The sequence below is a fragment of the Paenibacillus sp. ISL-20 genome, from assembly GCF_018613005.1.
In the GTDB taxonomy this organism is placed as follows: Bacteria; Bacillota; Bacilli; order Paenibacillales; family Paenibacillaceae; genus Paenibacillus_AQ.
Genome location: NZ_JAGGRD010000026.1, coordinates 1 through 115343, shown reverse-complemented (window position 1 = coordinate 115343; position 115343 = coordinate 1). Strand labels below are relative to the sequence as shown.

Annotated in this window: 112 protein-coding genes, 1 tRNA gene, 1 pseudogene, 1 riboswitch and 1 other annotated feature (1 of these 116 running past the window's edge); of the genes and pseudogenes, 76 read left to right on the top strand and 38 right to left on the bottom strand. The window is 48.5% G+C overall.

Annotation, left to right across the window (positions count from 1 at the left end; all coding sequences use genetic code 11):
• Together J7E85_RS16965 and J7E85_RS16960 are read left to right on the top strand one after the other, a co-directional pair.
• On the top strand, positions 1 to 27 hold the 3' portion of the coding sequence (locus J7E85_RS16965) for a cache domain-containing sensor histidine kinase (RefSeq protein ID WP_483311323.1). The gene continues 1917 nt to the left of window position 1, outside the view; 27 of the gene's 1944 nt are visible here — the last part of the coding sequence; its start codon lies off the left edge, out of view; its stop codon occupies positions 25 to 27.
• Positions 24 to 1238 carry a response regulator gene (locus J7E85_RS16960; protein ID WP_215159702.1) on the top strand — a complete coding sequence of 405 codons (1215 nt, stop codon included), beginning with the start codon at positions 24 to 26 and terminating at the stop codon, positions 1236 to 1238. Before J7E85_RS16965 ends, J7E85_RS16960 begins: the two co-directional genes overlap by 4 nt.
• Positions 1239 to 1279: 41 nt before the next feature.
• On the opposite strand, the pseudogene J7E85_RS16955 reads toward J7E85_RS16960, so the two are convergent.
• A pseudogene (locus tag J7E85_RS16955) lies at positions 1280 to 1503 on the bottom strand (hypothetical protein); the annotation flags it as partial.
• 482 nt (positions 1504 to 1985) lie between these two features.
• On the opposite strand from J7E85_RS16955, the gene chvE reads away from it, so the two are divergent.
• From chvE to mmsB, 3 genes are read left to right on the top strand one after another with little or no spacing between them, the layout of a single operon-like run.
• Entirely contained in the window at positions 1986 to 3071 is a 1086-nt protein-coding gene (gene chvE, locus J7E85_RS16950) for a multiple monosaccharide ABC transporter substrate-binding protein (protein WP_215159698.1), read from the top strand.
• Between the two features lie 42 nt (positions 3072 to 3113).
• The gene (gene mmsA, locus J7E85_RS16945) at positions 3114 to 4646 is read left to right on the top strand and encodes a multiple monosaccharide ABC transporter ATP-binding protein (protein WP_215159697.1); all 1533 of its coding nucleotides are present in this window, start codon (positions 3114 to 3116) and stop codon (positions 4644 to 4646) included.
• A 2-nt stretch (positions 4647 to 4648) separates the two neighbouring features.
• Complete coding sequence (gene mmsB, locus J7E85_RS16940) at positions 4649 to 5815, top strand: multiple monosaccharide ABC transporter permease (protein WP_215159694.1); 1167 nt, start codon at positions 4649 to 4651, stop codon at positions 5813 to 5815.
• 84 nt (positions 5816 to 5899) lie between these two features.
• Here mmsB and J7E85_RS16935 read toward each other — a convergent pair whose 3' ends face one another.
• From J7E85_RS16935 to J7E85_RS16920, 4 genes are all read right to left on the bottom strand, one after another.
• Entirely contained in the window at positions 5900 to 6628 is a 729-nt protein-coding gene (locus J7E85_RS16935; RefSeq protein ID WP_215159693.1) for a Tat pathway signal protein, read from the bottom strand.
• On the bottom strand, positions 6625 to 7503 hold the full coding sequence (locus J7E85_RS16930; RefSeq protein WP_215159691.1) for an ATP-binding cassette domain-containing protein: 879 nt from the start codon (positions 7501 to 7503) through the stop codon (positions 6625 to 6627). Before J7E85_RS16930 ends, J7E85_RS16935 begins: the two co-directional genes overlap by 4 nt.
• Complete coding sequence (locus tag J7E85_RS16925) at positions 7493 to 7879, bottom strand: GntR family transcriptional regulator (protein WP_215159689.1); 387 nt, start codon at positions 7877 to 7879, stop codon at positions 7493 to 7495. Before J7E85_RS16925 ends, J7E85_RS16930 begins: the two co-directional genes overlap by 11 nt.
• 401 nt (positions 7880 to 8280) lie before the next feature.
• Positions 8281 to 8868 carry a M15 family metallopeptidase gene (locus tag J7E85_RS16920; RefSeq protein ID WP_215159687.1) on the bottom strand — a complete coding sequence of 196 codons (588 nt, stop codon included), beginning with the start codon at positions 8866 to 8868 and terminating at the stop codon, positions 8281 to 8283.
• 175 nt (positions 8869 to 9043) lie between these two features.
• On the opposite strand from J7E85_RS16920, the gene J7E85_RS16915 reads away from it, so the two are divergent.
• From J7E85_RS16915 to J7E85_RS16900, 4 genes are all read left to right on the top strand, one after another.
• The gene (locus tag J7E85_RS16915) at positions 9044 to 9571 is read left to right on the top strand and encodes a hypothetical protein (RefSeq protein ID WP_215159685.1); all 528 of its coding nucleotides are present in this window, start codon (positions 9044 to 9046) and stop codon (positions 9569 to 9571) included.
• A gap of 180 nt (positions 9572 to 9751) precedes the next feature.
• Positions 9752 to 10621, top strand: coding sequence for a MurR/RpiR family transcriptional regulator (locus tag J7E85_RS16910; RefSeq protein ID WP_215159683.1), 870 nt, complete (start codon positions 9752 to 9754; stop codon positions 10619 to 10621).
• Positions 10622 to 10726: 105 nt separating this feature from the next.
• Positions 10727 to 11674 carry an ROK family protein gene (locus J7E85_RS16905; protein WP_215159681.1) on the top strand — a complete coding sequence of 316 codons (948 nt, stop codon included), beginning with the start codon at positions 10727 to 10729 and terminating at the stop codon, positions 11672 to 11674.
• Positions 11671 to 11853, top strand: a complete 183-nt coding sequence (locus J7E85_RS16900) for a hypothetical protein (protein WP_353049515.1) — start codon at positions 11671 to 11673, stop codon at positions 11851 to 11853. Before J7E85_RS16905 ends, J7E85_RS16900 begins: the two co-directional genes overlap by 4 nt.
• A gap of 105 nt (positions 11854 to 11958) precedes the next feature.
• Here the strand turns inward: J7E85_RS16900 and J7E85_RS16895 are convergent, their stop codons facing one another.
• The 3 genes from J7E85_RS16895 to J7E85_RS16885 form a co-directional block, all read right to left on the bottom strand.
• A complete protein-coding gene (locus tag J7E85_RS16895; RefSeq protein ID WP_215159679.1) occupies positions 11959 to 13140 on the bottom strand; it encodes a MalY/PatB family protein in 1182 nt (393 codons plus the stop codon).
• 33 nt (positions 13141 to 13173) lie between these two features.
• On the bottom strand, positions 13174 to 14097 hold the full coding sequence (locus J7E85_RS16890; RefSeq protein WP_076323014.1) for an AEC family transporter: 924 nt from the start codon (positions 14095 to 14097) through the stop codon (positions 13174 to 13176).
• Between the two features lie 246 nt (positions 14098 to 14343).
• A complete protein-coding gene (locus J7E85_RS16885; RefSeq protein ID WP_098742445.1) occupies positions 14344 to 15063 on the bottom strand; it encodes a 3-ketoacyl-ACP reductase in 720 nt (239 codons plus the stop codon).
• Between the two features lie 172 nt (positions 15064 to 15235).
• On the opposite strand from J7E85_RS16885, the gene J7E85_RS16880 reads away from it, so the two are divergent.
• Positions 15236 to 17380: a class I SAM-dependent methyltransferase gene (locus J7E85_RS16880; protein WP_215159825.1), complete on the top strand. Its 2145-nt coding sequence runs from the start codon at positions 15236 to 15238 to the stop codon at positions 17378 to 17380.
• A 160-nt stretch (positions 17381 to 17540) separates the two neighbouring features.
• Here J7E85_RS16880 and J7E85_RS16875 read toward each other — a convergent pair whose 3' ends face one another.
• The 4 genes from J7E85_RS16875 to J7E85_RS16860 form a co-directional block, all read right to left on the bottom strand.
• Positions 17541 to 18263 carry a peptidylprolyl isomerase gene (locus J7E85_RS16875; protein WP_215159677.1) on the bottom strand — a complete coding sequence of 241 codons (723 nt, stop codon included), beginning with the start codon at positions 18261 to 18263 and terminating at the stop codon, positions 17541 to 17543.
• A gap of 275 nt (positions 18264 to 18538) precedes the next feature.
• Positions 18539 to 18931 carry a hypothetical protein gene (locus J7E85_RS16870; protein ID WP_213645988.1) on the bottom strand — a complete coding sequence of 131 codons (393 nt, stop codon included), beginning with the start codon at positions 18929 to 18931 and terminating at the stop codon, positions 18539 to 18541.
• Positions 18932 to 19059: 128 nt separating this feature from the next.
• On the bottom strand, positions 19060 to 19203 hold the full coding sequence (locus J7E85_RS16865) for a hypothetical protein (protein WP_215159835.1): 144 nt from the start codon (positions 19201 to 19203) through the stop codon (positions 19060 to 19062).
• Between the two features lie 278 nt (positions 19204 to 19481).
• Positions 19482 to 20186, bottom strand: coding sequence for a hypothetical protein (locus J7E85_RS16860; protein WP_215159675.1), 705 nt, complete (start codon positions 20184 to 20186; stop codon positions 19482 to 19484).
• Positions 20187 to 20539: 353 nt separating this feature from the next.
• Between J7E85_RS16860 and J7E85_RS16855 the strand changes: the two genes are divergently transcribed.
• The 3 genes from J7E85_RS16855 (at position 20540) to J7E85_RS16845 (ending at position 26145) form a co-directional block, all read left to right on the top strand.
• The gene (locus tag J7E85_RS16855) at positions 20540 to 21991 is read left to right on the top strand and encodes a SulP family inorganic anion transporter (RefSeq protein ID WP_215159673.1); all 1452 of its coding nucleotides are present in this window, start codon (positions 20540 to 20542) and stop codon (positions 21989 to 21991) included.
• 198 nt (positions 21992 to 22189) lie between these two features.
• A complete protein-coding gene (locus J7E85_RS16850) occupies positions 22190 to 24106 on the top strand; it encodes an ATP-binding protein (protein ID WP_215159671.1) in 1917 nt (638 codons plus the stop codon).
• Positions 24107 to 24255: 149 nt separating this feature from the next.
• Positions 24256 to 26145, top strand: coding sequence for an ATP-binding protein (locus tag J7E85_RS16845; protein WP_215159669.1), 1890 nt, complete (start codon positions 24256 to 24258; stop codon positions 26143 to 26145).
• Positions 26146 to 26237: 92 nt separating this feature from the next.
• On the opposite strand, the gene J7E85_RS16840 is transcribed toward J7E85_RS16845, so the two are convergent.
• Positions 26238 to 26477 (bottom strand): NHLP leader peptide family RiPP precursor, encoded by a 240-nt coding sequence (locus tag J7E85_RS16840; protein ID WP_215159667.1) that lies wholly within the window; start codon positions 26475 to 26477, stop codon positions 26238 to 26240.
• A gap of 72 nt (positions 26478 to 26549) precedes the next feature.
• A complete protein-coding gene (locus J7E85_RS16835) occupies positions 26550 to 27503 on the bottom strand; it encodes a hypothetical protein (RefSeq protein WP_213645993.1) in 954 nt (317 codons plus the stop codon).
• Between the two features lie 236 nt (positions 27504 to 27739).
• On the opposite strand from J7E85_RS16835, the gene J7E85_RS16830 reads away from it, so the two are divergent.
• Positions 27740 to 28402 carry a general stress protein gene (locus tag J7E85_RS16830; RefSeq protein ID WP_215159665.1) on the top strand — a complete coding sequence of 221 codons (663 nt, stop codon included), beginning with the start codon at positions 27740 to 27742 and terminating at the stop codon, positions 28400 to 28402.
• Between the two features lie 79 nt (positions 28403 to 28481).
• On the top strand, positions 28482 to 28808 hold the full coding sequence (locus tag J7E85_RS16825; protein ID WP_215159664.1) for a hypothetical protein: 327 nt from the start codon (positions 28482 to 28484) through the stop codon (positions 28806 to 28808).
• A gap of 238 nt (positions 28809 to 29046) precedes the next feature.
• On the opposite strand, the gene J7E85_RS16820 is transcribed toward J7E85_RS16825, so the two are convergent.
• Complete coding sequence (locus J7E85_RS16820; RefSeq protein ID WP_215159662.1) at positions 29047 to 30156, bottom strand: GNAT family N-acetyltransferase; 1110 nt, start codon at positions 30154 to 30156, stop codon at positions 29047 to 29049.
• A gap of 191 nt (positions 30157 to 30347) precedes the next feature.
• Between J7E85_RS16820 and J7E85_RS16815 the strand changes: the two genes are divergently transcribed.
• From J7E85_RS16815 to J7E85_RS16805, 3 genes are all read left to right on the top strand, one after another.
• The gene (locus J7E85_RS16815; RefSeq protein WP_215159823.1) at positions 30348 to 31796 is read left to right on the top strand and encodes a potassium/proton antiporter; all 1449 of its coding nucleotides are present in this window, start codon (positions 30348 to 30350) and stop codon (positions 31794 to 31796) included.
• A gap of 206 nt (positions 31797 to 32002) precedes the next feature.
• The gene (locus J7E85_RS16810; protein WP_215159660.1) at positions 32003 to 32476 is read left to right on the top strand and encodes a Dps family protein; all 474 of its coding nucleotides are present in this window, start codon (positions 32003 to 32005) and stop codon (positions 32474 to 32476) included.
• Positions 32477 to 32676: 200 nt separating this feature from the next.
• Entirely contained in the window at positions 32677 to 33579 is a 903-nt protein-coding gene (locus tag J7E85_RS16805; protein ID WP_215159658.1) for an EcsC family protein, read from the top strand.
• Positions 33580 to 33693: 114 nt separating this feature from the next.
• Here the strand turns inward: J7E85_RS16805 and queF are convergent, their stop codons facing one another.
• The 6 genes from queF to J7E85_RS16775 form a co-directional block, all read right to left on the bottom strand.
• Positions 33694 to 34191, bottom strand: a complete 498-nt coding sequence (gene queF, locus J7E85_RS16800; protein ID WP_009591586.1) for a preQ(1) synthase — start codon at positions 34189 to 34191, stop codon at positions 33694 to 33696.
• A gap of 69 nt (positions 34192 to 34260) precedes the next feature.
• Positions 34261 to 35052, bottom strand: a complete 792-nt coding sequence (gene queE / locus J7E85_RS16795) for a 7-carboxy-7-deazaguanine synthase QueE (RefSeq protein WP_215159656.1) — start codon at positions 35050 to 35052, stop codon at positions 34261 to 34263.
• Positions 35045 to 35536, bottom strand: a complete 492-nt coding sequence (gene queD / locus J7E85_RS16790) for a 6-carboxytetrahydropterin synthase QueD (protein WP_215159654.1) — start codon at positions 35534 to 35536, stop codon at positions 35045 to 35047. The genes queE and queD overlap by 8 nt, the downstream gene beginning before the upstream one ends.
• Positions 35533 to 36210, bottom strand: coding sequence for a 7-cyano-7-deazaguanine synthase QueC (gene queC, locus J7E85_RS16785; protein WP_215159821.1), 678 nt, complete (start codon positions 36208 to 36210; stop codon positions 35533 to 35535). The genes queD and queC overlap by 4 nt, the downstream gene beginning before the upstream one ends.
• 128 nt (positions 36211 to 36338) lie before the next feature.
• Positions 36339 to 36381: riboswitch (PreQ1 riboswitch) on the bottom strand.
• Positions 36382 to 36487: 106 nt separating this feature from the next.
• Positions 36488 to 37192 carry an AIM24 family protein gene (locus tag J7E85_RS16780; protein WP_215159652.1) on the bottom strand — a complete coding sequence of 235 codons (705 nt, stop codon included), beginning with the start codon at positions 37190 to 37192 and terminating at the stop codon, positions 36488 to 36490.
• A 55-nt stretch (positions 37193 to 37247) separates the two neighbouring features.
• The gene (locus J7E85_RS16775; protein WP_215159650.1) at positions 37248 to 37700 is read right to left on the bottom strand and encodes a hypothetical protein; all 453 of its coding nucleotides are present in this window, start codon (positions 37698 to 37700) and stop codon (positions 37248 to 37250) included.
• Positions 37701 to 37921: 221 nt separating this feature from the next.
• Between J7E85_RS16775 and J7E85_RS16770 the strand changes: the two genes are divergently transcribed.
• From J7E85_RS16770 to J7E85_RS16745, 6 genes are all read left to right on the top strand, one after another.
• A complete protein-coding gene (locus tag J7E85_RS16770) occupies positions 37922 to 38080 on the top strand; it encodes a hypothetical protein (RefSeq protein WP_215159648.1) in 159 nt (52 codons plus the stop codon).
• Positions 38081 to 38279: 199 nt separating this feature from the next.
• A complete protein-coding gene (locus J7E85_RS16765; RefSeq protein WP_215159646.1) occupies positions 38280 to 39014 on the top strand; it encodes a hypothetical protein in 735 nt (244 codons plus the stop codon).
• A 293-nt stretch (positions 39015 to 39307) separates the two neighbouring features.
• Positions 39308 to 39883: a hypothetical protein gene (locus J7E85_RS16760; protein WP_353049513.1), complete on the top strand. Its 576-nt coding sequence runs from the start codon at positions 39308 to 39310 to the stop codon at positions 39881 to 39883.
• Positions 39884 to 40045: 162 nt separating this feature from the next.
• Positions 40046 to 40444 (top strand): helix-turn-helix transcriptional regulator, encoded by a 399-nt coding sequence (locus J7E85_RS16755; protein WP_076323038.1) that lies wholly within the window; start codon positions 40046 to 40048, stop codon positions 40442 to 40444.
• 325 nt (positions 40445 to 40769) lie between these two features.
• On the top strand, positions 40770 to 41969 hold the full coding sequence (locus J7E85_RS16750; protein WP_215159643.1) for an S-layer homology domain-containing protein: 1200 nt from the start codon (positions 40770 to 40772) through the stop codon (positions 41967 to 41969).
• Positions 41970 to 42772: 803 nt separating this feature from the next.
• A complete protein-coding gene (locus J7E85_RS16745; RefSeq protein WP_353049512.1) occupies positions 42773 to 45655 on the top strand; it encodes a DUF5704 domain-containing protein in 2883 nt (960 codons plus the stop codon).
• Between the two features lie 56 nt (positions 45656 to 45711).
• On the opposite strand, the gene J7E85_RS16740 is transcribed toward J7E85_RS16745, so the two are convergent.
• The gene (locus J7E85_RS16740) at positions 45712 to 46815 is read right to left on the bottom strand and encodes a YheC/YheD family endospore coat-associated protein (RefSeq protein ID WP_215159641.1); all 1104 of its coding nucleotides are present in this window, start codon (positions 46813 to 46815) and stop codon (positions 45712 to 45714) included.
• 289 nt (positions 46816 to 47104) lie between these two features.
• On the opposite strand from J7E85_RS16740, the gene J7E85_RS16735 reads away from it, so the two are divergent.
• From J7E85_RS16735 to J7E85_RS16670, 14 genes are all read left to right on the top strand, one after another.
• The gene (locus J7E85_RS16735; RefSeq protein ID WP_215159639.1) at positions 47105 to 48250 is read left to right on the top strand and encodes a glycosyltransferase family 4 protein; all 1146 of its coding nucleotides are present in this window, start codon (positions 47105 to 47107) and stop codon (positions 48248 to 48250) included.
• Positions 48251 to 48322: 72 nt separating this feature from the next.
• Positions 48323 to 48904: a WIAG-tail domain gene (locus J7E85_RS16730; RefSeq protein ID WP_215159637.1), complete on the top strand. Its 582-nt coding sequence runs from the start codon at positions 48323 to 48325 to the stop codon at positions 48902 to 48904.
• 354 nt (positions 48905 to 49258) lie between these two features.
• Positions 49259 to 49963, top strand: a complete 705-nt coding sequence (locus J7E85_RS16725; protein WP_215159635.1) for a glycosyltransferase family 2 protein — start codon at positions 49259 to 49261, stop codon at positions 49961 to 49963.
• Positions 49964 to 50047: 84 nt separating this feature from the next.
• A complete protein-coding gene (locus J7E85_RS16720) occupies positions 50048 to 50389 on the top strand; it encodes a nucleoside-diphosphate sugar epimerase (protein WP_083659676.1) in 342 nt (113 codons plus the stop codon).
• A 35-nt stretch (positions 50390 to 50424) separates the two neighbouring features.
• The gene (locus J7E85_RS16715; RefSeq protein ID WP_215159633.1) at positions 50425 to 50739 is read left to right on the top strand and encodes an alpha-helical endospore appendage domain-containing protein; all 315 of its coding nucleotides are present in this window, start codon (positions 50425 to 50427) and stop codon (positions 50737 to 50739) included.
• Positions 50736 to 51038, top strand: coding sequence for a hypothetical protein (locus J7E85_RS16710; protein WP_215159631.1), 303 nt, complete (start codon positions 50736 to 50738; stop codon positions 51036 to 51038). Before J7E85_RS16715 ends, J7E85_RS16710 begins: the two co-directional genes overlap by 4 nt.
• Before the next feature lie 20 nt (positions 51039 to 51058).
• A complete protein-coding gene (locus J7E85_RS16705; protein WP_215159628.1) occupies positions 51059 to 51352 on the top strand; it encodes a hypothetical protein in 294 nt (97 codons plus the stop codon).
• A gap of 194 nt (positions 51353 to 51546) precedes the next feature.
• Positions 51547 to 52632: a phosphotransferase gene (locus J7E85_RS16700; RefSeq protein ID WP_215159626.1), complete on the top strand. Its 1086-nt coding sequence runs from the start codon at positions 51547 to 51549 to the stop codon at positions 52630 to 52632.
• Positions 52633 to 52935: 303 nt separating this feature from the next.
• The gene (locus J7E85_RS16695) at positions 52936 to 54117 is read left to right on the top strand and encodes a phosphotransferase (RefSeq protein WP_215159625.1); all 1182 of its coding nucleotides are present in this window, start codon (positions 52936 to 52938) and stop codon (positions 54115 to 54117) included.
• Positions 54118 to 54197: 80 nt separating this feature from the next.
• Positions 54198 to 55910, top strand: a complete 1713-nt coding sequence (locus tag J7E85_RS16690; RefSeq protein ID WP_215159623.1) for an HAD-IIIC family phosphatase — start codon at positions 54198 to 54200, stop codon at positions 55908 to 55910.
• A complete protein-coding gene (locus J7E85_RS16685; RefSeq protein WP_215159621.1) occupies positions 55907 to 56140 on the top strand; it encodes an acyl carrier protein in 234 nt (77 codons plus the stop codon). Before J7E85_RS16690 ends, J7E85_RS16685 begins: the two co-directional genes overlap by 4 nt.
• Positions 56137 to 56721 (top strand): GNAT family N-acetyltransferase, encoded by a 585-nt coding sequence (locus J7E85_RS16680; protein ID WP_215159619.1) that lies wholly within the window; start codon positions 56137 to 56139, stop codon positions 56719 to 56721. Before J7E85_RS16685 ends, J7E85_RS16680 begins: the two co-directional genes overlap by 4 nt.
• Positions 56722 to 56969: 248 nt before the next feature.
• Positions 56970 to 58346, top strand: a complete 1377-nt coding sequence (locus J7E85_RS16675) for a nucleotide sugar dehydrogenase (RefSeq protein ID WP_215159617.1) — start codon at positions 56970 to 56972, stop codon at positions 58344 to 58346.
• On the top strand, positions 58339 to 59862 hold the full coding sequence (locus tag J7E85_RS16670) for a glycosyltransferase domain-containing protein (RefSeq protein ID WP_215159610.1): 1524 nt from the start codon (positions 58339 to 58341) through the stop codon (positions 59860 to 59862). The genes J7E85_RS16675 and J7E85_RS16670 overlap by 8 nt, the downstream gene beginning before the upstream one ends.
• Before the next feature lie 88 nt (positions 59863 to 59950).
• Here the strand turns inward: J7E85_RS16670 and J7E85_RS16665 are convergent, their stop codons facing one another.
• The 4 genes from J7E85_RS16665 to J7E85_RS16650 all read right to left on the bottom strand — a co-directional run bounded on the left by J7E85_RS16665 (position 59951) and on the right by J7E85_RS16650 (position 63755).
• Complete coding sequence (locus tag J7E85_RS16665; protein WP_215159607.1) at positions 59951 to 60901, bottom strand: phosphotransferase; 951 nt, start codon at positions 60899 to 60901, stop codon at positions 59951 to 59953.
• Between the two features lie 46 nt (positions 60902 to 60947).
• Positions 60948 to 61964, bottom strand: coding sequence for a glycosyltransferase family protein (locus J7E85_RS16660; protein WP_215159606.1), 1017 nt, complete (start codon positions 61962 to 61964; stop codon positions 60948 to 60950).
• 131 nt (positions 61965 to 62095) lie between these two features.
• Entirely contained in the window at positions 62096 to 63013 is a 918-nt protein-coding gene (locus J7E85_RS16655; protein WP_215159604.1) for a right-handed parallel beta-helix repeat-containing protein, read from the bottom strand.
• Between the two features lie 340 nt (positions 63014 to 63353).
• The gene (locus tag J7E85_RS16650) at positions 63354 to 63755 is read right to left on the bottom strand and encodes a CHRD domain-containing protein (RefSeq protein ID WP_215159817.1); all 402 of its coding nucleotides are present in this window, start codon (positions 63753 to 63755) and stop codon (positions 63354 to 63356) included.
• Between the two features lie 184 nt (positions 63756 to 63939).
• Between J7E85_RS16650 and J7E85_RS16645 the strand changes: the two genes are divergently transcribed.
• The 15 genes from J7E85_RS16645 (at position 63940) to J7E85_RS16575 (ending at position 78926) form a co-directional block, all read left to right on the top strand.
• Positions 63940 to 64746 (top strand): glycosyltransferase family 2 protein, encoded by an 807-nt coding sequence (locus J7E85_RS16645; protein ID WP_215159602.1) that lies wholly within the window; start codon positions 63940 to 63942, stop codon positions 64744 to 64746.
• A 31-nt stretch (positions 64747 to 64777) separates the two neighbouring features.
• A complete protein-coding gene (locus tag J7E85_RS16640) occupies positions 64778 to 65881 on the top strand; it encodes a glycosyltransferase family 2 protein (RefSeq protein ID WP_251035774.1) in 1104 nt (367 codons plus the stop codon).
• Positions 65882 to 65893: 12 nt separating this feature from the next.
• Positions 65894 to 66622, top strand: coding sequence for a glycosyltransferase family 2 protein (locus tag J7E85_RS16635; protein ID WP_215159600.1), 729 nt, complete (start codon positions 65894 to 65896; stop codon positions 66620 to 66622).
• Between the two features lie 28 nt (positions 66623 to 66650).
• A complete protein-coding gene (locus J7E85_RS16630) occupies positions 66651 to 67355 on the top strand; it encodes a sugar phosphate nucleotidyltransferase (protein WP_215159598.1) in 705 nt (234 codons plus the stop codon).
• Between the two features lie 43 nt (positions 67356 to 67398).
• Entirely contained in the window at positions 67399 to 68526 is a 1128-nt protein-coding gene (locus tag J7E85_RS16625) for a CgeB family protein (RefSeq protein WP_215159596.1), read from the top strand.
• Between the two features lie 192 nt (positions 68527 to 68718).
• Positions 68719 to 69639, top strand: coding sequence for a GT-D fold domain-containing protein (locus J7E85_RS16620; protein WP_251035773.1), 921 nt, complete (start codon positions 68719 to 68721; stop codon positions 69637 to 69639).
• A complete protein-coding gene (locus J7E85_RS16615) occupies positions 69636 to 70967 on the top strand; it encodes a glycosyltransferase family 2 protein (protein WP_215159595.1) in 1332 nt (443 codons plus the stop codon). The genes J7E85_RS16620 and J7E85_RS16615 overlap by 4 nt, the downstream gene beginning before the upstream one ends.
• A gap of 22 nt (positions 70968 to 70989) precedes the next feature.
• Positions 70990 to 71259, top strand: a complete 270-nt coding sequence (locus tag J7E85_RS16610; protein ID WP_215159593.1) for a hypothetical protein — start codon at positions 70990 to 70992, stop codon at positions 71257 to 71259.
• A gap of 1 nt (position 71260) precedes the next feature.
• The gene (locus J7E85_RS16605; protein ID WP_215159591.1) at positions 71261 to 72463 is read left to right on the top strand and encodes a glycosyltransferase; all 1203 of its coding nucleotides are present in this window, start codon (positions 71261 to 71263) and stop codon (positions 72461 to 72463) included.
• A gap of 22 nt (positions 72464 to 72485) precedes the next feature.
• Complete coding sequence (locus tag J7E85_RS16600; protein ID WP_215159589.1) at positions 72486 to 73514, top strand: glycosyltransferase family protein; 1029 nt, start codon at positions 72486 to 72488, stop codon at positions 73512 to 73514.
• Positions 73515 to 73540: 26 nt separating this feature from the next.
• Positions 73541 to 74674 (top strand): DegT/DnrJ/EryC1/StrS family aminotransferase, encoded by a 1134-nt coding sequence (locus J7E85_RS16595; RefSeq protein WP_215159587.1) that lies wholly within the window; start codon positions 73541 to 73543, stop codon positions 74672 to 74674.
• Positions 74671 to 75846: an ATP-grasp domain-containing protein gene (locus tag J7E85_RS16590; protein ID WP_215159585.1), complete on the top strand. Its 1176-nt coding sequence runs from the start codon at positions 74671 to 74673 to the stop codon at positions 75844 to 75846. The genes J7E85_RS16595 and J7E85_RS16590 overlap by 4 nt, the downstream gene beginning before the upstream one ends.
• A gap of 166 nt (positions 75847 to 76012) precedes the next feature.
• Positions 76013 to 76570 carry a dTDP-4-dehydrorhamnose 3,5-epimerase gene (rfbC, locus tag J7E85_RS16585; protein ID WP_215159583.1) on the top strand — a complete coding sequence of 186 codons (558 nt, stop codon included), beginning with the start codon at positions 76013 to 76015 and terminating at the stop codon, positions 76568 to 76570.
• A 6-nt stretch (positions 76571 to 76576) separates the two neighbouring features.
• Positions 76577 to 77563, top strand: a complete 987-nt coding sequence (gene rfbB / locus J7E85_RS16580) for a dTDP-glucose 4,6-dehydratase (protein WP_215159581.1) — start codon at positions 76577 to 76579, stop codon at positions 77561 to 77563.
• 217 nt (positions 77564 to 77780) lie between these two features.
• Positions 77781 to 78926 (top strand): YhcN/YlaJ family sporulation lipoprotein, encoded by a 1146-nt coding sequence (locus J7E85_RS16575; protein ID WP_215159579.1) that lies wholly within the window; start codon positions 77781 to 77783, stop codon positions 78924 to 78926.
• An 81-nt stretch (positions 78927 to 79007) separates the two neighbouring features.
• Here the strand turns inward: J7E85_RS16575 and nagA are convergent, their stop codons facing one another.
• The 3 genes from nagA to J7E85_RS16560 are packed head-to-tail and all read right to left on the bottom strand — an operon-like array spanning position 79008 to position 81799.
• Positions 79008 to 80195, bottom strand: a complete 1188-nt coding sequence (gene nagA, locus J7E85_RS16570) for an N-acetylglucosamine-6-phosphate deacetylase (RefSeq protein ID WP_215159577.1) — start codon at positions 80193 to 80195, stop codon at positions 79008 to 79010.
• A complete protein-coding gene (gene nagB / locus J7E85_RS16565) occupies positions 80192 to 80920 on the bottom strand; it encodes a glucosamine-6-phosphate deaminase (RefSeq protein WP_215159575.1) in 729 nt (242 codons plus the stop codon). The genes nagA and nagB overlap by 4 nt, the downstream gene beginning before the upstream one ends.
• 3 nt (positions 80921 to 80923) lie before the next feature.
• On the bottom strand, positions 80924 to 81799 hold the full coding sequence (locus J7E85_RS16560; RefSeq protein WP_215159573.1) for a MurR/RpiR family transcriptional regulator: 876 nt from the start codon (positions 81797 to 81799) through the stop codon (positions 80924 to 80926).
• A gap of 289 nt (positions 81800 to 82088) precedes the next feature.
• Between J7E85_RS16560 and J7E85_RS16555 the strand changes: the two genes are divergently transcribed.
• The 7 genes from J7E85_RS16555 to J7E85_RS16525 all read left to right on the top strand — a co-directional run bounded on the left by J7E85_RS16555 (position 82089) and on the right by J7E85_RS16525 (position 88764).
• Positions 82089 to 82313 carry a helix-turn-helix domain-containing protein gene (locus J7E85_RS16555; RefSeq protein WP_006208732.1) on the top strand — a complete coding sequence of 75 codons (225 nt, stop codon included), beginning with the start codon at positions 82089 to 82091 and terminating at the stop codon, positions 82311 to 82313.
• A 279-nt stretch (positions 82314 to 82592) separates the two neighbouring features.
• On the top strand, positions 82593 to 82859 hold the full coding sequence (locus J7E85_RS16550) for a hypothetical protein (RefSeq protein WP_215159571.1): 267 nt from the start codon (positions 82593 to 82595) through the stop codon (positions 82857 to 82859).
• A 36-nt stretch (positions 82860 to 82895) separates the two neighbouring features.
• Positions 82896 to 84668, top strand: coding sequence for a cache domain-containing sensor histidine kinase (locus J7E85_RS16545; RefSeq protein WP_215159569.1), 1773 nt, complete (start codon positions 82896 to 82898; stop codon positions 84666 to 84668).
• Complete coding sequence (locus J7E85_RS16540) at positions 84665 to 85450, top strand: response regulator transcription factor (RefSeq protein ID WP_215159567.1); 786 nt, start codon at positions 84665 to 84667, stop codon at positions 85448 to 85450. Before J7E85_RS16545 ends, J7E85_RS16540 begins: the two co-directional genes overlap by 4 nt.
• Before the next feature lie 115 nt (positions 85451 to 85565).
• Positions 85566 to 86885 (top strand): extracellular solute-binding protein, encoded by a 1320-nt coding sequence (locus tag J7E85_RS16535; protein WP_215159565.1) that lies wholly within the window; start codon positions 85566 to 85568, stop codon positions 86883 to 86885.
• Between the two features lie 99 nt (positions 86886 to 86984).
• The gene (locus J7E85_RS16530) at positions 86985 to 87866 is read left to right on the top strand and encodes a carbohydrate ABC transporter permease (protein ID WP_215159563.1); all 882 of its coding nucleotides are present in this window, start codon (positions 86985 to 86987) and stop codon (positions 87864 to 87866) included.
• Positions 87867 to 87879: 13 nt separating this feature from the next.
• Complete coding sequence (locus J7E85_RS16525) at positions 87880 to 88764, top strand: carbohydrate ABC transporter permease (RefSeq protein WP_215159561.1); 885 nt, start codon at positions 87880 to 87882, stop codon at positions 88762 to 88764.
• Positions 88765 to 88888: 124 nt separating this feature from the next.
• Here J7E85_RS16525 and J7E85_RS16520 read toward each other — a convergent pair whose 3' ends face one another.
• The 3 genes from J7E85_RS16520 to J7E85_RS16510 are packed head-to-tail and all read right to left on the bottom strand — an operon-like array spanning position 88889 to position 91219.
• A complete protein-coding gene (locus tag J7E85_RS16520; RefSeq protein ID WP_215159559.1) occupies positions 88889 to 90274 on the bottom strand; it encodes a nucleoside recognition domain-containing protein in 1386 nt (461 codons plus the stop codon).
• Complete coding sequence (locus J7E85_RS16515; protein WP_215159557.1) at positions 90225 to 90971, bottom strand: FeoB small GTPase domain-containing protein; 747 nt, start codon at positions 90969 to 90971, stop codon at positions 90225 to 90227. Before J7E85_RS16515 ends, J7E85_RS16520 begins: the two co-directional genes overlap by 50 nt.
• On the bottom strand, positions 90968 to 91219 hold the full coding sequence (locus J7E85_RS16510; protein WP_098742506.1) for a FeoA family protein: 252 nt from the start codon (positions 91217 to 91219) through the stop codon (positions 90968 to 90970). The genes J7E85_RS16515 and J7E85_RS16510 overlap by 4 nt, the downstream gene beginning before the upstream one ends.
• A 235-nt stretch (positions 91220 to 91454) precedes the next feature.
• Between J7E85_RS16510 and J7E85_RS16505 the strand changes: the two genes are divergently transcribed.
• From J7E85_RS16505 to J7E85_RS16470, 8 genes are all read left to right on the top strand, one after another.
• The gene (locus tag J7E85_RS16505; RefSeq protein ID WP_251035783.1) at positions 91455 to 92522 is read left to right on the top strand and encodes a flavin-containing monooxygenase; all 1068 of its coding nucleotides are present in this window, start codon (positions 91455 to 91457) and stop codon (positions 92520 to 92522) included.
• Positions 92503 to 92808, top strand: a complete 306-nt coding sequence (locus J7E85_RS16500) for an ArsR/SmtB family transcription factor (protein WP_215159549.1) — start codon at positions 92503 to 92505, stop codon at positions 92806 to 92808. The genes J7E85_RS16505 and J7E85_RS16500 overlap by 20 nt, the downstream gene beginning before the upstream one ends.
• A gap of 69 nt (positions 92809 to 92877) precedes the next feature.
• On the top strand, positions 92878 to 93033 hold the full coding sequence (locus J7E85_RS16495; protein ID WP_215159547.1) for a hypothetical protein: 156 nt from the start codon (positions 92878 to 92880) through the stop codon (positions 93031 to 93033).
• A gap of 144 nt (positions 93034 to 93177) precedes the next feature.
• On the top strand, positions 93178 to 94902 hold the full coding sequence (locus J7E85_RS16490) for a proline--tRNA ligase (RefSeq protein ID WP_215159545.1): 1725 nt from the start codon (positions 93178 to 93180) through the stop codon (positions 94900 to 94902).
• Positions 94903 to 95442: 540 nt separating this feature from the next.
• Positions 95443 to 96465 (top strand): MBL fold metallo-hydrolase, encoded by a 1023-nt coding sequence (locus J7E85_RS16485; RefSeq protein ID WP_215159811.1) that lies wholly within the window; start codon positions 95443 to 95445, stop codon positions 96463 to 96465.
• Positions 96466 to 96907: 442 nt separating this feature from the next.
• Positions 96908 to 98089, top strand: coding sequence for a glucose-1-phosphate adenylyltransferase (locus tag J7E85_RS16480; protein ID WP_215159543.1), 1182 nt, complete (start codon positions 96908 to 96910; stop codon positions 98087 to 98089).
• Positions 98090 to 98103: 14 nt separating this feature from the next.
• Positions 98104 to 99207, top strand: coding sequence for a glucose-1-phosphate adenylyltransferase subunit GlgD (glgD, locus tag J7E85_RS16475; protein ID WP_215159541.1), 1104 nt, complete (start codon positions 98104 to 98106; stop codon positions 99205 to 99207).
• A gap of 38 nt (positions 99208 to 99245) precedes the next feature.
• The gene (locus tag J7E85_RS16470) at positions 99246 to 101690 is read left to right on the top strand and encodes a glycogen/starch/alpha-glucan phosphorylase (RefSeq protein ID WP_215159539.1); all 2445 of its coding nucleotides are present in this window, start codon (positions 99246 to 99248) and stop codon (positions 101688 to 101690) included.
• A 387-nt stretch (positions 101691 to 102077) separates the two neighbouring features.
• Here J7E85_RS16470 and J7E85_RS16465 read toward each other — a convergent pair whose 3' ends face one another.
• Positions 102078 to 102641 (bottom strand): phosphatidylglycerophosphatase A family protein, encoded by a 564-nt coding sequence (locus J7E85_RS16465; protein ID WP_076323093.1) that lies wholly within the window; start codon positions 102639 to 102641, stop codon positions 102078 to 102080.
• Positions 102642 to 102807: 166 nt separating this feature from the next.
• Here J7E85_RS16465 and J7E85_RS16460 point away from each other — a divergent pair, with 166 nt between their 5' ends.
• From J7E85_RS16460 to J7E85_RS16450, 3 genes are all read left to right on the top strand, one after another.
• Positions 102808 to 103866 carry a GerMN domain-containing protein gene (locus J7E85_RS16460; protein ID WP_215159537.1) on the top strand — a complete coding sequence of 353 codons (1059 nt, stop codon included), beginning with the start codon at positions 102808 to 102810 and terminating at the stop codon, positions 103864 to 103866.
• Between the two features lie 112 nt (positions 103867 to 103978).
• Positions 103979 to 104737: a ribonuclease PH gene (rph, locus tag J7E85_RS16455; protein ID WP_076323095.1), complete on the top strand. Its 759-nt coding sequence runs from the start codon at positions 103979 to 103981 to the stop codon at positions 104735 to 104737.
• 4 nt (positions 104738 to 104741) lie between these two features.
• Positions 104742 to 105371 (top strand): XTP/dITP diphosphatase, encoded by a 630-nt coding sequence (locus J7E85_RS16450; RefSeq protein ID WP_076323096.1) that lies wholly within the window; start codon positions 104742 to 104744, stop codon positions 105369 to 105371.
• A 78-nt stretch (positions 105372 to 105449) separates the two neighbouring features.
• Here the strand turns inward: J7E85_RS16450 and asnB are convergent, their stop codons facing one another.
• On the bottom strand, positions 105450 to 107294 hold the full coding sequence (asnB, locus tag J7E85_RS16445; RefSeq protein ID WP_215159535.1) for an asparagine synthase (glutamine-hydrolyzing): 1845 nt from the start codon (positions 107292 to 107294) through the stop codon (positions 105450 to 105452).
• 163 nt (positions 107295 to 107457) lie between these two features.
• On the opposite strand from asnB, the gene J7E85_RS16440 reads away from it, so the two are divergent.
• Together J7E85_RS16440 and J7E85_RS16435 are read left to right on the top strand one after the other, a co-directional pair.
• Positions 107458 to 107772, top strand: coding sequence for a hypothetical protein (locus J7E85_RS16440; RefSeq protein ID WP_215159533.1), 315 nt, complete (start codon positions 107458 to 107460; stop codon positions 107770 to 107772).
• 52 nt (positions 107773 to 107824) lie between these two features.
• The gene (locus J7E85_RS16435) at positions 107825 to 108190 is read left to right on the top strand and encodes a hypothetical protein (RefSeq protein WP_215159531.1); all 366 of its coding nucleotides are present in this window, start codon (positions 107825 to 107827) and stop codon (positions 108188 to 108190) included.
• Between the two features lie 365 nt (positions 108191 to 108555).
• On the opposite strand, the gene J7E85_RS16430 is transcribed toward J7E85_RS16435, so the two are convergent.
• Positions 108556 to 108852 (bottom strand): magnetosome magnetite crystal formation protein family, encoded by a 297-nt coding sequence (locus tag J7E85_RS16430; protein ID WP_215159529.1) that lies wholly within the window; start codon positions 108850 to 108852, stop codon positions 108556 to 108558.
• Positions 108853 to 109011: 159 nt separating this feature from the next.
• Here J7E85_RS16430 and J7E85_RS16425 point away from each other — a divergent pair.
• Together J7E85_RS16425 and J7E85_RS16420 are read left to right on the top strand one after the other, a co-directional pair.
• Positions 109012 to 109085, top strand: a tRNA-Arg gene (locus J7E85_RS16425).
• 317 nt (positions 109086 to 109402) lie between these two features.
• Positions 109403 to 109843 carry a hypothetical protein gene (locus J7E85_RS16420; RefSeq protein WP_215159527.1) on the top strand — a complete coding sequence of 147 codons (441 nt, stop codon included), beginning with the start codon at positions 109403 to 109405 and terminating at the stop codon, positions 109841 to 109843.
• A 92-nt stretch (positions 109844 to 109935) separates the two neighbouring features.
• On the opposite strand, the gene J7E85_RS16415 is transcribed toward J7E85_RS16420, so the two are convergent.
• From J7E85_RS16415 to J7E85_RS16405, 3 genes are all read right to left on the bottom strand, one after another.
• Complete coding sequence (locus tag J7E85_RS16415; RefSeq protein ID WP_215159525.1) at positions 109936 to 111798, bottom strand: arginine--tRNA ligase; 1863 nt, start codon at positions 111796 to 111798, stop codon at positions 109936 to 109938.
• Between the two features lie 58 nt (positions 111799 to 111856).
• Positions 111857 to 112079: a binding site (T-box leader), on the bottom strand.
• Positions 112080 to 112138: 59 nt separating this feature from the next.
• On the bottom strand, positions 112139 to 112903 hold the full coding sequence (locus tag J7E85_RS16410; protein ID WP_215159523.1) for a class I SAM-dependent methyltransferase: 765 nt from the start codon (positions 112901 to 112903) through the stop codon (positions 112139 to 112141).
• Positions 112904 to 113046: 143 nt separating this feature from the next.
• Positions 113047 to 113475 (bottom strand): EamA family transporter, encoded by a 429-nt coding sequence (locus tag J7E85_RS16405; protein ID WP_215159521.1) that lies wholly within the window; start codon positions 113473 to 113475, stop codon positions 113047 to 113049.
• Between the two features lie 134 nt (positions 113476 to 113609).
• Here J7E85_RS16405 and J7E85_RS16400 point away from each other — a divergent pair, with 134 nt between their 5' ends.
• On the top strand, positions 113610 to 114053 hold the full coding sequence (locus J7E85_RS16400) for an acetyltransferase (protein ID WP_215159520.1): 444 nt from the start codon (positions 113610 to 113612) through the stop codon (positions 114051 to 114053).
• Positions 114054 to 115343 lie beyond the last annotated feature (1290 nt).

Sequence of the window (115343 nt, the reverse complement as noted above, 5' to 3'; positions counted from 1 at the left end):
AATCATGATGGGAGAGACAGGCTATGAACAAAGCGTATCAAGTCCTGATTGCTGACGATGAGCCGATTATCCGTGAAGGAATTCGGGATGCGGTGGATTGGGAGGCTCTTGGCATGGAGGTGGCTGCTGAAGCGGAGGATGGCGAGGAAGCGCTGGAGCTTGCGCTCAGCCGGCTGATCGACATTATGCTGGTCGATATGAATATGCCATTCCTGGATGGCATCGGGCTCATGAAGCGGATGAAGGAAGAACGTCCCGAATGCCGGTTCGTCATTATTACTGGCCATGACGAATTTGCGTATGCGCAGGAAGCGATCCGGCTCGGGGTTAAGGATTATATATTAAAGCCGGTGAATGCGGATCACCTGATTCGAGTGCTTGGAAGCGTAAGGGATGAACTGAATGACCGGCAAATCCAGGAGAGTTATCTGAAGAAGGCCTCCGAGCAAATCGAGAAGAATATTCCGCTGCTGCGGGAACGATTCTGCTTGGAATGGATGCATGGCCTGCTGGATGAGGAGGAGGCGCTGGAGCAGCTGGAGTTTCTCGGGCTTCCTCGTAGTAATCCTACTCAGGTCGGCATCGCCAGATGGCCGGAGATGACGGCTCCGCAGCCTTTGATGAAGGAAAGCGACCGGCAGCTGTATCTGTTCGCGATGGAGAATATCATTTCCGAGCTGATCCATCCCGCTCCTTGTGTTTTGTTCCGTGATCATACAGGATGGATTGGCATCTGTTTATGGGGTGAGACGGATGTGGAAATCGCAGCCGATGCCGAGCAATCCATTCAGAAGTACTTGAAGCTGACTGTCAACGTTCATATGGAGTTTGTATCGGAAGGAGCGGGGGCGGTTGCTGCAGCCTATGAGGCCTGCCGGGATGGGGTGTTTAAGGATGCGCAGCTGTCTCCGTTAGTACGGCGGGCCCGGCAGCTCATCCAGGAGCAGTATGCCGTTCGGGAGCTGACGCTGGAATCGTTTGCCCAGGCGCTGCAGGTTTCGCCAGTCTATCTGAGCCGAACGCTAAAGAAAGAACTGGGCACGTCCTTTATTACACTTATGACCCAGACGCGGATTCAAAAGGCGATTCAGCTGCTTAATTCCACCGATCTGAGTATCCTGGACATCGCGGAGCGGGTGGGGTATGACAGCCAGCATTATTTCAGCACGGCTTTTAAGAAGGTAATGGGGGTATCACCGAACCGATACCGCAAAGGGGCGACGGTTCAGGAAGAGTAGGTGGTTGAGCGAGGATCTTGAAATGGGCGTCCCGAACCGTTGTCCTTGGGCCGGGATTGCAGTTTCACCTCCAATTGCTGTACAGCGACCTCCAATTTTTCACTGGTTAGCGCGGACGACCCGCCGAATTCGGCGAGGTCTTGTCCTCTTGTTCATGCTCTTCCTGTTTCTCGGTCTCGGCGATGGTCGAAAACAATTGTGTGTATGCGTAGACGATGACTTTGGTGAGCATCTTGGGATGGTAGCTGTCTCGACCGCCGCCGGGGTTGCCCCATGGTATATTCAATGTACAAAAAGAAACCGTTCCTTTCGAAAATGGTTTGGGTAGCACCTCCATCTTACCAAAGAACGGTTTCTTTGCGTCTAAAAAAGTAAGAAATCTGCACGGCGTAGCGGAGAGGACGAATCGATTCCGGACAAGCGACAGCGATGGGAGGAACGATTCGTACATGGAGCGTCTTCTAACAGCAAGAAGGGGGCCTCCCGCAAGATCTAAGATCTTTTGGGACACCCCCTTTTGGATGCCGGCAACGCTTGGGGGCATGGTGTGAACGGAGCCGGAAAGTTATGCAGCCATGTACACTCGTGTAAAACCCAAACAACAAAAGTATGAAAATTATAAAAAAGGTTGTTTTCGTGGAAAGACCCCCACACCCGATGGGATTTATCCTTTTTAGTACAGAGAGGCTTTTCGAACCTTCGGTTGTAAGCGCTCTCGATTCCATTTTTCGGAAAGGGGAACTACCGATGAAGAGAGGATTGCTAGGGTTGCTGATCGCGGTGCTGCTCCTGGCTCTGACAGCTTGCAACCTCGCCGAAAGCAAAACCGGCGATGCTGATAAGGGGTACGTCGGCCTTGCGATGCCAACCAAATCATCCGAGCGCTGGGTGGCTGACGGGAAGAACATGGAGCGGCTGTTTCAGGAAAAAGGATATAAAACCGACCTTCAATTTGCTGAGGACGTGATTGAAAACCAGATTTCGCAGATCGAGAACATGATTACGAAAGGGGTCGACGTCATCGTCATCGCTTCAATTGATGGAAATACGCTGACCGACGTGATCAAGAAGGCTCATGATCAGGGAATTAAGGTTATTGCTTACGATCGGTTGATCCGCAATACCGAGCATTTGAGTTATTATGCTACGTTCGACAACTTTCAGGTCGGCGTTCAACAAGCCTCTTATATTGAAGAGAAGCTCGGCTTGAAGGAAGGGAAGGGGCCGTTCAATATCGAGCTGTTCGGTGGATCGCCGGACGATAACAATGCTTACTTTTTCTATGATGGCGCGATGTCCATTCTGAAGCCTTACATGGATTCGGGTAAGCTTGTGGTTCGGAGCAAGCAGACCACGATGGCCCAGATTGCGACCCTGCGCTGGGACGGGGCCTTGGCCCAGTCGCGGATGGATAACCTGATCAGCGCCAACTATTCCAGCGAAAATCTGGATGCGGTGCTGTCTCCCTACGACGGGATCAGTATCGGCATTATCTCCTCGCTCAAGGGTGTGGGCTATGGGACGGCAGGTAAGCCCCTGCCGATCATTACTGGTCAGGATGCTGAGCTTGCCTCCATTAAATCGATCGTAGCCGGTGAGCAAACCCAGACGGTGTTCAAGGATACACGCCAGCTCGCCGAACAGGCAGTCAAGATGGCGGAGAGCGTGCTGAAGGGAGAAGAAGCCGAGGTCAACGATACCGAATCGTACGACAACGGCATCAAGGTCGTGCCTGCCTATCTGCTCCCTCCTGTATCCGTAGATGCTTCCAACGTGGAGAAAGAGGTTGTGGAGACTGGCTATTATTCCAAGGAAGAAATCGGATTGAAATAGTCTTAAGGCAGCGAACACGAAACGATAGGAAGGTGAAGCCAGATGTCAGAGTACATTCTTGAAATGCGGAATATTACGAAAGCGTTTCCCGGGGTGAAGGCGCTGGATAACGTGAATTTGAAAGTTCGCGAAGGTGAAATCCATTCCCTGTGCGGGGAGAACGGAGCGGGCAAATCCACGTTGATGAAAGTGCTGAGCGGTGTGTATCCACATGGCTCCTATGAGGGAGATATTTTGTTCAAAGGCAGCGTCTGCGAATTTAAAAATATCAAGCAAAGCGAAGACCTGGGCATCGTCATCATCCATCAGGAGCTTGCGTTGATCCCTTATCTGTCGATTGCCGAGAACATTTACTTGGGGAACGAGCGTGCTGAGAAGGGCATTATGAACTGGAATGAGACGATGATGGGTGCCAAAGCGCTGCTGGATAAGGTGGGACTCAGCGAGAATCCGAACACACAGGTCGGCAGCATCGGCGTCGGCAAGCAGCAACTGGTCGAAATTGCAAAGGCCTTATCCAAGAAGGTGAAGCTGCTTATTTTGGACGAACCGACGGCGGCGCTCAATGAGGACGATAGCGAGAATTTGCTGGAGCTGATGCTGGAATTCAAGAAACAGGGAATCTCCTGCATCCTAATCTCCCATAAATTGAACGAGGTCTCGAAGGTATCGGATTCCATTACGATTCTTCGTGACGGTCAAACCATCGAAACGCTGGATATGAGAGGCGGCGAGGTGAACGAGGACCGGATCATCCGCGGCATGGTCGGCCGGGATTTGACGAACCGCTATCCGGAGCGGACACCGAAGATCGGGGAAGTCATTCTGGAGATTAAGGATTGGACGGTATATCACGAGCAGCAAGCAGGCCGCAAAGTGATTGACAACGTGAGCATGAATATATGCCGGGGGGAAGTCGTGGGCATTGCCGGGCTGATGGGTTCCGGTCGGACCGAGCTTGCGATGAGTATTTTCGGTAAGGCGTACGGCCGGAATATTACCGGAACGCTGCGCAAAGACGGAAAGGAAATCCGGAATCAATCCATTACCGAAGCCATTGATAACGGCTTAGCTTACGTGACCGAGGACCGTAAGGAATACGGGTTGATCCTCATGGACGATATCAAGCGCAACATCTCGCTTACCGGACTGTCCAAGCTTGCGAGGAATATGGTCATTGACGATAAGGAAGAAATACTCGTGGCGGAGGACATGCGGAAGAAGCTCAAGATCAAAACGCCGAACATTCTCCAGAAGGCGGGAAACCTCAGCGGGGGGAATCAGCAGAAGGTCGTCCTAAGTAAATGGATTTATGCCGAGCCGGACATTCTGATCCTGGATGAGCCGACGCGGGGGATTGACGTTGGGGCCAAATACGAGATATACGCGATCATTAACCAGCTGGCGGATGAGGGGAAGGGCGTGCTTGTCATTTCCTCGGAGCTGCCGGAGATTATAGGGATCTGCGACCGGATTTATGTCATGAGCGCGGGACGGATAACCGGTGAGGTTAGCAGAGAGCAGGCTTCGCAGGAAACCCTGATGAGATACATGACCAAGAACGGAGGGGCTTAAGCATGGAAACACTCAAAAAAATGTTCAAAAACAACATCCGCCAATACGGGATGATCATCGCCCTTGTTGTCATTATGATATTTTTCCAGATCATTACGGGCGGGCTGCTGCTGGAGCCAATCAACATCACAAACCTGATTCTCCAGAACAGCTATATCCTCGTACTTGCCATCGGCATGGTGCTTGTCATTATTACGGGCCATATTGATTTGTCGGTCGGTTCGGTAGCTGCTTTCGTTGGTGCGGTGGCCGCGATTATGATGGTGGATATGCAGCTGCATCCGGTCATTGCGGTGATCGTATCCCTGATCGTCGGAGGCCTGATCGGTGCTTGGCAGGGGTTCTGGGTGGCTTATGTAAGGATACCGGCCTTTATTGTAACGCTTGCGGGAATGCTGCTGTTCCGTGGTCTAACCATGATTGTGCTGGAAGGTCAATCGATTGCGCCTTTTCCTTCAGGCTTCCAGAAACTGAGCTCCGGCTTTATTCCGGATTTCGGTAACACCGGCACCAATCTGATCGCGATTCTGGCTGGGATCGTCTTTACGGTTATTTTCCTGATCAATGAGCTTCGCGAGCGAAAATCGCATAAAAAATACAACTTCGAAGTTCTGCCAAACGGCTTGTTTCTCCTGAAGCTGGTCCTTATCGCGGCAGTTATCAATGCCTTTACGTTCATGCTGGCCAGTTATGCCGGCCTGCCGAACATTCTGATTCTGCTATTGGTGTTGATCATCATCTATTCCTTCGTGATGAACAAAACCGTGATGGGCCGTCATATTTATGCGCTTGGCGGCAACGAGAAAGCGGCGGCGCTGTCTGGCGTGAAAACCAAGAAGGTCACGTTCTGGGTATTCGTCAACATGGGCGTGATGGCAGCCATCTCAGGCTTGATCTTTGCCGCCCGCTTGAACGCGGCGACGCCAAGAGCCGGCACGAACTTTGAGCTGGATGCCATCGCGGCGAGCTTCATCGGTGGCGCTTCGGCTACCGGCGGGATCGGTACGGTCTTTGGTGCCATCATCGGCGGTCTCGTCATGGGTGTGCTCAATAACGGGATGTCGCTTGTAGGTCTTGGCATCGACTGGCAGCAAGGAATCAAAGGTCTGGTTCTTCTCGCAGCGGTAGCCTTTGATATTTACAATAAAAAGAAGAGCAGTGCTGCTTAATTTAAAACGATGTAAATGATAAATGGCTGACTCCGGGGTAAATTTGTTGCTCCCCTTGGATCAGCCATTTATTTTGCGTATATATTACATTTTGATCGTAACTCTTCGGGTTATCAGTCGAATCAGAATAAGTGTAATCAGGATGACGGCCACGGAGCCTGCAAGAGAAACCGGCAGCGTGACGGAAAAGGCTGTCGTGACAGGCAGCCACAGTTCCCATATGGAAGCCAGCTCAAATTGCCACAATGCATCCATGAAGCCGATCAATACTAGGGCTACGGCGATCCATCCCAAGCCGCGAATCCAGCCAAACCGGTAAAAACCGGATCCGATCATCCACCCCATCAGATAATAGGTAAAGATTTGGACGCCATAGGAGACAAGTGTCAGCAGCCAGTTGTTATCGAACTCCGGCAGCAGCGAGGTGCTGCCGGCATCATGGGAGGTAACCATCCCGATGATCCAATTGACTAGACCCACCACGACTGGAAAGGCCAATGACAGATAGACGGCAGCCACAGCGGCTCCAGTGAAGAAATCCCTGCGGGTTACTCCATGTCTTACATAATAGCTTAGAAAGCCGTAGGCCGAAATGATGCCGATGACGAGCATAAATCCTTTGGTTGAGCGGTAAGTGAGAGAGAAGAAGCCCTCCTCTGTCATTCCTTCGCGAACATTGACTCCAATACTGCTACCGACGCCGGCTCCAATATAGATCAGAAGCACAATAAATAGAAATCCCAAGGCCCAGCTGCCTTGCTGAATAAACATGTCCGTCGATACTCTGGTTACGGCTGATGACGTTTTTTTCATGCGGAATATTCCTCCCCCGTCAGATGGATAAACAAGTCCTGGAGCGAGATCGGCCCGATCTCAAGTCCTGCCCGATGTGCGGCTAGCTGGGATGCCTCGTTTAATTCCCCATAGACCATGACGGCCTTGGTAGAACCGAGCTGCTGCACGTTGAGCACCTTCATGCCCTGGATGAATTCATCTACCTTTGCCGCTGGGCCCGTAATGGAAACGCCCCGGGACGTGAGGCTTTCATAATCGTCTTGCAGCACGAACTGGCCTTTGTGAATGATAATGACTTCTTCAAACAGATAATCCATCTCCGAAACCAGGTGGGTGGAGAGAATGAATGTACGGGGATGGCGCTCCTGGTCTTCCAGCAGTTCCCGGTAAAAAATTTCGCGTGACGGTGCATCCATGCCGAGATAAACTTCATCCAATATGGTCACCGGCGAGCGGCTGGCAAGTCCGATACATACGTTAAAAGCAGATTGCATCCCTTTGGAAAGCTGCTTCAGCTGCTTATCCAAGGGCAACTTGAATTTGCGTGCGAGCTCAAGGGCGTACCCAGTATCGAAATGGGGCCGGTGTCTGGATATGGAATCAATCGCTACCTTGACCTTGTCCGTCTCGTCTTTATAGTCGACATCGTAGATGAAGGAGACTTCCCTCATGATTTTGGCATTTTCGAACGGCTGCTCGCCGCCAATCGTAACTGACCCCGATGAGGGTTCACGAAATGAAGCAAGAACAGACAGTAGTGAGGTTTTGCCTGCTCCGTTCCGCCCCAGGAGACCATAAATTTTGCCTGCCGGGAGATGAAGCGAAACATTGCGGACGGCTTCGAGGTCACCGTATACCACCGAAAGGCGGTCAAACTGAACATCAAGATTCATGGAGGTCACTTCCTTTTAACTGGGTTATGATTTGAAAAAGCTCATCCGTGGACAAACCGAGTTTGTCTGCTTCCTGTACCATAGGCACCACATAATGTTCCGCAAATGCACTCTTTCGGGTCTGGAGCAGCGTTTCCTTGGCCCCTTCTGCAACAAACATGCCGACACCTCGCTTTTTATAGATGAGTCCGGCATCAACCAGCAGGTTGATGCCCTTTAACACCGTGATGTGATTGATTTTGTAAAATTGGGAGAGCTGCGTCGTGGAAGGAACCTGTTCACCTTCAAGCAGTAGATCATTCACGATCTGGTCCTCGATCTTCTCCTTGATCTGGATGAACAGGGGCTTATTATCTGGATGCACGGTACCGCTCAATAAGAATCACCGCCTTACCTTCATGTCCTGTTAGGGTTATATACTCATATATATGACTATATAACCAAAAGGTGAATCGAATGTCAAGCATTTGGTTGGATATCACAAATCCATCAAGACGCTTTTCCAGAGAACAACGTCAAAAGGCCGACCAGAAGGATCTGGTCGACCACAGACTCTATTCTCACCGTAACGGACAGGGGAGCTCTTATTTACAGTTAAAAACAGAGATAAACTATATTTTTAGTTGAATAGCGACTTTGGTGTCCGTTATATTCTGAGAATACGGCATAAAAACGTAAATAACGTCGATGGGGTCCGTTAATATTCTATATATGGGATCCGGCTGCGCTTATCTGGACATACCATACCTATCGAGTTCTTCAAATTGCTATTGCCGTTCACTTTGCTTCCAAAGTCTCGGAAGCGTCCATGGGAGGGAGCTTTCCCCGTTTCAAATCACGGATCGTCAGTCCAAAATCGATCTGTAAATGTGGATAATCCGGGAAGTTGGCCCAATCACCGCCCCACTGGAAGCCTAAATCTTTGGCAATTTCCACAACCTCCATCCAGTCGGCTTTGCCGTTTCCGTTCCCGTCATATTCCATATCCCAGATGATGCTGCCATCCTTTAGTCTTAGCGCAAAATCAATCGCAAGCCCATAGTTGTGAAGGGATTCTCCTGCCTTGGCATTCGTCACGATGTCGCCCTCGGTGCTGCGGCCCTGATTGTAGATGCGGGTCTGCTCTTCATGGCTGCGGTAACCGTCCGTTATGATGATCGTGATTCCTTTTTTCTTGGTGAGACGGACAAGCTCGTTCTTTTGCTGCAATACATACGGGTGGAGCTGGGAGACTTCAGGGGTTTCTTTGCTATTAAAATCAAGATCGTTGATGAATCCCGGTATGGAGGTTTGCAGCTGCATATAAAATATGGCGAGTAATAAGGCAGCAATTAGGAAAAGTGTCGTTTTTTTGCGTTTGATCATGCGGACTCTTTAATTTACCTACTTTCATATGTTGGCTTACTCTATTATATCGGCATCTCGCCCTGTATTCCAACAGACAGGGACCTCCTGACCAGATATCGACATGAATAGCAATCCATGGTTTATCGCATCCTATTCATAAAAATGGTCTCTATCCGAAAAAAGGGGGATTGCAATGAGCAATATTCAAAATATGTCGATGAGACTCAATCAGCTATCGGGCCAATTGACTACAGCAGCGCAAAACGGGGGAATGACCGAAGTCGGAATGATCGTAAGCCAGCTCAGTCAGATCCAAGCCGAGCTTCAAAGCGCCCAGGCTGCGGTTTCGCCTGAAACTTCTGCTGCCGTCCGTCAGGAACTGGTGAATTGCCGGATGGTTTTGCATGGGATGATGAATGCGGTGCAGGATATCCGAACCGCTACGGCGGAGCAGTACCGCCAAGTGCTGGGCGAGAACAAAACGACATTCGAGCAAATGGACGAGACTGCACAGCAGAGCGAGAACGCCGAAGCTTATCAACATCGTCAGCTGTTCCAACAGATGGACCAAGTCAGCCAGCAGCTTCATCAGCTGGATGGTTCGATGCTGGACGCAGGTTATCAGATGGAGCGGGGACAGGTGGCCGGCGACAGTCTGAATGGGGCCGTCACGTTGGAGGGGCTGACTTCAGCTACGGACGATAGTGGAAGCATGATGTAAGACTGCTCGATCGGAGGTACGGAACAGGATGACGGTTTAACTACAGTGATTGAAGCTGCAGATCCGATTCAAGGATGCTGACAGCTTCTTTTTTATGATTGAAAGAAAACTCTTTTTTAATATATAATTAAGGAGAAAAAATTCTTTTCATGCCAGTTAGAGAGAAACGAGGGGTGTGGAATGGCAAGAGTTGGCCCAAGACTGAATCATTCTAACACGTTGTTGATGATATCAAGCATTTATTCCTCCCTGACCAAGACGGAGAAAAAAGTGGCTGATTACGTGAAAAGCTACCCTGAGGAAACTGTGCTCGCTACCGTAACGGATTTGTCTGAGAGGGCAGGGGTCGGCGAGACATCCGTCATTCGATTCTGCCGCAAGCTGGGGTTTCGGGGATTTCATGAATTCAAGCTGTCCGTTGCACAAGATTTGGTGGATCGTCCTCCATCCGTAATGGATACCGCTATCGATGAACAGGATGACATGATGACGGTGGCCCGCAAGCTGACGATGCAGCATGAAATTTTACTTAAGAATACGCTGGATCTGGTGAACGCCGACAATCTAAAGATGGCGGTGGATAAGCTGCTGGCCGCAAACAAAGTGTATGTCTATGGCGTGGGTTCTTCAGGCATAACCGCACTGGATTTGCATTATCAGCTGATGAGACTGGGGCTTAATGTGGAAGCGCACCGGGATTCGCATATTATTGCCATGTCCGCTTCCTTGGTCAAGAAGGGCGATCTCGTATTCGCCATTTCCACTTCTGGCAGCACGCGTGACCTGGTGGATCCGGTGAAGGAAGCGAAGCAGAATGGAGCGGACGTCATCTGTTTGACCGGACATCTCCGTTCCCCGATCGCCACATATGCGGACACGGTTCTTCTTGTATCTTCCAGGGAAATGCCAACAGAGGGCGGAGCACTGGCAACAAAGTTCATGCAGACGTATATGTTGAACATTCTTACAACACTCTTAACGATGAAAAAAGAGGATGCCTCGGAGTCCTTGGAGAAAACCGCAAGGTCCGTTGTGGATAAGCTGTACTAGTGAATCGATCCTTGGGATTGATTCACTTCTGTTCATCTTCGGGCGGGAGCGCGGGATGAATCTATCATCCGTTTTATTGATCACAGAAGGGGGGATTTCCATACCATGAGTTACGCGATCGGCGTTGATATTGGGGGGACGAAAGTCCAGTTTGCAGTTATCGATAGACAAGGAAAGATCATACACCGGCATCTGATGCCTACCGAGGCCAATAAAGGCCCGGAGCAGCTTATGAACAAAGTTCATATTGGCATCGACATGATGATGGAATCCGTCGGTTCAGAGGAAGAGGTGCAAGGTATCGGTATCGGCAGCGCAGGCCAAATTGATTTTCGGGAAGGAACTGTTCGATACGCGGGAGATACGTTGCCGGGTTGGACAGGGACGGAGATTAAACGAAAGGTATCCGAACGTTACGATACCCGAGTGCATGTTGACAATGATGTTAATGTTATAGCCATTGCCGAGAAAATGTACGGCGTTGGCAAGGATTGTGATAACTTTGTGTGCCTTGCTCTTGGTACGGGGATTGGCGGTGCCGTCATGGAATCGGGGCGTCTTCTTCGAGGCGTCTTTGGCGGGGCAGCGGAGCTTGGCCATGTCAGTATTGACATCAACGGTCCTCGCTGCAGCTGCGGAAATAACGGCTGTATTGAGCTGTATGCTTCAGGCAGCGGCATTGCCAGATTAGGGCTTGAGAGGCAGAAGATTGAAAGCGCTTCATATGATTGGGAACCTAATGCTCGGGATATTATTGAGGCCTGGCACCGGCATGATCCGTCGGCCACGGAGGTGATGCGGGTTGTTATCCGAGCACTGGGAGCGGCCGTTGCCGGTTATATTCATGTATTTAATCCGGAGGTTGTTGTGATTGGCGGGGGAGTGGCGGAATCGGGTCCTCGTTTTTTGCAGGCGCTCGATCAGGAGGTCGATGTCCGGACTTCTTCGTATATGAGAAGCTGCTGCAGGATTATGCCTGCTAACTTTGGCAGTGATGCAGGTGTCATAGGCGCAGCTGCTCAAGTGTGGCATTACGGTGAGATATTGCGGTGATTAAAGCTGCCGTGAATGTTGCGGTCATCGGGCTGCTCAAACGGCAGATCGAGGATTATCCCGTTTATATTACCCCGCCCCTTGAGGATGCCTTTGCCGTTCATGAGGCCGGCGCTGACACTGTAGCTATGGACGGGACACGGAGACCGAGACCGGATGGGAAACTACTGAAGAGGTAGTGGGCGAACGAGGGTGTCAACTAAGGTAGTTTTGCATCGTCTTAAAAAAGCAATAAAAGGGGCCGCGCATTTAGCGCGGCTCCTTTTATTAATTGAGTTTGTTTCTTATGCTTTCCGCCATTCCCCGACAGCTTTATGCAGGCGAGACAATGCCTCCTGAACGGTGGCGCGCGTGCAGGCCAGGTTCATGCGCATGAAACCTTCGCCTTCCTTGCCGAAGGCCGCACCGCTGTTTAAACCAAGCTTCGCCTCTTGAACCAGGAAGCGGTTTAACTCCTCGTGGGACATGTCCATCCCGCGGAAATCAATCCACAGCAGGTAAGTAGCTTCCGGAATAACCACCTTCAGCTCGGGCAGATGCTCCTGGGCGAAATTCGAAACCAGCTCCATGTTCTCGCGGATGTAAACCAGAAGTTCATCCAGCCATGGTTCGCCCTCACGGTAAGCGGCCTCGGTGGCGGCGGCACCCATCGGTGTAATGGAGCCAATGGCGTAACGGTTCAGTATTTTGCGGAACTTGCTGCGCAGCTGCGCATTCGAGATGATGATGTTCGCCGTGTTCAGACCGGCGATATTAAACGTCTTGCTTGGTGCGGTGCAGATGATGGAACGCTCGGCAGCATCCTCGGACAGAGCGGCGAATGGCGTATGCGCACCGGATTCAAACACCAGATCTGCATGGATTTCATCGGATACAACAAGCACATCGTATTGCTGACAGAGGGAAGCCAGACGATCCAATTCCGTTCTGGTCCACACCCGGCCTACCGGGTTGTGCGGACTGCACAGAATGATCATTTTGACTTTGCCGGTAGAAAAGCTCTTCTCCAAGTCCTCGAAATCCATCGAGTAATCTCCGTGCTCACTTCGAAGCAGCGGATTATGCACGAGCTCACGACCATGGTCTTGAACGACGCTATAGAACGGCGGATAGACCGGCGTCTGGATGACGACTTGATCTCCCGGCTCGGTGAACGCATCCACGATAAGGCTGAGTGCCGGAACGACACCCGGACAGAATTGAATCCACTCCTGCTGAATACTCCAGTTGTGGCGTTTCTTCATCCAGTCGCAAATCGCTTCACGGTAAGAGTCGGACGGGAACGTATACCCGAATACGCCATGCTCCACCCGTTGATGGAGCGCCTTTACAACGGCGGGTGGCGCCGCAAAATCCATGTCGGCCACCCACATCGGAAGCGCGTCGGGCACGCCGAAGATGGTGGGAACATTGTCCCACTTCTGACAGTCGGTACAGCTTCGGTCTATAGCAAGATCAAAATTCATATGTAAATTCCTCCTAGTAGAGATGAGTTAGCGCTAAGCTACAAATTTAGCTAATGTGATTAAGCCGGTAATCGTAATTACGTTTAGTATGGTCGATATAAGGACAGTTTGTGCAGCAAAATCCGGCTCATTCTGATATTCTTCCGCCAAGATGGATGAATTTACGCCAACCGGCATGCCTGAAGCAATGATGAGTGCTTGAGCCGGGATGCCCTTTAAGCCGAGCAGCAGCACGATCAGAATGCCGATGGCCGGCGCGACCAGGAGACGCAGCAGCACGCTGAGGTAGACATCGAGCCGGCGCAGGCGGAGCGGATATTTGATGATCTGTGCGCCGAGCGTCAGCAGGGCGATCGCCACCATGGACTGATCCGCATACATCAGCGGCTGTGAGATAAAGACCGGAAGCGGCAACGCAAGGGCATGCAGCACTATGCCGATGACGAGGGCATAGGGAACGGGCATTTTCAGGAATCCGATGATGGCCTGTTTGTATAATCCTTCTGTCTTGGCCCCTTGAATGGAAATAACTCCGTACGTGAACGTAAGGAGGCTCTGAAAAGACATGATGAGCGCTTGCACCGAGCCGGCCATCGGATCACCCTTGAAGGCGAGATCATTGATCGGAAGGCCGTAGTTTCCCGAATTATCGAGCAGAAGGCTGTTGGTAAAAGCTGCTCTCATCCCCCGATTGAACTTGCGCTGCTTGGCAACCAGCATGCTGATCAGGTAGAGGACGCCGATATAGAGCGCATAGAATAAGGCCACCATGCCCAGCAGCTGCGGTGACATTTTGGACTCGTACATACTCATAAATACGGCTGCAGGCGTAATGTAGTAAAAGTTAATTTTGGCGAGTGTGTACAAATCGAGTTTAAAGGCATATTGCATAATAATGCCAAAGCCTATCAGGACAAAGATGGGAAGTACCACTTCGAGTAAAATGTCGGCGATCATGCTGTTGTCATCTTCTTTCCATGAGTGTAGCTTAAGGTAAATATCTGGCTGTCGTATGACGCCATGTCATTATATCATGCCAAAGGATAGTTGACACTTGATTCCGTATGGAAAAAAGGACAATTGTCGCTGGCCACAACCAATCGCTTTACACCTGGGCTGCACGCAAAAAGGGTGTTCCCTTGGCCGACGCCCAGGGAACACCCTTGGATGGTTATAGCAATAGCAGCGTCTGTTGACGCATCATTATTGCGGGTTGGTTGTCCAAATTCCGGCGGTTTTGACAAATACACGCTGCGGCAGCTTCAGTGCAGCGAGCACAAGCTCAGCTACGTCTTCCGGCTGCAGCATGCGGTCCTCGTCCCCGATCTTCAGGCCGGCATTGACGGCAAGATCCGTGTTAACGGTGCTTGGGGTCAGAGCGGTTACGCGAATGTTGTGTTTGCGAACCTCCTGCAGCACGGCTTCGGTCAGTCCCATAACGGCAAATTTAGAAGCGTTATAGGCAGAGCCTGTGGCGAATCCACGCTCTCCGGCCGTAGAAGAGATGTTGATGATATCACCCTTGTTATGCTCGATCATGCCCGGTAGTGCCGCGCGCGTCATGTAGTACGTTCCCATCAGGTTCACGTCGACGATACGTTTCCAGGCTTCAGGTTCCATCTCCAGGAGATTGCCGAATTGGGCAATGCCCGCATTGTTGATTAGAATGTCCACCGAGCCCAACTCCATGTTTACGGCTGCAAAAGCAGCCTCTGCCTCGCTCTGTACGGAAACGTCGGCAACTGCGGCCACGGCTCTGACACCATATTGTTCAGCAACCAGGGCGCTCAGCGGTTCCAGATCAGCTGCCGTACGGGCGACAAGCCCGACGTGCACACCTTCCTTGGCAAGCGCGATCGCCAGGGCGCGTCCAATCCCTTTACCAGCACCCGTGATGAGGGCTGTTTTATTTTTCAGGCTCATGTACACTCACTCCTTCACATCAATAAAAAAATATGGTTTCGTTGACCAGTATACCCTGTAGCAACGGCTATTACCAAATGCTTGCGATCCATCGACAGGAATTTGTTATAATCGTAGCAGCGAAAAAACATAAGCGTGTTCATTATTATTTCAGGAAGTGGAGGAACAACCTATGCTGCACGCGCTGGACATCATAACCGCTTTTCGGCAGGGGGATGAAGCGGCTGCCGAGAGGCATCCATGGTTAATGAAACTGGTATCGGCCGAAGAACGAATCGTGAATTTGGAACGGATTACGTCCATCGGCCAATTAACCCATGCCAACCCCGTGCTGGATTACGTAGAACGCACGTTGAAAATACTGGATTCGCTCCCTGTCTCCTATTGGATCAAAGAACTGCTGGAAGAAGTACTGGTATGGGCGGAAACGGCCAAGGGCGGAACGATGCGGGAACGTCTCCACTGGCAGCAGTCGGGTATCAACTTGTTCCTTCATAATATCGGGTCCGCCCAGCTATACGAGAGACATATTCGGGACAGTAATGGAACCATGTCTCCGCATGAAGAGATGGTACACACACTCATACTTACCCATGGACTGCTTGGGCAACACATTCGGGGGGAAGTCGCTTTCGAGGAAAATTTGCCGCTGCATAAGCTTACGGAGGAAGGACGGCTGACCGCAGATGAGTTGATCCGGCTGCTAATCCCTTTGAATCACTGCATCATCGGTGGCGTATCGGAGGAACTCTGGCATTCCGTTCAGGAAGAAATAACGCAGCTTATTCGCAATCTTGCCGCAGGGATCGTACCGGATCGGTGGACTTACGAGGAACGGCTGCGCCGTCTTCGGTCCGTTTCGATTGCCCGGGGAGAAGACTTTGATAAGCAGCTTCATGGGATTCATGAGCAGTGTGATCTGTCAGCTGCCCTGCATGGGTTTCAGGATATGACGCTCTGGTACGTGGAAGCCGCCCTGCAGGATTTCTCGTTGGAAGAGTTCGTAAAGGTTCTTCTGCTTGCTCTCCATTCGGAGAAGCGGGACCCGGATCAGCAGGTTGCGGAGGGGCAGGGGGATCGGCTGCTATCGGATTCGGTGAGTCACTTAAGCTTTGAGCCGCTGATGAATGATATGTATTACGATTACAAAGGCGTCAAGAAGCTGAACGTATACAAGAAGAGGATGATAGAGCAATATTTGCGCCAAACGGATTGGACGGCTTGCCTTCACGGGCCGGTGATGGCCAACCCGCATCTGAGCCACCGTATCGAACGGAAGCCGGAGCTGCCGGATACGGTATTCTTTACCTTCGAATTCTCGCAAGCGGCGGAGAAATTAATTGAATTTTGCATCGAAGCGGAGAAGTCGCCGCTCTATGAGAAAGCGGTCCTGCTCCTGTTTGACCTGTTCGGCCTGCGCCGGGACGCCTACGACAGGTTTCATAACGAAGAGAGTTATTTGAGTGATATGAACAGCACGGGAGATTACAAAAAAGTGATTTTGGATTATATTACGGGAACGGCGGTGCTGGATATCGGTCCCGGGGGCGGCGTGCTCCTTGACCTGATCGAGGAGCGCCTGCCGCATGTGCGTCCGGTCGGGATCGATATCTCCTCGAACGTGATTGAAGCGCTGGAGAAACTCAAACGCCTGGAGCATAAATCATGGGAAGTGATGAAGGGGGATGCGCTGAATCTCAGGGACTACGTGAAGCCGGGAAGTGTCGATACGGTCATCTTCTCCTCGATCTTGCATGAGTTGTATTCTTATATTGAGATGGACGGATCCCGCTTCAATACGGCCACTGTGGAGGCCGCGCTGACCAGTGCCTACGAAGTGCTCGCACCCGGCGGCCGCATCATTATCCGTGACGGGATTATGACCGAGCCCGGGGACACCTGGAGAAGGATTCGCTTCCTGGAGGCGGATGGGCTGGAATGGCTGACCCGGTATGCCTCCGATTTCAAGGGCCGGGTCATAACATACGAGCAGCTGTCCGAGACGGAAGTGCGCATGTCTATAAACGATGCAATGGAGTTCCTGTATACCTATACTTGGGGGGCTGAGGCTTATGTGCATGAGGTGCAGGAGCAGTTCGGCTACTTTACGCCTACGCAGTATGCGGAATGTATACGCAGGACGCTAGGTCCCGAGGCGATCATCCGCGTGCAGCAGCATTATCTGCAGGAAGGATATGCCGAGGCAATGGCTGATCGCATCGAATTCATGGATGAAGATGGGAAGCCGATGACGTTGCCTGACAGCACTTGCTTGTACGTCATCGAGAAACCGGTCCATACCCAGAAGAGACAATAACAGGCTGTAGCTTAAAAAAAGAGGACCCGCACGCTCGTTATAGCGTACGGGTCCTTGTTCGTTGGTTGTCGTTTAATCTGCCATGGTCACTGTGTATACAAGTGGTCCGGCATGTGTAGCATTGCTAGAATTTGCGACGCAGTCCTACTCCGAAGAGATGCTATTCCTGCTTCTTGGGGTCCGGATAATCCTTGCCGAGCGTATCAACCGTCACTTTCTTCATGACGGGCACCTCAAGCGGCTTGTCCATCTGATCCCGCTCCAAGCCCACGATCTCCTCAGCCGTTTCCATCCCCTCGATCACCTTTCCGAAGGATGCGTACTGGGCATCCAGGGAAGGAGCATCCGCAACCATGATAAAGAATTGCGATCCGGCGGAATTTGGATCCTGTGCCCGGGCCATCGATAATACCCCAGTCGTATGCTTCAGGTCATTCTGAAAGCCGTTAGACGTAAATTCGCCGGGAATAGCGTAACCCGGTCCCCCTGTTCCGTTACCGTCAGGGTCGCCTCCCTGAATCATGAAGCCGGGGATAACGCGGTGAAAGCCTGTCCCGTCATAGAATCCTTGTTCCACCAGGGAGATGAAATTGTTCACCGTATTCGGTGCGACCTCCGGATAAAGCTCAAGCTTTATCGTTTTGCCGTTCTCCATCTCAATCGTGACAATAGGATGGCTTGCGTTCGGGTCTGGCACATTCTGCTTAACCTCGGGCTCCTTCGGGGGTTCCGCTTCGGGTGCTGTTGCCCCGTTTGTCGAGCCCGTTCCGCCGCCAGAGCCGCTTTCGGCTCCCTTGTCATTCTGACCGCATGCCGTCATCACAAGCAGCAGCCCAAGGATGACGAATAGGGCGGGCATCCAGCGTGTTCTGCGTTTCAACATCATTGATTCCTCCTGTGTTATTCCTTATCAAGCCTTAAGTATTTAATCTGTATCATATTTTATCACAGGTTGGACAAGTACTGAAAATCGAAAAAGATGAGTATACATATCTAAAGCTTCCATCGAAGTAATCTCACAGAAGATAGACCGCGTATAGAGGATGTTTTCCTTGCGATGATCGAGTCGGTTCAGCTTCTCGTTCTATTTTCAAAAAATAAGCCTCCGGACTTGTAGCAAGTCTGGAAGCTTAAGGGAAGGAAAAATTTGAACTGTCTCTACTTCGCCGGAAATATGCCCTCCACTTTGTTTAGAGGGAGCAGAATCCGGGAACGGTTCTTATCCTTGGCAAGTAATTCAATAAAATCGGCTCCGATTCTGACCAGACGGATCCGGTTAAAGGCACCACGGGTAGGGAAGGTGGTCCGCACACCTACCAGCATCGTTTTGCCCGGCGGCTTGACATCAAATACTCGAACCGAGTTGAGACTGGACGGTACAAAGAGCTCGCCATGTACCTTGATGAAATTTTTCGGGAATACTCTCTGTAAACGTCCGGGTTCTAAACCGGTGTTCGGTGCGTTGACTTCTACCAGATGACCGGTTAAAGAGGCCAGTCGCTGCTGCAGCGTGATTTTATGTCCGCAGGGATGGAGCGGCAATCCTTTCATATTCAGCATCATCCTTCCAGGGTCGTATGGTGTAGTGTATGTTGGAAGGTATGACATGGGTGAACGTAGAGGTTCATATTTCCGGCGTGAAGGATCAGGAAGATGAAGAGTTTCCGCGGTTGCTCGTTTCACTGCCATCCGGTTTCTCGTGTTTGATGCTGCCTTGGTATCGGGATACTGTCCGGATATGAATCCTCGACAAACAGACCAAAATCCTCATCAATATCGCGTTCGGTCACTAAACGTTGATTCTCGTCAGAATGCTTCTTCATCGGCGGCTCCTCCTAGTGAATCTAGTCTTTGAAATGGTTGGCTAGTATAAGAACTGATAGCTCGACCCATACTGTTTTACTATAAAGATGTTGTATGGGAGGCATAGGCATGGAAAGAAAGGGAAACATATTAACAGCACTCATATGGGGTACCTTGATCGGCATCCTGCTGTGGATGTCATTTCTCGGCTGGCTGGATATCATATTCGGAAAATAGAGGATCGTACCCATACAAGTATAAGACCCGCCTTCCTATTGGAGAGGCGGGTTTTGCAGGTTTAGTCGTCTCCGCCATGGCTGCCGTTTAGTAGATCGATACCGTGCATCTGTTCCGTCGGCGGGGCAGCGGGGTCCACCGGGCTATTGGCCGCAATAGCGTCCGCATCCGGTACATCCTCCAGCGGCTGGTACTCATCTTCTCCGGACGGGTAATCTTTAAAAATGTCCTGGTTTAAAAACGCAGTCCCGCTGCCGGTTAATGAAGCATCAGCTGCAAGCCGCCGCTCCGTATCGCCGGAGTATTGGCCGATAATTTCGTCTCCGGGACGAGAAGGGGGTTCGCCTTCGACAGCCCGCCATTCCCGATCCGTTACATCATCTGCGACATCGCGAATGTAGGTTTCATCGACTGGTCGATCCCGCTCTATCCGGTCTGCTTCGGCCTGCCCCGAGGGTGAGGAAGAAAAGGTTCTCTCGTCGGCGATGGTCCACTGCTCGGGACCGGCACCGGTAGCTTCCCATGCATCGATGGCGCTGTGATCCGGGTCCATACGTTCCTCCGGTTTTGCATCCGCAGGTGCCGCTTCATTCAGATCGTACGCGATATGGTCCGCATCTTCGCTGCTTAGGCTTTGCTCCGTGTAGGTGTTGACGTCTCTCAGATCATCTTGGGGAATCATCTCTGTATCCTCAACTCTCCGCTTGGCCTCGAATTCCAAATATGTCAAGTCTGCCAGCGTATTCCGATTGTTTTCGTCTCGCATATTGCCCATCTCCTTCTATGATTTCAAATACATTTCAAAATACAACAGGTTTCTATACTTCGACTTTACCCGCTGAAGCAAGAATGAATCCCGGGTACCTTCAGGCGATGATGAACCAAACAAGTTCTATCTTTCCCTGTCAATTGCCGCATTATGAAAATTTTAAAATAAGGAAAATGGACGAAATCCAAAACAAACGGGAGAAAAGGAATGATTTCGTGGAATAGATCCGCTAAATAGATAATGAAATTTTGAAATGATCCCGTTATAATCGAAAAAGTGACTATCGGACCGGGACAATCCTGAGAGTGGATTGTCAATCAACTACAATAGGACAGGAAGTGATTAGAACTTTGTTTCAATGGATTAAACAAGGCTTCTTTGGCAACTCACGCAGAGATATTTTGTCAGGATTGACGGTAGCGTTCGCTCTCATACCGGAAGCGATCGCATTCTCTATCATGGCGGGGGTCGATCCTATGGTCGGACTCTATGCCTCTTTCGTGATTGCTGTCAGTATTTCATTCTTCGGCGGACGTCCTGGTATGATCTCCGCAGCGACAGGGGCCATGGCATCATTAATGGGACCGCTCGTGGCGATGCACGGGATTGAGTATTTGTATGCGGCAACCATTCTTACAGGAATCTTGCAATTGTTGATGGGGGCGCTCAAATTCGGGCGGTTTATTACGTTTGTTCCCCAGCCGGTCATCACCGGATTCGTGAACTCGCTGGCCATCATTATTTTTCTGGCCCAGCTTCCGAATTTCGAGGGTGAATCGTGGCCGATGTACTTGATGGTCATCGGAACGCTGCTTATTATCTATTTGCTGCCGCTGGTTACCAAAGCGATTCCCTCGGCGCTTGTTGCCATCATCGTGATGACGATCATAGCGGTATGGTTCGGGGCTCCTGTGCAAACGGTGGGAGACATGGGCAACATTACGCAGGCTCTTCCGTTCTTCCACATTCCGAATGTAACCATCAGTTTGGATATGATCATGACGATATTGCCCATTTCCCTGGCTCTTGCTGTCGTCGGGATGACGGAATCGCTGCTGACGGCGTCGCTCGTGGATGAGCTGACGGATACCGGCAGCGACAAGAACCGCGAAATCCGCGGTCAGGGTGTTTCCAACGTGATCACTGGATTCTTTGGCGGCATGGCCGGTTGCGCTATGATCGGACAGACGGTGATTAATGTGAAATCGGGCGGTCGCACCCGGTTATCAACGCTGGTGTCCGGTGTGTTCCTGCTGTTTCTCATCATTGTGCTCGGCGATGTCGTGAAACAAATTCCGATGGCAGCGCTTGTCGGGGTCATGTTTATGGTTTCTATCGGTACGTTTGAATGGGGCTCGCTTCGCACACTTCACCGTGTTCCGCTGGGTGATGCCATTGTCATGCTGGCAACGGTCATCATCGTGGTGGCAACGCATAATCTGGCCATCGGGGTCATGACCGGTATTATGTTAAGCGCGTTGAATTTCGGCTGGAAAATGGCAAAAATCCAGGCCATACCGCATGTGCAGCCAAACGGTACGAAGGTATATGAAATCCGGGGGCCGTTATTTTTCGGAACGATGATGTATTTTATAAACCTGTTTGACGTGAATGAGGACCCTGAGCATGTCGTGATTGATTTTTCCAAATCCCATGTATGGGATCAGTCAGCCACGAATGCCATTTCCAAAGTATTGAATAAGTACAAGGAAGCGGGTAAAGCCATTACGCTCGTGGGGTTGAACGACGAAAGTCAGCGGATGGTTGATAAAGTTGGCCTTGCTTCAAGCTCCACACACTAGAAACGTAAGGGATTGCTTTTTAGCCTTAGGGTTAAGAGCGATCCCTTTTTTATATTGCCTTTATGTAATAAAAATTTTACAAACGGAACAGACGTTTCATGTTATATTGATTGTAAATGAACACGAAGTTTGTCGAATCAGCCGGACGGTGAAGATACGGACTTTTATTGACTATAGACGGTTAGAGGTGCTGACTAGATGAAGGATATGCCCAAATACATATTCCTGCTTCTGCTGGTAGTGCCGCTGCTGCTGCTTATATCGATCATATCACCGGGAAAATCGGACGCAAAGAATGCTCAAACCGTGATACCCGATTGGCAGTTTATGTGGGATGACGAACAACAGGATGTTGTTTCGCCGGTCAACCTGCAGGGAAGAAGTTGGTTGGCGGGAATACCAGACAAGAAGGGACCCCCAAAGTCAGATGGGGTGTATTCAGCATGGAATCGTTTTACTTTGCCCGCTCTCCCTTGGAAGCATTCGGCCATCATGATTGACCGCATTAAGGGACAGGATGTTTTGGCTTTTTTGGATAATGAACAGGTGTATGAAGCCAAGCGAGACTATATGTATACGAGTCATTCTCTTCTGCTTCCGATCCATCCGGATGATGCTGGCAAGACCGTTTATATATGGTCAAACGGCGTCAAGGATATGACGTTAGGCATCGATGGCGATATTATACTTGGCGAATATGAGCATCTGCGCGGAAGCTTTATTAAGAATGACCTGGAAGATTTCATATTGGGCAGCTCGTTTCTGTTTATTGCGGTGGTCATGTTTTTCTGTTGCTTGTTCCTTCCGAAGCATACGGTATCCAGTTGGCTGTCGCTTAGTGTGATTATTCTGGCAAGCGGGGCTATGCTTATTACGTATTCGCCGTTCCTATACACCTTCTATGGAGACCTGGGCAACGTGTGGGTCGCGGTGTTTGATATTTCACTCTTTGCCGTGCTGCCGGCGCTGTATTACTATTTTGAGAAAATATATGGTTCCGGGCCCTATCGAGTCATTCGCTACTGCCGAAGATTTCAAATAGCCTACTCCATAATGTGCCTGATATTTCTAGTTGCCCAGGTGGTCAGCGATCATTCATTTCACGAGATTTACTATCTTGTTTCGGTGAAGATCTTGGGCATTCTGATTATCCTGCAGATGCTGCTGCTTGTCGGTACCACGATTCTGTATGCTTCCAAGCGGAATAAGGACGCTTATATCTTTTCTGTTGGTTTCGGGATGATGGCGTTAGCAGCGCTCGGAGATCTGCTGGCCTTTTATTACCATGACGGACAATATCATTTCTTTCTATGGAAATGGGGCATTATCGGACTGATTGTCTCTCTGATCGTCATGCTGGGGCGTAAATTCGTCCGCAGCCATGAGCAAGTGCTGCAGTATTCCAGGAAGCTAGAGATGTTTAATAATGAACTTCAGCGATCGGAGAAAATGGAGATTATCAGCGAGCTGGCCGCCTCGGTTGCACACGAGGTTCGCAATCCGCTGCAAGTGACACGCGGCTTCATGCAGCTTCTGGCACAGAACTCCAAGCAGGCGGAGAAGGAGTATTTTGGACTGGCGCTGAAGGAGCTGGACCGGGCTTCGGGGATCATCACGGATTTCCTCACGTTTGCTAAACCTGAATTGGAGAATGAGGTCAAGCTGAATGTGTATGAGGAGCTGAAGCATGTGAAAGGCATCCTACTGCCGCTGGCCAATCTTAGCGGGGGCACGATCGAGCTGGATGTCGCGAAGGAATTATACATGGCCGGTAATTCTTCCAAACTTAAACAAGCGATGATTAATATCGTCAAGAACAGTATAGAGGCACTGGATGGAGAAGGGGTTATTCGCATATGGGCCTATGCCAAGGGTGAAGAAGTGGTTATTCACATCAAAGATGACGGCATCGGAATGGATGCTGCGGATCTTGAGAGACTGGGTGAGGCGTACTTCTCCAATAAGTCCAAAGGGACGGGGCTCGGCTTGACGGTCACCTTTCGAATCATCGAAGCGATGAATGGCACCATTCATTTTGTTAGTGAAAAAGGAAGCGGGACAGAGGCTATTATCCGCTTTCCGGCCGTACCTGCTTTGCAGGAGGGGGAAGTATAAATTTAAGAGGGATGCCGTAACGGTATCTCTCTTTGTTATATCTTTAATAGAAAATTTTATCATTTTTCCGAATATTAGAAGGTGGAAGGTTTTGTTGCATCGAATAACACAGTAAGAGTTTCACTCATTATAATGTTTGAGGTGCGTCAATGAGGTCTGGATGGATAATCGCTGTGTTCCTGATCATCGTTTTTACTTTAAGCCAGGGGTTTCCCAGGCTTGTCTTTGCCACCGAAGAAACGGCAGCTCGTGCAGCGATTAAGGAGTGGAGAATCCTCTGGTCGGAATCCCGAGGGATTCCGGAGAGCGTGCCCGTCCACATCAATGACTGGATGGAAACTTCGGTCGGTGATTCGAAGCCTTTTAAGCCGCATACCAAGGCATCCGCGTGGATTTATATGAGGATTCCCGAGATCGCCTCTACATCCCCTGGCATTTTGATTGATAAGCTCCACGGGCAGAAGGTTGCGGTTTATGCGGACCATGAGAAGATTTACGAATCTACCCGAACGTACAATTATGAGCTTAATTACATTTTGCTTCCTCTGCATCAGGATATGCTCGGCAAGGATCTTCATATCTGGCTGGAGACCGCTAGGGATCATGTGACAATTGAAGGGAAAATCCTCGTCGGCGATTATCAAGACATGTTTAATCGGTTTGTTAAGTCGAATTTGATGGACATCATTCTCGGGAGCGCCTTCATATTTATCGCATTGGTGATGTTGATCTGCGCTATTTTTCTGAACAGAAAATATTTGATCGCTGTATTATCCTTATCTTTAATTATTTTATCTGTAGGCATCCTGGTGTTTACTTACTCCCCGTTTCTTTATACGATTTTTAATCAATATGGCAATATGTACACTCACTTATATGACATCTCATTATTTATCTTACTTCCTTCGTTCAGTCTCTTTTTTGAAAAAATCTTCGGGCCCGGCTGGAAGGGTTCGCTGCGTAAACTCCGCAAGTTCCAGATCGTCTACTCGCTGTTTTGCGGGCTGTTTCTGATTGCTAATCAATGGGGTTCGAATCAATGGTTCGACCTGTATTATTTCTTCTCCGTTCATGTCATGGGTGTTGTGATGATCGTTCAATTTGTATTGCTGGTCGGAAGCTCCATGTATTATGCCGTTAAGGGAAATAAGGACGCTGTTATTTTTAATGCAGGCTTTGCGGTATTCGCTGTTGTGGGCTTAAGTGAGCTGCTGCAATTTTTCCTCACTCGGGGCAGCTATAATCTCTTCCTTTGGAAATGGGGGATTGTCAGCTTTATTATCGCCCTGATTGTCATTCTCGGACGGCATTTTGCTAAAAATCACGAACGGATTCTTCAATACTCCAAGGAGCTTGAGATGTTCAACAATGAACTGCAGCGTTCGGAGAAAATGGAGATTATCAGTGAGCTAGCAGCATCGGTTGCGCACGAGGTTCGTAACCCGCTGCAAGTAACGCGGGGTTTCCTGCAGCTTCTCACCGGAAAAGCCCAAGCTGCTGAACGCGAATACTTAGATTTGGCTCTGGTGGAGCTGGACCGTGCTTCCGGCATTATTACGGATTTCTTAACCTTTGCCAAACCGGAATTCGGCAAAGACACCGTGCTTCGAGTTTCGGAGGAGTTTAAGCATATTGAAGGCATACTAGGCCCGCTTGCACACCTCCAAGGAGGCAAGATCACCGTAGATATTCCGGAGGATATTACGATTCGGGGGAATTCCTCGAAATTCAAGCAGGCTTTTATCAACATTGTTAAGAATAGCATCGAGGCGCTGGGCGAAGAGGGATTGGTCCATATCCGCTGCTATCGCCAGCAAGACCAGGTATATATTCATGTTGTGGATAATGGCGAAGGGATGGGGCCCGATGTGTTGGCACGGCTGGGAGAGCCTTATTTCTCCAACAAAACGAAGGGGACGGGGCTTGGCCTGATGGTGACCTTCCGCATTATCGAAGCGATGGATGGAGACATTCATTTTACGAGTAAAAAAGGAGTGGGGACGGATGCCGTCATTACGCTTCCCGCAGCTGGCGAATAATTCGCTAAGCTGCGGCAGCGATGACGGTTATCGTCCCCACTCTTTGTACCGATTACTTCTATTTATGAAATGTCCACGCTGTTATGTAGTCTTTACCAGATGGCTCTTTCTTTGGCTTCTGACTTGATCACGCCTGTTGGATTCGGAGGAATGACCAGATACAGCTCGTTAGGGTTCTCTTCAAGCGTTCGAATCTCGATGTGGTCGGGAATCCGTACCCCAAGAACTTCCTTGATGGCGGATTTCGGATCGCTGAGCAATTTTGCCTTAAAGCTAGGATCCTCCCAAGCTTTCTGAATCAATTGTGTTTGAAAGATGGCTTCTGTCGTCATAAGAATCACCCTTTCAAATAAATTGGTTATTTTTTACTCTTAAAGAATACCATGGAACAAATATAAAATCTATTATTTTTTGCTTAGAATAGACAAATAATAGTTTAACCCGCCATAAGAAAGCGTCTCTTTGCTGTTTTCGATATGATTCGCTTCGGTTTGAAGCTCATCCACCATCGTTTGATGAAAGGAGATGAGATGGGGGGCATCTATATCTATCGATAAGAGATGAGTATGGGTCGCTGCGGCAATGTCTGCATAGGGCTTCATCATGTTGTTGATATAGATGGCTTCTTGAACTTCGGGCAGCGTCAGATTCGCGCCATGTGGTCGTCCCAATTCCGATTTAATGAGAGACAGCAGGCAGTTGTAGCTGCCATCCGCAAGATCCTGCTTCCAATCGGTCCAATCGTCCATCATCTGCAAGGTCAGCAGAACCTGGTTCATCACATCATTCGTTCGTGGAATGAGGCTTGCTTGATCAGATAACAGCAGTGCGGCAGTGCTTCCCAGCTTTACGGGAGCTGCCTTTTTTGCAATCATGGCCCTGTTGTGTTTAAAGTAATCGTCCCGGGTTTCGTGGAGGACGCCTTCAGACCATTCATGCGTGTAGTTTTTGAAATAAGACCAGAAGTCGGAATTCGCTGGAAAGTAGGGCTGATAGGATGTGAGAAACTCGTAATACAGCAGGTTGGCAAGTGCGAGATGGTGTTTAGGATCTATGGGAGACTGACTGTCATAGGGCGAGTCCATGATGTCGTCTTGAATGAAGTAGTACAACATGCCGATAATGTTGGCCGCTGAGAGGTGACGGTATACATCGGCGGGGAGTGAGGTCAGTTCTTTCATCCAGAAGGGAAGCAGATAACAAATGTAATTTTTGGAACTGTCCTGCTCGAACACGTCAAACTTTCTCAAGTATGAAAGACCGATTTCATTCAAGGGAGCAGGGAGCTCGGAAAGCCTTGCTTCGCAGGCTGAGAATGCGGCAGCAAGATCGTCCTCGAATGGCTTGAACCAGTTCATGGAATCACCAACCTATTCTATTTTTAGGGAACCAAGTGCTTACTTGCTATATTAACATGAATCATCATAAAGTTAAATATTACCAGCTGCATTGAATGGGGGATTATGGGATTTTTGATGCTGTGGCGGGTACTCTTGCAGGCGGTACATTGGTTTTCTTGTTTGATTATGGCGACTGACGTTTAAGTTAGGGGTGTACAGCGATAAACCGAAAATGACCACGAGGAGGAATTCATATGACTCAGAAAATTGTAGGAGCTTTTCGGACGGAGCAGGAAGCAACCCGGGCCATTGAGGAACTAAAGCAGCAAGGTTTCAGAGCCGATGAAATCTCGGTTATTGCCAAGGATCGCGGTGAATCTTCTCATATTCAGGACGAGACCGGCACCAAGGCACCTGAGGGCTTGGCATCCGGAGCGGCCACAGGCGGTGTGTTAGGCGGTGTAACCGGATTGCTGGCCGGTTTAGGTGCATTGGCCATTCCGGGCATTGGTCCGATCATCGCGGCAGGTCCGATTGCGGCAACACTTACGGGAGCAGCCGTAGGCGCTGGGGCGGGCGGATTGGTTGGTGGTTTGATCGGCCTCGGAATTCCGGAAGAGCAAGCAGAGGAATATGGGGGCTATGTGGATGAAGGCCATATTCTGGTCATGGTGGATGCAGATGAAACGAATGGTGGCCGGGTATATGATATATTCCGCAGCAATAGCGCCATTAATGAACATCATTACCGTGAAGAAGGCACTTATAGCGGTACCGGTGCGCCGATAGACTCACGCTCTGAAGCAGCGGCTGCTACCGAGGATGCAGTTCCAGACCCTAACCTATATCAAGGTTATGGTGATGGTAATGGCGGTGCCATAAGTCCGGATCGGAATGAAATTTCGAAGAGACGATAAAGGTTATTTATAAAAATATGGATTAACAATAACAAACCGCCCGGGATGAACCGGGCGGTTTGTTATTGCGCGTTAATGTGTGTTTACCGCTTATTGCGCTGTCTCTGCGCTCCCCTCGAACCGGGACCGCCAGGTCCGTGCCCGTGTCCAGGACCACCAGGACCCCCGGGATACCACGAACCCGGACCGTGTCCCGGTCTGCCAGGGTGCCATGGGCCATGTCCATGCCCATGCCCATGCCCGTGTCCAGGAAATCCGTGGCCACCGGGGTATCCCGGATAAAACGGAGGATACGGATAGAACGGATAGTAAGGTGGATAGTATGGGTATGGATAAGGATAGAACGGGTATCCAGGGAAGAGCCCTGGAATACCAAGGCTTGTTAGGGATTGAAGGCCTCTTTTAGGATGATGACTCAAGCCAAGCACCTCTTTCTATCAGATGGGTTATCTCATCCTATGTGAAAGCGGAGAAGAAGGGCACATATCCTGTCAAAAATAGGCGGACGGCCATCGTCGGTTATGAATAACAGCGCTGTGCAGCCTGGTAGAACGATTCAGATATAAAACCTAGCACATAAAAAGGTGCAAATGACCTCTCCGCTAAGGGGAAGGATCAAATGCACCTTCAGTGTCCACCTAAAGTCAAATATACTGAAGACCTGCTGTGTACGGGAGAGGAATAGGATCAAAGGTTACGCTTCCGTTTGCCCGATAAGATGATTCCGGATCAAACAGGAGCGAGAGCAACCCCTCATCATCCAGTTCCAATACTTCATTGTTCAGGGTTATACGGTAAGGACCATGTTCGCCATCTGCCTGAATCAGCCCCTCAGGCAGCACAGGAGCCAACTGGCGAAGCAGTTCCGGGCCGCTAACCAAATAAACGGTCCCCTCATTCTGAATATATTCAGGCATGACGCCGGTAGATTGGATTAATGCTGCCAGCTCTTTATCCTGCCAAGGCAGCGGAACCGTTAGCTCTGAAAGGTTGAAGGACGAGATCGCCTCGGCTATGACCAGTGCCGCCGCTTCAGGGCTTCCCCCCCATTCTACAAGGGAAGACTCTCTCGAAGGAGTCATCACAACTCCGGGTACCGCGATGATGGCAAATGCGGTCAGCACGCCGTCTTCTTCGGCGACAAGCACCTGCTGCTCAAGGCGGATCACGTTGGAGTAGGCGCTTGCATCCAGCAGCTTGTTAAGCTCCGAAGCCGTGGTGACATAACCGGCTTCCCGCTGCTCCATTAGCCTTTGAAGGTGGAATAGATCCTGCGGCTGCATCGCCCGAATGCGCACTTGTTTTCCCGTCACCGTCCGCAAGGGCTCAATGGCGCCCTGGTCAAGTTGGAACCGGAATGCACGGCCGAACAAACGGCTGCCTGCCCGGGTGTACAGGGATCTGCCGCCGGAAATGAGGATTAAGGATGCCCCAGAAGCTTCCCCATGACGGATACACTGTTCCAGGAGACTGCCTGCTAGTCGCTGACCCCGGTAATCCGGATCCGTACAGACGGAGCCGATGGAATAGACATTTAACCTTGCACCGCGAGTTTGAATGGTAAATGGTACGAATCCCATGAATGAGACGAGTTTGTCTTGATCCCAGGCGCCGTAGGAATGGCTGATTCCCGGCGAGAATATCGGAGGAAAGGATGCCCCCATAGAAGGCTGTTCCGGCTGCTTCAGAAAAATACGGTCGGACAGCTCAACAGCTTGATGTAGTTGATCGCTTTTCATAATAGAAATGTTCACTCGATTGACGCCTCCCTTATGTATGTCGCTTGTTACCAGTATAAAGTCATTGGGTGTGGAATTTCCAGTAAACGTTTGCAACTTCTTTGTTTGTCCGGCTTCGTCGTAATCCGTTCTTGAAGAAGCACTTGTTGTGTGCGAGGAAGGGTTAGTTTTTGGGTAATATAACTTACGAATCTGACACCGGAGGGATGAGCTTGCCAAGTTTTGTTGATTCCATGATTTTATTATGCGGCGCTTTGCTTCTGACAGGCGTACTCACCACCAAGTTTTCTTCTCGCTTCGGCATGCCCGCCCTGGTGCTGTTTATTGCCATCGGGATGATTCTCAGCCGCTTCATTTATTATGATAATGCGGAGCTCACCCAACTGGTCGGGATATTTGCACTGATTGTTATATTGTTTCAAGGCGGGATGCAGACGGATTTCAAAGAAATCAAGCCGGTTTTGGGGACGGCCATTTCACTTGCCACGATTGGTGTCTTGTTGACAACGGTTGTCGTCGGAATATGCGCCGCATTTTTTCTGGATATTTCGTTACAAGAGGGGCTGTTAATTGGTGCGATTGTTGGTTCGACGGACGCGGCGGCCGTTTTCTCGGTTCTCGGCGGAACGAATCTGAAGAAACGGATTCGAATGACGCTGGAGGCTGAATCCGGAAGCAATGATCCGATGGCGGTGTTTCTAACCGTGTCCTTAATCGAATGGATCGAACACCCGAAATTACATTTGATCGGTCTTATTTTTTCCTTCGTGAAGGAGATGGGATTGGGCCTGGTTGTCGGTGTTCTTATTGGAATGCTGGCTGTATATGTGATCAATCGCATCAATTTCGATTCCTCGGGTTTATATCCCGTGACGGCATTGGGATTCGCCGTACTGACTTATGCCGCTGCCGCATGGCTTGGTGCCAGCGGTTTGCTGGCCGTATACGTTATGGCTTTGCTGCTCGGCAACACCGAGCTGACGTACCGCAAGACAATTCAAGCATTTAACCAAGGTTTTGCATGGATGATGCAGATCGTCATGTTTGTGCTGCTCGGGCTCCTTGTTTTCCCGAACGAGCTGTCGGAGGTCGTATGGCAAGGACTGTTATTGTCTTTGATTCTCATATTAATTGCCAGGCCGATCGGCGTGTTCAGCAGCCTGTTGTTCACCAAATTTGCCATGCGGGAGAAAATATTAATTTCATGGGCGGGTCTTCGCGGGGCCGTTCCGATCGTCCTGGCTACATATCCCGTTCTGGCGGGCATCAGGCATGGAGAATTGTTTTTTAATGTCGTGTTCTTTGTTGTGTTGACCTCAGCGGTGATCCAAGGCACTACGATCTCTCCGCTTACGCAAAAGCTTTCGCTGGTGGAGAAGGATAAAGCCAAAGCACCGACTTTATTAGAGTTAATGGCTCTTGGACAAGCGGATTCCGAGATCAACCACGTTCTGGTGGATGGAGATTTGCCCATTGTCGGCAAGGAGATCCAGCAGCTGAATCTGCCAGATGATATCCTCTTTACGGCTATTATTCGGGAGAAGCGTATCATTACGCCTAAGGGAAGTACGGTCATTGAGGCAGGGGACACTTTATATGTGATGAATCCAAAGCAAAAGCGGAAGGAAATGAAAACGATCCTGGGCTTGTCCTAGGGTTCTTCACGGCCGGAGAGATATGATGCCAATCATTGCAGTTGATCTTAAAAATAAATTAGGATAGGTATAAATAGGAGGTAATTTCTTCATCCTATCTTCATCTGATGAGTTTCGATTTCCTTTGCAAAAGAGACAAGAATCTGTTATGATTAATACAAGGATTTAGAATAAGTCTAAATACAATATTAAAGGAGACGATATAAATGAGTAACTTAACCCAACAAGCACACGGAACAACAACCGAAGAACTTCTACAAATTTTGAACACGCAGGTAGCCAACTGGAGTTTGCTTGGTGTGAAGCTTCACCACTATCACTGGTATGTACAAGGTCATCAGTTCTACGTGCTGCACGAGAAATTCGAGGAACTGTACAACACAGCAGCGAGTTATGTGGATGAACTGGCAGAGCGGATGCTGGCCATTGGCGGTAAACCGGCAGCGAGCATGGCGCAATATTTGAAGCTGTCCACGCTGCAGGAGGTTTCCGATGAGAATACGGCTGAACAGATGGTCGGACAGCTGGTTTCGGATTTCGAGCAGCTTGCCAACGAACTGAAGGCGGGCATCGAAGCCGCGGATCAAGAAGGGGACGACGCTACATCCGATCTGTTGACCGGCATGGTCAGCAATGTACAGAAGCATTCCTGGATGCTGAATGCCTTCTTGGGAAAATAAATTTCACATTTGTATGCTTGCCGTCTCATGACGGATTGTGGAAATAAAAGAGAGAGATCGACCTCATGGGGGTTGATCTCTTTTTTATTAACCTTATGAGTGATGTTATAAGATAAAATTTGAAAATTATTGCGTCTTTCTTCCATGCCCTGCGTATACAGTTTATAGTTATTTTTTAATTGCGGATAGGAGTAATGAGGATGACCGAGATGGAATCACGACAACAGCTGGAGTCACAACTTCAAGAGATTTTGAAATGGGAGAAAGAGCAGAAGGACGTCATGTTCTGGGAGAAGCTCGGAAGAATTCCTTTTATGCTGCTGGATCGCCTCACGCCCAAGGCTGTACAAGAGAAAATCGGAAGTGCCTTGAATGAGGTAGGCGGATTTATTCAGAGCGGCGGGAAACATCTGGTTCGCGAGAAGTCGGTTATGAAGGTTCTGGCGCAAACAGCGGGATTGGACGGTCCAAACCCGGTTTCCGGCCCTTCCGTCAAGTCCGCTCAGGAGGAATACATGGAAGATGAGAACGGAGAGGAGGAGGCGGCTTCCGGGCTTACTTTGGCATCTGCCGCGAAGCTGCCGCTCCAAGTCATGGATAGCGCAGCAGACACGCTAACGGTAAAACGCGTCAAATTCGCCGCAGCACAAGGAGCAGCAACAGGAATCGGGGGCATATTTACGATTGCGGCCGATCTGCCGATGGTGCTCGGTCAATCGCTTAAGGTGCTGCAGGAGATGGCGCTTTGTTACGGGTATGATCCGAACGATCCCCGGGAGCGGGTGTTTATCGTGAAGTGCTTGCAGTTTGCATCCGCCGATATCGTGGGAAAAAAAGCGGTGCTTGAGGAGCTCGCCAGTTTTGATGATGAACAAGTGACGGAGCAGGTATTCTCACAGCTGCAGGGCTGGCGTGAAGTCGTTCAGTCGTATACCGATAACTTCGGGATGAAGAAGCTGTTTCAGCTGATTCCGATTGCCGGCATTGTATTCGGTTCGATCAGCAACAAGGGGACGATTAGCGATGTGGCTGCAGCGGGGAAAATGCTGTACAAGAAGCGGCGCCTAAATTACCGACTTAGGAATATGGAATACCCTATGTAATCGTTTATTCCTCTTGTTGAAATGATAAAAAGGGTTATCCGCCATGCGGGCAACCCTTTTTATAATCAATACGGAAAATGGAACTGACGTATTCAGGAAAAAGGCTTCAGCTTCCTACCGGTTGTCCACCTTTTCCGGATACAGGTCATGGTTCATCAGACGGTTCGCGGCGATCTCCTCGTATTTGGTCCCTGGACGACCGTAATTGCAATACGGATCGATGGAAATGCCGCCCCGCGGGGTAAATTTGCCCCATACTTCGATATATCTTGGATCCATCAGTTTGATGAGGTCATTCATGATGATGTTGACGCAGTCCTCATGAAAATCCCCATGATTGCGGAAGCTGAACAGGTACAGCTTCAAGGACTTACTCTCTACCATCTTAATATCCGGAATATAGCTGATGTAGATGGTCGCAAAGTCCGGCTGGCCTGTAATCGGACACAAGCTTGTAAATTCGGGACAGTTGAATTTGACGAAGTAATCCCGGTAGGGATGCTTGTTGTCAAAGCTCTCCAGAATGCCGGGATCATATTCAAACGTGTATTTCGTGCCTTGGTTGCCAAGCAGGGTAACGTCTTCCATTTCTTCTTTTTGTCTTCCAGCCATATAGTGTAGCTCCTTTATTAATATATTAATAAATGCTCAATAAGGTGTAGAGAATTTAATATTACAACGTCACACTCCGCGTTTATTGCCCCAGACCAGCGTGTGCAATTGCGGCAAGACACGCACATCGTTCAACCGATCGGATTGCATGACGGCATCGACAAGCAACTCGTACCGATCCAGCAAATGGGAGACCAGCGAAGTGGTATCGCCTGTACCTACATCGGGATTACCGGTCTGCAAGTAAAACGGCACATTCGGGTATCGTTCATGGACCGTTTCCGCATAGCTCAAGTCCTTATCGTCAAACACGACAACCTTGAGGCTGAAAGATCTGCCGGGCGCCCGAGCGGACAGCCGGGAGACGATATCATCGAGCTTGCCCCAGTCCGTATCCATACCTGAGCTTGGTGGCTTGGGGGAGATGGTGACTTCATCGATATCATTCAGCCAATCCTGCCAGCGTGAGCCTTGGGTCTCCACGGCAACGGTAATTCCGTGCCGGTGCAGCTCATCCACCAGCGTGCCGAGCTGGGAGAGAAGAGCGGGATTGCCGCCGGACAGGGTGACATGATCGAAGCGTTCTCCGCCCAGCCGATACAGCTCTTGCCAGATCTCATCTGCACTCATGCGCGAAATGGTGTCCTTGGCGGACCCGTCCCACGTAAACGCAGAGTCGCACCAGGAGCAGCGATAGTCGCAGCCCGCCGTTCGAACGAACATCGTCTTGCGGCCAACGACCATGCCTTCACCTTGAACGGTAGGACCGAAAATCTCCATCACGGGAATCGGGCGGTCCACCGCGATGACAGGGGAGGAGGTACTTGAATCGTTCTCAGGCTTTACATGCACATTATTCATCGATCATCCACTCCCGTCTGACCTCAGCGTAGCTGGTCGGCGTCTCGAACAGGCGAACGAATTCGGTTCGTGTGCCTTGTTGCTCGTGCGACTCTCTGCTGCGGAGGGCTTCCTCCATTTTTTCAAACAGCCAGACCACCATGTTTTCCGCTGTTGTATTCATTGGGGGCAGGGTCTCGTTTAAGTAACGGTGATCCAGATAAGGTTCGATTTCCGTTTTCCAGCAATCTTTAATGTCCCCGAAATCGACGGTAATGCCGACTTCATTGGGAATACCGCTGATACCAAAGACCACTTTGTACGTGTGGCCATGGAGGTTCTTGCATTTTCCCTCATAGCAATGCAGATGATGGGCAGCGTCAAAGGTAAACTCTTTGGAGACAAGTACCCGTTTCCGGTGGTAACGCAGGCTTCCGGCATCGATGTCTTCGCCAAGCTTCTGCAGTTGCTCTACAATGCGGAAAGCCCCGGGCTCGCGGCTCATATCAGGCGCCCCCCTTCAGATAGACGGTTACGGCGCTGCATATAGTTGTCGAGCCCCGCTTTTCTCAGCTTGCAGGCAGGACACTCCCCGCAGCCGTCTCCCTTGATGCCGTTGTAGCAGGTTAACGTATGGTCGCGAACGTATTCGAGTGCATTCATCTGGTCGGCGAGCTCCCAGGTTTCCGACTTGTCGAGCCACATGAGCGGCGTGTGAATGACGAACGGGTAATCCATAGCCAGATTCAGCGTAACGTTGAGCGATTTGATGAAGCTGTCCCGGCAATCGGGATAACCGCTGAAATCCGTTTCGCATACGCCCGTGATCAGATGTTTTGCGCCGATGCCCTTGGCCAGTACAGCAGCAAAGCTGAGGAACAGCAGGTTCCGTCCCTCCACAAACGTAGTAGGCAAACCGTCGCCTTCGGCAATTTCGATATCGCTGCGCGTTAACGCATTCGGCGCCAGTTGATTAAGCAGGCTCATATCAAGCACTGTTTGCTTCACGCCTTGCTCCTTGGCGATCTGTGCCGCGCATTCTATTTCAAGCTTATGGCGTTGGCCATAATCGAAGGTGACGGTTTCGACTTCGGCGAAGCGTTCCTTTGCCCAGAACAGGCAGGTGGTGCTGTCTTGACCCCCGCTGAAAACAACGACCGCTTTTTCATTTTTAAGCATAAAAAAACCTCTCATCCTTCATAATTTAAGAACAGCCGAAAGGGCTGAACCTGTAGAAGAAAGAGAAGTTCATTGAACTGAATCCGTAAAAAAACAAGCCTTATTCTTAGGGTGTAACACCGAATAAGACACGCTAGTTTTTTATAGAGGGAGTTCACGAACCTCTCCCACACACCGCGATAGGTGTATGGATTGTCTTCTGTTTGTCCTTGTGACTGCAGTGGGTGTTAGATCCAGCATACAGTCTGATTACGCCCTCCATTATAACACGGCCCGATTATTTGATAAACACGCCGCCAAAGGGAATTGCTTCCCTCAGAAAACGCTTGATGATGCCCTCGTCATTTAATTCGTCCACGAGCCGCTGATTCTGGCGTCCTGCTTGAAACAACACATAACCGTCACCGGTCAGCTTCCAGTGATAGTTCATATGTTGGCTGGCGAGATGATTGCCATATACGGTCAGGTCCAGTTTGGCCGCTTCAGGATAGGCGATGATGCTCCCGGCGTCCACATACAATGGCTCGGTAGGATGCAGCTTGACTTTACATACGGGACCCTGGGTCAAAATGCCGATACTGCCGTTTCCCGAAAACTTCATCTTAATGGCGTCTCGCGTGACCAACATGTTTTTGATCTTAAGGATTCGTGTCTGCATCGTAACATGTTTAGTATAAAAGAAAACATGCCGAAAATCATAGAGCATGTCCTGTTCGCCTTCCAGCTGAATTTCATGCATATTGAAGCCTGAGGGGAGCGCAGCCGTAAACTGACTGGGCCCCGTAATATCGGCACGAATCAGTTTCTTCTTGCGGTATATGCCTTTTACGTTCATGAGACGGTCGCTGCGTCCGGAGGAGGGACCCCGATAGGCAACGATTTGCTCCGGATGAAGGACGTGGGCTGTGTCCCCTTCAGTCAGGGAGAACGTGACCGCTTGTCCCGCTCCGCTGCCGGCTGCCTCTTCCATTCGAATAATCATGGCCGCGCCTCCTTTTACCTGGGTTGAATGGTGGGGATCTGGCTCAGAACTTGTCCTATTTAGATCGGTTCGTTCGGCGCATGCCGAATCGCAGGAAGCGAATGATGACAAAGTATCCGGCAGCCAATGCCACGGCGGTAATCGCTACGGTCTTTAAACGTTCCGCCCCGCGATTTCGCGCGGCTTCAGCCTCCTGAAGCTGGCTTACCATTTGGGTTAATTGCTGGTTCTGCTCCGCGAGATTGGAGTTCTGTTCCGCCAGGGTTAGATTTTGCTGCTGCAGCTGTTCGGAAGCGATCATGGCTTTATCAAGTTCCTGCAGGGCTTGGTTATAGTTGTTCTTGAGCTGGTTTATTTCATCGGGCAGTCCGGAGAACTGCTGGATATCATCATACATATTGTTAAAGTAATTGGCGCTGGCGGTCCGTCCACCGGCCGGCAGCGCGATCCCCGCCACCAGCAATATGAGAGAAAGTTGAATTAGCTTGGATTTTGTCGGCTTATGCAAGAGGGATCACCACCATTCGATTATTTATAGTAAATACGAATTAGATTCCGACAGGTTTCTATTAATATATATTACCCACATTTGCGGTGGAAGTGAATCTATTAGCAGGCCAAGTTGTTTAACTTGCTCATGTAAAGGGTAATGTATGTAAGTAAGCGCCTATCAAGCCATCCCCTACGAATTATCATAAATGAACTAGTAGATAAAAGGAGATTTCGATCATGATGAAAGATAACAACGTGAAGAAAATTATGATTACAGTGAATGGAAAACCCGTGGGTAACGGATTATTAATTGATAAAGTAACGTACGCTCCCATTCAACATACACCAAGACATATGGGAAATACTAAGCCCGTTTCGGCAGCAGAAATAGGTTAATAGACCCTTTATATGAAAGCACAGCCTTTAAAATCCGGAGAACACCTCCGGTTTTTTTGCGTTACAAAACAATGAATTCGTCTGAATATGACGGTTTATGGAAGATTTCATTACAAATTTATACAATTTTCCTTTATACTAGGTTGTAACATGAACCAATATACATAACCCATAATAGGTGAGAAGGGGTTTTGAAGAAATGGCATTTTGTACACATTGCGGCAAGAAATTAACGGTAGGCGTCGCACATCAATGCGTTGACGACATCGCAGCGAATTCTATGAAATACACGGCGTCAGCGGCGGAGCTGGGACCAGAGCGTACAGCGTCCTCATCATCTGGAGCTTCAGATGCCAAGACTGCCTCAACCTTTCAAGTCGATGGCCAGGTCCTGAAGAACTTATTGAAAAATCCGATGAGTGCTTTGAACATGCGGGGAGATCAGACTGGTTTAATCTACGGCCTCATCGGGATGGCTTCCAGTATCATCGGCTTTTGGTTGTTCGGCCTTGGATTTAAGCAGCTTATCTATTCCGGCTTGGGCATGATGTCGGCCGTGTTAAGTAATTTCGGCATGGGGAACCGGGCGCTTTTAATGGGGTTGTTCTCAACCGTTATTTTATTAGGTTCCTTCTGGTTTACGGGCAATATGGTTACGAAGCAGAAGCTTGACATAAAGGAATTCATTGCGAAGATCGGCTCTTTTCAGCTGCCGTTCGGAGCGGCGCTTATCGTAAGTGGATTGATCAGTTTCATGTCGTTAAAGCTGGCATCCCTCATCCTTGTATTTGCTTTAATGACGGGATTGGCAGCGAACTGCGCAGCTGTTATCGAATTGTACCGCATTGGATCAAGCCAATGGATTAAATTTATAGGGATTGCTTTAGGCATTTATGTTTTAATCCTTGCGATTGTACAGACCGTTTTATTGTAGGAATAAGTCAATTTCAAGGTAGTAAAAGGCTTCCTTAGCCGACATCTGACAAAAATCTGCATATCTAAAAGACCGCAGCTGCTAGGGCTGTGGTCTTTTTTTGTCGAATTCATAATAGGAACATATGTTCCATGACAGTAAGATGTCCATCTGTATTGGTACATTATTAGAAGAAGAGGAAAGAGGTGGATGTATTGCAGTCTGGCTTGTTTTCGGATTTTACATGGAGCCACAGCCATGTATTCGCTGGGGCCACTAGTCAGGTCTTTCTGCTTATCGAGTGGAGGGCTGGTGTGTTAAAGCAAAAAACGCAGTTCCATGGCTTTAATCAGTTCATGGCTGAAGATGTCCAGCTACACCTTCAATTAGGGGAACGCGTTCAAGTGGAGCATATGTATGGATGCCATGGTGAGATATTGAATGATCGTAACATTTCGTTGTCTTTAGGCTCTTTGTCGGAAGGGAGATCCAAACAGTTGGTTCTTGAGCTAAGTGTCGGAGCTAGGCAATCGGGGGTGTATCCCATTATTACCGCTCTATGGACATATATGGATGTTCAGAAGCGGAAGGTGATTTTGCAGCCATCTCGAACGATTCCGCTCCAATTCAGCAATCATACGGCGTTGAAATACCGAAGGGCAGATTATCGCGTTGAGAAGGTGCTGAAGTTATACCAGAATGCTTCCATTCTGGAACAGGCTAGAGGAGAGCTGGAACGGGGAAAGCTGGCTCTAGGGGAAGAAATGATTCGTAGACAGGCAGATGAGATGCTTTTATACGCAATCCGATTTCGGGATGCGGATTATTTGAAGGAGGCAGAGACCCTTTATCAACTAATTGGTTTGTATCTGGATACATATCGGCAATGATCTTCTGAAAATGCGAATAGAAATAGGGACTTTAGACTTAAAAATTAACTAGGAATGAAGAATCTGTATATAAAAAAGGAAAAATGATTTCAGGGTCGAATGTACTATTTGATAGTCAAGAAAAGTATGTCTAATTTACTAGAAAGATAGGGAGAATGCCATATGACAGACCGACTGATCCGACTAATGAGAATCATTACCCTTGTACAAGCAAGACCAGGTATACTGGCTCGAGAGCTTGCCGAACGTTGTGGAACCAGTGAAAGAACCATTTATCGGGATATGGATGCCCTCAGCGCCATGCATATTCCCATCACTCACCAAGGCCGAGGCCGAGGCTACACATTTATCGGGCATTTTGCAATGTACCCGCTTGGTTTAACGGAAGAGGAGGTACAGGCGTTATTTAAACTGTTAACCATATTGGAACAAATCAAGCCGATGCTGCCCGATGAATTTGAAAGCGCTTATGAGAAGGTATTGGCTGCTGTATATAAGCAAAGCGCGGAAAAAGCTGAAATTCAGGCCGGGGACCGGGATGAATCCTCCACCGGTTTATAACGGTTCCACTACATGTAACAATTAAACCTCGAACGAAAGGACACATGTTCATGTGACTATCGTCGAGGTTTTTATCAGTTTATGAGGAATTAACCACGGTCATGTGGAGATGCGAATGTAGTAGTGAATTAGAATCAGGATAGGAATATTATACCAAAATAGATGATTATATGATAATATAACTATAATTTCTCTCATCCATCCAAAAATGTAATGGATGTGCAATTATGAGAGACGGCGGTAGATGTCCCTAAGCAAGGGCGTAGGAAGGAGATATGGAGCAATGGCATAGGTTTTATTCCACAACTTGTATAGGAGGATATTTATGAAGAAGATCTCGATCAGTGTATTAACAGCATTATCCCTGTTTGTCGGAAGCTTCTATCTGAACACGGTGGAGGCAGCGCAAGTGAGCAACGCAGACAAAATGGCGGAGTCTCGTGAGACGAAGACGAGCCATTTTACGGATATTCAAGGCCACTGGGCCCAGACAGCTATTCAAGATGCAATACAACGAGGTTATGTCGATGGTTATCCGGATAAAAGATTCCTGCCTAACAAACAGGTAACCCGAGCGGAATTTATTAAGATGGCGGTTTCAGCTATGGATATTGAGGTGGCTTCCTTAAGTTCAGGTTCCTGGTATGCTCCTTACGTGGCTTCCGCAGAATCGGCAGGAATCTATAAGGCCGGAGATTTCGGAAACAGTAACTTGACGGAACGAATGACGCGTGAAGAGATGGCTAAGCTAGCGATAAAAGCGCTGGGATATAAGAATGTGGAGGACAAGCAGTGGATGTATCTTGCATCCAAGGATGGCATCATATCGGGGACCGCGTCTGGCGTAATATCGCCTACGGGCACTACGACAAGGGCTCAGGCCATTGCGGTTATAGAGCGTTTGCTTCAAGTAAAAAGCGGCAAGGAGCTCCCCGTTGATAAATATGCTGTAGCTGCAGCTGAAGTGTATTGGCATAAGACAAATATTTTCTCGGTGGCACCGGAGATTTTTAATGGGCCGGATAACAATAACAAAAATGTAGGTATCGATTCATGGAAGCTATCGAAGCTGCAATTCGGTGCACCGGATGGGTCCGTTGTAGCGCAAGTAGATGAACTAATAGCAATTGATTGGAACGACCCCAAAGATCCAAATCGTAAGCTTCTTCCTAGTAAAGAGAAGCTGGTTTGGGTATTTGGAGCGAAATCAAATATTTTTACAGATGATCTGCAAGCTTACGTTATCATTTTAAAATCCCACTATGTAGTGAATAAGAAGCCTAAATTGTATCCTTTTAATCGATTGAGCCTATCAATAACCGGTTATAACGGTAAGCCCAATATTACAGAACTTAATATGGCTTATCCAATAGAATCAAAAGACCATAGGAAACAAATTTATGGTCTTGTAATTCCTAAGTCAGGGTTCAGTACGGCAGGATCATTAAATTTATTAGCATCAACCATTTCAGCGGGTGCTCCTTTATATCAAAGTACTCTTTCTAGTTCAATTCTTATCCGCTAAGGACCGTAACTATGAAGAAAATAAAGGTGTTAATCGTATTAATATTGATTTCTCTGTTATCATGGTATATTCCTATTGAATTAGAAGTAGTCAATGCAGCTAATGATATTACACAGGAAATAATCTATGATTTCGATACTGATTCTAAAGATTATGAGTACAGCGGTTACATATTCTCTGCTAAGAAGGAATTAGAAACCAAAAATATTACTGTGAATGCACCTGCAGGAAAAGTTATTAAGAAAATTGAATGGGTCAACAAATCAACAAATACACCTATTAGACCTATCAAAGGTTTTACGCCGGGCTCAACAACATGGACTGGGAAGGATAAGTTAAGTGGGACAAAATTAAAGGTACGATCAAGAGATAACTCAAATTATGGAGGAGTATATTATTGGGATAGATGGTCTGTTAACGATGCGGGGAATGGCTATGGGCAGATTTGGAAAGCATCAAGTACAACAGGATTAATTATGGATAATAATGACCCGAGATGTAATGTCGTCGTTGAAAAAGAAACCATTCAGGGGCGTCAATTGCCGAAATATCCAGGATGTACTGATCCAAAACTGGAAGCAAAAATTAATCGTACAGAAGCATTTCTAATAGAGGAACCCGGAAACTCTTTGCATAGGACCTGGATTCGTAGTGGAGCTATATCCAATGAAGTTTCAGCTTCCAATACGCGAATTGACTTTACAACTGAGATTCCTGACGTTCATGGTACAACTGGAAGAACAGATCCAAGTACTGTTGGTGGAGAAGTTGCAAAAGTAGAAAATAATAATAGCGACCTAGATGTGATAATTATTAACTTCTCCCAGACATTCAATAACGACACCTACAATCGATACTGGGCAAATCCTGGTGCGAAGCAAGTTTGGTACTTCTCGAAGTTTTTCGTCGACTTTGATTCTTACACTTACATGTACAAAGACAAACTCCTTCGAGCCACCTTTGCAGATGGAACATCAGGCTTAGAAATCACAGGCGCGACGTGCGTGCCACCGTCGGGTACCATTCAGCTCACAGCGAAATTAACGAAGGTGGATGGAAGTACATACAATCTGCAAAGACACGACAAGTTGACCTGGCGAAGCTCGGATAGCAGTGTCATGACTATCAATGCCTCAGGTGTAGTGACAGCCGTAGCAACGACGGGGCAAGCGACGATTACGGCTCATTTTAAAGATGCAGCCCAGGCACTGGATGAAACCGACGATACCTCGATTCAGGTTGGGACAGGCTCGTCTTGTGGGAATACTGGTGGAGGAGATCCGGGAGGACCAGGTGGCCCACCCAACACATGCGGAATCCAAATCGGTGCTGCGAGAAAGGGAATTGTTTCATCGCATACGGTTATGGACCCTGTGGCAACGGGCGTAATTAAGGCGGACAATCGAGACGCTGAAAAGTTTGATGTTCTGGACGGGATACCGACTTCGGAATCCTTATACGTCAATGTTTTCGGACTCAATTATCTGTACAAGAACCAATGGGCGAACATGTTGGGGGACATCACCTACACCGTCCCCGTCAAAAAGACGTACATTCTCACCTGGACGATACCGGGTGAACCAAGCTCGGGTCCGGATGATCCCGGCACGCCAGATGAACCCATGGAAGAAGAGGTTCAGGTAGAAGAACAAGTTACGATAACGAGGCCGTATTCCTACTGGCAAATCGATAATCTGGAGGTTTATAAGTTAGCCAAAACAACCGTTAGCAATTATGCATTGGGTGGTACAGTGAGCCTTACTCCAACCGGTTACACCCCTCCTGTCCTTACATCCGATCATAGCGCGAATGTTGACGATCATGTGGAGCCTGCATCATGCGAAGAAGTGGATTTAGGGACGGAAACCGTTTCAGGCGGTTCGAGCAGGCCAGCAGTACCGACAACGAATTTTACATCCGTAGCGGAGTCGGCTGTAGGTCAAAACCAAGTGAAAAACGATAGAGTCCTGTTTAACGGATCTACCGTAATGAGTGACAGCTGGGCGCAAGGGACGGCATCAACACCAGGGATCATTCCTCCGGCTGCGACGATTCAAAGAGACGTCCTATACGGCAGAAACTATCTCATTAGCAATACGTTATTGAATAAAGCGAATACGACGAGCACAGGGACGATTAAATATGATCTCATACCCGGCAACATTAATGGCGGGTCTAATCAATCATTTTCGGTCAATGCCATTAACACCGTCACCGTCCATACGCCGGTAGTCAATTATTCGTCGGTGACGGATGATCAGGCCCACAACCAGAAGACGACCCCGAACCCAAACCGGTCTGCATTCATCTTGGATCGGCCGTTTACGGTACGTATTCCTACCTCGGGTCAGCATCGGAATATCCAGGGATACGGAGATCGAGACTATGCGAAATATGTAAGATCGAAGCAGGTCTATTTTCCGTTCGATGTCTACAGCAGCGACAGGAGCACCTTTTATCCCAAAGACACCTGGATCACAATCCCGACGGCTCAGCTGGACACGGAGTTTTTCCTGCCGGTATGGGTGGATGAGGGTGATTATCAGGTATACTTCCGTACGATTGCGGAGAACGCTCCTTCCGACTTTACGACACAGCCCAGCGCGAACCTGGATTTGGCTCACCATGTGGCTACGGATATTGAACCGGTTGAAGTGATCGGGCGCGTATATGATTTCCATATCACGGATATTGCCGATTATAACTGGGAGACGGTCTTCCGCAAACAAAAAGGGAATGCCGCATCAACCGGCGCATCCTATTGGACAGGACTTCGCGATATTGACGGCGGTGCACGCGGGAACTTACTGCCGTACACACTTCCCATCGCACCGGGCAAGCATCCGGCACAGGGATATAAGAATGCAGCCGTAAAGACAGGCTACCATTTCAAATTCGATTTGAAGACGAAGGGCAATATGTTTGGTGCACAAGACGGCATTTCAATTACACCGAGTTTTTACTTCGTTAATCAAGACGGCAGCGGACGGCAGCCCGTTGATCTGTATTACCACAGCGGAAATCGGAAGTTCATTCGGATCGGTTCCCCGCAGGACACGGAGAAGCGTTATGTCATTCTGAATGAAAGGCTGCGCAATGTTCCGCAAGACGAGCTGCAGGATACCGCATCGTATTTGTACAACCGCGGCGGAGCCCCGGCGGGGATGTCCCCGGCCGCCTATATGAAGCAGTACTTGGAGAAGATCAGCAAGAGTAAAACCTGGGTAGGGCGACTCGACTGGATGCTGCTGCCATTCGAAATGCGCACACTGATCGGCCCGAAGTCAGGATTGCCTGCCTCCGTTGATACGGAGCGGGCCAACGCGGCTGTACAGCGCTGGTATGGTGAATACAGTCTTCCTGCCGACGTATACGTGGTGAAGAAAGGGACCGACCTGGCCGCTTATGGACGGACTAACCGACTGGACGAGAAATCACCGATTTTTTTAAAAAAAGGGTATATCGTGGTCAATTTCAATATTGAGACGATCCGGGAGGGCAATACGACCAAACCCCATCTGCAATACATTCATGGCCCACTCATGAATCAATGGCAGCTTGAAGGGTACAGCCGCACGTATAACGATCCGTATGGTAAGCGGTTTTCTCTGATGGACGGGGATCTTTTATTCTATCATGCCGATCAGTCCAGTAAAGGGGATTTTAAGTCCCAGGTACCTCATTAAAATCGTGAAAAACCAGCTTCTCCCTGATCTTTAGGGAGAAGCTGGTTTTTTGCAATTCAATAATGCGGCCAGACACCGTTATCATAGAGATAACGGGCAAAGGCCATTGGATTGTGGTATGAGCATTTCCATGCATCAGCCATACCAGCCTCCAAAAAACCATAACGTTGATCGCAGCCATTGCATTCAATGAAATAGAGCTTTCCATCCTCTGTAATGCCAATATCCATTCCAAAATCAGCGGCAAACGGAATAAACAAGGACAGCGTCTTGGCGATGTGGAGGGAAAACTCAGCGATTCGTTCTATGGTTGGCCCGACAGGTACACCAGGCATACAGCGGGATAGTATGTCCGGTACCCGATAGGCTGAGCCGCCTTGAGCAATGTTGGAGACAAACGTTCGTGGGGCCGATGTTTTTGCAAACATGCCGGCGACCTCCCAGCGCCCGCTTCCCCCGCGCTGAACGGTAACTCTGATATCAAAGGGGCGGTCATCAAATTCGGCAAGCGGAATGCGCTGCTGTACAAGGAATGGAGCTTTCCTGATCCGCTGATAGATCAGGGGATGGAGCTTTCCGGGCGGCAGGGTAACCGTTCTCCACCCCTTGGCCGATGGTAATGAGCGGGAGTAAGTGAATTGACTGCGTAGGAAGTTACCTTTCAATCGCATAATACCAACCCCGATGCTTCCATTGCATGGCTTTAGAACGAGATCCCCGTGCTGACTAAGCATGGAGTGAATCGAGGCGGGGGTAGCTTTAACCGTATGAGGCAGGGATGGTGATATCCCCTGGTCCTGCTCCAGCATATGATGTATGACGTTTTTACCGTAACGCGTACGTCCATTATAAACAAATATCCCGCGGTTGATTAGCTGGTCAATCAGCGCCTGCTCATGTGTCTTATGAAAAATGGCTCTCATATGAACAACACGCGGGATGGGAACATGCACTCGGGAATATCCAGTTGGAGCCGGAATAAAACCAGTCACCTTTCCAGTCTCTAGTGAAATATGATGAATGGTAAAAAAACAAGGAACCAACCCGTTCACGGCAGCAGCTTCTTCATAGTTGGTCAGTGATTCAGTGCCGATTTCCCCGCTGGAAATTCTGCGATACGTATTGTTGTTGAGCAGAATGCCGACATATTCCAGATGCATGGTCATCCTCCTTGTTACCACAGATCATGTAGTCTTTGTACCACATCGTATGCATGCATACGATTGTCCCGGATGGACGGGTGTCGCCCGTGGTTGGCCTATTCTTTACTGGATAATAGTCACCAATAGACCCTGATCCGGTATATGTTAAGGTATCAGACCATACAAATGACAGGTATGCGTTTTTTTGAATAAGGCAACGAAATGCTACTGGTACAAGGGGATTGATGCCTTTGATATATCAGCTGGTGTTTTTCATATAGATAAGATGTGAGAAGGATGTGGAGTTATGGGTTTGCGGAAGGTGGCGGTTGTGACGCCGGGATCGTTTGTTATTCCATCGGGGAGGAGCAGCTCCGTCGAGCGGGTAGTGGAGCAGACCATTCCATTGGCACAGAGTACCATGGATGTGCGCATATTCGGAGTGCTGGGAAAAGGGCTCCCTTCAAAAGACACGATTAACGGCGTTCCGTGCTACCGCCTGCCATCTGGTACGAATTATTATCCTTCCTTGCTGCGGAGACTTCAGAAGTGGAGACCGGATATTATTGAAGTTCACAATCGGCCGCTGCTGGCCCAGCGCCTTAAAATGCATCTGCCGGATGTGAAAGTTGTACTTAATCTTCATTCCAATACATTTATTATGCCTCCATATATGAGCGAGCAGCGCTTTGGGAACATTGCCCGCTGGATGGACGGCATTGTAGTAAACAGCCGTTTTCTACTGGAGGATATTACTTCAAGACATCCTTGGCTTTTGGAGAAGATCACGATTAATCATCTTGGTGTTAGTCTTGATCATTTTACTCCGGCATTCAGCCCTGCTGCCAAGGCACTAAAAGAGGCAAAGCTTGCTCATTACGGATGGAGTGGACGTCGTATCATCTTGTTTGCGGGACGGCTTATTCCTGACAAAGGGGTTCACCATCTGATTGACGCACTGCCACATATTATTGACAAGCATCCAGATGTTCTATTGCTTATTATCGGAAGTGCGGCTTACGGATCTGATCGGGAAACCGCCTATGTCCGGGAACTGAAAAAAGCTGCCGGACCTTATTTGCATTGGGTATACTTTCGACCCTTTGTCCCTTATCCAGCGATTGCAGACTGGTACTCGCTTGCTGATATTGTGGCTGTCCCCTCAGCGCCGAGGGAGGCCTTTGGACTCGTAAATGTTGAAGCAATGGCAGCTGGGGTTCCTGTCATCGCTGCGAACGCAGGCGGTATCCCGGAGATCGTGGAGAACGGTGTGACGGGTTATCTGGTTCAAAGAGATGATTTTCCTGGCGGACTCGCTGAACGGATTAACGGATTGCTTCAAGACGAGAATCTGCGTACACAAATCGGAATGGCCGGTCGTGAAACGGTACGTCAACGTTTCAGGTGGGATCATACGGCAGAACGATGGGCTAACCTGATGCAAACCATCTAACCGGCAGTGGCAGTAGCCCTATCTCTTGAATAGGATGAATGTAACGATTAGAAGCAGAGGAGAGAGCCGACAGTGAACAAAGCCAGAAGGATCACCAGGATAAGAAGGGGAAGGCCCTTTCGGCGGTACGATGGCTATTATAAGAAGATGGCCATCAGAGGAACTTCCGCCAACTGGTCAGATTTAGAGAAGGGTATGATGGATCACGCGTTGACCGATGATGTAATCGGTGCTTCCCATCTGCAGCATCGTAGTGTAAGAAGTGAGGCGATTGAGGATTATGCCATACACAGTATTCATTTGTCATCCGAATCCATCATATCTTCCAAACTAGCACTTGAGTCGGTTCAACCGAGTCATCTTTCATTTAATCCGGTTCATGGGATACCTGACATCCCTTTACTTCAGCAGTTTGGATCCATCCCCTTTACCTTTACTGATGAACATGAAACGATCGAGATTACAGTACCGCTTCAGACCTCTTATCAAGATGAACATTACGTAGTGGTGGCATCGTGCAGTGATCCAGTGTTTCAAGCTGGCATTCGAAAACGGCAGCATGAGGAGGTGGCCATCGGAATTACACGACCAGCAGGTACGACGATTTCAGAAGGCTGGTTGTACTGGATTTCAATAGGCCGGATGGAAACATAAGGGAGTAGAAGGATGGGGGAAGCGAGATTCCACCCATCCTTTTTAGTAAGCAGGGAGGATCAAAAACGTAAACATGCTGAAGATGCCATCCCGGAGATTCAAGTGCCAATCATCCGCGGAAGTGATTTTTAAGGAGTTCCCCGTATTACTCTCAGTATTCGCGTAATGCTGCTCCAATCAAGTTGTATACATAATTACAGATTATGATGTGTCTAGAGGATAGAATGGTCCCTGCGGATGCCGTCACGGAGCGAGAAAGTCAACATACAATAGAAATGAATTGCCAAAAGATTATTCGGTCCTCACGCAGTGATGAGAAACGGGAGGCGGAATTTATATGAAGGACTTTTTACGATGAGGAGACGAGGCGCTCGCTTACGGACATCTTTATCGGCGACTCTTCCCAAAGCTGATCCGGTTGAAGGACGGAAGGATGGATTTATCGTTGGCTATTCTTATGGCGTTCAACACGGACAAAATAACGGAGATTGCTCATTTGACGGCATCAGCATCATTATCCCCATTCATGATCCAAATGAAGATGCCATTGGCAAGATCAGAAGAATCGAAGCCTTAACGCCGCATCCATATGAGCTGCTCATCGCTGATGCCGGATCCTCGGAAGGATCAAGGCAATATGTACGCGGCCGTATCGGAGCGGTACGACACATTGTCGGGAGAAGTGATCAAGGCATAGGGGTTGTTCTTAATAAGGCACTTCGTGCTGCACACGGGAAGAAGTTAGTTATTCTATATGGCTGTACACCTGTTATGGATAACTGGATTGGCGGTCTGACGGATGAGTTGGAACATGCCCCCGCTATCAAAACGGTTTGTGTGAGTTTTGCACAGTCAGGAACCCCCATACTGCCTAGGGATGAAGTGGATACTCATAATCGGTTAAATGCGTGCTGTGCTCTGTTCCGCCCGGAGCTGTTATCGGATGTTGGAGGACTAGATGAAGGGAGTCCATCATTACAGGAAAGCATAAGCGAATGGTTAGGACGTGTTCCACAGCAATATAGAACGATGCTGCAGGCTAAGGATCTATTCACCTGATTCGAAAGACGGCATTATTCATGGCACCAGAAAGCTTGTCGAAGCATATGTTGAAAAATATGATGAGCGAAGGAGAGTTATGTCGTGGAGAAAAAAATTGATGATATGGTCGAACACCTTTCGCACTCCCAGCGGCAGTTAGCGCGCATTCTAGAAGCTCAACGTCATGCAGCAGTCCGCATGGCTCAAATTATACATTCATTACCCAATCATGAAATCCAAACCTCCGAAGAACCAAATTCACGAGAAGGACCATCGTTAGGGGGACAATTATTAGGAAGCCGATCGTCAGGATCCCAGGTGGAACAAGTCAATAGCAGCATTACTGCTTATTTGAATGCCATGGCCGACCTACAACAAACATCGGCAGACAGTTTGGAAATCGTAATGAAAGAACTTAAAGCGACCGAGCAAGGTGAAGAATAATGGGATCCGACTTCGTTGGTTAAGGGGGAATGTATGTGAGTAAAGAGGAATCGTTCATGCGGATTCTCGATGCATCCGTTACTATTCAATATAATACCTATCTCATTCTTCAAGGGAAAGCGGTAGAAGCCGAAAAGGTTTGTCGATGGGTCTTGACTCAATATCCTCGTTCCAAGGGAGAGTTGAAGGATTCGCTATCCATTCACGAGCAAATTGTTGAGCAAATCGAGGGTTTGACGAAAATAGGCTCCGGTCTGTGCCGAAATCTGCGAATTATTCTCGGAACGGAAGCTGAACAAGATGACACCATGGGATTTGATTCATTCGATTTCGGAGACACGGACTCATGATCGCGCGCATACAGCGGGAACATGAGGCTAAGATTGCTATGGTATCATCCATTGCTAGAAGTCAGCAAGCGCTGGCAAGTATTTTGGAAAGTATCGCAGAGGTTACGGCACATTCGGAAACAACCGCGCGCACGCTCGCGGAGAATATTCGGCTGCTTGTCGGCTATCAATCCGTGATGACTGAAATGTTGACAGGCATTCCGTTAAATCGGTACAAAGTAGGCAGTCCGGCATCGCCCTGGATAACATCCGAGTGCCAACTATCTTACAATGAGGCCGGGTTAGAAGCTACGAATTGAACCTTGCAGGAGGATTCGGCATGAACACGGCATTATCCGTTAGGAATCATCGTAAGACATCACAAATGGCACGGAAGAAGTCATTCGCAAAGAGGCTGCGTAGCCTGAAGTCATCAGGCAGTAAACGCCGTCATGGCAAGAAAGGCAAGCGCCATCGTGCCGGTGACCGTTACAGCTCCAGGCCTGGGGTCGGCAGATCCCGGCCTTTATCTCAAGTCCATGACCATGGGTATGATCATTCCTACATGGAAGACTTTAAAGCTGGATTTGCGAAAGGTTATGAGGATGGCAGACAGGCGGATGCCTCTCCATAACGACTCTGGTGGCATTCTATGTAACTTGAGCTGAAGAACGCTCCATCTTATATAGAATCAAAATTATTGAACAATCTACCGTGGCCAATTGGAGAACGAGCACAGCACACCTCCGTTTGTTAGGCAAATGAATGGATGCACATCTCTATGTTCGACATACAATGGTTTAAAAGCGAAAAATGGAGTGAGGACTAATGAGTCCAACCAGCAGAATAGACAAGCGATTCATTCGAAAAACATGGCGTAAGATGGAGTTTTCCAAATCATTCAAGTTCTTTAGCACCGAAGTGAGATTAGATCATCAAACCATGGAATGTTTAAAAGACTCATACAAAAGCAGTATATGGAAACTTGAAATCAAACATGAAAAAAAGTGCATTCCCATCATTCTTAAAATTTCGAAACCGCTCGAAAAAGACCGGCCGGAAAGCACGGTTGAGAAAAATATATACCGTAAAGGAAAAAAAGTACTTCAGCCGTTCATGCCACTAGTTTATAAAACCAAAAGAAATGTAAACGGACGCGATTTGTGGGTATTCATGGAATACATTGAACCTCTTAGAGGACGGGTGCAGTATAATCCGGATCACTTTGACAAAATCATTCCCACGTTAGCGAAGCTTCACTCCTCTACGATGAATGAACGCTTTAAACAACATGAGCGATTATTCGGTGATTGGCTGCCTCAATTTAGCTCTAATGTTATGAGAGAAGAAAGAAAAAGCATAAATAAGTTAACCTTGTATTATTTAGATGAAGCGATGAAAAACAACAATTTAAAAGAAATGATAAATCCATATTACTCACTCGTGAAGGAACTGCTGCAGAGAGGGCCAGATTATTTCCCGGAGGTAGTTGATGAAGGCTGCAGCATTATCCACGGAGATCTTCACACTGCAAACATAGCGGCCTACAATGTTAAGGAGAAATCGTGGAAAATCAAGTTTATTGATTGGGAAGGCGCAAAATATGCTCCGTGCTGGTTTGATCTCGTCAATTTGATCGGGGTTTTCTTGGCATACCGCCGAGAGTGGGAAGATCAGGAGGAGGTTATAACCCGCCGTTGTGTTCAGCTATATTCGAATGAGATGAGAAGGCATGGAGTTATCTTTAAAACCGATCCATTCAAACTGTATCAGATGGCATTCCTAAAACGAATACTTGAGAAGGGGCTGTATCTGCAGCTGAATTGGGCTGTTACCGGTAAAAAAGAGGCGAAGCTACTGCCGGTGTATTTAGAAAAAATCAAAGTTTTAGGAAAAAAATTGGAGCTTTATTAGTACTTATTCGATTCAATGGATATTAAGTTGAGTACTACTCGGATAACCCGCGTGTTCAGCGGGTTGTTTTGCATTGTTTGAAGAATGGAAGTACCCTAAGCCCATGGACAATGTGTATCTTAGAATCAGTTAGCAGATAGGCGAATCTACCAATTAGCAGCAGAAATTTTCGGCTAATCTTAATCCAATTATTCGCAGAATGTAAAATCATGTGTGCGGAATGTTAAATCGCGTTTTTTTAATGTCATGTCGGAGGTCCTCCACATAGGATATAGAAGGAATACGGAGTGGAGGAACGCGGATATGACAAAAATGGGTAATTCGGGAGGATTCGAGCAAGGTCGTACGGATGGATTTAGAAAGGGAAGAGAAGATGGATATAATAAAGGGCTTGAGGATGCTCAAGCCTTATTGGTAAACCCGCCTCTTAACGATATAAGTCTGAAGTGGCGAGAGCTTCGATGTGCTGATCAGATTGCAAGCCATTTTGGATCTTCTGTTGTTTTAAACGACAGGAATATGGAATGTTTGAAAGAAACATTCAAGAGTGCAATTTGGAAACTCGAAATTACGGCAAACGGACAAAAATATCCGATTATTTTAAAGATATTCAAAGCACCCGTGAACGAACAGAAATTAATCGAGTTAAACATGTACCGAAAAGCAATCAGTATTTTACCGGATCTGATACCTACCATATATTTGATCGTGGAAGGTATGAATGGTGAGGATGTATGGGTATTCATGGAGTTCGTCCCTCAAGTTAAGGGTCAGGTTATCTTTACACCCGATTATTTCGACCGGATTATCCCTTCGTTGGCGAAACTTCACGCACTAACTTATAACGACAATTTTTATAATCATTGGGAAACATTCGAGGAATGGCTTCCGCTTTACGATTCCGAAACCACAACGCTAGAACGCCAGAAGAATCATCAAAAAACGTTGGAATATCTGGATAAGGCCATGGAACGTCCTGAATTAAAGCAGAGATTGGAGTCTACCTATGCTAATGTCCGTACCATGTTACAAAAGGGACCTATTTATTTTCCCGAACTCCTGCAGGCCGGTAAAAGTATCATTCACAATGATCTGCAAACTCCGAATATGGGCTGCCACAATGTAGCTGAAGAGAACTGGAATATTAAATTTATCGATTGGGAAGGCGCACGTTTCTCACCATGCTGGTTCGATATGTTTAATTTAATGGGCGTGTTTTTTGCATACCGCAAGGATTGGAGAGGCGACGAAAATGCCGTGATTGAACGCTGTGCGCCTTTATATGCCGCAGAAATGCTCAAATATGGAATCCGGTTCGATACAGACCCGGTTACGTTATACAAAATGGCTTATTTGCAGCGCGTTTTGGAACGCAGCTTGTTCCAGCAGCTACTTTGGGGTGTGGATGATCTGAAGTCGGTTTATTTATTGGATCATTATTTAGAGAGAATCAATGTGTGGGGCAAGGAGCTCGGGTTATATTAATGCCAATGACTTAGCGGGATAGGATCTGGGTGGCATGAATGGCCAGGTCAATGCTCTGAAAACAGGAGGGAGGTATAGGAATGAATCATGTGTTAACCTATCTAGATTTAGCGGATTCTCTGCTGTGCTCCCTTCCCTCCAGGGCTCGGATTGCAGGAAGCCCGAAGCTCCCATGCAATCGAACCATCCGAATACGAGTCGACAGAACGATGCCCTTTGAGTTTGTTGCCAATTTGATGTCTCCTTTTTGCGGATTATGGGAGGCTGATGTCTGTTTTGATTACTCTGATTATGATAGCGCTCTGTCCGGTATTGGCGGGGAAACTCAGGCGGATGTATATATCATCTGGTTAGATTGGCGGATCTACGCCCGCTCTATGAGTGCACAGGAAGCTGCTCATTGGCTGAATGAACGGATCGATAAACTCCGTATGGTAACGGATAAACCGATCTGGGTAAATAACTGGCCGGAGTCCCTGGAAGACGCAAATAGGGTGCTCAGCTTCCGTGCAAGTGATCGTGGATGGTTCCGAAAGTTAAATTCGTATTTGTTGGAGTCCGTTGAGAACAACACAGGATGTGTTCTGATCGATTTATCCCAATTGGCCCATGAAGGTACCGAATCCTTCTATGATTATCGGAACGAGGAAATCAGCAACTACCCATTTTCCAATCAGGCAACGACGATCATATCCCGTCACCTTGGCGTACATCTCTTACCTGCTTCCTGTGTTCCGAGACTTAAAGCGATTGCCCTTGATCTTGATGATACGCTTTATCACGGGGTATTAGGTGAGGAAGGGGCTGAAGGGGTAACGTTAACGGAAGGGCATCATCGGTTGCAAAGGCTGCTGCTCAAGCTTAAACAATCAGGGGTGCTGCTCACGTTGTGCAGCCGCAATGAAGAAGAAGATGTTAAGGCTCTGTTTGATACCCGGAGCGATTTTCCGCTGAGATGGGATGATTTTGCCGCTGTCTGTGCGAATTGGCAGACAAAAGCAGAAAATCTGAATCGGTTGGCTCAAATATTGAATATCGACCCGTCCGCTTTCTTGTTTGTGGATGACAATCCGGCAGAATTGGTGAAGATGGCCGCTGTATTACCGGAGGTTCGTCTTCTGCGAGCAAAACGAAGCGGTGAAGAAACGATGTTCGGCGTATGTCATTTTCCCGGATTGTATCAACTTCACCAGGATACCATGGCTGTATCCAGAACAACCGATATTCAGGCCAATCAAACAAGGGAGAAGATAAGACAAACAGCATCCGACTATCATTCTTATTTAGACAGCTTGAACATGGTTATAACCATCTATGAGAATGAAGCTTCCCATGTCACGCGGCTGCATGAATTAAGTCATAAAACGAATCAGTTTAACCTGGCATTAAAGCGGATGACAGAAATTGAGGCGAATGACGTTATGAATGCCTCAAAATATATAACGATTACGATTCGCCTCTCGGATATACTGTCAGACAGTGGAATTATCGGCGCTTTTATATGCCGGTTGGATGGTGAGCAAGCGCATTTAATCGAAACGCTTTTTAGCTGCAGGGCGCTTGGCCGTGAGATTGAAACGGTAGCCTTTGCCTGGATCTTGGAGAAATTAATAGATCGAGGAGTGCAGCGTATCCATATCGAAATGGCTCAGGGGCCGCGAAATGCTCCCGCCTTGGACTGGATAAAGCGTTTTGTTATGGGCTCGCCTGAACAACTGTCGCTTAAAGATCTCTATGCACGTGTAAAAGCAGCTTGCGGAAGTCATCCTGCTAGAGTGGAGGTAAATCGATGACTACAGAATTACGCAAACAAATCGGGTCGATCTTATCCGAGGTATTAAACACTGCATTACCGCCTCATGATAATCCAAAGCGGGAAGAGCTGGCGAATTGGGATTCTTTAAAACATATGGAACTCATTCTTCGTCTTGAAGAGCAATTTGATGTTCGCTTCTCCATTAGGGAAGTAGCGGGAATTCAAAGCTTGGATGACATCGCCAAGATCATTGAGGCGAAGTCGTGAAGCACAACATCAAAGTTGAACGCTTCGGGATTCGATTAAGACCCATTACGATGGACGACGCTGATTTTATTTTCAAACTAAGAAGATCCCCTGATTTATCCAGGTATATTGGAGAAATCGACTCTCGTTATTCTACTCATGAATCATGGTTGAAACAATATTTTCACAGAGAAGGCGACTATTACTTCTGCATTGAGCTTCTCTCGGGCATACCTATCGGAACCATAGCGATCTATGATATTGATGGTCAAGCCGGGAATTGGGGTAGATGGATTATTTCCGATTCGATCCCTGCCGCTCCTGCCAGCGTATGGCTTATTTTTCACGTTGCGTTTGATATTCTGGGTTTGTCCAGTGTGTTCTCCAACACGGTTATTGATAATGCGAGTGTCGTTTCTTTTCATGATAACTGCGGTTTGCCCCGGACCGGAATTGAACGTAATGGCCTTACCATTAGAGGCGTTTCCTATGATATGGTTATTCATACGGCTACGAAGGAGAACTGGCCTATGATTCAACAAAGATTAGAGAAGCCTGCAATTTTGGCGGAGCGTCTGCTGAGGGAGAATCCGGAAGAATAATTAACATACATTACGGAATGAAAGAAAATATGACTTGTTTACTGACGACAGCGAAACAACTCGCTGTCTTTTCTGTATATATCAAACGAAAAGAATGACATGGGTAATATGTCTGGTGAATTCGCCGTTTCTCCCCTCAAGCGTATTTCATATTTTATTAGGAGAAGGAAATTCATTATCGTCCGGTATTTCATCATGGATGTTTTTTGAACAAAGACTCAACCTTCAAGAAGGGATGGACAACCAGGATGAGCGAAATTTTGCACAAAATAAGAAGCAGGACGGCTACGGTGGCCGTGATCGGTCTCGGTTACGTCGGACTATCTGTGGCAGTGGAGGCGGCAAGAGCCAATTACAGGGTGTACGGAATTGACATTGATGAGAATAAAACGGAACAGTTACAACGCGGAAAATCGTATGTTACGGATATAAAGGATGAAGATATCGATTCTTTGATCCATCAGCGCCTGTATGCCGTTCATGATTTTTCAGTGCTGGCTGAGGCAGATATCATCATTATTTGCTTGCCAACTCCGCTTAACATCAACAAAGACCCTGACGTTTCCATGATTCGATCAGCCGTTGATTCCATAATCCGGTATGCGTCGAGAGATACACTGATAATTTTGGAAAGCACAACCTATCCCGGAACGACTGAAGAATTAATTAAGAATGTGATTGAAGTCAATACGCAATTGGAAGTGGGAAAAGATATTTTCGTATGTTATTCTCCGGAAAGAGTAGACCCGGGAAACCATAAGTTTAATGTAAAAAACACACCTAAAATCTTAGGTGGAATCACAGAGGTATGTGCAAATCTCGGCATTCAATTTTACAGTTCTTTTTTGGAGAACGTCATTCCTGTAAGCTCAACGGCTGCGGCCGAAATGGTTAAGTTGCTCGAGAACACGTTTCGAAGTGTGAACATTGCGCTTGTGAACGAACTGACGCTCATGTGTGATCGAATGGGGATTAACATCTGGGAAGTGATCGACGCGGCTTCGACCAAGCCGTTTGGTTACATCCCCTTTTTCCCAGGGCCGGGGATCGGCGGGCACTGCATCCCGATCGATCCGACGTATCTGTCATGGAGGGCTAAAAAGTTCGGATTCTATAATAAATTTATTGAATTGGCCAGTGATATCAACAGCAATATGCCCCGATATGTGATATCGCAGATTACGGACATACTCAATGACAATGAAAAGCCTCTAAAAAACTCAAATATTATATGCATTGGAATGGCTTATAAAAAGGATGTCAACGATATGCGCGAATCGCCTGCACTCGAAGTGTTCAGGCTTCTTCAGCAGAAGGGGGCTGCTGTAACCTACTACGATCCCCTCATTCCATGGTTTATAGACAATGGCCACAGGGTATCTTCTATAGAGCTTTTGCCGGATCTCATTGCCTCCGCTGATCTGGTCGTTATTACTACGGATCATAGTACGATCGATTACCAGTTTATTGCTGAGCATGCCGCTTTGCTGTATGACACGAAAAATGTGACTCAATCCATTAAAGGAAATATCGTATTGCTCGGCGGACATAAGCGATTTGGGAAAAGTTCATCCCAGGATGTGTCGATCCAAGATAACGGGGAAGGGAGGGAAGGGATTGATTGATGTTGTCATTTGTGTGCATAACGGTTTGGACGCAGTAAAACTATGTTTGGATTCCATTCAAAAAAATACTACACAAAAAATTAATTTAACTATCATTGATGATGGAAGCGATCAAACCACAAAGCAATATCTGGAACAGTACACACGACAATTTCGCTATAAATTAATTAGACACGATAAACCGCAGGGCTATACTGCTTCTGCGAATGAAGGGTTAAAGCAGTCAACATCGCGATACTGCATACTTCTCAACAGCGACACGATCGTAACCAGTCAGTGGTTGGAAAGGCTTACGGAAACGATGGAATCCGATCGCAGGATCGGTATCGTCGGCCCACTGTCTAATGCGGCCAGCTGGCAATCCATCCCTCATATGGATATTAGACGGAATGGGTTGGGGCCCAACATGTCGATCGAACAGATGGCCGAGCTTGTCTATCAAGCCTCCGATAAGAACTTTCCGAGAGTCATGTTTTTGAACGGTTTCTGTTTAATGATCAAGAAGGAAGTCATAGACAAAATCGGGTATTTCGATGAGAAGAACTTTCCGATAGGTTACGGGGAAGAAGATGATTATTGTCTTCGTGCCCGTGCAGCTAACTTTAAATTAAAGGTTGCCACTCATTGTTATATTTATCATCAAAAGTCGGCAAGTTTTGGAGCCGATAGAAGGAAGCGATTAGCACAGAATGGAATAGCTGCCCTCTTTCGCAAACATGGCGTCGATAGGGTTAGGCAATCGATACAAAAAATGGTCGATCATCGATTGCTCAAAGAAACAAGGGCAAAAATAAAATGGATATTAGCGTGCAGACGACAAATCATGACAGGTGATCAACGAAAAAACGTAATATACACAGCGATAACCGGTAATTACGATAAGCTCCAGGATCCTTCGCACTTGAGCAAGCATTGTGATTACTATTGTTTCACGGATAATCCGAAATTAAAGTCCGGGACCTGGAAAATGATTAAGTTAGATAAGATATTCGCTGATACGGCCCGTCAAGCAAGATGGATAAAAGTTATGCCACACTTATTGTTCCCGACCTACAAACACAGTGTTTGGGTTGACGGGAATATCCGAATTGTTGGAGATATCGATCGGTTTATTGAAAAATATAGCGCCACTTCACCGCTCGTGTTCTACAAACATGCACATCGAAATTGTATTTATAAAGAAGCGGATGCTTGCATTGCCCTCAGAAAGGATAAAAAAGAAGTCATATTAAAACAAATATCCTTGTATAAGAATGCGGGATATCCGAGAGACAACGGACTGATTGAGTCCGGTGTGATCTTAAGACGCCATAATGATCCAATCGTTACCGGGACAATGACCACATGGTGGAGACAAATTATAAGTTACAGTAAAAGAGATCAAATCAGTTTTAATTACGTTGCCTGGAAGCATAATGTTCAATTTACCGCGATCAATGGCAATATCCGTAATAATGAATTTTTTAAATTGAGTAAGCATCACTATAAGCCGGTTATGAAAAGATTGAAGCGCTAGAAATATGTATCCTAGGGGCTGTTGTCGTACAACAGCCCCTTCAACTTCTCCTTAAAAAGGGTAGTGTTCTTGCGCAAGGAGAAGTGCATTATTTAACGCCACCCAACTGCCTGCTTATCATCTCATCCTTCTTCAGTTCTTCTAATACAAAGTCTTTTATCTGGGAAATATTCAGTGGAAGTTTCTTTTTCCTGATCATTCCACCGATGTAGAAGTGGAGGCCGTGAGGAAAAATCGCATCTATATAGTAGAGTTCTTCAAAGGACTTCCCATCAACAAATCTCGCAAAATATTCTTTATAGTGAGAAGACAGCATCATCTTCGGTAACAAAAAGCGGATATCCTTGATCGGAGAGTCAACTCTTGTAAGCTCCAGATCAATGATCCAGACCTCTCCTGTTGCCGTTTTTATTGCGTTTTCATGGTTTAAATCTCCATGTGCAAGCCATCTTCTTTTGTTCACGGATTTGAGATGATCAGCGAGGAAGGACATCCTCCGGGAAGAAACTCTCAAACATTTCTCTGCTAATTGTATACATGGTTGGACATGCTTCCGTATGGAGTGCTGGTCGCTCCACTTCACTAAGTCTTTTAGTTTTAATTCATAGTCAGATATCCACGTATTAATTCCAACCCTCCAGTCTTCTGAACTTTGATTGGATGGGAGTGAACTTGGCCATCTAGCCTGCTGATGAAAATCCCCGATTGCCCTTGCACGGTCACTTATCGATACAGTGCTGCCAGAGATATATCTAGACAAATAATAATGATGCTTACCATGCTTGGTACATAGTTTCTTATGATTCGTGGCGATAACCTCAGGAATTTTTAAACCTTGCTGGAATAGCTTGTTTTGTAAAGAAATTGAAGGGGTGAAGGCTTTATTTGATCTGTAATCCGACTTAAGAACATAGCTTTCTTTATTATCGATTATCTTCCATACCGATTTACTCGGCGCGTTCTGAATCCATTCGATTTTCGGTTTTTTGATGTCATAATATTCGCTAAGAACCAACATTGCATCTTGAATTGTTGGCATGCTATCACCTCTCCATCAGATCATAGGTCATCATCTATTACAGGTCTTATGGTACGTCGATCAGGCCTTGAAAAAGAGATCTCCAATTTTCCGCACACTGTTTGACTGAAAAGTTCTTCGTCACGGCCTTAGCGGCTTTTTGTGATATTTTTATTCGAAGTTTGGGATTTTCGATCATTTCTCGAATCCCGTTGTACCAGCCCTGTTCTGTTTGAGGAACAACATAACCTGTTTCTTTATGGAAAACGCAATCACGGTATACGGGGGATAAGGAATAAATGCCGGGAATGCGGCAGGAAGCATAGTCGCGGAACTTCACATTACTTTTACAGCGGTAGAACAGATTATCGTCCATGGGGGCAAGACCGATATCCCAATTTGCCCGATACAGCTTCTTCATGAATTGGCTGTAATCCTCATTATGTTCCCGATGCGAGATATTAGGATGACCCTTCAATTCTTCAGGACAGTACCCATAGAACTCCAGTCTGACAAAATCTCCGTATTCCTTAAGTATACGCTTCAATGCGGGAATAACGGGTCGGAAAGAACTCTCCTTTTTTGCACCTTCGTATCCGATCACGAGTCGATCTTCCTTTTTCGGATCTCTGAAACTTGGTGCAAATGAAATATCAATGCCCCCTGGAAAATAGATCACTTTAGGATTAAATTGCTTCTTAATCAGTTCGCAAAAGACGGGTGATTCGACTTTGACCATGTGTGCGTTTTTTAGAAAGTAAATATAGGTTTCTTTATAAGCGGGTTTTGAGTATTTTTGGCCAAGAGGAGATGTTTGAGGAATCGCGAGAAAATGGTCGTCAATGACGTATACGGTTTTCTTTCCTTCAAGGCGTGCCCATTCTAAGCATTGAAGCGCTGCAGGCTCAATGCTTCTCAGAAACAAAATAATATCGTATGAAGAAATGATGGACCGGGTTACCTGTTTATGTGGAAGGATCTCAAATCTGCAGTATCCTTGTCCTTCCAGATAACGGAGAGGTGGGAGGAGAATGATTTGGTACGATGCGCTTCTCTTTGGACCGACCACAAGAATTTTTCTCACCTGATCACCTCCAATCAACATTGTTTATAGATGCCCATGCCCTATCGGTTAACTCAGTTGTAAAATAAGAGCTTGCCCTCAACATGAAAGAGGAGAGCAAGCGAAAGAGCGGCTATACATAAGACAAGGAATTAGAACAAGTTATTATCCGTACCTGTAATGGAGAGTTGAGTCGGCGTGTTACCGGTGAACCGATTTCCGAATGCGGTGTTTTCATTGCCTGAAATGACGAGTCCAAAATTTTTGTTGAATTCCATCTCGTTGAATTCCACACTGTTGAACGTCGCGCCAATGGCGATACCGGTTTGGGTGTTTTCATCGGAATCATTGGCTCCAAGATATCCGTTATCCCCACCTGTTGTGATCGAAATGCCGTTCCCTGTATTATTTTCCACGTTGTTGCGTATCAGTACGTTGTTTGCTGCTGCAACGGTGATTCCGCTTGTTCCGTTTTGCGAGACCGTGTTGCCGAATAACAGATTGTTCGCTGCGGTGCTCGAGATGCCGATCGTGCCGTTTTGAGAGACAGTATTACCGATAGCCGCATTATTGGCGCCGGCCAACAAAATACCCACACTTGTATTGCTGAAGGATACATTCTGTACGATCCAGCTGTCGGTGCTTACTACGTTGATTCCTGCAGCGCCTCCTGCGTCTTGAACACTGTTTCTCCACGCTACATGACCGGTACCGGCAGCTAAATCAATGCCAATACCAAGCGTGTTGTTAATGGTATTGCCAATAATGCGGTGATTGGTACCAGCGGTAACATCAATCGCATCGGCCGTGTAGTTTTGAATGGTAAATCCGTTAATTTCAACTCCCGCAGCAGCCGTGACAATGAACGCACTTGTTGCAGCGTTGAGTCCTTGGCGTATCGCTGCACCTTCATGTTTAGCTATAATTTTTACGTTGGAAGTCGCTACAGTCACCGCCGGCTCTGGATACGTTCCATCATTAACCAATACGACATCACCAGCTGCAGCTAATGCTACCGCACTTGCAATTGGCGTGCCTATAGGCGAAGGGAAGACTGAAATAATGGCCATCACTTCTACCTCCTTATATAGAATTGATTAAGGTTTTGTATTCTTAATCTAGTAACAGTTAATGCATTGGGAGAGAGTAATGTAAAGGCAGATGGATGAGATGAAACGCACATTTTTGAGAGGTTGAAAGAACAGATAGGTTAAAGCCTACGTTCCTACTGCCAAGACGTGGATCGTTCTCGAACGACAATGCACGTGGTAATATATGTGCAAAAAAAGTGCTTGTTCCCAACACATGGGTTGAGAACAAGCAAAATTCTACACTGTTAAAGTTCGAATTTAACAGTATGCCGGTCCGAAGCCCATATGATTGTAGGCAACATTTTTTGCGATCCAGTCTTCATCGGCGAACCTGGCCGCGAATTTCCCCATCCGGATTTTGGATCGTGTGAACGTTAACATAGGCATTACCACGCTCGAATTCACGGATCAGGTCTCGAATCGTTCTGCCTTGCAGAGGACCGATCAAATCCTGGTTCGTCAGAACACCCTGAACAACTCCACGTCTTACGGTGATACCGAATTTTGAAGGACCGAACAAGAAGGTGACAATGGGGCCGTTTTGTCCTACTCTTCCAAGATGAATATGAGCTTGCGTCACACGGTTGATGTTTCGAATAACAAGTCTGAATCTTAGCTCGGTACCTGTGCTATTGAGCTGAAATACGATATTACCTGTGGCCCTCGTTCTAACAGGTGGAACCTCATTTCTTCCTAGTAATAATGCCCTAAATGTTCTGATAGGTCTTCACTTCCTTTCTTTTTAATGTACTAGTTTATTCTATGTAGATAGAGTTGGTATGTTTATTGGTCTATAGCTCAACCCAATTTATTTCGCTATCAGGTACGAGTGCCGTTACAGTAAAAAAACCTATACATAAAATGAGGGGGAAGTCTTCTTAATCCAAACTTGGCAGGTGAGAAACATGTTGAAACGAAGTCCTGCGAGTCCCGTTAACAGAAAAAAGAGGAGAAGATCCCTATCCCCGATCAAAAATGCGGAGCTTCCGAGGGTATCCGTCATCATTCCTGCCATGAACGAGTCGAAGACCATTGCGGCAGTCATTCGGCAAGCCTATCAAGTGCACCCCGACACGGAGGTTATCGTTGTTGCCAATGGTTCAACGGACGGTACAGCCGAAATTGCTCAAAGCATCGGAGCGAGGGTGATTCACATGCCCTTTCCGCTCGGTCATGATGTGGGACGAAGTATCGGCGCTGCAGCGGCTAGAGGAGACATCTTGCTGTTTACCGATGCAGACATTGTTATTCAAGCAAGTGATTTGACGCCTTTAACGAAAGCTGTGGAAGATGGTGTGGATGTAGCTTTGAACAAGTATTTGGGTCCAACCGACAAGCATCACGTTCACAGCGTGATCCTCGCCAAGCATACGTTAAACATTTTGGTCTCCAATCCCGAATTGAAAGGAGCTTCTTTAACAACGATTCCACATGCAATGAGCCGTAAAGCAATAAATCAGATTGGTATCGACAATTTGGCTGTCCCCCCGAAAGCTCAAGCAATGGCCATTTATAATGGCTTGAAGGTACGAGGGGTCCATTACGTGGATGTGGGAAAAAGAAACCCCAGAAGGGGGAGAACCAAAGGAAATGATCCCCTTGAAACCTTGATCGTTGGGGATCATTTGGAGGCGATAGATTGGTTAATCTCTAAATCCGGCATGCGGGGAAATCGGTCGGATTTCACACGAAAAAGAGAAAGCGTGTGGTGATGGGATGGTGCGAAGAAAGCAGAGACGAGTTATGATGCCAGCCTCATATTCTTTTAGAAGAGCAATGAAGCCAATAAGTAAAAGAACAAGTGCCAAGAACAAACGCAGCCGCCATAAATTAGGGGCGCGGATTTTCAAGAATCGTCTGAGTTCAAACGGAGTTATCGACTATTGGAAAGAGAAAGCATACACTGTCGGTTATCAACAAGCAGTCCATGAAGATATTGAGCGTGAAGATACTGACCCCCATATCAAATTGAATGAGAGTTGGAACCGCTGGTACCATTCAGTTAGGCCGCTACCATGGGCGATTTACCACGCGGCAGCGTCTAAATTTGTGGAAGGACACCGTAAGCATTCTGGAATCTATCCAGGAAATGCAGTACTCCTGCCAACGGACAAAAGAGTAGCGGCAATTGTCTTGGTGATGAACGAGAAAGATACGATTTTACAATTGCTGGAACAGCTTCATCGGCTGCCGCTTCATGAGATCATTTTTGTGGTGAACGGATCAACCGATGAAAGCTTTGAAATGATTCGTAACCAATCGAAAGCGATTATTGTGCACTATAAACAAGCTTTGGGACACGATGTTGGCAGAGCAGTTGGGGCGAAGTTGGCCGATTCTGATATTCTGCTGTTCCTTGATGGAGATGTTCCGATATTAGCCGAGCATCTAGTACCGTTCATCGATGCCATTGAACAGGGTAGCGATATTGCCTTAAATGATATTTCTCCATTGATCGGGATGTTTTCCAAAAGAGACTACGTAACCATAGTTAAGGAGTTTATTAACCGATCCATGGGCAGGGCGGACCTCGAAGCGAATTCGCTTACGGCGGTGCCTCACGCGATCAAGAAAGAAGCAGCGCAGATCATTGGGTACGCCAATTTATCCGTCCCACCGAAAGCGCAAGTCATCGCCCTTGAAAAGGGTTTAAAAATAAATGCACCGGCCAGTGTAGACGTTATTACAAAAAATCGACTCCGGGCTCGAAATGTCGGACTACAGAATGCGGTTTCCGATTTGATCATTGGAGACCACATTGAAGCTCTAAAAACGGCATTCGATTTAAAGGGATCCCGTCTATCTTTTTCAGATCAGATTAGACAAAGGCAGCTTACCAAGGTTTAGAAGGTGGAAGCTATGATAAAAACAAGTATCATTATTCCGACTTTTAATGGAAAGGACCTGCTAAAGGATTGTATTTATTCCATTAAACGTCATACGGAAGAACCCTATGAGATCATTGTTGTGGATAATGGTTCCTCCGACGGTACCGTTGATATTTGCCGTCAAGAAGGGATTACCTTCATTTCATTGGCAAGTAACGTTGGCTTTCCCGCAGCATGCAACAAGGGATTAAAAATTGCAACCGGCGATACGATACTTCTGCTGAATAATGATGTCATCGTCACCCGCAACTGGTTAAAGAATATGTTGAATTGTTTGAACAGCGAAACGAATATCGGCATCGTCGGACCACTTACCAACTATGCAAGCGGCAAACAACAGATCGATATGCCTTATACCAGTTTGGAAGAGATGTCGAGTCAGCTGAATGAACCGGATGCGAAAAAGTGGCATCAGGTGGAACGAATTGTAGGGATGTGCTTCTTGTTCAAACGGGAGTTAATGGACCGCATCGGTCTGCTGGACGAACGTTATTCACCTGGTCATTTTGAAGACGATGATTATTGTCACCGGGCCAGGAATGCGGGATATACGTTCAGGATAGCTGGGGATGTCTTTGTTTTTCATCATGGAAGTGCCAGCTTTGCCAAGCAGGACATGAGTAAAGTGAAGCATCTTGTTGATATAAACAGACAGAAGTTTATTGATAAATGGGGCGTCGATCCAACGATCTATGTATAATTATATAGTTTGCGAAAGGAAGGGTTATATGAAAGGCGTCATTCTGGCGGGAGGTACGGGCACCCGTCTTTATCCATTGACCAAAGTCATAAATAAACATCTGCTGCCTGTCGGGAAAGTTCCGATGATATGTCACGGAATAGAGAAATTCAAAAAAGCGGGTATTGAAGATATTCTCATTGTGATCGGCAAGCAATCTGCGGGTTTATATATAGACCTGATCGGCAGTGGAAAAGAGTGGGGAGTAAATGCCACGTTTAAAATCCAGGAAGAAGCCGGGGGGATTGCCCAAGCTTTATACCTTGCCGAACCGTTCGTAACACCAGGCGAAAAGTTCGTGGTACTTCTTGGGGATAATCTGTTTGAAGATCATCTAACCACTTATGTTCAAGATTTTGAAAAACAAGCCGATGGGGCGCGTGTGCTTCTGAAGAAAGTTCATGATCCAAAGCGATACGGAGTACCAGTCTTGGAGAAAGACAAAATCGTAATGATTGAAGAAAAACCGGAGGAACCCCAATCTGATTATTGTGTAACCGGTATTTATATGTATGATTCGACTGTGTTTGAAACGATCCGAGCCATTAAACCATCGGCACGAGGTGAATTGGAAATAACAGACGTTAACAATGTGTACGCGTCGAAGGGGAAACTTACCTATGACATTTTAGAGGGGTGGTGGACGGATGCAGGAACCTTCCAGTCCTTATACCAAGCCAGCGGCCGATTGTAGAGAACTCAATATTTGGAATGAATAAGTCCGGAGGCATGACTGCATGAGAATAATGAATGATCATTTGTTGTTTCAGGGAGAGGAACAATCGGCTCACGTGGAAGGATACAGAAACGGTTTTACAGAGGGGCGGAGAGAGGGGTACCGGATTGGTTTTTCCGATGCAGTTATACAATCTTTACCCAAGGAAGAGGAGCCGGTCCGGGATCTCCGAATTCTCTATGTCACTACAGGCATTGGCGTTCCGTATCCTGCGCTTGATCAAGCGGTGACTGAAGCTTTAAAGGTATTGGTTCGAAGTCTTTCGGTTGCAAATCCTTCAGATGATATCGTTCTTTTGGCTAAGAAATTTCAGCCGGATCTAGTACTAGCGTTAAACGGAGTTGTTTTGGAAGCTGATACGCTCAAGGAGCTGCGGAATAGCGGATTTAAAACGGCCATTTGGTTTACTGACGACCCGTACTATACGGACTGGACGGTATCGATCGCTCCCCGTTACGATTACATTTTTACGCTTGAATCAAACTGCATATCTTTTTATCGAGATTTAGGTTGTGAGCACGTCTATCATTTGCCTTTTGCAGTCAATCCTAATGTATTTTACCCGATGCATGTACCCACCTCATATCAAACCGATATCTGTTTTATTGGAACAGCGTATTGGAACAGAGTGGAGTTAATGGATCATCTCGCCCCGATTCTGAAAAATAAAAAAGTGGTTATCTCCGGATGGTGGTGGGACCGGATGCAGCATTACGCCCAGCTGTCTGACAAGATCAAGCTCGGAGATTGGATGACGCCAGAGGATACGGCCACCTATTATAATGGTGCCAAAATTGTGATCAACCAGCACCGTTCATCAGATGATGATACGATCAATGCCAACAGTAGAAAAGTACAGGCGCTTTCCGTTAATCCCCGCACATTTGAAATATCCGGCTGTGGCACGCTTCAGTTATCGGATATCCGCCATGATATGAGCCAGTTATATTCCCCTGGATCGGAGATAGAGACCTATGGTTCTTATGGTGAATTGATGGATAAAATCGACTATTATTTGCGTCATGAGGAAGAGAGACAGCGAATTGCGTTGAACGGCTTGATGAGAACAAGAAAGGATCATACCTATCATAAACGTTTGGGTTTGATGCTTCGTACTATTTTCCCCTAGTTGTCTGGTCAAAATGGATTGTTATACCCGTTTCCTAATGAATTCTAAAGAATATATTGTGCGTAAGACGGGGTGATCATCATACGGCAGCACTTAGAAAAAAAAAGAAAAAGGTTGGTAAAGAGGCGACCTAAGCGGAAGTTAACTCTTCAAAGAACAAAAGCCCTTGCACCAAACGAGTGCACCCAGAAATTGCTGGAGCAAGCTGCAGCTTCTTTTAATGAAGGCTTTGATACCGGCTATGACGAGGCCATGATGCGGTCGCAGCATTCCGTACCCGAAACGAAAGTCAAACCAAGCTCGGGAGAGGGGTACGCGAAGGGATACTATGATGGAGGAGATGGGATCGTGGACTCGATTCTCCCGGAGCTCGAGGTTCTCCCCGAAATTTCGGTGCGCCAGATTATTGAAGAAGGGATGAAGCAACTGAGTTCTCAGTATTATCGTCTGATGAGCGCGGCGGAAGTTGCGGGAAGGATTAAAGAAGCTTTAGATTCAAGTTCCCGGCTGTCTGTAATCCGTTTAGGGGATGGAGAACTGCTTACGCTTGCGCAAGAAATGGTTTTGAACGAGGATGAGGTCCGGAAAGAAGGCCATTTTTTAAGCTATGCCGGTGTTAGTTTACCTGATCTAAAAGCAAGGGATATGCTGGCAGCCTCTGTTAGAAATGCAGATATTGTCGGAATTCCCAAATTAAGATTGTCAAACTTTCAACCTCTGTGCTTTTCCGTGTTTAAAGCTCACGGCATTGATTATCGAAAGTTACAGCTAACGTTATCGACAGTCAACTATGCATTACATTTGGAAGGTTTGTTGCCTGGGATCCTAGCAGGACGTCGAGTTCTCGTTGTGGGCAATTCTGCTCCTGGTCTTTCACGGGTGTTGTCAGATCGTGGAATCAAGGTGACTGGCACGGTTGCTCCCGTTGAAGGAATGAACGATATTCCCAGAACAATGGATGAAATTCGAAGTCGTCCATTCGACATCGCTCTTGTGGGTGCCGGCATTCCGGCTGTTATCATTACAGAGCGCATAGCCTCAGAGCTCGGGAAAGTCGCCATTGATTTCGGGCATTTGGCTGATTCATTAACCAATGGAGAGTCAACCTTATGAATCAGATGAGCAATCATAAAAGAAATGGTTACAACGACGGATTTAACAAAGGATTCAATTCCGGCTACAAGGATGGATATTCCCGTGGGCGGCATGTGGGAATAACCCAATTCACAAATGTCTTCCAAGGTACAAGTATCATTGTGCCGACCTATAATCAGCTTGACTATTTAAAAGAATGCATTGAAAGTATCCTCCACTATACTGATGTGCCGTATGAACTCATTATTATTGATAATGCATCTGATGACGGCACAGCAGAATTTCTCAAATCTTCCCAAGGACTCCGCTTTCAAATCAATGAAGAAAATTTAGGCTTTGCAGGTGCTGTCAATCAGGGACTTATGATGGCAAAAGGAACAACATTGATGATCTTAAATAATGACTCCGTTGTAACGACCAACTGGCTCTCGAATTTGCTCAACTGTTTGCAAAGCGACTCACGGTTCGGAATTATCGGACCGGTGACAAATTATATCAGCGGAGATCAACTGATCCATGTGAGCTACCAAGATATAGCGGAGATGCAGCAATTCTCTAAATCATACAATCAATCTAATGCGAACAGCTGGATCGTGACAGAACGATTGACGGGTTTTTGCATGTTGATTCGGCGAGATGACTTTAACCGATTGGGTTTTTTTGACGAAGGTTTTGAGATTGGAAACTGTGAAGACGACGATTATGGGCTGCGTGCCCGGCTTCTTGGCATGCAGCTAGTTATAGCAAAGGATACGTTTATTCATCATTACGGCAGCGTCAGTATGAAGACGTTAAATTCCAAATTCGAACAAGTGTATGCAAATAATCTTACGTTCTACTCCAGTAAATGGGGAGATCCCCATGATATGTTGTCCCTGAAGTGGCAGCAAAACATGAACAGCGCTATGAAGCTGCGTACCATTGATTTGTATCCGACATGTATCTTCGTGAGAGGCGCCAATTCGAAAACGTATTGGATAGAGAATAGGGTCAGGTATCCGGTTCATGGTGCCAGCGGAATTCAGCCAGTCCGAGTCTCACAGGTTGATCTGCGTTGCTGGCCGCTTGGGGATGGTATTTCTGCGGAGGACGCCATTGGGCGTATGAAGACTGTATATTTCTCATCGGATTCATGGGAGCAAGAAGGCAGGCTGATCAAACTTAAGAATGGCAGTGTTTATCAGTACAAGGGGAAGAGACTGCACCGATTCATGAATCGGCTCGCAGTGGCTGCTTGGCACCTTGATTCTTACGAGCCATTGCTAGTGAACGAGCAAGAGGTTCAGAAATATGAGGAGGAAGTTCCGATCATTTCTCCTCCGGTAATTAAGGCAGATAACATTTAATAAAGAGCAGAGGGTGAGATGGATGAAAGCACGGAGAAAAAATGGCGGTGCATCGTTGCGATTGAAAAGAAAAGGTATCCATGGAAGAGGTTTAAGAGGTAAGGGGATAAATAGAGCTTCTGGAGGAAAGAGAAGGAGGGGGCCGGGAAGCATAGCTCCGGTTCAAAATGCAGTCGACTATAACCAATCCTATGATGCGGGGTTTGATAAGGCGTATAACGAAGGATTTAACGTTGGTTATGCGGAGGGTATGGAGGCCGGTCATCAAGAAGCTTATAAAGGAGAAGGATAAGATGGCTTTAAGAAAAAAAACAAGGCCTCGAAAGCGAGTTGGAAAAGGAAAACGCCAACCTGTTCGTCTTAGCGCATACCAAATAGGGAGTATGGATGGTTTTCAGCGAGGAAAAGAGGAAGGTTTTGCACAAGGGCGTGCGGAAGCCCAGAAAAGGTCTCATAACGCTGTGGCCGTTATCGAGTCGGAGCTGCCAAAGATGGATGTTCTCGTTATCGCGGCAGGCATGATACCTTCGCTTGAAATCGGCGTTATTCAGCCCCTTAGTGCACTGAAAAAACAAGAGAATCTACAATTCGATGTGAAATTGGAAACTGATGTGACCCATGAAATGATTGCTGCTGCAAACACGATCGTATTTGTTCGTAATGTTGAGCCAGCCGCCTATGCATTATTGGAGTTGGCCCATCAGCTGAAAAAAAGAACGGTATATGTTATTGACGATAATTTCTTGGAGATTCAGCCGACGACTTCGGTGGGGGAATATTATAACGATCCGATCCGAAGAGAGACGTTTATTAAGTTTTTGAAAAACACGCAAATCATTAAAGTAGATGCGCCTGATCTCGGCACCTATATTCATGAGCGATACAATAGGCATGTCATTTATTTCCCTGCCAGCATCGACTTTGAGTGGCTGGATCAGCACGAGAGGAGAGATAAGAGTCAGGAGCAAGTTGTCATCGGTTATGCAGGAGGGGACAAAGAGGAAGATTTCGTTCCCGTCATTTCCGCTCTGAACAAAATTCTGGATTACTACGGGGGATTTGTGAGATTGGAATTTTTCGGCTACCTTCCGCCTTCACTGGCTGAACATCCAAGCGTTAAATATGAAGGTGGGGGGATGGAATACAAGGAGTTTATGAAGAAGCTAAATCAGAGCAACTGGAACATCGGAATTGCACCTCTTGCGAATAATTCATTTAACAAGGGGAAAACGAATACAAAATTCCGTGAATACGGTGCCTGCGGAATTCCAGGTATATACTCGAAGTCTCCTGTTTATATGCATTGGGTCGAGCAGGGCGAAACAGGCTACCTGGTTGAGCATAACGAGGAGCATTGGTATGAGGGAATCAAGGCGATCATAGAAGATCCAGCGATGCGGCAGCGAATCAAGGAGAATGCGCAAAGGGCAGCTCGGCAGCATTTTGCACTTCAGACATGCATCGATAATTGGAAGAAATTTATATTCAAAATGTAAAATCGGGGGAGAGAGCGGGAACATGGGGAAAAGAGGGGATATGAACGTTCTCATCATCGGATCGGATAAAATCGCTTCCTATAAAATCGGCATTGAGCAGCCGCTTCGCCATCTGCAGAAGATGGGAGTCTGCGAATTTGACGTCAGATCCGATAATGAGATGGACAGATCAAGGCTGGCTGAAGCGGATATCGTGCTCTTCTTCCGAACGGTTCAGCCTGAAGCATATAAGTTTCTGGAGATGGCCCGGGAGATGGGAAAAAAAACGGTGTACGTGATCGATGACCATTTTATCGCAATGTCCCCGGGATCGGATATGGGAAGATACTACCATGATTCTTCACGAAGAAAGACGTATGTTAAATTTCTGAAAAATGCTCAAATCGTAAAGGTAGCTTCCGGTTTTTTTGCCAAACATGTTGATACGCATTTCGGTCCCCAAAAAATAGTGTATTTTCCGGGAAGCGTTGATTTCGCTGCTATCTCCGGGTTGAAAAAGAACCGCAATGAAGAAGGTAAAGTTGTGATCGGGTATGAAGGCGGAAAAAAACAGGCGGCTTTTGAACCGGTTACCAGTGCATTGATTAAAATCATCGGGAAGTATGGGGATAAAATCAAAATGGAGTTCTGCGGGTACGTTCCTGATGAACTCAAAGATAAGCCACAGGTTTTTACGGAATCCTATGATGAAAACTATAAAAACTTTCTAAAGCGTCTCTACCGGTCCAACTGGGATATCGGGTTGGCGCCGTTGGAACGAACGCTGCTGCATGATTGCAAAAGCAACAATAAATTCCGAGAATATTCCGCCTGTAGGATTCCGGGAATTTATACTTCCTCTCCAGCTTACGAAGAATGGGTGACCGGAAAGGAAAACGGTCTGATTGTTTCCAGTACTGGTGATGATTGGTATGAAGCTATGGTCCAACTGATAGAGCAACCGGAACTGCGCCAGAGCATTGCAGAACATGCCGAACAAGTAGCGTGGGCAAATTTTTCAGTGGAAGCTTGCGCCGAACGATGGCGCTCACAAATTCTAATGTCGGAATAACAAGGATAACGAAAGGGGAGGTTCACTTGGACCATAAGCTGATACCTGTTCTTCAACCGAGTATAGGTCAAGAGGAAATTGACGCTGTGTCGGATGTTTTACGGTCCGGATGGCTTGGTCTTGGCCCCAAAACGGAACAGTTCGAGCAAGAATTCGCCAAGTATGTCGGCAGCCGTTTTGCGGTTGCGCTTAACTCCGGTACGGCTGCACTCCATCTAGCCATGGACATTTTGGGGATTGGGCCCGGTGACGAGGTAATCGTTCCTTCTATCACGTTCATATCCACTGTCCATGCCGTTAGTTATGTGGGAGCAACGCCGGTTTTTGCGGATATTGAACCCGATACGATGAACATATCTCCGGCAGATATCGAACGGAAGATTACGGATAAAACAAAGGCAATTATCGTTGTTCACATGGGCGGGCATCCCTGCGACATGGATACGATCCATGAGTTGGCGAATTCCAGAGGCATCAAGGTAGTGGAAGATGCTGCGCATGCGTGCGGCGCGGAATATAAAGGCAAAAAGATTGGCTCCATTAGCGATATCACCTGCTTCAGTTTTCACGCAGTCAAAAATTTGACGAGTGGTGAAGGCGGGGCGATCACCTGCAATACAGAGTGGATGAATCGTAAGCTGCGTGAGAAACGGTGGGTTGGTATCTCCCGGGATACATGGATACGATCGTCGCATGAAAAGGTGTATGCATGGCAGTATTTCGTTGATGACGTAGGGTATAAATATCATATGAATGATATGCAGGCTGCAATCGGGCTCGTTCAGTTAAAAAAGCTGCACCAATTGAACGGAAGACGAAAGGAAATAGCGGCTCACTACCAATCCGAATTAAATGACTTGGAATGGCTGGAACTTCCTCAGGAACAAATGTATGCTCATAGCTCCTGGCATTTGTTCCAAGTTAAATTCAGCAAAGAAAACTCGAGAGATCGCATGATTGGCCACTTGCAGGAACACAATATCGCGACGGGTGTTCATTACTATCCATGTCACCTGCATCCTAGCTACCTGCATTTAAAAGCCATCGTGCCGCTATCCTCAGAGATCTGGAAAAGAATTCTAACTCTTCCCATTCATCCGAATATCACAGAAGAGGATATGGATCGGATCATAACCCGTATAAGGGAGTTTAAGCCATGAGAAAACTGTTGGTTCTAGGTGCAGGAATCTCTCAGCTTCCATTAATCGAAACTGCGAAAAGAATGGGGTTGTACGTCATTGTTGTGAGCCGCTATGGAAACTACCCGGGATTTGCCCAGGCTGACAAGGTTTATTATGAGGATACAACCCATATGGATAAGGTAGTTGAAATCGCCCGTCTTGAAGGAATTCATGGAATCTGTACAACGGGCACGGATGTGGCCGTCAAGTCGATTGGCAAAGTAGTGGATGAATTGGGAGTTAGCGGATTGAGTTTTGAATCCGCTCAACTCTCTTCAAATAAATGGAAGATGAAGCAGGCTTTTATGAAACATGGCGTTAGAACGGCCAGGTTTCTAAAAGTCAAAACATTAGAGGAAGCTTACAGCGCTTTCGAAGTATTGTCACCACCTCTCATCTTTAAAGCAGTGGACGGTGGAGCAAGCAAAGGCATTGTAAAGGTTGCGGATGTCGCCCATGTAGACTACGCCTTTGAAACAGTTAGAAAGGATACGAAATTGGGTTTTTTTATCGTTGAAGAGTTTATTGAAGGAACTGAGTTTGGAGCACAGGCTTTTGTTTACGACAACCAAATTCGATTTATTATGCCTCACGGAGACTTTGTCTTTTATGGAGATACGGGAGTTCCCATCGGTCATTATGTCCCTTACGATTTACCTGAAGAAGTGCAGCAGGATCTGTTTTCCCAGTTAAAACAGAGTATCGAAGCGTTACAATTAAATAATTGCGCAATTAATGCGGATTTTATTTTGAAAGACGGGCATGTGTATGTTCTTGAAATCGGCGGCAGAGCGGGAGCGACCTGCTTACCCGAACTGGTGTCTACTTTCTACGGATTCGATTACTATGAGCAGATGATCAAAGCTGCTCTTCATATGAACCCGAGTTTTCCTGCTCATGCTTCACAGCCATGCGCGTGTGAACTTCTGATATCCGACAAAGACGGGGATATTACTGGAATTGTGAATGGAAATGATAAGCATGAGAATATTATTCAGATATCCTTTGATTACCATCTAGGAGAAAAGGTAAATAAATTCAGGGTTGGCACAGACCGAATCGGCCAGATTATCGTAAAAGGGAATCGTTTGGAAGAAGTATTGAGTCTGCTGGAAGAAGTTAAGGAAAAAATAAGAATCGAACTAGGTTAGATCCTATAATCACTGTAAAATCTCGATCTGTAATTACGATCGGGATTTTTGCATTGGTGAGAGTGCTGCCTATATCCTAACTTGGGATTAGACATATAAATAATTAGGGGTGGCAGACCGACGTTGGCGGTAAACCTTTCTCTAATACATGTACCGGAGGCAGCAGATGAAAATCACGGATACAAAGCTCAAAGGTGTGAAGCAGATTGAACCGGCAGTGCATCAAGACCATCGAGGATTTTTTATGGAAAGTTTTAATGATCGAATCCTTCAAGAATACGGCATTAAGGAAAGTTTTATTCAGGACAATCACTCGATGTCACGCGAAGCGGGTGTTATTAGAGGCCTTCATTATCAGCTGTCTCCCAAGGGACAGACGAAATTGATCCGCGTTGTTAGTGGAGCGATCTATGACGTGGTTGTTGATATTCGGCTGGGTTCTCCTACCTATGGACTATGGCAAAGTTTCATTTTGTCTGAAACAAATTATCATCAACTCCTCGTTCCCAAAGGATTCGCCCATGGCTTTTGTACCCTTGTTCCGGATACTGAAGTCATTTACAAGGTCGACGCCTATTATTCGCCAGAGCATGATCGAGGTATTGCCTGGAACGATCCGGATCTTAATATCGATTGGCCTGCGAACAAACCTGTTCTTTCTGACAAAGATTCGAAGCATCCTCTCTTGGCTTCGGCGGAAAATAACTTTAAATATGAAGGGTGAGGTAGCATGAAGATTGTTGTCACAGGCGGGGCGGGATTTATAGGTAGCAACTTTATTCGATATATGCTGTCTCAACATCCGCATGACGAATTTATTAATGTGGATTTATTAACTTATGCCGGAAATTCAGGCAATCTAATGGAGGTGCAGACGAATCCTCAATATCGCTTTGTGAAAGCGGATATAAGAAACAAGGTGGCAGTAGAACCACTCTTCAAAGAGGGGATTGATGCGGTAGTAAATTTTGCAGCTGAGTCTCATGTCGATCGCAGCATTTTGCACCCTGAATTATTTGTCATGACGAATGTGATTGGAACTCAGACGCTCCTCGATCTGTCCAGGCAATATGGTGTCAGCAAGTTTGTCCAGGTTTCTACGGATGAAGTCTACGGGACGCTTGGAGCCACTGGATTATTTACTGAAGAATCACCAGTTCAGCCCAACAGCCCTTATTCTGCAAGCAAAGCGGGCGCCGATTTGCTTGTACGGGCTTATTATGAGACGTTCGGCTTGCCAATCAATATTACTCGCTGTTCAAACAATTACGGCCCATATCAGTTTCCGGAAAAATTAATACCTCTTATCATCTACAATGCTGTGCATAACAAACCCCTTCCGGTGTATGGCGACGGTTTGAACGTACGCGATTGGCTGTACGTAGAGGATCATTGCCGGGCAATCGATCTGGTTTTGCGCCGCGGCGTTGATGGAGAAATATATAATATTGGAGGACATAACGAAAGGAGTAATTTGCAGGTCATCCGAACGATCCTGACTGAGTTGAACAAACCTGAATCATTGATCCAGCACATCGAAGATCGCCCGGGACATGATCGTCGTTATGCGATTAATGCTGATAAGATAAGGAAGGAGCTTGGTTGGACTCCCCAATATAATTACGAGAGCGGAATTCGCGCGACGATTCGATGGTATCAGGACAACATAGCTTGGCTTGAACAAGTTCTAACACCGCTAGGAGAGCAAGGTGATTAAAGGGCTTGCCCTAATTTGTTTTCGTTTAGCTGAATAAGACCAAGAATTTATAATGGAATGAAACGCCGATGCTGAATGCTTTAATCGGCGTTTTTTGGTGCATTAAAGGTCTAGTTAGCATTTATCTTCCATGTTAAAACCTTTCAGCATACCACTTCTGCCGCAAGGTCATCCTATACGATGTTACTACACTCATTATAGAGATGGAGGATGAATCATGATTAAATCCAAGGCCCTCAACCTGACCGTCTCCACGGCATTGCTGCTCAGTATGGCTGCAGTAGCAGGATGCGGTAACGCCAATGACGGCAACACGACACGTACGAAAAATGTGGACGGTGGCCGTATCGGTGTGAATTCCGTACGGAATAACCAGAATGTCCGCAGTACGCAGCAGCATGACCTGACGAACCTGAAGTACAGCAAAACGCTGTCCAAAAAAGTGTCAGATATCAGTGGTTTAGGTACAGCCCACGTATTCGTGACGAATCGCAATGCGTATGTCTCGCTGTCCAGGGAGGGCATGAACACCAACAACACCAACAACACCAACAACATCAACGGTCATGTGACGGGTATGAGCACGGGTGCAAATCGTGCCACTGACCGTACGATGACGGGCACGAACACAACGAATGTTAGAAATCGTACCTTCGGCACTTCAAGTACAGGCAGCGTAGGTCTTCTGCGAGGCATGGCAAATGATACAAGACGCGCAGTGGACAATACAACAGGTCTTGGAACAGGCCTAGGCCGTAATGCCGATAACCGCGGCTTCGGTGTAAACGGAACGACAACCAATGGCGGATTTGGCGGCAGCAATTATAATACGTTGAACGGTACACGCACGAATGGACTGATGGGTACTAACGGCACACGTACTAATGGACTTATGGGTACTACCGGTACACGCACTGATGGACTTATGGGTACTAACGGCACACGTACCAATAACCTTAACGGAACCAACGGTACGACAAATAACACTTATATGGGAACAGGCATCAATGGCGTTCCTTATGGCACTTACAACAATAATAATATGGGTATGATGAGCACTCGTGAAGAGGTTCCTCAGCATGTTCGTCATGAAGTAACGAGCAAGATTCGCAAAACCGCTCCACATATCAGTCAAGTATATGTTTCCACAGATGAGGGATTTTATCAGCATGCCAATCGTTTTGGAACGGACGGTCATGCAGCGAACACAGTTGGAACGCTTTCGCGCGATTTCGGCACATGGATTAACCGTGTATTCCCGCTGAATGTAGGCGGTCGTGACGGCATGAACGACACCCGCGGCAACTTGATGAAGAATGATACGGATGACGGTTGGTTTGGCGGTAATCGGAACAGCCGGTAAAACCTCTATATCAAAAGGAGCTGCCCTTTAGGAATGAAATTATCCCTAAAAAGGCAGCTCCTTTGCTTTGTTTGCTATAGATTAATGTTTGCGTTGTCCTTGAATCCAAACGCTTTGAAGCTCTAGATCACTTGAAAGGATTAGCACGTCGGCAAGCTTGCCGGCTTCAAGAGAGCCTGTAAGATCAGCGATGCCGATTTTTGTGGCGGGATTCAGACTTCCGACGCGGGAAGCCTGTTCAATGCTCAATCCAACCTCTCGGACCAACAGCTGAAAGCCTTTGATCATCGTCAGCGTACTGCCAGCCAGACTGTCTCTGTTGCTCTTGAGCGTGGCGATGCCGTTCTCTACAACAACCGGCAGGTCACCCAGCGTATATTCGCCGTCAGGCATACCGGTAGCGGACATCGCATCGGTAATCAGAATTAGATTTCCGTCCTGCTTCATGCGGGCTAGAATCCGAATGGCAGCGGGGTGAACATGGATACCATCAGCAATAATCTCGCAGCTTAAGCGATCATCACTCAGCATTGCGCCCACCACGCCAGGCTTGCGGTGATGCAATCCTGTCATCGCATTAAACGTATGCACGCCATGGCTAAGACCTGCTTCCACGGCGGCTTCGACTTCCTCATAGGTGGCATCCGTATGCCCCAGAGCGGCTACGATCCCGTGGTTGTTCAGCCAAGAGATGGCCTCTAGCGCTCCCTCACGCTCCGGTGCCAGCGTCACCTGGCGAACTAGGTCAGGGTAAGTGGATACCCACTCTTCCAGCCAATCGATATTAGCATGGACGATATGCTCCGGATTTTGTGCACCAGGCCATTTTGGGCTGATAAAAGGGCCTTCCAGATGTACGCCTACCAGTCTTGTGTAAGGCATATCTTGGCTCTGGTAGTCGTTAACTTCTTGCAATACATGGTCGATAGCTGCCTTAGGGGCCGTCATCGTGGTAGCAAGCATGGCCGTAGTGCCCTGAGAGCTGTGGAACGACGTGATTTTATCCAGGACATCCTTGGTGGCATCCATGAAATCTTCACCATTACCCCCGTGTACGTGGATATCAATAAAACCGGGAATAATGTAGCCATCCGGTTGATTGATCACTTCCGTTGCTGCCTGCTTCAGATCAGCAGGGAGTCCGGAAGCATCACCGGCGTATGAAATGCTCTCTCCTTGAATGACCAGCACGCCGTCTTTGCAGATGCCGTTTGGCGTCAGGACTTGACCATACAGCAGTTGGACAGATTCTTTTCGTTCGCCACTCATACCAGCAGTCTCCCTGCGCCTTGATCCAGAAGGACAACTACGTTCGGATGACATTGAAGCAGCGATGCCGGACACTCTGTGGTAATTGGTCCTTTCAATGCGCGGTGAACAATTTCCGCTTTATCCTCACCACGGACGAGGAGAAGGATTTGACGGGCTTTCAGGATCGTAGCAACACCCATCGTAATCGCATGGGTTGGCACATCATCCAGGGTAGGGAAGAACCTTGCGTTGGCGTTACGTGTTTTCTCCTGCAGCTCAACCACATGCGTACCGCCGCTTAAGGAATCACCAGGTTCGTTGAAACCGATATGTCCGTTATGTCCAAGGCCTAGAAGCTGGAGATCAACCGGGCCAAATTCTTCCAGTATTTTATCGTAATTCAAGCATTCTTCTTCCGGATTGTTGGCATTGCCGTTCGGTACATGGGTCCGTTCGATCTGGATGTCCACATGATTAAAGAACTTCTCATTCATGAAGGTGCGGTAGCTCTCCGGATGATTCTCGGGAAGGCCTACATATTCATCCAAATTATAGGTTGTGGTTTGGGCGAAGCTGACCAGACCTTGACGGTTCATTTCAATCAGCTTGTTATAGAGCCCGACTGGCGTGCTTCCTGTAGCTAGTCCCAGCGTGGCACGCGGATTGGTGTGGAGCAGACTGGAGATCTGGTTAGCGGCTGTTTGCACAAATTGTTCTTCATCGCGGAACGTATAAATATTCATTGGTTATTGTCCTCCTCGGCTTTTGCGATAGTTTTGAACATTAAGATATGATTGCTCCAGACGGGGAATATACGTAGAGAAGTCCCGACTGGCCATACCCATGAACAGGATGTCAATAATGTGAAGCTGGGCGATACGCGAAGCCATGTCTCCCCGGCGCATTCCTTCCTCTAATGAAGATGAATACAGTGTGATGTCTGCCAGAGCGGAGATGGCACTGCTTCGGTACGACGTGATGCTGACCGTGAAGGCGCCGGCGTCTTTGGCACAATTCAACGCATCGATGGTCTCTGGCGTTTCGCCGGAGTATGAAACAGCCACGGCAACATCGCCTGAAGTCAGTGTGGAGGCGGATGTGATCTGCATATGCGAATCTGCAAAAGCCGTGCAGTTTTTGCCGATCCGGATCAGCTTCTGGTAGAAGTCCTGTGCCACAATGGAAGAGGTAGCCACTCCGTACAGATCAATTCGCTTCGCGCGGCATAGGGCATCCACGGCACGCTCCAACTGACCCAAATCGAGCAGCTCTGTCGTATCCCGGATCGAAGTCAGATGATTGGATTCAATCGCCTCAACGATCCCGGCAAGCGGGTTGCCGGCAACGATATCCTGGTAGCGCGTATTTCCCGTGCGCGAAGCCATTTCGGCATGTGCGATCTCCGCGGCGAGCTTGAGCTTAAAATCAGGATACCCCTTACACTGAAAGTTCTTACAAAAACGGGTTACAGTGGCAGCGCTGACCTCACACTGCTCTGCAAGATCTTTAATGCCCATATGCACAATCTCGGATGGAGCTGTCAAAATAAACTCTGCGAGTCGTCGTTCTTGACGGGGCAGACTTTCCTTTTCGACAGAAATAATATGCAAGATTGGTGTCATCAAAAGCCTCCTTCAAGGTTCCCGGTGAGCTTATTGTTGGGCATAACGAATGGGATTCTAGTTTTGAAAATAATTTTTAAAAACACGAAAAAATAAAGAAAATAATTTTTACACCCTCATCATAGACCAACATTCGAGAGGAAGCAAGGACAAAAATCGCCTATACGGGCCAATCGCCCAAATTGTTGGCCTCTTTCGCACCTTCCCCCCTGATCTGACATAAGATGAGTTGACTGTATCCCTTACCCTTGTTAGACCACACATACCCGGGCAAGGAGGGGTGACACCATTGAAGGGGACCGACCACAACAGTAAGTTCTTGTTAACCCACCGTGAACGCGAAGTATTTGAATTGCTAGTTCAGGATAAAACGACTCGCGATATCGCCGGGCAGTTGTTTATTAGCGAAAAGACGGTGCGTAACCACATCTCCAATGTCATGCAGAAGTTAAACGTCAAGGGCCGTTCGCAAGCTGTCGTTGAGTTGATAAAACTCGGTGAGTTGAAGATCTGACACCATGCCGGTTGCATGAACGAAAGCACAGCGAAAGCCTTCCTTCCCGTAGCAACGGGAGTGAGAAGGCTTTTTTGTGTTTTCATTCCGGGAACCCGGTTGTATTTTGTGATTGGGAATGCGCCCGCACCGCCATTACAAATAGAGATATGTTAAAATGTTCGCAGTTGGTATTAGATGTAGCGACGTCGTTTATACGTGATCATGGGGTGCGAATCTGTTAATCGTTTTGTAGGTATTTTGTACAAATAGCCTGTACATGTCGGAGGTGAAATAAACATGGATTGGATGATCGGGACCGGAGTGGTTCTAGTTCTTCTTGTAATTGTAGGGTTCAGGCGCAAAAAAAGCAGCGGAAGTGAGCGTAATGTCATCCATTTAAAAACAAAAACGCGAACCCGGAGCGGACAGGATGGACAAGCGTGCAGTAAATGCCGCCGCAAGCGTCAATTAATCTTTTACGCGGATGACTCCGGCGCTGTAAGAGGGCTGTGCACCGATTGCAAAAGAGAGCTTGAGCGACATCAGGAATTATATCCCCTATAGTGTGTAACGGTTCTTAATCGAAAGGGAGTGCAGAACTTGAACAGGTTTGGCAGGCTGAATACACTGCGGAATCAAATTTTCCTTGGATTTATGCTGGTGATGGTTATCGTATTGGCATTGGTCGGGGTGTTTGTGTATGATCAGGTTTCGGCCTTGCTGCGCAACAGCGCAGAGAAGCATATTCAGCAGACGGCCGTGCAGGCCACCGGTAAGCTGGATGCGCTGCTCAAGCAGGTGGATACGTTGACGGCTCAAGTCTCGACGAACGCTACGGTTCAGCGCTTTCTGGCTCAGGAGACTGCGGGTAAGCCGATTACATTCGGAGAACGGCAGTCCCTTCAACAGGAGGTTCGTAAATATGAAGCCTATGCTACGGGCATTCGGTCGCTGGAATTATATACGAAGGACTATCGGCGGCTGTTTCCGCTGGATGAAGGCCATCTGACCAGCCGGGTTAGGGGCGATTGGATTGCTGCGGCAGACCAGGGCATGGGGAAGCTGGTATGGTTCGGTCAGGATCCCCGGGATCCGGATGTGGTGGTAGCGGTACGGAGAATCCGGCTGATTGACCATTCCTTTGCCCACGGCGGGTACTTGCTCGTGAAGCTGGAGAAGGATTATTTTGCGCTGGCGGATTCGGATGGCGGCACGGGCAGCGATTCGCGTGAAACGATGGGATTGTTTGATCAGGCGGGGAATGAAATCTCGTCGGATTTTGTTACCCCGGTGGATGCGAAGGAGGTTTTGTACCGCGAAGGGGAGACGGTTACGCTCGGTCATGAAAATTACATTGCCGTACAGAAACAGTCTGAGGCCACGGGCTGGAACTTGGTCATCTTGACACCTGTCGATTATACGACTGAGGGGATATCGGTGCTGCGAACCGCGATTATCGTATCTGGGGGCGTTGGTGCGCTGCTGTTTCTGATTTTAAGCTTTATACTGACCACGATGATCATCCGGCCGATTTTGAATCTGATCAAAGCCATGCGCGGCGTGAGACTGGGGACGCTGAGGCCCATTGCCGTCACCTCGAAGACGATGGAGATCAACGAGCTTAACAATTCGTACAACCAGATGGTGGATTCGCTGAACGAATTAATTGAGGTCGTGTATCAGAAGGAGATCATTCAGAGCCGGACAGAACTTAAAGCGCTGCAGGCGCAGATCAATCCGCACTTTCTTTTTAACACATTGGAAGCGTTTTACTGGGCGCTGGATGATCAAGGCGAAGAAGAGCTGGCCCAAATCGTGGTTGCGATGTCCGGCTTATTCCGTTATGTCATTAACCGCAAAGACGAGGATGAGTGGGTATCGGTCAGAGATGAGCTGGATCATGCTGAACGTTATTTGATGATTATGAAAATGCGGATGCTGGACCGATTATCCTGGAAAATCGAGGCAGATGAAGCTAGCAAAAGCGTGCCGATTCCGAAGCTGCTGATTCAGCCGATCGTGGAAAATGCGATCCTGCACGGGGTTGAGCAGCGATTGGGGCCAGGCACCGTCATTGTGCGGGCGAATGCCTCCGATCGCCCTGGATTTACGATCATTTCGGTTACCGACGATGGCCCCGGAATGGACGATGAGACGGTGGCCTCTCTGTATTCCTCTATGGAAAAAGGCTATGCTGAATCTTCTAAAAAAAGCGGTGTCGGCATTGCCAATGTAGAGCAACGAATCCGGTTGTATTACGCTTCCGGGCAAGCCGGCCTGCGTATTCACAGCATGGTAGGTCAGGGAACGACGATCTCATTCGAAATTCCGAATGATTTTCATGTTAACGATAGGGAGGGGGAAAAGCCATGAAAACAATACTGATCGTGGATGATGAACCGAGAACGAGGGAAGGGGTAAGGAAGACCCTGGAGGCATGGTCGTTTGGCCGCTGCAGAATCGTGACGGCATCAAGCGGCGTAGAGGCGCTGGAGTGGCTGCAGGGACAGGTGGCTCATCTGGTGGTGACGGACATCCGCATGCCGGAAATCGGGGGACTTGAGCTCATTGAGAGATTGCATGAATTAGAGCATCCGCCGGTCATTATTGTTATATCCGGTTATTCGGAATTCGACTATGCCCGTAAAGCGCTGCAATATGGCGTCGTGGATTACCTCCTGAAGCCGCTGGATAAGCGGAAGCTGGTAGCTGCGGTCGAATCGGCTCTGGAACGCCGGGGAAAAATAGATCGGATTGAGCGGATGGAGAAGCTGGTGGATCCCAAGCTGCTGGAGACGTCGCAGCAGGATAAGCGTTACAGCATCCAGGTACAGGAAGCGCTGAAGCACGTGGATCAGCATCTTCAGGAGTCGGTATCGCTTAAGGAAGTGGCAGAAGTGCTTCATCTGAATGCCAGTTATTTCAGCGTGTTATTCAAAGAGCAGACGGGGCTCACCTTCAGCGAATATCTGACGCGCCGCAGGGTGCAGCGGGCCAAGGAGCTGCTGGCTGGCACATCGCTGCCTGTCGCGGAAATTGCAGAGAAGGTAGGATACCAAACGGCAAAATATTTTGTGAAGGTGTTCCGTGACCTTGAGGAAGTAAGCCCGAGTCAATACCGCCATAGCGTATCTGATAGCGGGGCGGAAATCTAATAAAAGTGGAATTAGTCCCAATCATTATGACCTTATGCAATCATCCCCTCACTGATAGAATTTGATTAAAGCGGTTTCAATACGCAAACAGCATACTAGAAAAGGGGTTGTAAACGTGTTCAACAAAAAATGGACGGTTCTGCTTTTAACATTGTGTCTCGCTCTGGTTGCGGCTGGTTGTGGATCGAGCAACAGCAGCACGGGGGATTCAGGCAGCAGCGGCAGCGAAGGCGAGAAAGTTACGGTGAACTTCATGCACTTATGGCCGGCAGGCGTTTCTGCAGGACAGAACAAAATCGTGAATCAGATCATCGAAGAATATCAAAAAGAGAATCCGAACGTGACGATCAAACAGGAAGTTCTGGATAATGAGCAATACAAAAATAAATTGAAAGTGCTTTCCGCGTCGAACGAGCTTCCGGACGTAGGGGTGACCTGGGCAGCCGGATTCCTGAAGCCCTATGTAGAAGGTAGCTTGTTTGCACCGGTAGATGATTTGCTGGGTGGTCAGCTTAATGGCAAATTCGTAGCCGGCACGACCGAGGCTTATGCCATTGACGGCAAAACGTATGCGCTTCCACTCGAGTTCAATATCGCGCCGGTATATTACAACAAAGCGATATTCAAACAGCTTAACTTAGAAGTGCCGCAAACTTATGAAGAATTCAAGAATGTTGTGAAAGCGCTGTTCGATAACGGGATTGCTCCTATCGCACTTGGTAACAAGGATCGCTGGACCGGTTCGCTCTGGTACATGTACCTGGCAGATCGAATCGGTGGACAAGAAACGCTTGCCAGTGCAATTAGCGGTTCGGGTTCCTTCAAGGATAAATCGCTTGTAAAGGCAGCCGCCGAGGTTCAATCGCTGGTGGATGGCAATGCGTTTGTCAAAGGGTTCAACGGCTTGTCCAATGAGGAAGCGAAATCCGAATTCCTGAACGGCAAAGCGGCCATGTACATGATGGGCACCTGGGAACTGCCTAACTTTACGACCAATGAAGAGATCCCGCAAGAATTCCGCGACAGCGTTGGTTTCTTCAAATTCCCGACGGTTGAAGGCGGCAAAGGCGGTATTAACAGTTGGGTAGGCGGACCGGGTGTTGGCTTGTTTATCGGCGAGAATTCCAAGGTGAAAGAGGAATCCAAGAAGTTCGTTGAGTATTTCGTAACCAAGTGGGGCGAGCAGTCCGTTACAGGTGCTGGTGTCATCCCGGCAACGAAGGTGGATACCTCAACGCTTGAGCTTCCACAGCTGTACATCGATCTGTTTGATGAAATGAATCAAGCAAGCAGTATCACCTTGTTCGCGGATGTACAGATGGAGGCGAATGCCGCCGAGACGCATCTGAACATGATTCAGGCGCTCTTCGGCAAAGCCGTGACGCCGGACAAATTCTCCGAAGAGCATGATGCAGCGATCTCCAAAGGGAACTAAGACTCTTTAGGACAACAAAGAAACGGGACCCTGATTTATCCGGCAGTGATGCCGGATAAATCTTTCCTCTAGACCATATGGCGAAAGGAGCCGGACACTTTGGATAAAGTGATGTCCAACAAAAAAATCATCGCGCTGTACGTGCTGCCTGCACTGCTTGTGATTATGGCCGTCGTTTATATTCCAATTCTATTGACCGCCTATTACGGACTGAACGAATGGAACGGCATTGGTGCAATGACCTTTATCGGACTTGATAATTACCAGGCACTGCTCTCGGACAGCAAGTTCTGGGATAGTGCATGGCACTCCCTGCTGTTAGCCGTATTCTCGGCTGCAAGCCTTATGATCTATCTGGCCGTGGCGATGGTGCTGGCCTCCAAGATCAAAGGCGCCAACCTGTTCCGCAAAATCTATCTCATACCCATGCTGCTGTCCTCCGTTGCGATCGCGCAGCTGTGGCTGCGCATTTACCACCCGACGAACGGGATTGTCAACAGCTTCCTGGAGTCCATCGGGATCACGAACCCGCCGGCATGGCTCGCTGAGTCGTCACTTGTCTTGTTCGCTTTGTTTATTCCGATTCTGTGGCAGTATGCCGGTTTTTATATTTTGATCTATTATGCAGCTCTGAAGAACATCCCGGCATCGCTGGTTGAAGCTGCCAAGATCGACGGGGCAACCTCCATGCAAATTGCGTTCCGGATCAAGCTTCCACTCATCATGGAAGTGATTAAGGTTACGATCGTGCTGGCGGTGGTAGGTTCCTTGAAATATTTCGACCTCATCTTTGTCATGACGGACGGGGGGCCTAACGGCGCGAGCGAAGTGATGGCGTCCTACATGTATCATACGGCTTTCCGCGCTTATGATTTCGGTTATGGCAGCGCGATCGGGTTCTTCCTGCTGGTGATCTGTCTGATCGTAACGTGGGTCATCCGGAAATTAACGGCATCAAAAGAAACGATCCAATATTCATAAGGAGGGAAACTTCATGATATCCGGAGCCACAGGACAGCTCCAAGACGGGCGCGCCCGATCCGGAAACGGAGTGGGAGGCAAGCTGGGTTACACGCTGCTGTATATCGTGCTGATCGGCGTATCCGTATTCCAGCTGTTTCCGCTCGTATGGCTGCTGCTGTTCTCATTAAAAAACAATCAGGAAGTATTCGATCTTCCTCCGCTGTCCCTTCCGATGAATCCGCGCTGGGAAAATTACGAGAAGGTATGGAGTGCCGGCAACATCAGCGTTTTTTTTCTGAATAGCGTCTGGATCACCGTCGTAGCAACAACGCTAACGGTCATATTAGGGAGTCTCGTAACCTTCGCGATTACGAGAATGAAGTGGAAGGGCAGTTCCTTTGTCCTCGGCTTGTTCATGGTTGCCATGATGATTCCGGTTCATTCCACCTTGATCCCACTGTTCAGCATGTTCAACAAGGTTGGCTTGACCGATCATCCGGTTTCTTTGATATTGTCGTACGTGGCTTTCAATATGCCGATTACGATTATGATTCTGCTCGGGTTCTACTACACGCTGCCGAAGGAAGTCGAAGAAGCGGCGGTCGTGGACGGCTGCTCGGTTCACCGGGTTTTCTTTCGAATCGTGCTTCCGATGACGGGCTCGGTGCTGGCGACAACAGCCATCATTAACATGATCTATAACTGGAACGAGTTTATTTTCGTGAATACGTTCATCAGCTCGGATATGTTCAAGACACTTACCGTCGGCGTGCAGAACTTTATCGGACAGTATACAACCGATTGGGGTGCTATCGGCGCAACCTTGATGATTAGTATTTTACCAATTCTGCTGATGTTCCTTTTCCTCAGCGATCGAATCGTGGAAGGCATCGCTGCAGGTTCGGTGAAAGGTTAAGTTTCATAGAACTCATCCATTTCCGGGTAAAAAAATATCGAGCCGCTTCAAGAGACTTCTTGGAGTGGCTCGTTTGCTTTATATACATCTCTATCTGCAGCGTGGCTATCAGAAGAAGAGGTCGTTAAACCCATCCCAATGCCCGGGCCACCTGAGTAACAAGGAAGGTAACACCGATTGCGATAGCCGTCGGGATGGCAAAGGACAGGAACGTCCACTTCGCGCTTTTGGTCTCCTTCCAGATGTTGACGAGCGTGGTTCCGCAAGGATAGTGGAGCAGCGAGAACAGCATCATGTTTAGCGCGGTCAGCCAGGTCCAGCCTTGATCCAGGAAGATTTGCTTAAGGGCAAACATATCGGTAACCTCAGTCAGGGAGCCCGTAGCCAAATATCCCATCAGCAGGATTGGCAGGACGATTTCATTTGCGGGAAGTCCGATGATGAAGGCCATCAGAATGAAGCCGTCGAGTCCGAGCGCGCGCGCAAACGGATCAAGGAATTCAACGAAATGAACCAGAATGCTGGAATCGCCAATATAGATGTTGGCAAGTACCCAGGTAAGCACGCCTGCAGGCGCCGCTACGATAATGGCTCTGCGCAGGACATAGATGGTTTTATCCAGGGTTGACCGGAGAATCGTATTCAGAATCTTCGGTTTACGGTATGGCGGCAGTTCAAGTGTGTAGTGGGAAGGAATGCCTTTCAAGGCGGTTTTGGATAATCCCCATGATACCGCGAGCGTGACAACGACACCGATCAGCACCATGCCCATAACCACGGAAGCCGTCACGAGTGTCTGGGCTCCTCCCGAGAAACCTGCAGCCATGAACAAGGAGGCCAGCAGGATCAGGGTCGGCCAGCGACCGTTGCAGGGTACGAAGTTGTTGGTCAGAATGGCGAGCATCCGCTCCCGCGGCGACTCGATAATCCGGGTCGACATAATGGCCGCCGCATTGCAGCCGAATCCCATCGCCATGGTAAGGGACTGCTTGCCATGAGCTCCCGTTTTTTTGAACAGGCGGTCCAGGTTAAAGGCTACCCGAGGCAAATAGCCATAGTTCTCAAGCAGCGCAAAGGCCGGAAAGAAGATGGCCATGGGAGGCAGCATGACACTAACAACCCAGGAGGTACCTCGGAACAATCCGAGTATCAGCACACCATAGAGCCAATCGGGAGCATGGAGGGCCTGAAAGGCCATTGTCAGGTATCCTTCGATCCAGCCAAAGAAACTTGCCAGCATGGAAGAAGGCACGTTAGCCCCAGCGATCGTTAAGTAAAAAATAACGCCGAGCATGGCCAGCATGATCGGAAATCCCCACAGCTTGGAGGTGAAGATGCGGTCCAGACGCTCGGAACGGTACAGAAGCTCCCGGTTGGTCACGGTGACAGCGTCACTGCACAGCTCGCGGGATTTTTTGAATAACTCGCCCACGATATCTTCCCGAACATCCTCTACCTGCTCAGCAGGAATGATGGCTGTTAGAGCTTCCAAGCGCTTTAGCTGTTCCAAGTGAGCTCCCCCCTTTATCCGAAGCTTTTAATCGGTCTTTCAGCGTCGCGATCAGCTTCCGGTCTCCATCGAGAAAGCGGATGGCCAGCCATCTGGCTGGATATTCGTCGCCGAAAATGTCTCGTAATTCGGACTCCAGGCCGGAAATTTGCGATTCCAGCTGTTCGTTATATTTCATCCGGTAAGGCGTAGTAGAAGTCTGCCCTGTGCACATCAGAAGCAGCTGCTCGGACAGGGTATCCAGCCCATCGTTATTTCTGGCCGATATCGGAATGACGGGAACACCGAGCTGATTCGTTAGCTTTCGTGCGTTAATCTTAATTCCTTTTTTCTTCGCTTCATCCATCAGATTCAGACAGACGATGACCCGGTCGGTCATTTCCAGCACTTGAAGCGCAAGGTTAAGACTTCTTTCCAGCGCCGTAGAATCCAGAACCAGCAGGGTAACGTCCGGTTTCTCAAAAATAATATAATCGCGCGCCACTTCTTCATCGGCCGAGTTGGAGAACAAGGAGTACGTCCCGGGCAGATCGATAAATTGGAAGCGGGTGTCTTTGTAATCGTAATTGCCGCTTGCGAGACTGACTGTTTTGCCGGACCAGTTGCCGGTATGCTGCTTCAGGCCGGTGAGGGCATTAAAAAGCGTGCTTTTGCCCGTGTTCGGGTTGCCAGCCAGTGCGATAGTAAAAGTTCTCATGATGACATCACCTTACCCCAGATTAACTGACTTTCTTCTTTTCTTAATGCAATGACGGTACCTGCTACTCTATAAGAGGTGGGGTCACCAAGCGGGCTGGCTTTCAGCACTTCGATAACGGAGCCCGGAACGAATCCGAGGTCCAGAAGCCGCCGTTTATGCTCTCCGCGTATATCCACCTGTTCAATCAGAAACCGCTCGCCGAGCGCTGCCTGATGCAAATGCTGCCTATTCTTTGTCTCATCCATAAAGTTTAACCTCTCCCTACTAAATTGGGCCGAGCATATAATGTTTCCTCGAAGCAACTTTATGCCTATAGTATGACTGAATGCGTGTGTTGTCAACTGAATTCATCAGATATTTATTCGAGTTTCATGCGGCGTTTGACGATGCAATCACTATTTTATGCTTGAAGGGAGAACAAGATCCATGTAATATCTACATATGAGCAATTATTCATATAATAGGAGTGATACCTATATGATGTGGGATGTAATCGTTATCGGCGCGGGGCAGGCAGGATTGGCAGCCGGTTATTGGCTGCAGCAGGCAGGGATGAAGTTTCTGTTGTTGGATCGGGAATCGGAGGCAGGAGATGCATGGAAGACGAGATATGATTCGCTGAAGTTGTTTACACCGAGAACTCACAGTGCATTGCATGGAATGAGGTTAGATGGGGATCCGGACGGGTTCCCGGACAAAGATGAAATGGCTTCCTATCTAAAATCCTATGCAGAACGGTTTGAGCTGCCCACTCAGTTTGAGTCGGATGTGAAGTGTGTCCGTAAGGAAGAAGACAGGTTTATAATCGATACCCATCAGGGAGAATATCATGCGAAGTCGCTGATTATCGCTACCGGGCCGTTCCGGCAGCCTCGCATTCCGGCGTTTGCAGCCTCGGCTCCAGCGGATATTGTCCAGCTGCACTCCTCCGATTACAGGCGACCTGCTCAGCTTCAAGAGGACGGCGTTCTTGTTGTTGGCGGCGGGAACAGCGGGGCGCAGATTGCGGTCGAACTGTCTGGCGGTCGGGAAACGTATTTGGCTCTTGGACAGCCGCCGCGGTATTTACCCATGACCGTTGGGGGCAAGGGGATGTTCTGGTGGTTGGACAAACTCGGCATTTTATCAGCCAGCGGTTCCTCCTGGGTGGGACGTAAGCTGAAGCGTCGGGGAGACCCGATTTTTGGATATGAATTGAAACAAGCGGTCAAGTGCGGTAAAGTGGTGTTGAAAAAGAGAGCCGTTGATGCCGGTGCTTGCGGAATGCGATTCGAGGATGGAACGGAGCTTAAGGTTCGGAATATCATCTGGGCAACCGGCTTTGTTTCCAGCTATGATTGGCTTCATGTGGATCAAGCGCTGGATCATAAGAAGGCTGTTATTCATACACGCGGTATCAGTCCGGTGAAGGGGCTCTATTATGTAGGTTTGCCTTGGCAGACGCACCGGGGCTCCGCACTCTTGGCAGGAGTTTCACGGGATGCCCGCGAAATCGTTCAAGCTATTATGGAGAAGAGGGGATTAGTTTATGGAAAAAGAGCACCATGAGCTGCTGCACGAAGATCAGGCCATGGAAGCGTCACGACTGCTGAAGGCCATTTCGGATCCGACGCGGATCCGCATTCTTCATTTGCTCTCGCAAGAAGAATGCCCGGTCGGCCATATTGCCGAGGTGCTTGGCATGAGTCAGTCGGCGGTATCCCACCAGCTTGGCTATCTGCGCAGTTTAAGACTGGTCAAATTCCGCAGGGACGGGAATACATATTTTTATACGTATGAAGATGAGCATGTCATCGGGATCTTGCGGCAAGTGCTGGATCATATCGCTCATTAAGTATGCCTGTCTTTTTCATGCTTGACATTCTGAACGTCCGGCTGTAATGTATTGGAAAATGAATTTCCCGTGAATAACGATCATCAAGGACATGAGGATGCAAGATTCGGCGAGACAGAAAAGAAGCCCCCGGCTGAAAGGCTTCCACTCGCTTGGCTGCGTCCTTCCTACCTTGTAGTTGCCCGCTGTGAACAAGCGGAGCCGGTTCGGCCCGTTACCGCCTGATGAAGCATCTTGCATGGAGTGCCTTTTGCGCCTCACAAGATGGAATCAGGGTGGTACCACGAGCACATTCGTCCCTAGGAGCGAATGGCTCTTTTTTGCGCTCAGGCAGGTTCATTCATGGATATAAGGAGGAGTATGAGGAAGATGCGGCAAAGCCAATTATTGATGACAACGATGCGTGATGTGCCTTCCGAGGCGGAGGCACTAAGCCATCAATGGATGCTCCGTGGCGGCTATATCCGTCAAACGGCGGCAGGAATCTATTCGTATCTGCCGCTGGGCTGGCGGGTCTTGCGGAAGATCGAAGCGATTATTCGGAAGGAAATGGATGCCTCTGGCGGGCAGGAGATGCTCATGCCCGCTGTCCAGCCCGCCGAGCTGTGGAAGGAATCGGGCAGGTACGATATTTACGGATCGGAACTCATCAGGCTGCATGACCGCCATGACCGGGAGTTCGTGCTTGGGCCAACCCATGAAGAAGTGATTACGTCTATCGTTCGCCAAGAGATTTCTTCCTACCGGAAGTTGCCGGTGAACCTGTACCAAATTCAGAGCAAATACCGGGATGAGCGGCGTCCGCGTTTCGGCCTGCTGCGGGGCCGTGAATTCCTGATGAAGGATGCGTATTCTTTCGACCGGGACTGGGAGGGCCTGGATGTGTCCTACCGGAACATGTATGAAACGTATGAACGAATCTTTAGGCGCTGCGGTCTGACGTTCCGGGCGGTGGAAGCTGATGCAGGTGCCATTGGTGGGCAAGGGGAAACCCATGAGTTTATGGCGCTGGCGGATATAGGCGAGGATACCGTTGTTTCGTGCAGCGATTGCAGTTATGCAGCAAATCTGGAGCGTGCGGAGTCTAAGGCTCCGGCTGAGCAGGCTGATAGGAAGTCCGCGGCCGCTGACGGTCATTCTGCCATAGAGCAGATATTGACGCCAAATGTGAAGAGTATTCAGGAATTGATTAACTTCCTCCAAGTCGGCTCGGAGCAATTGATCAAGACACTGATTTACCAAGTGGACGGAGAACGAGTCGCGGTCCTTGTCCGGGGAGACCGTGAAGCGAACGAGGCAAAAGTGAAGTCTTACCTAGAAGCAGAACTCGCGGAATTAGCGAGTGCCGAAGAGGTGATGCAGGCGACGGGAGCCCCAGTCGGGTTTGCGGGACCGGTAGGCCTTTCCCTAAAAGTATTGGTCGATTACGAAGTAGCAGCGATGGCAGAGGGGATTACCGGTGGCAACCAAGGGGATCTCCATTTAAAGGGGGTCCGCCCAGGACGTGATTTTTCGCTGGAGTATACCGGCGACTTTCGGAATGTAATCGAAGGAGAACCTTGCCCGCGCTGCGGAGCGCCGCTCGAATTTCATCGCGGGATTGAGCTTGGACATGTGTTCAAGCTGGGTACGAAATACAGTGACGCCATGAACGGTATGTATCTGGATTCCGACGGGCGGGAGAAACCGCTGATCATGGGCTGCTACGGTATTGGCGTCTCCCGCGTCATGGCCGCCATCGCCGAGCAGCGCATCTCGGACGGTCGATTGGTCTGGCCGATGTCCATTGCTCCGTTCAAGGTGCACATTATCCCGGTTGCGGTTAAGGATGAGGCCCAGATGAAACTGGCTGAACATATCTACAGCGAGTTAAACAAGGCGGGTATGGAGCCACTATTGGATGACCGGGACGAACGGGCAGGCGTCAAGTTCAAGGATGCCGACCTTGCCGGCGCTCCGCTACGTCTGATCGTAGGCCGCGGAGCGGCTAACGGAGAGGTCGAATGGATGGGCGAGGACGAAATCAAGATCAACCTGCCTGTCGAGGAAGCCATCCAGCGCTCACGCGAGGAGGTAGCCCGCCAACTGAAGTGAATACTACGGAGCCTTTCAATATGAGTCGAGATTCATTAAGTTGGAAATGAAAGGGAAAGAACTTTACGCTCAACGGATAGAACCTATACCGGATATTAGAATAACTTTAAAATGTAGTGGACAACGTGCAAGTCAGTAGGAGGGAAGGCAACCCAAACTGTTTTTTGAGGTTGCCTTATTGTTTTGATTAGAAGGGAAACGTTGCATAGGCTTACATGATTACGATAATGATGCAGCCGATCTACGCTTTATTATAAACGCACGAAGCAGCGGAGCGGACGAATCGATTCCGGAAAAGCGGCAGCGTTCGCCTTTGCCCTCGGATTTTTACAATGGATAAATACAGTAAGGAAAATCCGAGGGCAACAGCGATTGGAGGAACGATACGTATGCGCAGCGTCCTCTAGTGAAACATAGTAACTTGCTCACTTCAATCCTCTAACCAACATGCAGCGCAGCCTTGTATACATATTCCGAATACAGGCTTATGATGAAGGAGTCGGATTTGAAGTCATAATGCGGATGGAGGTTGCATCTACGATGAATCTGGAAGAGAAGGGATCAAGCCCGGACATTCATTATATAGAAGAACATCAGCTCAGTCAGGTGAAGATTACATTGTCCAACCCCTTAAGATGGGTGAACAGCTATGTGCTGCGCGGAGATGACGGTATGACCGTCATCGATCCGGGGCCGCGCACGGCTGCCTCGGAGCGGGAATGGCTGGCGGCGATGGAGCAGCTCGGGTTCGGTTTCAGCGACATCGCCTCAATCGTGCTGACCCATCATCATCCGGACCACTATGGGCTTGCCGGGTGGTTTCAGGAGCGATCAGGCGCCAAGGTGTGGATGTCAGAGCGGGCGCATCGGGAAGCGATGCTCATGTGGGGAACAGATTCCACGATGGATCACGAGCTCCCGGCGTTCTTCCGGCAGCATGGCATGCCGGAAACCAAGCTTGCCCTGCTGCCGGAGCATCTGAACGGCTTCTTCCCCCAAGTCACGCCGCAGCCGGACATATCGTTTATCGGTGAGGACCTGCCGTTTCGGATGGGCAACCGGATATGGGTACCGGTGCAAACGGCCGGCCATGCTCCGGGACATCTGTCGTTCTTCCATGCGGAGAGCGGCGTTCTGTTATGCGGCGATGCCGTGCTGCCGCAAATTTCGCCCAACGTGAGCCTGCTGCCAGGCAGCGACGCCGAGCCGCTGGCGCTTTTCCTTGCAGGGCTGCGCCGCCTGCGCGAACTGCATGTCCGGACGGCGTACCCCGGACACCGCCACCCGTTCACGCATTTCCGTGAACGGATCGATGCGCTCCTCCTCCATCACGAGGAGCGCCTGGCCACCATCGCCGGCATGCTGAGTGCTGCCGGACGGCTTACCGCCTTCGAGGTCTGCACTGCCCTCTTCGGCGAGAAGCTCGGCATCCACCAGCTGCGCTTCGCCATGTGCGAAGCGCTGGCCCACCTCGCCGAGCTGACCCGCCGCGGGGAAGCCGAGATGATCGAAAACGAGGAGCGAATGTGCTATTTTTCTGTACGGAAACAGCCGCATTCCTGATATAATCAAGACATGAATAAAACCGTCTGCTGTACGTTGACTTCCATCATGCGTAGAAAGGGCGGTTTTTTGTTTAATAGATTCAGAGGGTTACAATGTGGAGCATCCGTTGTCTGATACTGACCAGATCGTTACCTGCATAACCGCCGCAATCAGGATGCTTGGTAAGCGGCACCACGGCACTTTTTCTAGAGAAGAGAAGGCGCCTTCATACCTGAGACGGGGGCGTTCCCCTGATTAGAGTCAGAGTTTCTCTCCACCCCGCATATAGTTGATATACCTTGCTGTTTAAGCAAGGCATTCCTTCAAGCGTTTTTTTCTTAATCACTCATCACCATGATCCACTCCACCATATTCGTATTGAAGCGTTCCCTTGGTTTAATCCGCAATTTTCATGTTATAGGATTCGTATCTTATAAAGTCCCTTAAAGGAGAATCTGTCATGAAGAAAAAAGATGTGGTCGCCATGCTGCTCGCAGGAGGTCAAGGCAAACGGCTGAAAGGTCTGACGAAGACACTGGCCAAGCCGGCTGTTTATTTTGGGGGTACATACCGGATCATTGATTTTCCGCTGAGCAACTGCTCCCACTCGGGAATCGACACGGTCGGGGTGTTAACCCAGTATGAACCACTGGTTCTGCATTCTTACATTGGCGTAGGAAGCGATTGGGATATGGACCGGTTGAATGGGGGTGTATTCGTGCTCCCGCCCCATGAACGCGAGGACGGGACGACCTGGTATCGCGGGACAGCGGATGCGATTTATCGGAATCTCAAGTTTATTGATCAGTACGATCCCGAGCACGTTTTGATTTTGTCAGGAGATCACATCTATAAAATGGATTACGACCGCATGCTGACTTATCACAAGGAGAAGGATGCCGATTGCACCATCTCCGTCATCGAGGTGAGCCTAGATGAAGCGAAGCGGTTCGGCATGGTGAATACGGATGAGAACCATCGGATTTTCGAGTTCGAGGAGAAGCCTGTACACCCGAAGAGTACAACGGCATCCATGGGCGTTTATCTGTTTCGGTGGAAGCTGTTGCGCTCCTATTTACTGCGGAATGCAGAGCTTCCGGATACGAGCCATGACTTTGGCAAAGACATACTGCCAAGCATGTTGGCGGACGGCAAAACGCTGTACGCTTATCCATTTGATGGGTACTGGAAGGACGTCGGCACCATCGAGAGCCTATGGGAAGCTAACATGGATCTGCTCTGCGAGCAGCCCAAGCTGGATTTAAACGATCCCCTGTGGCGCATCTACACCCGGAACCCCAATCAGCCGGCAGAGTATATTTCTCCGACCGGCGTCGTCAGGAACAGCATGATTAACGAGGGCTGCACCGTGTGCGGCGAGGTAGAGCATTCGGTACTCTTTTATGGCGTGGAGGTAGGGGAAGGCAGTGTCATTACCGATTCTGTCATCATGCCCAAGGTGCGCATCGGCAGCCATGTTCGTATACACCGGGCGATCGTGACCGAGGATATGGTCATTCAAGATCATACCATCATCGGTCCACCACCGGAGGATCCATCCCAAATTGTGCTTGTAAGCGATCATGATGAAGACGTCCTGAAGCTGCTTCAATCGTCTTCGTCCCACAATAATCAAGGTTAGGACGGGATTCGCAGATGAGAGAACTCATGGGTATTATTAATTTGGAGCATGAACGGGATGTGCTGAGTGAATTGACGTATTACCGGTGCGGGGCCGCTGTGCCATTTGCGGGAAGATACCGCCTGATCGATTTTGTGATGTCCAATATGATGCATGCGGGCATTCAGGATATCGCGCTGTTTGTTCGCCGGAAATATCGGTCCCTGATGGATCATCTGGGTGAAGGTCGGCCGTGGGATATGCATCGTAAGCGGGGCGGCCTGTTCATACTTCCGCCGGATTGGAATGATGAAACGGATGTGTCTGCCGGGGAACTGCGACATATTTATAACAATCCGGGTTTTTTTGAGCGGGGGGTTGCGAAATATATCGTTCATTCCGGCAGTCAGCATATCAGCACGGTCGATTTGAATGAAGTGTACGAGTACCATCTGGAACAGGGGGCCGACGTGACGCTTGTTTATACAAGAGTGAATGAACCACGGGAAGAGCACCGTTCCTGCACCCGCCTGGATATCGATGAGGACGGTATGGTCACGGATATTCATTATGAACACAAGCATGATGCGGTATACATGGAGATGTTCGTGATGGAGAAAGCGCGGTTTCTCGAGATGGCCGATCATTGCATCGCCCATGGGGGCAACCATTTCTTCCGGGACGCGATCATGCGTAACCGGCACAAGCTGAACATTGCGGGATATGAATACCTTGGGTATCATGCGGTGATCAACTCGCTTGAAAGCTATTATCGTACCAGCTTGAACCTTCTGAATCCGAAGGTGTACAACAGCTTGTTCCGTAAGCAGACGGTCCACACCAAAATCAAGTACGAGGTTCCTGCCAAATACTTAAATTCAGCCGATGTAAGCAACGCGCTGGTCGCCAACGGCTGCCAGATTGACGGGGAAGTAAAGAACAGTATTCTGTTTCGAGGAGTACAGGTAAAACGAGGCGCAAGCATCCATAACTCCATCATCATGCAAAAATGCGTCATTGGCGAAAATGTGAGGCTCGAGAACGTCATACTCGATAAAGATGTGATCATCTCGCGGGATCATAAACTTCAAGGGGATTTTCGCAAGCCTTTTGTTATTGCCAAGGACATCTCGATTTGATCACAAAATAAAAGGTATCCGTCAGGAGGAACTTTCTTTTGTTTAACAACAAGGAAACATTCAAGCAGGTCTTTACGGAGCAGTTGGTGAGTCGGTTGGGGAAAGGGCTAGAGGAAGCGACGGCTGAGGATGTATACAAAATACTCGGCGGCATGATCCGGGAGTCTGTCGGACGGGAATGGGCGGCTGCCAATCGGATATACCGGGATACCGGGCAGAAGCAGGTGTATTATTTCTCGCTTGAATTTTTGATCGGGCGGCTGCTGGGAAACAATCTACTGAACCTGGATGTGCTGGATACGGTCCGCAGCGGCCTTGTGGACCTGGGATGGAATTTGGAAGAAATTGAGGAGCAGGAACCGGACGCGGGGCTCGGCAACGGGGGGCTTGGACGTCTTGCGGCATGTTTTCTCGATTCATTGGCATCGCTTAGCTATGCAGGTCATGGATGCGGCATCCGGTATAAGTACGGATTGTTTGAACAGAAGATTATTGACGGCCATCAAGTCGAGCTGCCGGACAACTGGCTCCAGCGGGGTAACGTCTGGGAAGAGCGGCGGGCTGACAAGGCGGTGGAAGTCCAATTCTGGGGCCGCGTGGAAGTGGATGTGCAGGAGGGGCGAACCGTATTTCACACGGTGGATTATGAGCGTGTTCAGGCTGTACCGTACGACGTTCCGGTGATCGGTTATGGCGAGGGGCAGGTGAACACGCTGCGGCTGTGGAGCGCCGAGTCCGCTTCGGATATATCCAGAATCCGTTCGGCCCATCATCACAACAGCTATTATAAATTTTTGGAATATAACCGTTCCGTCGAATCGATATCGGAATTTTTGTACCCGGATGATTCGGCATACGAAGGCAAGCTCCTTCGGCTGAAGCAGCAATACTTCCTCTGTTCCGCAGGCGTTCAAAGCATTCTTAGAACGTTCGACAAGTTGGGACGGACTTATCATGAACTTCCTGAACATGTTGCCATTCATATCAACGATACCCACCCGACACTGGTGATTCCGGAGCTCATGCGGATTCTGATTGATGACAAGGGCTTCGGTTGGGATGAGGCCTGGGACATCGCGAGTCGGACCGTATCCTACACGAACCACACCTTGCTTAGCGAAGCGTTGGAAAAATGGCCTGCCGGCATGGTTCGTGAGCTGCTGCCGCGCATTTACATGATAATTGAAGAGATCAATAAACGCTTCTGCGGCATGCTGCTGGAACGCTATCCAGGGGACCATGAGCGCATATCGCAGCTCGCCATCATCGAAGGCGACCAGATCCGCATGGCCAATCTGGCCATTGTGGGTAGCTATCATGTGAATGGCGTAGCTGCGCTGCACACGGAACTGCTGAAGACACAGGTCATGAAGCCGCATTATGAGCTGTATCCGGAGCGATTCAGTAATAAAACCAACGGGATTACCCACCGGCGCTGGCTGATGCACAGCAACCCCGGCCTGAGTCAATTGATCTGCGATGGTATCGGCACCTCTTGGATCACGGATCCTCATCAATTGATCCAGCTCAAATCACTCAAGTCCGAGACCGCCTTTCAGCAGGGGATTCAGCGGATTAAACGGAGCAATAAAGAACGGCTTGCCGAATACATCGCGAATAAGCAAGGGATCGTGATCAATCCCGATTCCATATTCGATGTCCATGTGAAGCGGCTGCACGGTTATAAGCGGCAATTGCTGAATATTTTACGAGTGATGCACGTGTATAACGAGATTAAGGATCAGCCAAGCGCGGATCGCGTTCCCCGTACCGTCATTTTTGGGGCGAAGGCAGCGCCGGGTTACTATCTGGCCAAAAGCATCATCAAACTCATTAATGTCGTTGCCGAAGTCGTGAATAAGGATCCGCAGGTCAATGACAAACTCCAGGTGCTGTTCCTCGAAAATTACTCGGTGTCTCTGGCGGAGAAGATTATTCCCGCAGCCGATGTGAGCGAGCAGATTTCCACGGCTGGCAAGGAGGCATCCGGCACAGGAAACATGAAGTTCATGATGAACGGTGCGTTGACCATTGGCACGCTGGATGGGGCTAACGTGGAGATGTTCGAGCTGCTGGGCAATGAGAATATGTTCCTGTTCGGTTTGAAGCTGGAGGAAGTCCTCGAGTATTACAGGACGGGAGCTTATGTATCCAGGGAACAGTATGAGCAGGATCCGAGAATCGCCCGCGTGCTGAATCAGTTGGTATCCTCAGGACCGTTCTGCTGTCACGAGTTGGAGTTTGGTCAGATTCTTCAGTCCCTGCTGGATCATAACGATGAGTTTTTTGTATTAGCGGACTTTGCCAGTTATGTGGCAATCCAGTCGGATATCGATGATGCTTATTTGAATAGTGGATCCTGGACCGAGAAGTCAATTGTAAATATCGCACACTCTGGACATTTCTCCAGTGATAACACGATTCACCGTTATGCATCCGACATCTGGAATGTTTCTCCTGTTAAGGTCGGTGTGAATAGATAATCTACCTCTATCGCAAACTCAAAAAAAAGAACCCCGCCATAGGTTTGGCGGGGTTTCTATAGGTGCTCTATTGGAATGTTCTTCATCATAGCATATGATGGATGCTTGCAAAAATGACTAGATAGATTTACCGATTTACGTGAATGGACAGCCCGTTTTTTCATAGGTGAGAGGAGCCTTCTTATTGGTTAGCGGAGCCTGCTTATTATAGAAGAAACTCATCGTTCCGGCCCGAAATGCTAAAATGCTTTCTACTGCAATCGTCTATCATACTTTGAAATCACCCAGTTCGGATTGGAATAGGGTAGGTTCGGTGAGTTCCTTCCTTCTGATAGGCAGGGAAAAAGGAGATTCGCATTGTGCGAATCTCCTTTTTTGGAGAGTGGTTTATTCTTTTGGAAGCTCTTCGGTCGTTCCGAACAGCTCGATCTCCCGCTCCGCTTGCTTGCGATGGGCGATCCGGCTGCTGGCGGCCGCGGCAACCGCGCCGACGATATCGTCGAGGAAGGTATGTACACGGCCGCTTGATTTATCATTCAATTGCTCGAGAATGCCGGGCTTGAGCTTGTCAATATACCCGTAGTTCGTGAAGCCGATGCTTCCATATACGTTAACGATGGAAAATGCCAGGATTTCATCCACGCCGTATAACCCTTCGTCATTGGCCAGCATTTCTTGAAGCGGGGATATGAGATTGCCTTCCTCCGCCAAAATATCTAATTGAATTCCGGTTAACACCGCGTTTTGGACTTCGCGTTTGCTAAGTACGGCATCCACATTCTCCATGCATTCTTCCATAGTCAAATTCGGGTAGTATTTTTTCTGAAGGATCATCACCAGTTCAGCGATTTCCTCCAACTTGATTCCACGCTTATGCAGCAGGCTCCGTGTCGCTTCCGCTACCTTCTTGCTGTTCAGACTGTATGGAATGTTTGAATCGTTTTCTGCCATGATGGAACTCACCTCATTTTCGTTGTTGATGAAGATGCTTACGACGATTGTACTTTTTCCACCCCCCTTTGTCCAGAAAGGGCAAAACTGCGAGTTATTTTTTTGGAAAGGGCTCGTATACATAGGAGTACAACCTGTACAAAAAAATGTTAGGGAGGAACAATACATGAAACGTAGTAATCGTAATCTTCGCAGGCTTTCCGCCGCCGGGCTGCTTGCTGTTCCGATCGTGTTGTCCGGCTGCGGCGTGTTTTCCGGGAAGCAATCGGAGGCAATTGACCCGCCGCCTGCGCAAGTGGAGAAGCAGATGCTGAACACGGCCGGATCCACAGCGGCACAAGGAGACATTGGCACGCAGACAACTGTTTATCTTTCGGATGCGCGGGGAATGCTGGCACCTGTAACCCTGGGTATTCCGAAGGTAGAAGGGGCAAACGCCGTGAAAGATTCTCTTGAAGTGCTTGTGAACGGAGGCCGCTATGCTGGCTATGTTCCACAGGGCTTTCAGGCGGTATTGCCTGCCGGTACGCAGATCCATAATGTGACGGTTGATCCGGAGAGCAAATTGGCCGTTGTTGAATTCAATAAATCGTTTACAGAGTATCAAGCGGCAGATGAACGAAGAATCTTGGAGGCGTTGACGTGGACGTTGACGGGACATAAAGGCATCGAGTCGATGCAGGTATGGGTGGACGGAGTCAAACTGACGGAAATGCCAGTCAACCACACGCCGCTGGACCGTCCGCTTTCACGTGCGATGGGTATCAACCTTCAAAAGGCGGATGACGCATTGTACACTTCCTCTTCGCCGGTTACCGTCTATTTCTCTTCCGTGACGCCTGACGGCATTCAGTATTATGTACCTGTTACAAGACTTGTTCCAACCGGACAGGATGCGGTTAAGGCAGCCTTGAATGAACTGATCCGGGGGCCGCATTACGGTGATGGGCTTGTCGAGGTCATCCCGGACGATACCAGCGTTGCATCGGTCGAAAAAGGTGAGGACGGCGCTGTTACCGTATCGCTTCAGGACAGCATGTTTGAGCAGGGAGAGCGGGTTCCAACCGAATTGCTGCAGGCCGTCGTGCTAACCGTAGCCGAGAATTCGGATGATGCGAAGGTGAAAATTCGGATGAATGATCTCTCTGAGGTGGTTGGAACGGATAGCCGCAATTATAGCGAGCCTGTCGGCCGTCCGGAGTTCATTAACGAAATTTCGATTTGACGCTTCACCGCTATCTTTGAAATATGCGCCGGAAAAGGTGCTTTTGTGCCTGCACTTTGGTAGAATAGGGAATGCTAATCAGGATTGCGATAAGAAGTAGGAGGCAGAAAACATGAGATCTAACGGACGTAAGAGCGATGAGCTTCGACCGATGAATTTATCGACCCATGTGAATAAATATGCGGAAGGCTCCGTGTACATCGAGATGGGAGACACCAAGGTGCTGATTACGGCAACCGTGGATGAGAAGGTTCCCCCATTTCTGAAAGGACAAGGAAAGGGCTGGGTGACGGCTGAATACTCCATGCTGCCGCGCGCAACACAATCCCGCAACCAACGGGAAGCCAATCGCGGTAAACTCAGTGGCCGGACGATGGAAATTCAGCGGCTGATCGGCAGAGCGCTTAGGTCTGTTGTGAATCTGCATGCTCTTGGCGAGCGGACAATTACGCTGGACTGCGATGTAATCCAGGCGGATGGCGGAACGCGGACCACCTCCATTACAGGAGCATTTGTAGCTTTAGCCATAGCGGTAAATAAAATTGCAGAACAACATAAACTAGCGGTATTTCCGATTACGGACTACCTGGCCTCCATTAGCGTGGGCATTGCTGGCGGACAGGCGCTGCTGGATCTGAACTATGAAGAGGATTCCAAAGCGAAGGTCGACATGAATCTGGTCATGACCGGAAGCGGCAAATTCGTTGAGGTTCAGGGTACTGGCGAAGAGAGCCCGTTTTCTCGTGAGGAGCTGGATCAGATCCTGGAGCTTGGGGAACAGGGAATCCGCGAGCTCATCGAGCGTCAGCAGGAGGCACTTGGCCCCATCGCAGCTAAAATCGGTTCCGTGAATGCGGGTACTGGAGTATAGTCCCATGACATTGACACTTGGAGACACGCTAATTGTAGCTACCCGCAATCAGGGGAAAGTCAAGGAATTTACGCATGCTTTTGCTGCTTTCGGTACGGAGGTCAAGAGCATGTACGATTACCCTGATCTGCCGGATGTCGTTGAGGATGGAGCAACGTTCGCAGCCAATGCATTTAAAAAAGCCAAGGCGGTTGGTGACGCACTGGGATTGCCTGTCCTGGCTGATGATTCCGGATTATGCGTGGATGCGCTGAACGGCGCGCCCGGCGTTTATTCCGCGAGGTATGCCGGCGAACACGGCGCGGACGAGGACAATAACGAGAAGCTGCTCGGGGAGCTGGAACAATTAAGGCTCGGTGAGGATACGGAGCAGCCCTTGCTAAGTCCGGCCCGATTTGTCTGTGTGCTGGTGCTGTATGATCCGGTCTCGGGAGAAAAGCTCGAGGCTGAGGGGAGCGTTGAAGGCTGGATCACGTCGGATCCGTCCGGAAAGGGCGGATTTGGATATGACCCGCTGTTCTACCTGCCAAGCCATGAGAAGACGATGGCCGAGCTTTCCCTGGAAGAGAAGCAGGAGATCAGCCATCGGGGAAAAGCACTGCGCAAGCTTGTAGCGGACCTGCAGGCGCGATAATCGAATAAGTGCCATAAAAAGAAACCATACCGGCCTACTGCTGGTATGGTTTCTTTGATTTTTTAGAACAATAAGGACTTAACGTATGGATACGTTATACTCTTTGAGCCAGAAATGCACCTGGGCCAGGTAGGCGAACAGCTGCGGACCGGACATCAATTGACCGAACCAAGGGAGATTGGAGGACGCATCCGGCGAAGAAGCCAGTTCCCGGATTCGTGCCGTATCGATGAGCGGAAGCAGCGGCGAAGAAGGATCGTCCAGAATGGACAGCACCTGCGCTTTGACAGCTGCCAGATAGCTCGGATTGTGAGTTTTGGGATAGGGGCTTTTTTTGCGGTACAGGACATCGTCCGGAAGCACACCTTCAAGGGCTTTGCGCAGAATGCCTTTTTCACGGTCGCCCGTCGTTTTGATGCTCCAGGGAATGTTCCACACATAGTCGATCAGTCGATGATCGGTGTAAGGTACGCGGACCTCGAGTCCAACGCCCATGCTCATTCGGTCCTTGCGATCGAGGAGCGTTGGCATGAAACGGGTGATATTGAGATAGGACATGACCCGCATGTTGGCCTGCTGCCCGGTCTCCCCGGCCAGCTTCGGCACTTCGGCTACCGCATCGGCATAGCGGTCTCCGAGGTATTCCAGCGGCTTGATCCAATCCCGGATCTCGGCAGACAGCAGCCCGGATCTCATATCTGGGGCGACAGACCATGGGAACGTACCGGAATTCAGCATTTCTTCCCGGTGAAACCAAGGGTAACCGCCGAATATTTCATCAGCGGCTTCACCGGATATGGCGACGGTTGCGCCATTTTTTATCTCACGGCAGAAGAGGAGCAAGGAGGCGTCAACGTCAGCCATTCCCGGGAGGTCCCGCTTTTGCGTAGAGACATCCAGCGCTTCGACCAGTTCGGGCGTGTCGAATTCGATCCAATGGTGGTTCGTGCTGAGCTCCTCGTGCATCCGTTTAATCCATGGTGCATCCGCACCCGGCTGGAAGGAATGGGATTTAAAATGTTTGTTATTGTCCACGTAATCGACGGAGTAGGTGTGCACTTGTCCTTGGCCCGTCCGCTTGTAGTAATCGACGGCCAGCGAGGAAAGCGCGCTGGAATCGAGCCCGCCGGATAACAGCGAGCAGATCGGTACATCGGATACCAGCTGACGTTCAACGGTGTCGCGCAGCAGATCGCGCAAGAAGCTTGCCGTCTGATCCGCATCATCTTCATGGGGCTTGCTTTCCAGCTTCCAGTAAGTATATTTGCGCAACCCTTCCCGGTTAAAGATCATGGCCATACCAGGACAAAGCTCTGCGATATCCTTGTAGACACCGTGTCCCGGGGTTCGGGCCGGACCGATAATAAATACTTCCGCAAGCCCCTCTGCCCCGACCACAGGCTCCACCTTCGGATGCTGAAGCAATGCTTTCGGTTCCGATCCGAATACGAGCGTTCCGTCAATGTAACTGTAGAACAGGGGTTTTACTCCAACTCGGTCCCGTGCCAGAAATACCTGTTCCCGTACGCTGTCCCAAATGGCGAATGCAAATATTCCATTGAGGCGTTCCAAACAATCGGGGCCCCATTCGATATAGGATACTAACAAAACTTCCGTGTCGCATTTGGTATTGAAACGATGACCACGTCGTACCAATTCGTCTTTAAGCTCCGCAGCGTTATATAATTCCCCGTTATATACAATGGCATAGACTTCCTCTTCCTGATGAATGATCATCGGCTGAGCGCCATTTTCGGGGTCGATCACGCTGAGTCTTCGGTGACCGAATGCGCACGGGTTGGAAATCCAAGTGCCGGATCCGTCAGGTCCGCGGTGAGCCAAACTTTCTGTCATTTTTACCAGCAGCTGCGAATCCTGCGTCAAATCGCCGCTCCATTGTATAAAACCGGTTATTCCGCACATGACGGTTCATCCTTTCTTTGTCTTTGTCATACGCTGTCCCATTTTTTTAATCCTACGTCGCCAAAGTGATACAGATATATGCCGAAGGAAGGCATAAAATGTCTGTCCTTTTACGAAAACTAAGAAAGAGGACGAACATTCAAAGAGAAGGAGAGATGCGTCCATGAATAAGTCGACCTACTATGTTTCTGTACAGAGCCGCTCTGTGTTGACTGAACAGGGAGCGAGCGCTTATGAATGGGAGATCGAAGCAACGCCGGAAGAGGCGGATCAAGTTCGGATTGAGCTGGACATGATGCAGGAGAAGGATGAAGAAGCGATAGGATACATGTTTCCTTGGGCGGATACGCCGCAACAAAGCACCAATGCCCTGTTTCAATCCTCCCTGGACAAGGTGTATCGAACCATTTATCAATTGGGTACACCAGCCACGCGCCAGCAAATGGAAGAGCTGCGATTGCTCTCCGATTTGATATGACAATAATAAGGATTGTGCAGTCCCTGCACATCTTGATGAAGGAGAATGTATGATGTATGCAATCAGAGATGCAAAAATCCGCCGCATTACGGAAGTAAACGGCGCCCCTTGCGCTGAGGTTGAGGTCTATCCAGCAGTGGAAGGAGAAAGTACATTGCTGGCTTATCTGACGCCATCTTCCCCGCTGGGAGGCTATGAGCTGGTGAAAATCGTGCGCAGCAATGCCAGCACGGATGTGGATTGGTTCGACAACAGCATGCATGATGCATTTGTTGATGCCACGGACGAAGCGTTCGAGAATGACGTTCAATCCACCGCGGAGGAAGACCGGGATGCATTCAAGCAGCAGCTGCTTTCTACAGGCCAGCTATATGAGCAGTTGAATCATAGGCTCAGTGAAGGACCTCGATATTTCTAGAGCCTTGAAGAATGAAGAGATCTGTCTGGCACCATCGGCAGATCTCTTTTTGTATGCGCAGGATGCAATTTTGGCGACAGTGGCCTCATGGCTCGCGCAATATCCCGAAGCACTTCGAGAGTAGGGTATTCCTGACTGCAAAGGATCTACCCAGATCAAGCTGAAGATGGGCTCCTAGCAAGCGGTCGTTAACGGAAATAATGCAGCACTGGATTTCGGCTCCATGGATGGTGAAAGGCGCCACAATGGTACCGCTGCGTTTTTGTGGCATCCGCGCTGGGCTATGAAGTGAATGTACTGATTACAACAAAATAACACAAGAAGGACCATGCGGTTAACCGCATGGTCCTTTTAGGATAAGATGCTCAATAAGCATACTCCCTCAGCACTTGAATGCCCATGATCACGTTATAAACAAAAGCCCCGAAGTAGAGGATGCCGAACAGGATAAGGTATCCAATGACGGAACCGAAGGACCCTGAGGTAACGGCCATATAAATCAGCGGTATCGCTGCTATGACGGGGAATACGTGCGAGAACAGGGCACGACGGGCGTGCTTGGCAACATAGGTGTCCGGGGAGAAAATCCATACGAGGAGAGGAAGGATGAAGGGGGCAAAGAAGATGCTGAAATACGATAAAGAGGATAAAAGCTGTCTCATGATATCACGCTCCTGAAGTCATTTTCATGATATACATATTACCCAGTAAGTCCGCTCCTGATTCGGTTCTGAACCATTCCGAAAAAAAGTTCTTTGAAAAATACAAAAGATGCGATATAATATACTTCGTTACTGTTTAAAAGATTTCCATACATATATGTCCCAGTAGCTCAGCTGGATAGAGCAACGGCCTTCTAAGCCGTCGGTCAGGGGTTCGAATCCCTTCTGGGACGTAAAAAGGCACCGCCTCTAAAGGGCGGTGTTTTTGCGTCCATGAGGATGAGAACCCCTGGTAGGGGTACGCCTGCGCATAAGCTTCGGGAGGGCCACTTCGCAGTCGGCCTGCAAAGGCCGTACCCGAGAGCTGCAGAAGGAATTCGTTCCTTTTTATAAGAAGCTGGGGTATGCCCAGATTGAACCGTTGAACCGCTTGGTGAATACATCGGGAGTGAATATAGTTTATGTTTTGAGAAGTATCTGACATCCTAACGGTTTCGTCTTATAATAGAAGAAAAAGTATTTTACGAACCATATCGAGGAGGCATCGAGCATGCAGCTTACTAAAATATCACAGAATACCGCCATTTTATTGGAGCATGCCAGAAAATCGGGGCTGACTTCCTCCGAACTGCTGGAGGCTGTGCGCTCGGGTGAGGTAGAAAGATTTCAAGTAGCGAACAATGGTCATTTTCACTATGAGGAATTGTTCTCTTATGCCGGAGAGCATGGGGAAGATTTGGAGAAGGCCGTTAGCGAGGGATACAAAATTACATTTAACACCCGCAACGGGTTGAAGATTTGGCTGGAGGAAGCCTTCCGCATCAGCTCGGAATCCGATTTTAGTGTAGGCGAAGGCATTATTGAAGGGCTGAAGCTCCAGGAGGAGCAGGTCGCACGCTTGAAGGAAGCGTTGGCTGTCAATTGGACCCTGCAGGAAGAGCCAGCTGCAGATGATATCCAGGTCAGACTGACCGTCAGAGGATTGCAATAATATATATGATAGCCACCGTACTTATTCAACAAGAATAGTACGGTGGCTTTTTTTAATACAGCATGATTCGTTAATCTCTTTCAGAGGGAGATTTACATCCGGCTTGGCGTGGGCAGTCCCAGCACCTCCAGCGCTTCGCCAAGGGTGTTCTTGAACAAGGCAGTGAGCCATACACGGAACGGGAGCACTTCATCCGCCGATTTTAGAATAGGGCATGCCGAATAAAAATTGTTGAACAAGGAGCACAGCTCATAAGTAAAGTTGCAGATGGCGCTTGGGGATAGATCCCGTCCGGCGACGTATAGGGTATCATGCCAGGTGCTGATATGGCGAAGCAAAGCATGCTCCGCTTTTTCCATAGCAGGGAACCTGGCAGGCACAGACGGCGTAACACCGGCTTCTTGAGCTTTATTGAGCACGCTGAGTGCACGCGCGTAGGAGTAGAGCAGGTATACCCCCGTATTTCCTGATATTTCAGTGGCCTGCTTCAGATCGAACACCACCTCGGTTTGCAGTGCAAAGCGAAGCAGGTAGTAACGGATGGAGGCGGCTGCGATCGTATGACTGGACAAACCGTTTTTATCGGAACGGGTATCTTCGATGACCTTGGCTACTTGGTGGATAAGCTCGGTGATTTTAATTCCGATTCCCTGACGTCCGGACATCGCATAGGACGCTTTCCCGTCAGAAGTATCGATTCCGAGGTCCGCAGCCGCAGAAGGGCTTAACGAAACAACGCCGTAGCTGACATGACGGAGCTTGTTGGCCTCTTTATGGAATCCCAAGCTTTCTAGTGCCTGCCTCACCATCGCTTGCGGGTACTGCTGCCTGTAATCAATGACGTTGATGACCATGTCTGCTTTGCCGAAAGAGAGCTGCTCGCCATGGGTACTCGTCGTCCACACCTCATCTGTGAATTTTTTGTATACAAAATCATTGGAGAGCACACCGTATTTCCACAAGTGGTAGGCGATGTCTTTAGCCGTGTAAGTCAGAATGCCATTGGAGCGCACGAGCACTTTATCCATACTGTGGTCTGACTCCGGATCGTCCACGGCTTCCGTTCCTGTTTGCTTGAGCACCCAGCAGCCTGCAAGTTTACCCTCGGTTTCCTGATGGAAGAGCGGCGTATTCTTCAACAGCTCGAAAGCGGACGACCAAAATCCCTCTCTGACAATGCTGCTCTCCCACACAAGCAGATCATAGTCAATGCCGAACTGCTTCATTTCTTCAAGATGCTCTTTGACGATTCTCTCGGCAACGAGCAGTCCGATCCAGGATAAATTCTGGTTGCCCTCTTCCAGTGCGTGCAGAACCTCAGTCCGATGCTGAACCAGCCCAGGCTCCCTTTCATAGGCTTTATTGGTACTTGAGTACACGTCCCAGCAGTAATCGCCGAACCGGGCATGTTCCTTCGATAGCGGCGTGTGGAGCATCCCGACCACCGTATCTGCCAGCTGATTGCCAAGGTCGTCGATATAATTATGAACCTCTACCTCGTAACCAAGCTTCCTCATCAGCCTGACCAGCGTATCTCCGATACAGGAGTTTCTAAGATGGCCGATATGGGCGGATTTGTTCGGATTAATGGAAGTGTGCTCAATGACAATCTTCTCGTTAGTTGCCGGAGGCAGTTCAAAGTGATGCCCGGCCCAATATTCCCAATCGATACGCAGATTCATAAAGCCTGGAGCAACAATCTCCGTGGAATAGACCAGCTGTTTGTACGACGTGTCCTGCTCAAGCTCGGCTTGAATTAGCTCAGCAATGTGCATCGGAGCCTTACGAAGCAGCTTCGCAAGCTGCATCGCAATATTGGTGGCATAATCCCCATGCTCCATGCTGGCAGGCTGCTCAATCCGGATTGGAGTGGAATCCGGCAGTTTGGAGCCCAAAGCTTCACACACCTGGTTTACAGCTTGTTGAAGGCTTGAAGTAATCAAATGACTTAACAAATTAAATCCCCCTTTTTGAAAAAAACACGTCAGAAAAATCAAAAAAGCCCTCATCTCCTAAAGAGACGAGGACTTGTGCTCGCGGTACCACTCTTGTTGTTAAACCGAAGGGTTTAACCACCTTTATACGATAACGGTGTAAGCCGGGGCTTCCTACAGTATTTCACTTCGGAAGACCATCTCCTGGGTCCGCTTCACGGCCGACTTTGTACCGGTTTCCACCCTCCCGGCTCGCTTGGACTAAAGTCAAGTGCAGTTACTCTCCCAATCAACGAAAATCACGTGTTCAAGTTTTTTCATATTATTAACTATTCTATTTAGAAAATCAACCCTAAAATTTCTAAACCTTTTCTGCAAAAACACGCAGGCGCCTATAATCTCCGTAAAACGCATCCTCATGCCAGAGTTTCGCTTGGGCGGCTCGGCTGATGCGGGCAATGGCTTCGTTCTTCTCTTCAGCCGAGAATCCAGCGAAGAAACGATCGCCAAAATGCAGCAGCCAATATTTCACGCCGTCCTTGCCTTCAGGCAGCTTCGTGGGCCGGTCGAAGTGATGGGCGATATGCACCCGGAACCCTTGGGATTCAAGCAAGGTGGCATACTGGCCAAGACTTGGAAAATACCACGGATTTCGGGTGTCGGCATCAATTCCATAATGATCGGCGAAGACCGTTTTCAAGGCTTGGTAAATTCCAACGATATTCCCCTTGCCTCCAAACTCCGCGACGAATCGACCACCGGGCTTGAGTGCGCCATAGACGGAGCGTACCACACCAGCAGCATCCTTCATCCAGTGCAGGGCGGCATTCGAGAAGACGGCATCATACGGCGTTTCGGTTTCGAAGTTCTCTCCGTCTCCGGTCATAAACGTCAGTTCAGGATATTTGCTTTTGGCGCGCTCCATCATCTCGGCCGAATCATCCATGCCGGTTACAAATGCACCCGAAGCGGATATTTCATAAGCCAAATCACCGGTTCCGCAGCCGAGATCAAGAATCCGTTCTCCGGGTTGAGGCGCAAGAAGCTCTACGACTCCTTTTCCATAAGCCGAGACAAACGATAACTGCCGATCATAATCGTAAGCTTTCCATACTTGCTCTGACATAACAACACTCCTTCACCCATGAATTATCCTCATTGTGACATGGTTAGCTTATAATTAGAAATATATTAATACGATAACATTGATAGGTTTTGACAATAAATGAGCACACAAAAAGCCGCTGAGCAGCGGTTTTATGTAGAACATTATTTAACGGCAACAAGAAGAGCCCCAACGGCAATGAGTGCAACGCCTGCTGCGTTAATCCAGGATATCTTTTCTCCAAGAAAGACAAAGGCTAGAATGACCGCGATGACAACGCTTAATTTATCGATAGGTCCGACCTGCGATACTTTGCCGTATTTGAGCGCGAGAAAATAAAACAGCCAGGACAATGCCCCCGCAATGCCGCTGAGCACAATGAAGCTTAATGCTTTCTTCTGAACCAGAATGTCACCAAGTTCTGAGAATTTGCCCTGAACCCCCACGACCCCCAGCAGAAAAAGTGCCATGATGACAGAGCGAAGGGCCGTTGCTGAATTGGCATCGATGTTTTGAAGGCCTATTTTTCCGAAAATGGCGACAAGTGCCGCCGTGACCGCCGATAGCAATGCGTAAACAAGCCATAATGGCAATGCTGATCTCTCCTTTCTGACAAAGATAAAGTCTCTGATTAATGTACCGGATTCCTTTATAATAGTATAGAGTAATTTTAACGATATCATGAGTTTCGATGAGATCGAACGATTTGGAAGGGAATGGATGAAAAATGACGTTTCATATAGCGCCTTACGCAGAAGAATATCATGATCAGTTGGTGGAGCTGTGGCATCGTGCCGTATCCCAAACCCACGATTTCCTGACGGAGGAAGACATCCGGTTTTATTACGGCATGATCCAAAACGGAGCGCTGAGAGCCGTGGAGATCTGGGTCTGCTTGAATACGGAACAGGAACCGATTGGATTTATGGGGCTGGATGGCTCCAAAATCGAAATGCTGTTTGTAGATCCCCTCCATCACGGCCAAGGTACGGGAACGAAACTGATCCGGCATGCCGAACAGCTGAAGGGGCGGAGGCTTCAAGTCGATGTGAATGAACAAAACCCCAAGGCCCATGCTTTTTATAAAAAATACGGCTTCGTGCAAATCGGCCGCTCCGAGTTGGACGGCTCCGGGAAACCATTCCCGCTTATTCACATGGAGCTGCAGTAAGGTCATGGATCAGCGCAGCTGAGCCGATCGATAATCGCAAGCATAACATTCTCAGCAAAAAACTCCACGAGATTACTCGCAGAGTTTTTTCGTGGGAAGTGGGACGCCAACCCGGCGCCGGCAGCGGCCACTATCTTCTTTGAAAGAACTTCGATAGACGCTATGTCTTAACTAATCTGATAAAAAAGTGGGGGAGCAGCCAACTGGAGGGGTCTAAGCTGAGGAGTCGATGAAGTTTTTCCGAGTAACTTGTCGTTACCTTGGCGCACCTATCAGAAGAGGGTATCGGTCGGGCTGGAGCATCATCTGAAGAATCGCTACAGCAGGTGCTGGATCGGATCGAGGACCCGTAATATTTTCTATATAGTGAATCCCGATAGAGTGAATCTCGCCGCTGGTTTGCAACCAAACGGGGTTACCATGCCGTGCCGGAGGAAATCAGACGCAGTGAAGAGCATGCAGAGCGCCTTACCCAGCTCTGGCACAGCACGTCGACCCGACCGAATTGGTTTACACCTTTCCCCCCGATGGAAGGAAAACACTTCTGACCGTCGCGACACTGGGCAACCTCTGCGAGCGAGAGTGTTGTCCTTTTTCGTGAAGAAATCGGAGCGGGGGAGTGCTTGGCGGTAGTACAGGATTGTTTGCAGCAGGTGTAGAGAGTCGTGCGGTCGCTTTGCGTTGCCTTAACGGACTCAGGAGCCGTTAATTCAGGAAAAAACGCTCTTACAGGTATAGTAACGGACCTGAAGTTCGTTATTTATGACAAACGAGGGTAATTTGCTTGTGAATTTGCTAAATAACAGCTGTGGTGTCCGCTAAATTTTAAATTAGGCCGTTTTTTCTGAAATAACGAACTTACGGTCCGATAGAGTTTGTGTTCTGTGCGCGATGTTGGGAATCTGCTATGGGAGTTATATGCCACATTGTACCTCAGAAGGGATGCGGCCTCTACAGGCCGACTGCGAAGTGCCCTTCCGAAGCGTATGCGTAGGCGAACCCAATCTGGGTTCATCATCCTTCTGGAATACGCAAGAAAGCCGCCAACTATAACTAGTGGCGGCTTCCTCTTTTACGTCCCAGAAGGGATTCGGCCTTTACAGGCCGACTGCGAAGCAGTCCTCCCGAAGCGTATGCTCCGACGCCCCCCTACCAGGGGTTCTCATCCCCGTGGACGCAAAAACACCGCCCCTAAGAGGAGGCCACTGAAGAACTTGCGTTTTTCTTCGGAGGCGGTGCAAATAGTGTAAAAAGAAGACATTCACCCCTCGTTTTGGAGATGAATGTCTT

Coding starts and splice junctions, on each gene's coding strand:
- J7E85_RS16960 (WP_215159702.1), top strand. CDS start 24: ATGAACAAAGCGTATCAAGTCCTGATTGCTGACGATGAGCCGATTATC.
- chvE (WP_215159698.1), top strand. CDS start 1,986: ATGAAGAGAGGATTGCTAGGGTTGCTGATCGCGGTGCTGCTCCTGGCT.
- mmsA (WP_215159697.1), top strand. CDS start 3,114: ATGTCAGAGTACATTCTTGAAATGCGGAATATTACGAAAGCGTTTCCC.
- mmsB (WP_215159694.1), top strand. CDS start 4,649: ATGGAAACACTCAAAAAAATGTTCAAAAACAACATCCGCCAATACGGG.
- J7E85_RS16935 (WP_215159693.1), bottom strand. CDS start 6,628: ATGAAAAAAACGTCATCAGCCGTAACCAGAGTATCGACGGACATGTTT.
- J7E85_RS16930 (WP_215159691.1), bottom strand. CDS start 7,503: ATGAATCTTGATGTTCAGTTTGACCGCCTTTCGGTGGTATACGGTGAC.
- J7E85_RS16920 (WP_215159687.1), bottom strand. CDS start 8,868: ATGATCAAACGCAAAAAAACGACACTTTTCCTAATTGCTGCCTTATTA.
- J7E85_RS16915 (WP_215159685.1), top strand. CDS start 9,044: ATGAGCAATATTCAAAATATGTCGATGAGACTCAATCAGCTATCGGGC.
- J7E85_RS16910 (WP_215159683.1), top strand. CDS start 9,752: ATGGCAAGAGTTGGCCCAAGACTGAATCATTCTAACACGTTGTTGATG.
- J7E85_RS16905 (WP_215159681.1), top strand. CDS start 10,727: ATGAGTTACGCGATCGGCGTTGATATTGGGGGGACGAAAGTCCAGTTT.
- J7E85_RS16895 (WP_215159679.1), bottom strand. CDS start 13,140: ATGAATTTTGATCTTGCTATAGACCGAAGCTGTACCGACTGTCAGAAG.
- J7E85_RS16890 (WP_076323014.1), bottom strand. CDS start 14,097: ATGATCGCCGACATTTTACTCGAAGTGGTACTTCCCATCTTTGTCCTG.
- J7E85_RS16885 (WP_098742445.1), bottom strand. CDS start 15,063: ATGAGCCTGAAAAATAAAACAGCCCTCATCACGGGTGCTGGTAAAGGG.
- J7E85_RS16880 (WP_215159825.1), top strand. CDS start 15,236: ATGCTGCACGCGCTGGACATCATAACCGCTTTTCGGCAGGGGGATGAA.
- J7E85_RS16875 (WP_215159677.1), bottom strand. CDS start 18,263: ATGTTGAAACGCAGAACACGCTGGATGCCCGCCCTATTCGTCATCCTT.
- J7E85_RS16870 (WP_213645988.1), bottom strand. CDS start 18,931: ATGAAAGGATTGCCGCTCCATCCCTGCGGACATAAAATCACGCTGCAG.
- J7E85_RS16865 (WP_215159835.1), bottom strand. CDS start 19,203: ATGAAGAAGCATTCTGACGAGAATCAACGTTTAGTGACCGAACGCGAT.
- J7E85_RS16860 (WP_215159675.1), bottom strand. CDS start 20,186: ATGCGAGACGAAAACAATCGGAATACGCTGGCAGACTTGACATATTTG.
- J7E85_RS16850 (WP_215159671.1), top strand. CDS start 22,190: ATGAAGGATATGCCCAAATACATATTCCTGCTTCTGCTGGTAGTGCCG.
- J7E85_RS16845 (WP_215159669.1), top strand. CDS start 24,256: ATGAGGTCTGGATGGATAATCGCTGTGTTCCTGATCATCGTTTTTACT.
- J7E85_RS16840 (WP_215159667.1), bottom strand. CDS start 26,477: ATGACGACAGAAGCCATCTTTCAAACACAATTGATTCAGAAAGCTTGG.
- J7E85_RS16835 (WP_213645993.1), bottom strand. CDS start 27,503: ATGAACTGGTTCAAGCCATTCGAGGACGATCTTGCTGCCGCATTCTCA.
- J7E85_RS16830 (WP_215159665.1), top strand. CDS start 27,740: ATGACTCAGAAAATTGTAGGAGCTTTTCGGACGGAGCAGGAAGCAACC.
- J7E85_RS16815 (WP_215159823.1), top strand. CDS start 30,348: ATGAGCTTGCCAAGTTTTGTTGATTCCATGATTTTATTATGCGGCGCT.
- J7E85_RS16810 (WP_215159660.1), top strand. CDS start 32,003: ATGAGTAACTTAACCCAACAAGCACACGGAACAACAACCGAAGAACTT.
- J7E85_RS16805 (WP_215159658.1), top strand. CDS start 32,677: ATGACCGAGATGGAATCACGACAACAGCTGGAGTCACAACTTCAAGAG.
- queF (WP_009591586.1), bottom strand. CDS start 34,191: ATGGCTGGAAGACAAAAAGAAGAAATGGAAGACGTTACCCTGCTTGGC.
- queE (WP_215159656.1), bottom strand. CDS start 35,052: ATGAATAATGTGCATGTAAAGCCTGAGAACGATTCAAGTACCTCCTCC.
- queD (WP_215159654.1), bottom strand. CDS start 35,536: ATGAGCCGCGAGCCCGGGGCTTTCCGCATTGTAGAGCAACTGCAGAAG.
- queC (WP_215159821.1), bottom strand. CDS start 36,210: ATGCTTAAAAATGAAAAAGCGGTCGTTGTTTTCAGCGGGGGTCAAGAC.
- J7E85_RS16780 (WP_215159652.1), bottom strand. CDS start 37,192: ATGATTATTCGAATGGAAGAGGCAGCCGGCAGCGGAGCGGGACAAGCG.
- J7E85_RS16770 (WP_215159648.1), top strand. CDS start 37,922: ATGATGAAAGATAACAACGTGAAGAAAATTATGATTACAGTGAATGGA.
- J7E85_RS16765 (WP_215159646.1), top strand. CDS start 38,280: ATGGCATTTTGTACACATTGCGGCAAGAAATTAACGGTAGGCGTCGCA.
- J7E85_RS16755 (WP_076323038.1), top strand. CDS start 40,046: ATGACAGACCGACTGATCCGACTAATGAGAATCATTACCCTTGTACAA.
- J7E85_RS16750 (WP_215159643.1), top strand. CDS start 40,770: ATGAAGAAGATCTCGATCAGTGTATTAACAGCATTATCCCTGTTTGTC.
- J7E85_RS16740 (WP_215159641.1), bottom strand. CDS start 46,815: ATGCATCTGGAATATGTCGGCATTCTGCTCAACAACAATACGTATCGC.
- J7E85_RS16735 (WP_215159639.1), top strand. CDS start 47,105: ATGGGTTTGCGGAAGGTGGCGGTTGTGACGCCGGGATCGTTTGTTATT.
- J7E85_RS16725 (WP_215159635.1), top strand. CDS start 49,259: ATGAGGAGACGAGGCGCTCGCTTACGGACATCTTTATCGGCGACTCTT.
- J7E85_RS16710 (WP_215159631.1), top strand. CDS start 50,736: ATGATCGCGCGCATACAGCGGGAACATGAGGCTAAGATTGCTATGGTA.
- J7E85_RS16705 (WP_215159628.1), top strand. CDS start 51,059: ATGAACACGGCATTATCCGTTAGGAATCATCGTAAGACATCACAAATG.
- J7E85_RS16700 (WP_215159626.1), top strand. CDS start 51,547: ATGAGTCCAACCAGCAGAATAGACAAGCGATTCATTCGAAAAACATGG.
- J7E85_RS16695 (WP_215159625.1), top strand. CDS start 52,936: ATGACAAAAATGGGTAATTCGGGAGGATTCGAGCAAGGTCGTACGGAT.
- J7E85_RS16690 (WP_215159623.1), top strand. CDS start 54,198: ATGAATCATGTGTTAACCTATCTAGATTTAGCGGATTCTCTGCTGTGC.
- J7E85_RS16685 (WP_215159621.1), top strand. CDS start 55,907: ATGACTACAGAATTACGCAAACAAATCGGGTCGATCTTATCCGAGGTA.
- J7E85_RS16675 (WP_215159617.1), top strand. CDS start 56,970: ATGAGCGAAATTTTGCACAAAATAAGAAGCAGGACGGCTACGGTGGCC.
- J7E85_RS16665 (WP_215159607.1), bottom strand. CDS start 60,901: ATGCCAACAATTCAAGATGCAATGTTGGTTCTTAGCGAATATTATGAC.
- J7E85_RS16655 (WP_215159604.1), bottom strand. CDS start 63,013: ATGGCCATTATTTCAGTCTTCCCTTCGCCTATAGGCACGCCAATTGCA.
- J7E85_RS16645 (WP_215159602.1), top strand. CDS start 63,940: ATGTTGAAACGAAGTCCTGCGAGTCCCGTTAACAGAAAAAAGAGGAGA.
- J7E85_RS16640 (WP_251035774.1), top strand. CDS start 64,778: ATGATGCCAGCCTCATATTCTTTTAGAAGAGCAATGAAGCCAATAAGT.
- J7E85_RS16635 (WP_215159600.1), top strand. CDS start 65,894: ATGATAAAAACAAGTATCATTATTCCGACTTTTAATGGAAAGGACCTG.
- J7E85_RS16630 (WP_215159598.1), top strand. CDS start 66,651: ATGAAAGGCGTCATTCTGGCGGGAGGTACGGGCACCCGTCTTTATCCA.
- J7E85_RS16625 (WP_215159596.1), top strand. CDS start 67,399: ATGAGAATAATGAATGATCATTTGTTGTTTCAGGGAGAGGAACAATCG.
- J7E85_RS16615 (WP_215159595.1), top strand. CDS start 69,636: ATGAATCAGATGAGCAATCATAAAAGAAATGGTTACAACGACGGATTT.
- J7E85_RS16610 (WP_215159593.1), top strand. CDS start 70,990: ATGAAAGCACGGAGAAAAAATGGCGGTGCATCGTTGCGATTGAAAAGA.
- J7E85_RS16605 (WP_215159591.1), top strand. CDS start 71,261: ATGGCTTTAAGAAAAAAAACAAGGCCTCGAAAGCGAGTTGGAAAAGGA.
- J7E85_RS16600 (WP_215159589.1), top strand. CDS start 72,486: ATGGGGAAAAGAGGGGATATGAACGTTCTCATCATCGGATCGGATAAA.
- J7E85_RS16590 (WP_215159585.1), top strand. CDS start 74,671: ATGAGAAAACTGTTGGTTCTAGGTGCAGGAATCTCTCAGCTTCCATTA.
- rfbC (WP_215159583.1), top strand. CDS start 76,013: ATGAAAATCACGGATACAAAGCTCAAAGGTGTGAAGCAGATTGAACCG.
- rfbB (WP_215159581.1), top strand. CDS start 76,577: ATGAAGATTGTTGTCACAGGCGGGGCGGGATTTATAGGTAGCAACTTT.
- J7E85_RS16575 (WP_215159579.1), top strand. CDS start 77,781: ATGATTAAATCCAAGGCCCTCAACCTGACCGTCTCCACGGCATTGCTG.
- nagA (WP_215159577.1), bottom strand. CDS start 80,195: ATGAGTGGCGAACGAAAAGAATCTGTCCAACTGCTGTATGGTCAAGTC.
- nagB (WP_215159575.1), bottom strand. CDS start 80,920: ATGAATATTTATACGTTCCGCGATGAAGAACAATTTGTGCAAACAGCC.
- J7E85_RS16560 (WP_215159573.1), bottom strand. CDS start 81,799: ATGACACCAATCTTGCATATTATTTCTGTCGAAAAGGAAAGTCTGCCC.
- J7E85_RS16550 (WP_215159571.1), top strand. CDS start 82,593: ATGGATTGGATGATCGGGACCGGAGTGGTTCTAGTTCTTCTTGTAATT.
- J7E85_RS16540 (WP_215159567.1), top strand. CDS start 84,665: ATGAAAACAATACTGATCGTGGATGATGAACCGAGAACGAGGGAAGGG.
- J7E85_RS16525 (WP_215159561.1), top strand. CDS start 87,880: ATGATATCCGGAGCCACAGGACAGCTCCAAGACGGGCGCGCCCGATCC.
- J7E85_RS16515 (WP_215159557.1), bottom strand. CDS start 90,971: ATGAGAACTTTTACTATCGCACTGGCTGGCAACCCGAACACGGGCAAA.
- J7E85_RS16510 (WP_098742506.1), bottom strand. CDS start 91,219: ATGGATGAGACAAAGAATAGGCAGCATTTGCATCAGGCAGCGCTCGGC.
- J7E85_RS16505 (WP_251035783.1), top strand. CDS start 91,455: ATGTGGGATGTAATCGTTATCGGCGCGGGGCAGGCAGGATTGGCAGCC.
- J7E85_RS16500 (WP_215159549.1), top strand. CDS start 92,503: ATGGAAAAAGAGCACCATGAGCTGCTGCACGAAGATCAGGCCATGGAA.
- J7E85_RS16490 (WP_215159545.1), top strand. CDS start 93,178: ATGCGGCAAAGCCAATTATTGATGACAACGATGCGTGATGTGCCTTCC.
- J7E85_RS16485 (WP_215159811.1), top strand. CDS start 95,443: ATGAATCTGGAAGAGAAGGGATCAAGCCCGGACATTCATTATATAGAA.
- J7E85_RS16480 (WP_215159543.1), top strand. CDS start 96,908: ATGAAGAAAAAAGATGTGGTCGCCATGCTGCTCGCAGGAGGTCAAGGC.
- glgD (WP_215159541.1), top strand. CDS start 98,104: ATGAGAGAACTCATGGGTATTATTAATTTGGAGCATGAACGGGATGTG.
- J7E85_RS16465 (WP_076323093.1), bottom strand. CDS start 102,641: ATGGCAGAAAACGATTCAAACATTCCATACAGTCTGAACAGCAAGAAG.
- J7E85_RS16460 (WP_215159537.1), top strand. CDS start 102,808: ATGAAACGTAGTAATCGTAATCTTCGCAGGCTTTCCGCCGCCGGGCTG.
- rph (WP_076323095.1), top strand. CDS start 103,979: ATGAGATCTAACGGACGTAAGAGCGATGAGCTTCGACCGATGAATTTA.
- J7E85_RS16450 (WP_076323096.1), top strand. CDS start 104,742: ATGACATTGACACTTGGAGACACGCTAATTGTAGCTACCCGCAATCAG.
- asnB (WP_215159535.1), bottom strand. CDS start 107,294: ATGTGCGGAATAACCGGTTTTATACAATGGAGCGGCGATTTGACGCAG.
- J7E85_RS16440 (WP_215159533.1), top strand. CDS start 107,458: ATGAATAAGTCGACCTACTATGTTTCTGTACAGAGCCGCTCTGTGTTG.
- J7E85_RS16435 (WP_215159531.1), top strand. CDS start 107,825: ATGTATGCAATCAGAGATGCAAAAATCCGCCGCATTACGGAAGTAAAC.
- J7E85_RS16430 (WP_215159529.1), bottom strand. CDS start 108,852: ATGAGACAGCTTTTATCCTCTTTATCGTATTTCAGCATCTTCTTTGCC.
- J7E85_RS16420 (WP_215159527.1), top strand. CDS start 109,403: ATGCAGCTTACTAAAATATCACAGAATACCGCCATTTTATTGGAGCAT.
- J7E85_RS16410 (WP_215159523.1), bottom strand. CDS start 112,903: ATGTCAGAGCAAGTATGGAAAGCTTACGATTATGATCGGCAGTTATCG.
- J7E85_RS16400 (WP_215159520.1), top strand. CDS start 113,610: ATGACGTTTCATATAGCGCCTTACGCAGAAGAATATCATGATCAGTTG.